Source organism: Streptomyces lacaronensis, from assembly GCF_047337785.1.
Classification (GTDB): Bacteria; Actinomycetota; Actinomycetes; order Streptomycetales; family Streptomycetaceae; genus Streptomyces; species Streptomyces lycopersici.
The window spans coordinates 114071-223664 of sequence record NZ_JBLHDK010000003.1; the positions used below are offsets into that span (position 1 = coordinate 114071).

General features: G+C 68.4%; 110 protein-coding genes and 17 pseudogenes (1 of these 127 only partly in view). 58 read left to right on the top strand and 69 right to left on the bottom strand.

Features of this window, described 5'->3' with window-relative positions; genetic code table 11:
* Positions 1-760: 760 nt before the first annotated feature.
* The 6 genes and pseudogenes from ACMTAK_RS01455 to ACMTAK_RS01480 all read right to left on the bottom strand — a co-directional run bounded on the left by ACMTAK_RS01455 (position 761) and on the right by ACMTAK_RS01480 (position 5754).
* Positions 761-922, bottom strand: a complete 162-nt coding sequence (locus tag ACMTAK_RS01455) for a hypothetical protein (protein WP_413804440.1) — start codon at positions 920-922, stop codon at positions 761-763.
* 70 nt (positions 923-992) lie between these two features.
* Positions 993-1289, bottom strand: coding sequence for a transposase (locus ACMTAK_RS01460; RefSeq protein ID WP_413804441.1), 297 nt, complete (start codon positions 1287-1289; stop codon positions 993-995).
* Positions 1290-1312: 23 nt separating this feature from the next.
* Positions 1313-2341, bottom strand: coding sequence for an OLD family protein (locus ACMTAK_RS01465; protein ID WP_413804442.1), 1029 nt, complete (start codon positions 2339-2341; stop codon positions 1313-1315).
* A gap of 192 nt (positions 2342-2533) precedes the next feature.
* A pseudogene (locus ACMTAK_RS01470) lies at positions 2534-2686 on the bottom strand (IS3-like element ISMyma3 family transposase); the annotation flags it as partial.
* 47 nt (positions 2687-2733) lie between these two features.
* Entirely contained in the window at positions 2734-3897 is a 1164-nt protein-coding gene (locus ACMTAK_RS01475) for a serine/threonine-protein kinase (RefSeq protein ID WP_413804443.1), read from the bottom strand.
* Positions 3898-3945: 48 nt separating this feature from the next.
* Entirely contained in the window at positions 3946-5754 is a 1809-nt protein-coding gene (locus tag ACMTAK_RS01480; RefSeq protein ID WP_413804444.1) for a hypothetical protein, read from the bottom strand.
* A gap of 131 nt (positions 5755-5885) precedes the next feature.
* Here ACMTAK_RS01480 and ACMTAK_RS01485 point away from each other — a divergent pair, with 131 nt between their 5' ends.
* The 4 genes from ACMTAK_RS01485 (at position 5886) to ACMTAK_RS01500 (ending at position 8667) form a co-directional block, all read left to right on the top strand.
* Positions 5886-6635, top strand: coding sequence for an SAVMC3_10250 family protein (locus tag ACMTAK_RS01485; RefSeq protein WP_413804445.1), 750 nt, complete (start codon positions 5886-5888; stop codon positions 6633-6635).
* 268 nt (positions 6636-6903) lie between these two features.
* Positions 6904-7359, top strand: coding sequence for a transposase (locus ACMTAK_RS01490; RefSeq protein WP_413804446.1), 456 nt, complete (start codon positions 6904-6906; stop codon positions 7357-7359).
* Positions 7271-7600, top strand: a complete 330-nt coding sequence (locus tag ACMTAK_RS01495; protein WP_413804447.1) for a hypothetical protein — start codon at positions 7271-7273, stop codon at positions 7598-7600. The genes ACMTAK_RS01490 and ACMTAK_RS01495 overlap by 89 nt, the downstream gene beginning before the upstream one ends.
* Positions 7570-8667, top strand: a complete 1098-nt coding sequence (locus tag ACMTAK_RS01500; RefSeq protein WP_413804448.1) for a helix-turn-helix domain-containing protein — start codon at positions 7570-7572, stop codon at positions 8665-8667. The genes ACMTAK_RS01495 and ACMTAK_RS01500 overlap by 31 nt, the downstream gene beginning before the upstream one ends.
* Before the next feature lie 265 nt (positions 8668-8932).
* Here ACMTAK_RS01500 and ACMTAK_RS01505 read toward each other — a convergent pair whose 3' ends face one another.
* The 4 genes from ACMTAK_RS01505 to ACMTAK_RS01520 all read right to left on the bottom strand — a co-directional run bounded on the left by ACMTAK_RS01505 (position 8933) and on the right by ACMTAK_RS01520 (position 14187).
* Positions 8933-9427: a hypothetical protein gene (locus ACMTAK_RS01505; protein ID WP_413804449.1), complete on the bottom strand. Its 495-nt coding sequence runs from the start codon at positions 9425-9427 to the stop codon at positions 8933-8935.
* A gap of 558 nt (positions 9428-9985) precedes the next feature.
* Positions 9986-10333, bottom strand: coding sequence for a MerR family transcriptional regulator (locus ACMTAK_RS01510; protein ID WP_413804450.1), 348 nt, complete (start codon positions 10331-10333; stop codon positions 9986-9988).
* A 1391-nt stretch (positions 10334-11724) separates the two neighbouring features.
* Positions 11725-12360: a hypothetical protein gene (locus ACMTAK_RS01515; RefSeq protein ID WP_413804451.1), complete on the bottom strand. Its 636-nt coding sequence runs from the start codon at positions 12358-12360 to the stop codon at positions 11725-11727.
* Positions 12361-12681: 321 nt separating this feature from the next.
* A complete protein-coding gene (locus ACMTAK_RS01520; RefSeq protein ID WP_413804452.1) occupies positions 12682-14187 on the bottom strand; it encodes a SulP family inorganic anion transporter in 1506 nt (501 codons plus the stop codon).
* 394 nt (positions 14188-14581) lie between these two features.
* Here ACMTAK_RS01520 and ACMTAK_RS01525 point away from each other — a divergent pair, with 394 nt between their 5' ends.
* Positions 14582-14986: a MerR family transcriptional regulator gene (locus ACMTAK_RS01525; protein WP_413804453.1), complete on the top strand. Its 405-nt coding sequence runs from the start codon at positions 14582-14584 to the stop codon at positions 14984-14986.
* Here the strand turns inward: ACMTAK_RS01525 and ACMTAK_RS01530 are convergent.
* A complete protein-coding gene (locus tag ACMTAK_RS01530; protein ID WP_413804454.1) occupies positions 14964-15617 on the bottom strand; it encodes a TetR/AcrR family transcriptional regulator in 654 nt (217 codons plus the stop codon). The genes ACMTAK_RS01525 and ACMTAK_RS01530 overlap by 23 nt on opposite strands.
* Before the next feature lie 88 nt (positions 15618-15705).
* Here ACMTAK_RS01530 and ACMTAK_RS01535 point away from each other — a divergent pair, with 88 nt between their 5' ends.
* Positions 15706-17139 carry an MFS transporter gene (locus ACMTAK_RS01535; RefSeq protein WP_413804455.1) on the top strand — a complete coding sequence of 478 codons (1434 nt, stop codon included), beginning with the start codon at positions 15706-15708 and terminating at the stop codon, positions 17137-17139.
* A gap of 36 nt (positions 17140-17175) precedes the next feature.
* Here ACMTAK_RS01535 and ACMTAK_RS01540 read toward each other — a convergent pair whose 3' ends face one another.
* Together ACMTAK_RS01540 and ACMTAK_RS01545 are read right to left on the bottom strand one after the other, a co-directional pair.
* On the bottom strand, positions 17176-18465 hold the full coding sequence (locus ACMTAK_RS01540) for an MFS transporter (protein ID WP_413804456.1): 1290 nt from the start codon (positions 18463-18465) through the stop codon (positions 17176-17178).
* Positions 18455-19135 (bottom strand): hypothetical protein, encoded by a 681-nt coding sequence (locus tag ACMTAK_RS01545; protein ID WP_413804457.1) that lies wholly within the window; start codon positions 19133-19135, stop codon positions 18455-18457. The genes ACMTAK_RS01540 and ACMTAK_RS01545 overlap by 11 nt, the downstream gene beginning before the upstream one ends.
* Before the next feature lie 145 nt (positions 19136-19280).
* Here ACMTAK_RS01545 and ACMTAK_RS01550 point away from each other — a divergent pair, with 145 nt between their 5' ends.
* Complete coding sequence (locus ACMTAK_RS01550) at positions 19281-19967, top strand: TetR family transcriptional regulator (RefSeq protein WP_413804458.1); 687 nt, start codon at positions 19281-19283, stop codon at positions 19965-19967.
* 298 nt (positions 19968-20265) lie between these two features.
* Here ACMTAK_RS01550 and ACMTAK_RS01555 read toward each other — a convergent pair whose 3' ends face one another.
* Both ACMTAK_RS01555 and ACMTAK_RS01560 read right to left on the bottom strand, forming a co-directional pair.
* The gene (locus tag ACMTAK_RS01555; protein WP_413812765.1) at positions 20266-20529 is read right to left on the bottom strand and encodes a LysR family transcriptional regulator; all 264 of its coding nucleotides are present in this window, start codon (positions 20527-20529) and stop codon (positions 20266-20268) included.
* Positions 20421-21260: a helix-turn-helix domain-containing protein gene (locus ACMTAK_RS01560; protein WP_413813261.1), complete on the bottom strand. Its 840-nt coding sequence runs from the start codon at positions 21258-21260 to the stop codon at positions 20421-20423. The genes ACMTAK_RS01555 and ACMTAK_RS01560 overlap by 109 nt, the downstream gene beginning before the upstream one ends.
* 365 nt (positions 21261-21625) lie before the next feature.
* Here ACMTAK_RS01560 and ACMTAK_RS52620 point away from each other — a divergent pair.
* Both ACMTAK_RS52620 and ACMTAK_RS01575 read left to right on the top strand, forming a co-directional pair.
* Positions 21626-22704 (top strand): IS630 family transposase gene (locus ACMTAK_RS52620; protein ID WP_461773803.1). Its coding sequence is split into 2 segments (ribosomal slippage): positions 21626-22127 and positions 22127-22704, totalling 1080 coding nucleotides; the frame shifts between segments, so codons are not numbered across the junction.
* Positions 22705-22755: 51 nt separating this feature from the next.
* Positions 22756-23142 carry a sigma-70 RNA polymerase sigma factor region 4 domain-containing protein gene (locus ACMTAK_RS01575; protein ID WP_413804459.1) on the top strand — a complete coding sequence of 129 codons (387 nt, stop codon included), beginning with the start codon at positions 22756-22758 and terminating at the stop codon, positions 23140-23142.
* Positions 23143-23185: 43 nt separating this feature from the next.
* Here the strand turns inward: ACMTAK_RS01575 and uppS are convergent, their stop codons facing one another.
* Entirely contained in the window at positions 23186-23962 is a 777-nt protein-coding gene (gene uppS, locus ACMTAK_RS01580; RefSeq protein ID WP_413804460.1) for a polyprenyl diphosphate synthase, read from the bottom strand.
* A 153-nt stretch (positions 23963-24115) separates the two neighbouring features.
* Here uppS and ACMTAK_RS01585 point away from each other — a divergent pair, with 153 nt between their 5' ends.
* From ACMTAK_RS01585 to ACMTAK_RS01595, 3 genes are all read left to right on the top strand, one after another.
* On the top strand, positions 24116-25153 hold the full coding sequence (locus ACMTAK_RS01585) for a methyltransferase domain-containing protein (protein ID WP_413804461.1): 1038 nt from the start codon (positions 24116-24118) through the stop codon (positions 25151-25153).
* 545 nt (positions 25154-25698) lie between these two features.
* The gene (locus ACMTAK_RS01590) at positions 25699-26697 is read left to right on the top strand and encodes an AraC-like ligand-binding domain-containing protein (RefSeq protein ID WP_413804462.1); all 999 of its coding nucleotides are present in this window, start codon (positions 25699-25701) and stop codon (positions 26695-26697) included.
* 157 nt (positions 26698-26854) lie between these two features.
* On the top strand, positions 26855-27280 hold the full coding sequence (locus ACMTAK_RS01595; RefSeq protein WP_146055612.1) for a hypothetical protein: 426 nt from the start codon (positions 26855-26857) through the stop codon (positions 27278-27280).
* Positions 27281-27666: 386 nt separating this feature from the next.
* Here the strand turns inward: ACMTAK_RS01595 and ACMTAK_RS01600 are convergent, their stop codons facing one another.
* Complete coding sequence (locus ACMTAK_RS01600) at positions 27667-27828, bottom strand: hypothetical protein (RefSeq protein WP_413813262.1); 162 nt, start codon at positions 27826-27828, stop codon at positions 27667-27669.
* 68 nt (positions 27829-27896) lie between these two features.
* Here ACMTAK_RS01600 and ACMTAK_RS01605 point away from each other — a divergent pair.
* A pseudogene (locus ACMTAK_RS01605) lies at positions 27897-28091 on the top strand (site-specific integrase); the annotation flags it as partial.
* Positions 28092-28577: 486 nt separating this feature from the next.
* Here the strand turns inward: ACMTAK_RS01605 and ACMTAK_RS01610 are convergent.
* Together ACMTAK_RS01610 and ACMTAK_RS01615 are read right to left on the bottom strand one after the other, a co-directional pair.
* Positions 28578-29270 (bottom strand): tyrosine-type recombinase/integrase, encoded by a 693-nt coding sequence (locus ACMTAK_RS01610; protein ID WP_413804463.1) that lies wholly within the window; start codon positions 29268-29270, stop codon positions 28578-28580.
* Positions 29231-30277 carry a hypothetical protein gene (locus tag ACMTAK_RS01615; RefSeq protein WP_413804464.1) on the bottom strand — a complete coding sequence of 349 codons (1047 nt, stop codon included), beginning with the start codon at positions 30275-30277 and terminating at the stop codon, positions 29231-29233. Before ACMTAK_RS01615 ends, ACMTAK_RS01610 begins: the two co-directional genes overlap by 40 nt.
* A 178-nt stretch (positions 30278-30455) precedes the next feature.
* Here ACMTAK_RS01615 and ACMTAK_RS01620 point away from each other — a divergent pair, with 178 nt between their 5' ends.
* The 7 genes from ACMTAK_RS01620 to ACMTAK_RS01650 all read left to right on the top strand — a co-directional run bounded on the left by ACMTAK_RS01620 (position 30456) and on the right by ACMTAK_RS01650 (position 35866).
* Positions 30456-30575 carry a helix-turn-helix domain-containing protein gene (locus ACMTAK_RS01620; RefSeq protein ID WP_413812767.1) on the top strand — a complete coding sequence of 40 codons (120 nt, stop codon included), beginning with the start codon at positions 30456-30458 and terminating at the stop codon, positions 30573-30575.
* 415 nt (positions 30576-30990) lie between these two features.
* Entirely contained in the window at positions 30991-31245 is a 255-nt protein-coding gene (locus ACMTAK_RS01625; protein WP_413804465.1) for a hypothetical protein, read from the top strand.
* Between the two features lie 102 nt (positions 31246-31347).
* Positions 31348-31488, top strand: coding sequence for a hypothetical protein (locus tag ACMTAK_RS01630; protein WP_413804466.1), 141 nt, complete (start codon positions 31348-31350; stop codon positions 31486-31488).
* A gap of 48 nt (positions 31489-31536) precedes the next feature.
* Positions 31537-31998 carry a MarR family winged helix-turn-helix transcriptional regulator gene (locus ACMTAK_RS01635; RefSeq protein WP_413804467.1) on the top strand — a complete coding sequence of 154 codons (462 nt, stop codon included), beginning with the start codon at positions 31537-31539 and terminating at the stop codon, positions 31996-31998.
* Positions 31995-34739: an FUSC family protein gene (locus ACMTAK_RS01640; protein WP_413804468.1), complete on the top strand. Its 2745-nt coding sequence runs from the start codon at positions 31995-31997 to the stop codon at positions 34737-34739. The genes ACMTAK_RS01635 and ACMTAK_RS01640 overlap by 4 nt, the downstream gene beginning before the upstream one ends.
* A gap of 379 nt (positions 34740-35118) precedes the next feature.
* Positions 35119-35565, top strand: coding sequence for an NAD(P)/FAD-dependent oxidoreductase (locus tag ACMTAK_RS01645; protein WP_413804469.1), 447 nt, complete (start codon positions 35119-35121; stop codon positions 35563-35565).
* Positions 35549-35866 carry a hypothetical protein gene (locus ACMTAK_RS01650; RefSeq protein ID WP_413804470.1) on the top strand — a complete coding sequence of 106 codons (318 nt, stop codon included), beginning with the start codon at positions 35549-35551 and terminating at the stop codon, positions 35864-35866. The genes ACMTAK_RS01645 and ACMTAK_RS01650 overlap by 17 nt, the downstream gene beginning before the upstream one ends.
* A 363-nt stretch (positions 35867-36229) precedes the next feature.
* On the opposite strand, the gene ACMTAK_RS01655 is transcribed toward ACMTAK_RS01650, so the two are convergent.
* The gene (locus ACMTAK_RS01655) at positions 36230-36370 is read right to left on the bottom strand and encodes a hypothetical protein (protein ID WP_413804471.1); all 141 of its coding nucleotides are present in this window, start codon (positions 36368-36370) and stop codon (positions 36230-36232) included.
* Positions 36371-36580: 210 nt separating this feature from the next.
* On the opposite strand from ACMTAK_RS01655, the gene ACMTAK_RS01660 reads away from it, so the two are divergent.
* A complete protein-coding gene (locus tag ACMTAK_RS01660) occupies positions 36581-37327 on the top strand; it encodes a class I SAM-dependent methyltransferase (protein ID WP_413804472.1) in 747 nt (248 codons plus the stop codon).
* Between the two features lie 146 nt (positions 37328-37473).
* Here the strand turns inward: ACMTAK_RS01660 and ACMTAK_RS01665 are convergent, their stop codons facing one another.
* The gene (locus tag ACMTAK_RS01665; protein WP_413804473.1) at positions 37474-37962 is read right to left on the bottom strand and encodes a hypothetical protein; all 489 of its coding nucleotides are present in this window, start codon (positions 37960-37962) and stop codon (positions 37474-37476) included.
* Positions 37963-38090: 128 nt separating this feature from the next.
* On the opposite strand from ACMTAK_RS01665, the gene ACMTAK_RS01670 reads away from it, so the two are divergent.
* Together ACMTAK_RS01670 and ACMTAK_RS01675 are read left to right on the top strand one after the other, a co-directional pair.
* Entirely contained in the window at positions 38091-38363 is a 273-nt protein-coding gene (locus ACMTAK_RS01670; RefSeq protein WP_413804474.1) for an SbtR family transcriptional regulator, read from the top strand.
* Between the two features lie 323 nt (positions 38364-38686).
* The gene (locus ACMTAK_RS01675; RefSeq protein WP_413804475.1) at positions 38687-39769 is read left to right on the top strand and encodes a PLP-dependent cysteine synthase family protein; all 1083 of its coding nucleotides are present in this window, start codon (positions 38687-38689) and stop codon (positions 39767-39769) included.
* A 150-nt stretch (positions 39770-39919) separates the two neighbouring features.
* On the opposite strand, the gene ACMTAK_RS01680 is transcribed toward ACMTAK_RS01675, so the two are convergent.
* Positions 39920-40528 carry a TetR family transcriptional regulator gene (locus ACMTAK_RS01680; RefSeq protein ID WP_413804476.1) on the bottom strand — a complete coding sequence of 203 codons (609 nt, stop codon included), beginning with the start codon at positions 40526-40528 and terminating at the stop codon, positions 39920-39922.
* A 107-nt stretch (positions 40529-40635) separates the two neighbouring features.
* Here ACMTAK_RS01680 and ACMTAK_RS01685 point away from each other — a divergent pair, with 107 nt between their 5' ends.
* The 5 genes from ACMTAK_RS01685 (at position 40636) to ACMTAK_RS01705 (ending at position 44412) form a co-directional block, all read left to right on the top strand.
* Positions 40636-41643 (top strand): alcohol dehydrogenase catalytic domain-containing protein, encoded by a 1008-nt coding sequence (locus ACMTAK_RS01685; protein WP_413804477.1) that lies wholly within the window; start codon positions 40636-40638, stop codon positions 41641-41643.
* Between the two features lie 20 nt (positions 41644-41663).
* Complete coding sequence (locus tag ACMTAK_RS01690; protein WP_413804478.1) at positions 41664-42266, top strand: NADPH-dependent F420 reductase; 603 nt, start codon at positions 41664-41666, stop codon at positions 42264-42266.
* A 63-nt stretch (positions 42267-42329) separates the two neighbouring features.
* Positions 42330-43415 (top strand): alkene reductase, encoded by a 1086-nt coding sequence (locus ACMTAK_RS01695; protein WP_413804479.1) that lies wholly within the window; start codon positions 42330-42332, stop codon positions 43413-43415.
* Positions 43416-43450: 35 nt separating this feature from the next.
* Positions 43451-43777: a hypothetical protein gene (locus ACMTAK_RS01700; protein ID WP_413804480.1), complete on the top strand. Its 327-nt coding sequence runs from the start codon at positions 43451-43453 to the stop codon at positions 43775-43777.
* Positions 43778-43845: 68 nt separating this feature from the next.
* On the top strand, positions 43846-44412 hold the full coding sequence (locus tag ACMTAK_RS01705) for a hypothetical protein (protein WP_413813263.1): 567 nt from the start codon (positions 43846-43848) through the stop codon (positions 44410-44412).
* On the opposite strand, the pseudogene ACMTAK_RS01710 reads toward ACMTAK_RS01705, so the two are convergent.
* Positions 44381-45016: pseudogene (locus tag ACMTAK_RS01710) on the bottom strand (ISAzo13 family transposase); the annotation flags it as partial. The gene ACMTAK_RS01705 and the pseudogene ACMTAK_RS01710 overlap by 32 nt on opposite strands.
* Between ACMTAK_RS01710 and ACMTAK_RS01715 the strand changes: the two are divergent.
* A complete protein-coding gene (locus tag ACMTAK_RS01715) occupies positions 44955-45188 on the top strand; it encodes a hypothetical protein (RefSeq protein WP_413813264.1) in 234 nt (77 codons plus the stop codon). The pseudogene ACMTAK_RS01710 and the gene ACMTAK_RS01715 overlap by 62 nt on opposite strands.
* Here ACMTAK_RS01715 and ACMTAK_RS01720 read toward each other — a convergent pair.
* The 5 genes and pseudogenes from ACMTAK_RS01720 to ACMTAK_RS01740 all read right to left on the bottom strand — a co-directional run.
* Positions 45172-45678, bottom strand: coding sequence for an AAA family ATPase (locus tag ACMTAK_RS01720; RefSeq protein WP_413804481.1), 507 nt, complete (start codon positions 45676-45678; stop codon positions 45172-45174). The two genes, ACMTAK_RS01715 and ACMTAK_RS01720, sit on opposite strands and share 17 nt — an antisense overlap.
* Positions 45638-45913, bottom strand: coding sequence for a hypothetical protein (locus ACMTAK_RS01725; protein ID WP_413804482.1), 276 nt, complete (start codon positions 45911-45913; stop codon positions 45638-45640). Before ACMTAK_RS01725 ends, ACMTAK_RS01720 begins: the two co-directional genes overlap by 41 nt.
* Positions 45910-47522: pseudogene (locus ACMTAK_RS01730) on the bottom strand (transposase). The gene ACMTAK_RS01725 and the pseudogene ACMTAK_RS01730 overlap by 4 nt, the downstream one beginning before the upstream one ends.
* Before the next feature lie 164 nt (positions 47523-47686).
* Entirely contained in the window at positions 47687-48883 is a 1197-nt protein-coding gene (locus tag ACMTAK_RS01735) for an AAA family ATPase (protein ID WP_413804483.1), read from the bottom strand.
* A 137-nt stretch (positions 48884-49020) separates the two neighbouring features.
* A pseudogene (locus ACMTAK_RS01740) lies at positions 49021-49413 on the bottom strand (cation transporter); the annotation flags it as partial.
* A gap of 132 nt (positions 49414-49545) precedes the next feature.
* On the opposite strand from ACMTAK_RS01740, the gene ACMTAK_RS01745 reads away from it, so the two are divergent.
* A complete protein-coding gene (locus tag ACMTAK_RS01745) occupies positions 49546-50181 on the top strand; it encodes a DUF4352 domain-containing protein (protein ID WP_413804484.1) in 636 nt (211 codons plus the stop codon).
* A gap of 15 nt (positions 50182-50196) precedes the next feature.
* Here ACMTAK_RS01745 and ACMTAK_RS01750 read toward each other — a convergent pair.
* The 3 genes and pseudogenes from ACMTAK_RS01750 to ACMTAK_RS01760 form a co-directional block, all read right to left on the bottom strand.
* Positions 50197-50640 (bottom strand): annotated as a pseudogene (locus tag ACMTAK_RS01750) (IS5 family transposase); the annotation flags it as partial.
* Positions 50641-51061: 421 nt separating this feature from the next.
* Entirely contained in the window at positions 51062-51901 is an 840-nt protein-coding gene (locus tag ACMTAK_RS01755) for an enoyl-CoA hydratase/isomerase family protein (RefSeq protein WP_413804485.1), read from the bottom strand.
* 139 nt (positions 51902-52040) lie between these two features.
* Positions 52041-53255, bottom strand: coding sequence for an IS110 family RNA-guided transposase (locus ACMTAK_RS01760; protein WP_413804486.1), 1215 nt, complete (start codon positions 53253-53255; stop codon positions 52041-52043).
* A 236-nt stretch (positions 53256-53491) separates the two neighbouring features.
* Between ACMTAK_RS01760 and ACMTAK_RS01765 the strand changes: the two genes are divergently transcribed.
* Positions 53492-53872: a winged helix-turn-helix transcriptional regulator gene (locus ACMTAK_RS01765; RefSeq protein WP_413804487.1), complete on the top strand. Its 381-nt coding sequence runs from the start codon at positions 53492-53494 to the stop codon at positions 53870-53872.
* Positions 53873-53914: 42 nt separating this feature from the next.
* Here the strand turns inward: ACMTAK_RS01765 and ACMTAK_RS01770 are convergent, their stop codons facing one another.
* Complete coding sequence (locus ACMTAK_RS01770; RefSeq protein ID WP_413804488.1) at positions 53915-54742, bottom strand: transposase; 828 nt, start codon at positions 54740-54742, stop codon at positions 53915-53917.
* A gap of 349 nt (positions 54743-55091) precedes the next feature.
* Here ACMTAK_RS01770 and ACMTAK_RS01775 point away from each other — a divergent pair, with 349 nt between their 5' ends.
* From ACMTAK_RS01775 to ACMTAK_RS01790, 4 genes are all read left to right on the top strand, one after another.
* Complete coding sequence (locus ACMTAK_RS01775; protein WP_413812768.1) at positions 55092-55556, top strand: transposase family protein; 465 nt, start codon at positions 55092-55094, stop codon at positions 55554-55556.
* 548 nt (positions 55557-56104) lie between these two features.
* Positions 56105-56401: a hypothetical protein gene (locus ACMTAK_RS01780; protein WP_413804489.1), complete on the top strand. Its 297-nt coding sequence runs from the start codon at positions 56105-56107 to the stop codon at positions 56399-56401.
* On the top strand, positions 56398-56538 hold the full coding sequence (locus tag ACMTAK_RS01785; protein WP_413804490.1) for a hypothetical protein: 141 nt from the start codon (positions 56398-56400) through the stop codon (positions 56536-56538). Before ACMTAK_RS01780 ends, ACMTAK_RS01785 begins: the two co-directional genes overlap by 4 nt.
* Entirely contained in the window at positions 56535-57020 is a 486-nt protein-coding gene (locus ACMTAK_RS01790) for a hypothetical protein (RefSeq protein WP_413804491.1), read from the top strand. Before ACMTAK_RS01785 ends, ACMTAK_RS01790 begins: the two co-directional genes overlap by 4 nt.
* A gap of 102 nt (positions 57021-57122) precedes the next feature.
* Here ACMTAK_RS01790 and ACMTAK_RS01795 read toward each other — a convergent pair whose 3' ends face one another.
* On the bottom strand, positions 57123-57458 hold the full coding sequence (locus tag ACMTAK_RS01795) for a hypothetical protein (protein WP_413804492.1): 336 nt from the start codon (positions 57456-57458) through the stop codon (positions 57123-57125).
* Between the two features lie 835 nt (positions 57459-58293).
* Positions 58294-58977: a TetR/AcrR family transcriptional regulator gene (locus ACMTAK_RS01800; protein WP_413804493.1), complete on the bottom strand. Its 684-nt coding sequence runs from the start codon at positions 58975-58977 to the stop codon at positions 58294-58296.
* 164 nt (positions 58978-59141) lie between these two features.
* On the opposite strand from ACMTAK_RS01800, the gene ACMTAK_RS01805 reads away from it, so the two are divergent.
* Together ACMTAK_RS01805 and ACMTAK_RS01810 are read left to right on the top strand one after the other, a co-directional pair.
* Positions 59142-60644, top strand: coding sequence for a DHA2 family efflux MFS transporter permease subunit (locus ACMTAK_RS01805; protein WP_413812769.1), 1503 nt, complete (start codon positions 59142-59144; stop codon positions 60642-60644).
* Positions 60645-60687: 43 nt separating this feature from the next.
* A pseudogene (locus ACMTAK_RS01810) lies at positions 60688-61272 on the top strand (transposase family protein); the annotation flags it as partial.
* Here ACMTAK_RS01810 and ACMTAK_RS01815 read toward each other — a convergent pair.
* A complete protein-coding gene (locus tag ACMTAK_RS01815; RefSeq protein ID WP_413804494.1) occupies positions 61237-62433 on the bottom strand; it encodes an IS110 family RNA-guided transposase in 1197 nt (398 codons plus the stop codon). The pseudogene ACMTAK_RS01810 and the gene ACMTAK_RS01815 sit on opposite strands and share 36 nt — an antisense overlap.
* A 17-nt stretch (positions 62434-62450) precedes the next feature.
* Here ACMTAK_RS01815 and ACMTAK_RS01820 point away from each other — a divergent pair, with 17 nt between their 5' ends.
* Complete coding sequence (locus tag ACMTAK_RS01820) at positions 62451-62999, top strand: dihydrodipicolinate synthase family protein (RefSeq protein WP_413804495.1); 549 nt, start codon at positions 62451-62453, stop codon at positions 62997-62999.
* A 31-nt stretch (positions 63000-63030) separates the two neighbouring features.
* Positions 63031-63207: a hypothetical protein gene (locus tag ACMTAK_RS01825; RefSeq protein WP_413804496.1), complete on the top strand. Its 177-nt coding sequence runs from the start codon at positions 63031-63033 to the stop codon at positions 63205-63207.
* Between the two features lie 891 nt (positions 63208-64098).
* Here ACMTAK_RS01825 and ACMTAK_RS01830 read toward each other — a convergent pair.
* From ACMTAK_RS01830 to ACMTAK_RS01850, 5 genes are all read right to left on the bottom strand, one after another.
* On the bottom strand, positions 64099-64272 hold the full coding sequence (locus tag ACMTAK_RS01830; RefSeq protein ID WP_210947548.1) for a CsbD family protein: 174 nt from the start codon (positions 64270-64272) through the stop codon (positions 64099-64101).
* 14 nt (positions 64273-64286) lie between these two features.
* Positions 64287-64685, bottom strand: a complete 399-nt coding sequence (locus ACMTAK_RS01835; protein WP_210947549.1) for a hypothetical protein — start codon at positions 64683-64685, stop codon at positions 64287-64289.
* 1055 nt (positions 64686-65740) lie between these two features.
* Positions 65741-66082: a hypothetical protein gene (locus tag ACMTAK_RS01840; RefSeq protein ID WP_413804497.1), complete on the bottom strand. Its 342-nt coding sequence runs from the start codon at positions 66080-66082 to the stop codon at positions 65741-65743.
* A 402-nt stretch (positions 66083-66484) separates the two neighbouring features.
* Positions 66485-66781 carry a TetR/AcrR family transcriptional regulator gene (locus tag ACMTAK_RS01845; protein ID WP_413804498.1) on the bottom strand — a complete coding sequence of 99 codons (297 nt, stop codon included), beginning with the start codon at positions 66779-66781 and terminating at the stop codon, positions 66485-66487.
* A 142-nt stretch (positions 66782-66923) separates the two neighbouring features.
* Positions 66924-67157, bottom strand: a complete 234-nt coding sequence (locus ACMTAK_RS01850; RefSeq protein WP_413804499.1) for a GNAT family N-acetyltransferase — start codon at positions 67155-67157, stop codon at positions 66924-66926.
* Between the two features lie 63 nt (positions 67158-67220).
* Here ACMTAK_RS01850 and ACMTAK_RS01855 point away from each other — a divergent pair, with 63 nt between their 5' ends.
* The gene (locus ACMTAK_RS01855) at positions 67221-67637 is read left to right on the top strand and encodes a hypothetical protein (protein WP_413804500.1); all 417 of its coding nucleotides are present in this window, start codon (positions 67221-67223) and stop codon (positions 67635-67637) included.
* A 99-nt stretch (positions 67638-67736) separates the two neighbouring features.
* On the opposite strand, the gene ACMTAK_RS01860 is transcribed toward ACMTAK_RS01855, so the two are convergent.
* The 3 genes from ACMTAK_RS01860 to ACMTAK_RS01870 all read right to left on the bottom strand — a co-directional run bounded on the left by ACMTAK_RS01860 (position 67737) and on the right by ACMTAK_RS01870 (position 71118).
* Complete coding sequence (locus ACMTAK_RS01860) at positions 67737-67940, bottom strand: hypothetical protein (protein ID WP_413804501.1); 204 nt, start codon at positions 67938-67940, stop codon at positions 67737-67739.
* Between the two features lie 907 nt (positions 67941-68847).
* On the bottom strand, positions 68848-69828 hold the full coding sequence (locus ACMTAK_RS01865) for a nucleoside hydrolase (protein WP_413804502.1): 981 nt from the start codon (positions 69826-69828) through the stop codon (positions 68848-68850).
* 465 nt (positions 69829-70293) lie between these two features.
* Positions 70294-71118 carry a class I SAM-dependent methyltransferase gene (locus tag ACMTAK_RS01870; RefSeq protein ID WP_413804503.1) on the bottom strand — a complete coding sequence of 275 codons (825 nt, stop codon included), beginning with the start codon at positions 71116-71118 and terminating at the stop codon, positions 70294-70296.
* A gap of 577 nt (positions 71119-71695) precedes the next feature.
* On the opposite strand from ACMTAK_RS01870, the pseudogene ACMTAK_RS01875 reads away from it, so the two are divergent.
* Positions 71696-71857 (top strand): annotated as a pseudogene (locus tag ACMTAK_RS01875) (ISL3 family transposase); the annotation flags it as partial.
* 38 nt (positions 71858-71895) lie between these two features.
* A complete protein-coding gene (locus tag ACMTAK_RS01880) occupies positions 71896-72234 on the top strand; it encodes an Rrf2 family transcriptional regulator (protein ID WP_413804504.1) in 339 nt (112 codons plus the stop codon).
* A gap of 236 nt (positions 72235-72470) precedes the next feature.
* Here the strand turns inward: ACMTAK_RS01880 and ACMTAK_RS01885 are convergent, their stop codons facing one another.
* Positions 72471-73994 carry an MFS transporter gene (locus ACMTAK_RS01885; RefSeq protein WP_413804505.1) on the bottom strand — a complete coding sequence of 508 codons (1524 nt, stop codon included), beginning with the start codon at positions 73992-73994 and terminating at the stop codon, positions 72471-72473.
* Between the two features lie 47 nt (positions 73995-74041).
* Between ACMTAK_RS01885 and ACMTAK_RS01890 the strand changes: the two are divergent.
* Positions 74042-74490: pseudogene (locus tag ACMTAK_RS01890) on the top strand (TetR/AcrR family transcriptional regulator C-terminal domain-containing protein); the annotation flags it as partial.
* Between the two features lie 62 nt (positions 74491-74552).
* Here ACMTAK_RS01890 and ACMTAK_RS01895 read toward each other — a convergent pair.
* Positions 74553-75476 carry a GNAT family N-acetyltransferase gene (locus tag ACMTAK_RS01895; RefSeq protein ID WP_413812770.1) on the bottom strand — a complete coding sequence of 308 codons (924 nt, stop codon included), beginning with the start codon at positions 75474-75476 and terminating at the stop codon, positions 74553-74555.
* A gap of 203 nt (positions 75477-75679) precedes the next feature.
* On the opposite strand from ACMTAK_RS01895, the gene ACMTAK_RS01900 reads away from it, so the two are divergent.
* A complete protein-coding gene (locus ACMTAK_RS01900; RefSeq protein WP_413804506.1) occupies positions 75680-76279 on the top strand; it encodes a YdcF family protein in 600 nt (199 codons plus the stop codon).
* A gap of 401 nt (positions 76280-76680) precedes the next feature.
* On the opposite strand, the pseudogene ACMTAK_RS01905 reads toward ACMTAK_RS01900, so the two are convergent.
* From ACMTAK_RS01905 to ACMTAK_RS01920, 4 genes and pseudogenes are all read right to left on the bottom strand, one after another.
* A pseudogene (locus ACMTAK_RS01905) lies at positions 76681-76785 on the bottom strand (RacP protein); the annotation flags it as partial.
* Between the two features lie 32 nt (positions 76786-76817).
* Positions 76818-77003: a hypothetical protein gene (locus ACMTAK_RS01910; protein WP_413804507.1), complete on the bottom strand. Its 186-nt coding sequence runs from the start codon at positions 77001-77003 to the stop codon at positions 76818-76820.
* Positions 77004-77779: 776 nt separating this feature from the next.
* Positions 77780-77902, bottom strand: a pseudogene (locus tag ACMTAK_RS01915) (helix-turn-helix domain-containing protein); the annotation flags it as partial.
* Positions 77903-77972: 70 nt separating this feature from the next.
* Entirely contained in the window at positions 77973-79142 is a 1170-nt protein-coding gene (locus ACMTAK_RS01920; RefSeq protein ID WP_413804508.1) for an epoxide hydrolase family protein, read from the bottom strand.
* Positions 79143-79466: 324 nt separating this feature from the next.
* Between ACMTAK_RS01920 and ACMTAK_RS01925 the strand changes: the two are divergent.
* From ACMTAK_RS01925 to ACMTAK_RS01940, 4 genes and pseudogenes are all read left to right on the top strand, one after another.
* A pseudogene (locus tag ACMTAK_RS01925) lies at positions 79467-80436 on the top strand (IS110 family RNA-guided transposase); the annotation flags it as partial.
* A 468-nt stretch (positions 80437-80904) separates the two neighbouring features.
* The gene (locus ACMTAK_RS01930) at positions 80905-81105 is read left to right on the top strand and encodes a hypothetical protein (protein ID WP_413804509.1); all 201 of its coding nucleotides are present in this window, start codon (positions 80905-80907) and stop codon (positions 81103-81105) included.
* 25 nt (positions 81106-81130) lie between these two features.
* Complete coding sequence (locus ACMTAK_RS01935; protein WP_413804510.1) at positions 81131-82021, top strand: VOC family protein; 891 nt, start codon at positions 81131-81133, stop codon at positions 82019-82021.
* 635 nt (positions 82022-82656) lie between these two features.
* Complete coding sequence (locus tag ACMTAK_RS01940; RefSeq protein ID WP_413804511.1) at positions 82657-83082, top strand: nuclear transport factor 2 family protein; 426 nt, start codon at positions 82657-82659, stop codon at positions 83080-83082.
* Positions 83083-83480: 398 nt separating this feature from the next.
* Here ACMTAK_RS01940 and ACMTAK_RS01945 read toward each other — a convergent pair whose 3' ends face one another.
* Complete coding sequence (locus tag ACMTAK_RS01945) at positions 83481-83828, bottom strand: hypothetical protein (RefSeq protein WP_413804512.1); 348 nt, start codon at positions 83826-83828, stop codon at positions 83481-83483.
* A 485-nt stretch (positions 83829-84313) separates the two neighbouring features.
* Positions 84314-85168: pseudogene (locus ACMTAK_RS01950) on the bottom strand (transposase).
* 415 nt (positions 85169-85583) lie between these two features.
* On the opposite strand from ACMTAK_RS01950, the gene ACMTAK_RS01955 reads away from it, so the two are divergent.
* Positions 85584-86258 carry a lytic polysaccharide monooxygenase auxiliary activity family 9 protein gene (locus tag ACMTAK_RS01955; protein WP_461773804.1) on the top strand — a complete coding sequence of 225 codons (675 nt, stop codon included), beginning with the start codon at positions 85584-85586 and terminating at the stop codon, positions 86256-86258.
* A gap of 366 nt (positions 86259-86624) precedes the next feature.
* Here ACMTAK_RS01955 and ACMTAK_RS01960 read toward each other — a convergent pair.
* Positions 86625-87452 (bottom strand): annotated as a pseudogene (locus ACMTAK_RS01960) (IS5 family transposase).
* A 113-nt stretch (positions 87453-87565) separates the two neighbouring features.
* Here ACMTAK_RS01960 and ACMTAK_RS01965 point away from each other — a divergent pair.
* The 3 genes from ACMTAK_RS01965 (at position 87566) to ACMTAK_RS01975 (ending at position 89882) form a co-directional block, all read left to right on the top strand.
* On the top strand, positions 87566-88789 hold the full coding sequence (locus ACMTAK_RS01965) for a macrolide family glycosyltransferase (RefSeq protein WP_413804513.1): 1224 nt from the start codon (positions 87566-87568) through the stop codon (positions 88787-88789).
* Positions 88790-89161: 372 nt separating this feature from the next.
* Positions 89162-89374, top strand: a complete 213-nt coding sequence (locus ACMTAK_RS01970; RefSeq protein WP_413804514.1) for a hypothetical protein — start codon at positions 89162-89164, stop codon at positions 89372-89374.
* 4 nt (positions 89375-89378) lie between these two features.
* On the top strand, positions 89379-89882 hold the full coding sequence (locus tag ACMTAK_RS01975; RefSeq protein WP_413804515.1) for a hypothetical protein: 504 nt from the start codon (positions 89379-89381) through the stop codon (positions 89880-89882).
* Between the two features lie 89 nt (positions 89883-89971).
* Here ACMTAK_RS01975 and ACMTAK_RS01980 read toward each other — a convergent pair.
* Positions 89972-91465, bottom strand: a pseudogene (locus ACMTAK_RS01980) (ISKra4 family transposase); the annotation flags it as partial.
* A gap of 273 nt (positions 91466-91738) precedes the next feature.
* Here ACMTAK_RS01980 and ACMTAK_RS01985 point away from each other — a divergent pair.
* Both ACMTAK_RS01985 and ACMTAK_RS01990 read left to right on the top strand, forming a co-directional pair.
* Positions 91739-92344, top strand: a complete 606-nt coding sequence (locus tag ACMTAK_RS01985) for a hypothetical protein (protein WP_413804516.1) — start codon at positions 91739-91741, stop codon at positions 92342-92344.
* 213 nt (positions 92345-92557) lie between these two features.
* Positions 92558-93790, top strand: coding sequence for a serine hydrolase domain-containing protein (locus ACMTAK_RS01990; RefSeq protein ID WP_413804517.1), 1233 nt, complete (start codon positions 92558-92560; stop codon positions 93788-93790).
* Positions 93791-94061: 271 nt separating this feature from the next.
* Here ACMTAK_RS01990 and ACMTAK_RS01995 read toward each other — a convergent pair.
* From ACMTAK_RS01995 to ACMTAK_RS02010, 4 genes and pseudogenes are all read right to left on the bottom strand, one after another.
* Positions 94062-94247 (bottom strand): annotated as a pseudogene (locus ACMTAK_RS01995) (transposase); the annotation flags it as partial.
* Between the two features lie 144 nt (positions 94248-94391).
* Positions 94392-95186, bottom strand: coding sequence for an SDR family oxidoreductase (locus ACMTAK_RS02000; protein WP_413804518.1), 795 nt, complete (start codon positions 95184-95186; stop codon positions 94392-94394).
* 9 nt (positions 95187-95195) lie between these two features.
* The gene (locus ACMTAK_RS02005) at positions 95196-95966 is read right to left on the bottom strand and encodes an SDR family oxidoreductase (RefSeq protein WP_413804519.1); all 771 of its coding nucleotides are present in this window, start codon (positions 95964-95966) and stop codon (positions 95196-95198) included.
* A 46-nt stretch (positions 95967-96012) separates the two neighbouring features.
* Entirely contained in the window at positions 96013-96411 is a 399-nt protein-coding gene (locus ACMTAK_RS02010; protein ID WP_413804520.1) for an HAD family hydrolase, read from the bottom strand.
* 396 nt (positions 96412-96807) lie between these two features.
* Here ACMTAK_RS02010 and ACMTAK_RS02015 point away from each other — a divergent pair, with 396 nt between their 5' ends.
* Positions 96808-97152 carry an SLATT domain-containing protein gene (locus tag ACMTAK_RS02015; RefSeq protein ID WP_413804521.1) on the top strand — a complete coding sequence of 115 codons (345 nt, stop codon included), beginning with the start codon at positions 96808-96810 and terminating at the stop codon, positions 97150-97152.
* 162 nt (positions 97153-97314) lie between these two features.
* Here the strand turns inward: ACMTAK_RS02015 and ACMTAK_RS02020 are convergent, their stop codons facing one another.
* Positions 97315-97983, bottom strand: a complete 669-nt coding sequence (locus ACMTAK_RS02020; protein ID WP_413804522.1) for a hypothetical protein — start codon at positions 97981-97983, stop codon at positions 97315-97317.
* A gap of 419 nt (positions 97984-98402) precedes the next feature.
* Positions 98403-98891 carry a DUF6653 family protein gene (locus ACMTAK_RS02025; protein ID WP_461773805.1) on the bottom strand — a complete coding sequence of 163 codons (489 nt, stop codon included), beginning with the start codon at positions 98889-98891 and terminating at the stop codon, positions 98403-98405.
* A 29-nt stretch (positions 98892-98920) separates the two neighbouring features.
* On the opposite strand from ACMTAK_RS02025, the gene ACMTAK_RS02030 reads away from it, so the two are divergent.
* Complete coding sequence (locus tag ACMTAK_RS02030; RefSeq protein ID WP_413804524.1) at positions 98921-99340, top strand: GbsR/MarR family transcriptional regulator; 420 nt, start codon at positions 98921-98923, stop codon at positions 99338-99340.
* A 61-nt stretch (positions 99341-99401) separates the two neighbouring features.
* On the opposite strand, the gene ACMTAK_RS02035 is transcribed toward ACMTAK_RS02030, so the two are convergent.
* Entirely contained in the window at positions 99402-99734 is a 333-nt protein-coding gene (locus tag ACMTAK_RS02035; protein ID WP_413804525.1) for a hypothetical protein, read from the bottom strand.
* Between the two features lie 204 nt (positions 99735-99938).
* Here ACMTAK_RS02035 and ACMTAK_RS02040 point away from each other — a divergent pair, with 204 nt between their 5' ends.
* Complete coding sequence (locus ACMTAK_RS02040) at positions 99939-100064, top strand: hypothetical protein (protein ID WP_413804526.1); 126 nt, start codon at positions 99939-99941, stop codon at positions 100062-100064.
* A gap of 155 nt (positions 100065-100219) precedes the next feature.
* On the opposite strand, the gene ACMTAK_RS02045 is transcribed toward ACMTAK_RS02040, so the two are convergent.
* Positions 100220-100795: a GNAT family N-acetyltransferase gene (locus ACMTAK_RS02045; RefSeq protein ID WP_413804527.1), complete on the bottom strand. Its 576-nt coding sequence runs from the start codon at positions 100793-100795 to the stop codon at positions 100220-100222.
* 156 nt (positions 100796-100951) lie between these two features.
* On the opposite strand from ACMTAK_RS02045, the gene ACMTAK_RS02050 reads away from it, so the two are divergent.
* Positions 100952-101176 carry a hypothetical protein gene (locus tag ACMTAK_RS02050; RefSeq protein WP_413804528.1) on the top strand — a complete coding sequence of 75 codons (225 nt, stop codon included), beginning with the start codon at positions 100952-100954 and terminating at the stop codon, positions 101174-101176.
* A gap of 79 nt (positions 101177-101255) precedes the next feature.
* Here the strand turns inward: ACMTAK_RS02050 and ACMTAK_RS02055 are convergent, their stop codons facing one another.
* The 8 genes and pseudogenes from ACMTAK_RS02055 to ACMTAK_RS02090 form a co-directional block, all read right to left on the bottom strand.
* Positions 101256-101849, bottom strand: a complete 594-nt coding sequence (locus ACMTAK_RS02055) for a hypothetical protein (RefSeq protein ID WP_413804529.1) — start codon at positions 101847-101849, stop codon at positions 101256-101258.
* Positions 101846-102378: pseudogene (locus tag ACMTAK_RS02060) on the bottom strand (DUF7224 domain-containing protein). The gene ACMTAK_RS02055 and the pseudogene ACMTAK_RS02060 overlap by 4 nt, the downstream one beginning before the upstream one ends.
* A gap of 298 nt (positions 102379-102676) precedes the next feature.
* Complete coding sequence (locus tag ACMTAK_RS02065) at positions 102677-103057, bottom strand: hypothetical protein (RefSeq protein ID WP_413804531.1); 381 nt, start codon at positions 103055-103057, stop codon at positions 102677-102679.
* Positions 103058-103501: 444 nt separating this feature from the next.
* Positions 103502-106399: a hypothetical protein gene (locus ACMTAK_RS02070; protein WP_413804532.1), complete on the bottom strand. Its 2898-nt coding sequence runs from the start codon at positions 106397-106399 to the stop codon at positions 103502-103504.
* A gap of 155 nt (positions 106400-106554) precedes the next feature.
* Complete coding sequence (locus ACMTAK_RS02075; protein ID WP_413804533.1) at positions 106555-106917, bottom strand: hypothetical protein; 363 nt, start codon at positions 106915-106917, stop codon at positions 106555-106557.
* Between the two features lie 166 nt (positions 106918-107083).
* On the bottom strand, positions 107084-107740 hold the full coding sequence (locus ACMTAK_RS02080; protein WP_413804534.1) for an IS5 family transposase: 657 nt from the start codon (positions 107738-107740) through the stop codon (positions 107084-107086).
* Between the two features lie 396 nt (positions 107741-108136).
* Entirely contained in the window at positions 108137-108901 is a 765-nt protein-coding gene (locus tag ACMTAK_RS02085; protein ID WP_413804535.1) for a hypothetical protein, read from the bottom strand.
* A gap of 252 nt (positions 108902-109153) precedes the next feature.
* Positions 109154-109594: the 3' portion of an SDR family NAD(P)-dependent oxidoreductase gene (locus ACMTAK_RS02090; RefSeq protein ID WP_413804536.1), read on the bottom strand. Its footprint extends 306 nt past the window's final position; only the last 441 of its 747 coding nucleotides appear in the window; its start codon lies off the right edge, out of view — the gene reads right to left on this strand; its stop codon occupies positions 109154-109156.

Below are 109594 nucleotides of genomic sequence, written 5' to 3' on the forward strand. Positions count from 1 at the left end.
GTCCAGGGGTGGCCTCGGGGGGGGCGGTACTCCGGGTGCGCCGGCGTCCATGGAGCGCCGTCACCCGGCAACGGCCCCCACACGAGCGCGCCCCGGTGAATCCCGGGAGTGGCCTCGGCCATCAACAGGCCGGTGCCCTGGGTGAGGGCTTCAGCCACGGTGTCCAAGAACTCGCTGAGGGATCCGTGCCCGGGGGAGGTGAGCGGTTCCGACGGCGGCTCACCAGCGTCCTGACTGAAGGTAGCGAGTCGGCCATCGGCGTCGATTGCCAGGCCGCCCCACGGAGGCAGGGAGTAGTCGGTGACGGCGAAAGGCACCCAGGAACCCCAGAACTGATCGGTGGTCCCTCCGCTCCCCCGGACGTGCGCGATCTCCTCAAGCGGCAGCAGATGGTGCTGGGCGAGAAACAGCCCTGGATCGTACTCGTCGGGGTCGCGGTCAAGGGCTGAGGCATCGACCGTTCCGTCGCACACCATCAGCAGCGTCGCCAGGTCGGCGGGCAGGCCCATCCCCAACTGGTCCTCCGCGGATCGCACGCACGGCAGCACCCGGCCGTAAGGTGGCGTGCGAGGCGGGTGCGTGCACCGCCAGCCAGTCTGCGATGGCAGTCCAAGCGGGCAGAATGTCACTCATCGTGTCCTCCATTGGCGTAGACGAGAGAGAAGCGGGGCACGCCTGCCCGATGTCCACCGGGTAGGCGTGCCCCGCTTGCCGTACTACACAGGCCGGGCCATCAGCACCTTCACGGCGCAGCGGCCGGTCAGTTCATCTTGCACTTGATCTCGGCCTTGGACGGGTCGCAGTCCGCGAACCGGGCGTTGGCCGGGTCGACCCAGTACTCGTCGTAGTCCAGAAGCCGAAACTGCTTGGCGAAGCTTACGCCGAATGGCTGCATCGACTGGGTGTTGATGTAGTTCGACATCGACGAACGGCCGCACAGAGCGGGCCACTTGGGGTCGTCGTAGGTGGTGTCGTTATACAGGTGACCTCGCTCACCGGTCGCTGTCCTTGGCGAAGAAGGCCGCCGCTTTTTTCAGGATCTCGATCGTCTTCTGCTGCTCGGTGTTCTGCCTGCGCAGCCACCTCAGCTCCTCGCGCTCCGCGCTCGTCAGCTCGCCCGACGTGCCCCCCTGGTCGACCCGGTCACGCTTCACCCAGCCACGCAGACTCTCCGGGCTCACGCCCAGATCCCGCGCGACCTCCGTGATCGTCTTGTCGGAGGAGCGGGCCAACGCGATCGCGTCCCGCTTGAACTCCTCCGAATACCGCTTCGAGTACTGACTACCCACCTGGCACTACTTCCTCTGGAACCTCACGTCCCAGTCTCCAGGTGTCCAGTCACAAGGGGAAGCTTCAGCTGCAACTGCGGATGGAGATGCGCCTCGGGCTCTTCGATGACGACCGTTGCGTGGAAGGGCTTCGTGCCGAAGAAGGAGTCCTCCTCCGACTCAGCATCCGCCTGCGCCTGTTCGAGGTTCCTGGCCGCCTGCTGAATCTCCTCCTCCGCTGTGAGGGGCGGCAGATTAAGGGCATCCGAGTGAGGCCAAGCAGCATCCTGCGGAAGCTCGGTGGAGTCAGGTATCGCCGCCAGGGTTACGGCTATGTGCAACAGGTTCACGTATCCCAACCCGGACACTTCGAGAGGCCGGGCGAAGGTGCGCCCCTCCATCACGGCAAGCATGAGCTCCAGCACGCGGGCGAGGTAGGTGTCGTCGATGACTTGGCCGCGTATGTACGGCCACTGGGCACTCACCCCGACCGACAGATCTGTCAGGTAGCCGCGAATCCGCGCCTCGACCGCATCGATGATGCTTTCCTTGGCCAGCTCCTCCAACAGTTGGGAGGCCCGCGCCCGGAGACCCACCAGGTTCCGGGTGCCGCTCAGGCGCTGCTGTTCGGCACGGAGCAGCTCCACCAGGATCCGTGCCTCGCGGCGGGCCAGCTCGTCCAGCGGATGACGCCAGGCCGGCAGGTAAATGAGTTTGTACGGGTCCAAGTCCAAAGACCTGCCGTGCGTCGCATTGACCTTCGTAGCGACGCTGCCGAGCCTGCGACTCAGCGTGACGCCCCAGTTCTGAGCGACCTCTCCGAGCCGTTGGTGGCCGACCGCGTGCAGCTGGCGTCCGAGGCGCCCTTCCTCGGTGAGGCTGTCGCCCAGCTTGTACGCCACCTCAATGGTGCGGTTGGAGCCTTCGGGCGCGAGCGTGGCGGATCCGTACCTCGGCAGGAGTGGGAAGCGGGAACCGGGATGAGCGAGGTAGAGCGCATCCGTGAGGGTCGTCTTTCCGGCGCCGTTGGCACCGATCAGCACGCTGAAACGGCCGGGCAAGTGGCAGACCATCTCGCCCTCCGTACTCGCCCGGAACCCGCTCACCGCGATGCGACTTAGGTGCACCGTGCCCCCCATGGACAAGAAATACGTCAGTAGTCATCATCGCTCCCGATACTGACAACGCCCGGCCCTTTGAGCTCATTTGCGGTCTGAATGTTGCCCGGTTGTCCTTGCGGCGGTTGTTGGTCGACTTCCATCTGTAAGCCAGTTCCGCACCGTCTCCGGCGCGCCGACGCCCAGTTTCGCGATGTCCCCCTTCATCGCGGCCCACTCGGTCGGATGGTTCGGAATCTCCGCGACCATGCGCACTGCACGCTCACAGAGCTCAGCAGGGTCGGGGGACGGACGTGCCATGACTCGGTCCTCTCAGGGAATCGAGTGTCCATCAGACCCAGAGTGGTTCAGTTTGTGCGCGCTCTGCTGTTCCACCGTGCGAGGCCCTCGAAGGCATCCAGTGTCCGGACGTCGTAGGGGCCGAAGAAGCCCTGGCAGTCCCGGGCGAGCTGGTTGTAGAGGGCTGCTGCTCCGCGGGTGTCGCCTGACTGGCCGGTAAGGTCTGCGTGTTCGGCGCGTGCATCGATCACCGGTTGATCGCTGGGTTGGAAGCGGAGTTCCAGCTCGAAGATGCGCGAGTCCAGTGCTTCGATGCGTCTGGAAAGACCGGCATTGCTGCCGTGCGCGTCGGGTGCGTCGGCTTGTCCGGCGAGATCGTCCGTCACGTCCAGGACGTTGAGGATCTCGCCCACCGTATGTGCGACCCTCTGAGCACTCCCAGGACGCTCTGCTGGGTCCTTGGCCAAGAGAGCCCGAACGAGGTTGTCGAGCTGAGCGGGGACGCCGGGGCGGTGGGCGCTCGGAGGCGCCGGCACTTCGTCCTGATGCATACGGCCCACGGTCATGGCATCGTCCTGGGGAGTTCCGAAGGGCGGGCGTCCTGTCAGCATCTCGTACAGGACGCAGCCCACGGAGTACAGGTCGCTGCGTTCGTTGCCGGTCTCGCCGAGCCACCGCTCGGGTGCCTTGTACAAAGGGGTGCCCGCGACGGTGTGGGTCTGGGTGGCGTCGGTCAGGTACGCCAGCCCGAAGTCGATGAGTTTCACGTCCCCCTGTCGCGTGATCATGATGTTGTCGGGCTTGATGTCGCGGTGGATCACCTCAGCGGTGTGCGCGGCGCCGACTCCCTCGCAGATCTGGCGTGTCCAGCGCACGGTGCGCTCGAGCGGAAGCCTCGGCCCGGCCCTGAGGTGCTCGGCGAGGGACCTGCCCTCGACGTACTCCATGACGATATAGAAATCGCCGTCGTGTTCGCCGCTGCCATAGATCTGCGCGACACGCCTGTGGTTGAGCCGGGCCATGGCCTGGCCCTCCCGCTGAGACATTCTCGCGGTCGACTCGGCGAACTCCGTAGGGATTCCCTGCTGCATGAGACGGCGCCTGGCAAAGAACTTCACGGCCACGGTGCGGCCCAGCCTCGTATCCTCGGCTGTCCACACATCGCCCATGGCGCCACTGACGGGGCCGTCCTTGAGCCTGAAATGGTCACCGATCAGTGTGGAGCTGTCCACCCCTCACCCCTTGTGCCTTGTGCGCGTCGAATCGCGTCGCCCTTGTGGTCAGCGCTGCTTTGAGGTGCCCGCCCAGAGGGCGAGGGCTGCTAGCTTCTGCATGGACTCGTGCCATTCCGTGAAAAAGTCCTCTCGCTGCTGCAGTGCGTTGGCCAGCGTCGCGACGGCCTTATGGCGCAACTGGTCGCCCTGCTCGCGCACGTGTCTCTTCCGCAGGGAAACGCCGCAGACCTCCCACAGGACCCACCCGACCACGGCGAGGATGAGGAAGAGGAACACTCCCCGCGCGAGACCGTCGACGAACGGCACCACGAGCGCCCCGGCGACGGTCCCGAACAGCAGGACGCCGCAGACGCGTGGCCAGCGGCGCACCACGGCGTCCGACCGGGCTTGGGTCTGTTGCTCAAGGCGCGCGGCGAGGTCGTCAACGAGGGGACCCGACTTCACGCGCTGGTGCGGATCGGTCGGCAGGTTCCAGGAGTATCCCGCCACGCTCAGGGTGATGTGGTGGGGGAGACGACGCCGGGACTCAGCCACAATTCGGTTGGCGGCGTCCTCCAGGCTTGGCCAGATGGCGCGGAGGGCCATGCGGCGGGCCGGAGGGCCGAGCCGTGCCTCGTCCGGCGCGAAGACGGCCTGATCCAGGAGCACCATGAAGGTCACCGGCTCGGCTTCCGGGCCCAGGGACGACCGGTGTGCCTGCCTGGCCGCTTCCAGATCTCCCTCGTGTTCGATGATGCGCTCGAGCCGTCGCATCTGCTCACGCAGGTGTGCCTCGTCAGGTTCGAGCTGGTTGATCAGCCGCTCAAGGGCGCTCTCGACGTGGCGGCCGTCACCGACGGGCCGGTCGACTCCGTCCGGGCCGTCGGGGAACGTGCGCCGGAGGTAGTCCAGAGTGCTCTCGGGTATGGTCGCGAGTTCCCAGCCGTGCCGGAGGGCGTCCCACTGAGTTCCGCATGTCTCGCGCAGCGCCGTGTACTGGTCTTCGGATGTCCGGCTGCGCAGGTCGCGCAGCCGGGCTTCCCACTTCGCGGCCGCCGACGTGCGGTGCATGCTCTGGTTCCATCCCGCCATAGCCTGCAGGGTGTAGCTGAGTGCCTCCTCTCCCAGTTCGTTGCTTGCGATGGCGTCCAGGACGACGTAGAAGTCCTGGCCGAGTTCCCCAGGGTCGAGTGTCTGGAGGTAGGTGTCCATCCAGGCAGCCGCCGCGGCCTCGTCCCCGAGGCGCGAAGAGGTCAGGGCGAAGAAGAGGTTGGCCTTGGCGGCGTCCAGGGTGCAGGCGTGCGACTGGGCGCGCTCACCCTGATCGGTCTCGCTGCGGAAATTGGCGGCCACCGCCATCATCGCCGGGGCCAGCCAGTAGGCCGGCTCGAGGAGCATCCGTTCCTCGGCACAGGCCCGTACCGTAGCGGTGTTGACCACCTTCCTGCGCACGGCCTGTGCCGTGAGGGTGTGGACCAGCCCGCGGGCCAGGGCACGGGTCTGCTTGCGCTGGGCGAAGTCCGCTTGAAAGACGGTGGTCAGACGGGCCAGTTCGGCCTGGGCCCGGGCCACCTCCCGGTCGCGGCCGTACTGCTCGATGAAGGCGTCCAGAACCTTGCGGGTGCCGCTGACCGCGCTCTCCAGTTCCGCGACATCCTGGCGTACTTCGGTGACGTCACCGCGCAGCCGGACGACATCGGCGCGCACGCCGTGCAGACCGTCTTCGAAGGTGTCCAGCCTTCCCCCGTGGCGGGCTTGTTCTTCCCCTACGTCCTCCAGCCGTTCGGTCAGCCGGTGCAGGGCTGAGTCGGTCTCGTTCCGGTCCTCCATGACGTCCCCCGAGGTCATCGCGGCTTGTGGCGCGTGCTTTCTCATTATCGAGCGCCCACGCACCCTTTGCGGTCAACTGGCCGGAAATGAAGGACGGTTGGGCGACAGCGGCCGGTGTCGGTGCGGCGTGGCAGTATGACGTGCCATGGAGCCAGCACACCGGACGAGGATGCCCCTTGCGTGAGATCGCTTATCTGTCAGAAGGAAAGCTGAGGCAGTTCATACCTGAGCCCCGGCGTCTGCCGCGGGCGAGCGCTCTTCGTCTGACCACGCCACTCGGCGGCATCGACGTGGACGCGCCGGCCCCGGAGGGGGAGCTGGGGCAACTGCGGCACCTGCGGGAGGTGCACCAGCATCTGGAGCTCGTTGCGGAGTGGTACACCGAGCCCCAGCTGCGTCCCGGTCAGTGGGTACAGTTCGAAGCCCCATTGCGGTGCGTGACACTCAGCGGCGCCGACCAGGATCTCGTACTGTTCGTGGACTCGGTGCGGGCATGGGGCGCAAACCGCGCGACAGCCGGAGACTGCCGGTTGTTGATGCACGGGTCGGCCCGGCATCTGCGGGGCTGGACACCGATGCCGGTAGACGGCCCCGAGCTGGAGGTAGTGAACTCCGCATCCAGTCTTGGCGCCTCCTTCGTCACCCGGGCAGGACAGGCCGTCGAGGCACTCACCCGGCACCGCGAGCCGCCGCCCGGGAACCAGCCCTCACCTCGGACAGCCGCCGACCTGCACGGTCGGGGCGTCCAGGCGCTGCTGCACGCCCTGGACGAGGAGGACACCGGCATCGACACGTCCGCGATGATGACCGGATACGCGCGCGTCACAGGGCTCCTTCCAAGCACCAACACCACGTCCCCGTGCTTGGTGGCGAGCCCGCTCGTTGTGAAGTACGCGGCGGCCATCGCTGAGCAGCGTCTTGCGTAAGAAGCTGTTGTCTTTTCGATCTTGAGCGGTGGCGGTCGAACGCGGGTTCTCGGTCGGGTGATCCTGCCGTGGCCAGAGCATGAGGACGGGGCCTCCTGAACAGCTCGTGGGTGTCGAATCCATAGAGCATCAGGAGGCCCCGGTGCCGCAGTCTTCCGTGTCGAGGGCCGGGCAGTCCAACTCGGCCGCTCCAACGTGTGATTGCCTCGCGCACGTGTACGGCAACGCGGCTGACCGGCCCGAGCGGCAGCGCCGGTACCCGTCGGACATGACGGACGTGGAGTGGGCTGAGGTCCGGCCGCTGCTGCCGACGCCGGGCTGGATGCGCGGGCGGGGCGGCCGGCCGGAGGGATACTGCCACCGCGCGGTGCTGGACGCGGTCCGCTATCTCGTGGACAACGGCGTCAAGTGGCGGTCGGTGCCGGCCGACTTCCCGCCGTGGGACCGGGTGTATGCATTCTTCCGCCGCTGGCGCGACCACGCCCTGGTCAAGGAGTTCCATGACCGTGCGCTTGCCGAAAATGTCGTCCGCCCTGGTAGGAGGGGGGTGCACGGTGCGCCGGAGATCGACCGGCGAAGTCGCCAAAACAGGCGCTCTCGCGAGGCTGGCGCTCACCGCGGCAAGATGATCGGCCGTGCTGCTGCGACTGGCTTACCTCGGCGTAACGAACGCGTTCGCGATGCTTCGCCTGCTGCCGATGACCGACCGGGACAAGGACGCTGAGATCCTCGCCCTGCGCCACCAGATCACCGTGCTGGAACGCCAACTCGGCAAGGACAAGATCCGGTTCACGCCCAGCGATCGAGCGTTGTGCTTGCCGAGAATTCATCCTCCCTGGTCGGAGGCCTGCACCGGACCTCACAGTCGTCGGCCGCGGTCGCTCGAGTCGGCGCTCTCGCGTAGCCGGTGGTCCACGCGTCATGATGATCGATCGTGCTGCTACGACTGGCCTACCTCGGTGTGACGAATACCTTCGCGGTGCTGCGTTTGCTGCCGATGAGTGGCCGGGACAAGGATGTAGAGATCCTGGCCCTGCGCCATCAGATCGCGGTCCTGGAACGCCAACTCGGCAAGGGCAAAGTCCGGTTCAGCTCAAGCGACCGGGCGTTCCTGGCGGCGCTGCTGCACCGGCTGCCGTTACCCGCCCTGCGGCGGGTGCGGCTGCTCGTGCGTCCTGACACGGTGCTGCGCTGGCATCGCGACCTCGCCAGGCGCCGGCATGCCGCCTTATCCCGGCCCAACCGACCCGGCCGACCTCGTACGGTGCGCTCTATCCGGATTCTGGTACTGCGTCTGGCGAGGGAGAATCCAAACTGGGGCTACAGGCGTCTGCACGGTGAGCTGCTCGTGCTCGGCGTGAAGGTGTCCGCCTCGACCGTCTGGAAGATCCTCAAGGACGCGGGCGTCGATCCAGCGCCCGACCGGAGTTTCAGCACGTGGGCCGACTTCCTGCGCTCCCAAGCCGACGCCCTCCTGGCCTGCGACTTCTTTGAGACGGTCACCTTGTCCGGCACGCGGATGTACGTACTCGCGGTAATCGAACACAGCAGTCGCCGCCTCCGGATCCTGGGCGCCACCGCGCACCCGACCACCTCCTGGGTAACGCAAGCTGCGAAGAACCTGGTCATGGACCTCGAGGACGTCGGCTGCCGGGCGCGATTCATGATCCGCGATCGGGACGGGAAGTTCCCCCAGCTGTTCGATGCCGTCCTCAAGGACGCAGGGATCGAGGTCGTCCTCACTGGCATCCAGATGCCGAGAATGAACTCGGTCATGGAAAGGTGGGTGCAGACCTGCAGACACGAACTCCTGGACCGGACCTTGATCTGGAACCAGCGGCACCTCCTCCACGCCCTGCGAGAGTTCGAGCAGTTCTACAACTTCCACCGACCACACCAAGGCATCGCGAACGCCCGACCGCTACACCCGCTGCCCTCACCAATCGACGATCCGGACAAGTTAAGCAACCTCGACATACGACGCCACGACCGCCTTGGCGGCATCCTCCACGAATACAAGCATGCCGCGTGACCTGCACGGATGAAGTATTCGGCAAGCACACCGTTGCCGACCCGGTTGACGAAACTGGCGGCGATCAGCACGCGCTCCGGCCCGCTGTCCCCCGCCATGCGGCCTACTCGGCCTGCCAGGCTGCCCTTGAGCATGGGCGGCAGGCTAGCAGCGGTCACAGAACCCGCCGCAGTTGTACGGAGATCGCGTGCCATAAATGCGCCGCGGGCCCCGACGACGAGTGCTTCATCCCCGAAGGCGTGTCGGGAAACGAATGACGACAGCGCTACCGGCGGTGCCGCTCGATCGCTTCGGCGGCCGCCAGCGCGAAACCCGCCACGTTGCGCGGACAGCGCCAGCCGGATCCCGGGTCGGGATCCCCGCCCTTCGCGTCGAGGTCCTCCCACGTGTAGTCGGAGCCCCCGGCCAGCAGCGACAACAGCATCTCGAAGGACTCCAGGTGTGCGCTCAGGTCGTCGTCGCACGGATGAGCCGCGTGATGGCACGCGGCCTGCACGACGGCGGGGTCCGAGGCGGCGGCCGACAGCGCTGCCACCACCCGCCGCGCCACCTCGGGATCCGCGTCGTACATCGCATGGCCGTGCGTCCACGCCAGGCCCAGCGTGTAGAACGCCGTCACATCCGGATCACGCGGCCGGGCAGCCCGGGCCCCGTTGAGCCGCTCCACGCACTCCAGCAGGGTCTCGTCGTGCTCCCCGAGGAAGTACCCCTGCCATATCGACTCCCAGTCGTTGATCAACTCGTCCGCATTAGCGATCATGATCACTGAAGACGCCCGGCGGGAGGCCCCGGTTCCGGCAAGGCCGAAAAGGGCCGCAGAAGCTCAGCAGATCGGCCCCCTCGCATCGGCACGAAACATGGTGGAGAAAACCCCAGTGTCCGAAGCGGCGGCGTGGGTGCGTGTCAGCGACGCAGGACGTTGACGCGCTCGCCTCCGAGGATGGGGGCGCTCTCACAGTCTGCCGGGACGACGAGGTACGGCCCGCGTCTTCCGGCGCGGCCGCCAGGAGCTCGCGGTAGAACTCCCACCCACCGCTCGCCCTCGAGCGCGGCCGCAATGCCCTCAGTGTTTCGCGGCACCCGGTCCGGCTCCGCCTGCGGGTGCGCCCTGTTCTGTCGAGGAACGCGTTCATGCACACGGTGTCGTCGTACATGAAGCGGAAGCAGACTGCCCAGCAAGATCAGGGGTCATGACCATCGGGAGAGTCGCCAACCTCCGCCTTCGTACTCATACAGCGAGTCGTCCAACAAGGAGGCACGCCCGTTCCCGGCCAGCATGCGCGGGCGGCAGCCGCGAAGCCCCTGGGAGTTGCGGGTCTCAGCCGTCTCGGGCCTCGGTCGTCGGGTTCGCTGATTCGGCGGCGCGGCGGTATTCGGCATTGATGCGCTGGGCTTCTTCGAGCTGGTCTTCGAGGATGACGATGCGGCAGGCGGCCTCGATCGGGGTGCCCTGGTCGACGAGTTCCCGGGCGCGGGCGGCGATGCGCAGCTGGTAACGGGAGTAGCGGCGATGTCCGCCCTCGGAGCGGAGCGGGGTGATCAGGCGGGCTTCGCCGATGGCGCGGAGGAAGCCCTGGCTGGTGCCGAGCATCTCGGCGGCCCGGCCCATGGTGTAGGCGGGGTAGTCGTCGTCATCGAGACGGTCGAACGATTCGTCTGCTGTCATTGCACCTCTCTGTGGAACGCATGGAGGGGCTCTGGTGCCATCTGGCACCAGAGCCCCGAAGGAACTGCTACACCATCTGCCGGTCCTGGTACTGCGCCGGCCTTCTGTTTCCGCAGACCCGACCGAGATGCTGTCGGGGGTGCGGGGATCGCGGTTGCTTGACCGGAGACCACCTCACTATCGATGTCCTGCGGTACCCGGACTCAGCCATTCCGCCCGGGCGATCCTGATGGCGCGGGGCTCCTCCGTTCTTCCCTCTTGATCAACACTTGCCAACGGGTACTGCGTACTGCTCAGTGGCCTGCGACAGCGCCACTCTTCGGCAGCCAGCCCTGTCGCCTGTCCTGCGTCTGCTCTGGCTTAGAACCCCACTGCCGAACTTCCCGGTGCGCGCGTCCGCAGCCGACGCCTTCACCGAGGTGCTGCTCACTGACTTCACTGCTGGGTACTGCGAACTGCACTTACGGGTACTGCCACTGCGTTTACTGCGGTCCTGCTCACGGCGGCCCCTGATCACTGCGGGCCACCCGGTCCGGCCATCAGTCCCGTCGCCGTCCTGCAACAACCGTGGCTTCGGAACTCCACCACCGCACCGTCCTGCGCACTGCAACTGCGTGTACTGCTGCCGGCAGTTCGTCTCTGCCAGGCCCTGCTGATCTCGGCTACGAGAGAAACCATAACCACGCCATCGCCCAATGTCTACTCCGGCCAACATAGATTTCCGCGTGTTCGACAGCGAGGTAATCGACCTCCGCGCCCCTGGCCATGGCAACGACATCGCCCGTATCCGCCGCCCCTCAGCGGACCTCGTTGCGCTGGACCGGGATGAGGGCTCGCCATCGCGGCTCAGACCGCGGGCATCGGCGTGCTCGGGCCGGGCGTCTGCCACCAGCAGCCGCCGCGTCGCCTCCGGCCCAGGAGCTGTCGAGACAGATTGCCGGACACCCGTACTGGTGTGGACCATAGGGCACACCGGCCGCGCGCATGGAGCTCAAGGAGCTCGCCCGGCGTGAGGTCGGGTGATGAGAATCGCCGCCCGAGCGGAGGCATCGATCCGGGCTTTCCCATCACGCCGCGGCGAACCCCTCAGGTAGCCGATTCCTCAGTCTCGCCCTGGGCCGTCCAGGTCCTGCGAACGCGGCGGTGGCCGTCGGTCTCCTCGATGAGCTTGATCACGACAGCTGGGTCGCCTCCGTGAGCCCGACCCACTCCGCCTACCGGTGCTGGGCAGTGCTGGCGACGTGTAGGCCCGCATTCGGAATGTCCTGTTCCGGTGTGCGGACCTGGGCCTCGTCCGCTGTCTCATTCGAGGGACACCGCAGATCTGTCTCATGATCTTGTCCTTTGAGCTGCTCGACCCACCGTCCGGATGGTTCCGAACCGGCCCGGAGTCAGAGTGCTGCGCCGAGAGAGACCCGCGTCACGTCTTCCCACGTGATCGTCTTGGCCTGCGGGTCCGCGGTGACGTCGACAAGGTGCACCGCTTTGATGTGCAGCGGAGCGTGGCTCGGTCGCACTCGCCGGAGGAGGCGTTGCGCGGCGTCGGAGTCTGCCTCGGCGTACGCATAGGCCGTTGTCAGATGTTGAACTCCGAACTCGTACTGGCAGGCGGCATCGCCGAGCGTGGCACGGGTGGCGTCCCTGGCCGCGGCGTGCAGGGCAGCGAGTTGGTGATCGGGATGAGTGTCGGCGATCGTTCCGCTGGAATAGCTAAGAATGGACCCGATCATGATGGTGAACGGGGCGATGGTGACAACCCGGTGGCTGACCTCGGCGACGAGTTTGTCCCGCTCGGCTTGGCCGATCAGGTGAGCGGGCTTGCTGATCTGGTCGACGGTGATGTGCAGCCAGCGGTGTTCGACCGGGGTGATGGGGAAGCCATCGGCTAGAAGGGCCCGGTTCGAGTCCGTGACCAGTTGGGCGAGGACATCGTGGCGCGGGTCATCCCAGTCCACCTGGAGATACCAGTGGAGCAGGGTTCCGGACTCCCAAGGGGCCTTTCCCTGCTTGAAGTTGAAGGCTCGCATGAATCGGAAAGGTAGTCGCCGTCGCCTCCAGAAGGTGACGGTTGTGCCGGGTTGCCCGGAAAACGATCAGGCGCTGAGAGCCTCGGTGAGTAGTGCACGCGGCTGGCCGGTGAGGGCGTCGCACAGTCCTTCGGTTCGTGTCTGCACCAGCCCTGTACGGAATGCTGCCGGGAGCTTGTTCCACGCGTCGGCCATGTCGGCGGCGCCTTGAGGATCGCGATCGGAGGCACCGTGCAGTGTCCAGCACCAGCAGGGCCCGCGTTATGACGGACGGACCGCAGGGGTGTGCCTTCCTGCGGCCGTCGGCTGCGGTGATGCCGGTCAGTGCCCTGCGGTGAGTTCGCCGCTGAGCTTTTCGTGGAGGTGGGCGCTGGGCTGGTTCAGGCCGATGATCTCGACCTGCTTGCGGCGCTGGGCGTACTTGGTCTCGATCGCGTCCAGGGCGGCGACGGAGGAGGCGTCCCAGATGTGGGTGCCGGACAGGTCGATGACGACCTTGTCCGGGTCGGTGGCGTAGTTGAACTGGGTGACCAGGTCGTTGGAAGAGGCGAAGAAGAGTTCGCCGGTGACGGCGTACACGACCTGGCTGCCGTCGGGGTCGGTGACCGAAGTGACGTTGGCCAGGTGTGCGACACGCTTGGCGAAGATCACCATAGCGGTGATCGAGCCGACGACGACGCCGATGGCGAGGTTCGAGGTGGCGACCACGACCGCGACCGTGATGACCATGACGGTGATCTCACCTGCGGGCATCCGCTTGAGCGTCTTCGGCGCGATGGAGTGCCAGTCGAACGTCGCGAACGACACCATCACCATCACCGCGACGAGCGCGGCCATCGGGATGTCGGAGACGACTGGCCCGAAGACAATGCACAGCACCATCAGGAACGAGCCGGCCAGGAAGGTGGACAGGCGGGTGCGGGCGCCGGAGACCTTCACGTTGATCATTGTCTGGCCGATCATGGCGCAGCCGCCCATGCCGCCGAAGAAGCCGGTGACGATGTTGGCGATACCCTGGCCGATGGACTCGCGGGTCTTGTTGGAGCGGGTGTCGGTGATGTCGTCGACCAGCTTGGCCGTCATCAGCGACTCCATCAGGCCGACCAGCGCCATCGCAAGTGCGTAGGGGGCGATGGTGGTCAGGGTGTCGAGGGTGAAGGGCACGTCGGGCAGGCCGGGCACCGGCAGGGCGGAGGGCAGTTCGCCCTTGTCGCCGACGGTGGGCACGGCGATGCCGGCGGCGATGGTGACCACGGTCAGGATGATGATGGAGACCAGCGGGGCCGGGACCGCCTTGGTGACCTTCGGGAAGAGCACCATCAGGACCAGGCCGGCCGCGATGAGCGGGTAGACGGGCCACGGCACATCGGTCATCTCCGGCACCTGCGCCATGAAGATGAGGATGGCGAGCGCGTTGACGAAGCCGACCATCACGCTGCGCGGCACGAACCGCATGAGTTTGGCGATGCCGAGCGCGCCGAGGGTGACCTGGAAGACGCCGGCGAGGATGACGCAGGCGACGAGGTAGCCCAGGCCGTGCTCGCGGTTGAGGGGAGCGATGACCAGGGCGACGGCGCCGGTCGCGGCGGAGATCATGGCGCGGCGGCCACCGACGATCGAGATCGTCACTGCCATGGTGCAGGCGGCGAAGAGGCCGATCTGCGGGTCGACCCCGGCGATGATCGAGAAGGAGATCGCCTCGGGGATCAGGGCGAGCGCGACGACGAGGCCGGCGAGGACCTCGGTGCGCCATACCTTGGGGTCGTGGATCCAGCCGGGCTTGAGGCCGCGCAGTCGTGCGGCCGGGGAGAGCGCAGGAGCAGACAAGAGGGCGGTACCTGTCGTGGTCGGGCACGCCCGGTCAGCGGTGGGGCGTGCGGGAGGAGTGCGAGGACCGGGCCGGTCCATCGCGAAGCCCGCGCGCAGGCGGGCCGAGGTCGAAAGGGAGGCAGCGCGCTGCGGGGAGGCGGCTGCTCAGGGGCGAAGGGTCATGGCGGGCAGGCGGCGGCGCGGGGCAGCATGGGCATCCGCTCGCTCTCTCCTGCAGGCATCGGTCTTCGCCGGGGCGTCGTCGGCCCCGACAGGGCGGCACGGGAGAGGATCCCGCACCATGGAGTGCGACGGCACAGCCGTCCGCACTCCGGGAACTCTACCCTAACGTTACGGTAGAGATCGAAGCGGTTCCTGCGCCAGCAGGATGGGCGAGGTGAAAGGCAGGCGCGTGAGCGGCGAGCACATGCAGATCGGCGAGGTCGCCGCGCGGACCGAGCTGTCGCTGCGTACCATCCGGCACTACGAGGAGACCGGCCTGGTCATCTCCTCCGCTCGCTCCCAGGGCGGCTTCCGCCTCTACACCGAGGCGGATGTGGCGCGCCTGATGGTCATCCGCCGGATGAAGCCGCTCGGCTTCACCCTGGACGAGATGCGCGACCTGCTCGCCGCCACCGACCGTCTCGATTCCGGCGACGAGCTGCCCGCCGAGGAGCGGGCGCGGCTCCTGGACCGTGTACGGCACTTCGAGCAGGCCGCGCAGCAGCGGGTCGTCAACCTGCGCACGCAGCTGGCGCGGGCGGAGGAGTTCGCCGACACCCTGGCCGGCCGCCTCACGAGCGCGACCGCTTCGTAGCGGCCTTACGGCCGAGGCGGTCGCGTGATGGGTCGGTGAAGAGCCGGTCCAGGTGGTCGTGCAGGATGTCCAGGGCCGCCGGTGCGGTGCGCTGGCCGACCAGGACGCTGGTGCCCAGGCCATGACTGAGGGAGAGCAGGTGGGCGGCCTCGCGAGGGGCGTCCCGTTCTGTGTCCATGGCGCCGTCGCGTTGCGCCTGCTCCAGGACTTCGGCCAGCTGGGCCTCCAGGCGGTCGGGGCCTGCGACGAAGGGCTGGGCGGCGAGTTCGGGGTCGGTCATGGCCAGCACCGCGTACGAGGTCCACACCAGGTGGAAGCCGCGGCTGGCGGTGTCGGTGGGCAATGCCTCGGCGAGGAACGTGTCGATGAACGCGCGTGCCGTCACTGGACGCGGCAGCCGGTCGAGGCGGTGTGCCCATCGCTCGTGGCTCTGCTGTTCCAGCCGTTCCAGGGCGGCGTGCATCAGCTGGGCCTTGGTCTCGAAGTAGTACTGCACCAGGTTCAGTGACATCCCGGCTTCGCCGGCGACCGCCCGCATCGTCACCGCATGCAGCCCCTGGGCGGCGGCGACGCGGACCAGGGCGTCGGTGATGTGCGCCCGGCGCTGGGCGTGGTCGACCCGTTTCGGCACTGATCAGTCCTTCGTCTCGCGCGGCAACCCGTTTTTATAGTACCGCTGTACGATGAAAACGGATCGGTGGTCGACAGGTGGGAGGGACATGGGATTCCGCGAGGCACACGACTCCGGCAGCGGCGGCCCGGACACGGTCGCGACGGTGAGGGACAGCCGGGCTCGGTCGTCGGTGCTGTGGCTGGCGTGCGCGGCGCAGTTCATGGTGGTGCTCGACGTGTCGGTGGTGAACGTCGCCCTGCCCTCGATCCAGCGCGCGCTCGGCTTCACCGGTTCCGGACTGCAGTGGGTGGTGGGCGGCTACGCCCTGGTCTTCGCAGGGTTCCTGCTGCTGGGCGGGCGCCTGGCGGACCTGTACGGCAGGCGCCGGGTCTTTCTGTGGGGGCTGGTGCTGTTCTGCGCGGCCAGCCTGGTCGGCGGCCTCTCCACCACCCCTGGGATCCTGATCGGTATGCGCGCCGTGCAGGGGCTGGGCGCCGCGGTACTGGCCCCGGCAACCCTCACCCTGCTCACCACCACCTATGCCGAAGGCCCGGCCCGTATACGGGCGTTGGCGATCTGGACCGCGGTCAGCTCTGCGGGCGGGGCGGCCGGGAACCTGATCGGCGGAGTCCTCACCGAGTCGCTGTCGTGGCGGTCGATCCTCCTGGTCAACGTCCCCATCGGCGCGGTGGCCGTGGTCGCCGCAGTACGGGTGCTGCCCGCCGACCGGCCGCGCGGTGGAGGCGGCGGCCTCGATGTCCCGGGGGCGGTGCTGGCCACGCTCGGCGTGAGCACCCTCGTCTACGGCGTCTCCCGGGCCGATGAGCACGGCTGGACCGGGCCCGAAACGCTCGCCGGACTGGCGCTCGGCGTGCTCGCGCTGGCCGCGTTCGTCCTGGTGGAAGCCCGGTTCGCCAGTGCGCCGCTGGTGCCGCCGTGCTTGGTGCGGCTGCGGCCGGTCTGGGCGGGTAATACGGTGATGCTGCTGGCCGGAGCCTGCTTCATCCCCATGTGGTACTTCCTGAGCCTGTACATGCAGGACGCCCTGCACTACGGGGCGCTCGCCACCGGGCTCGGCTTTCTTCCCCACACGCTGGTCGGCATCGCCGCCGCCCGCCTCGCCCCGGCCGCGATGCGCCGCACGGGACCGCGCGGCCTGATCATCGCGAGCGCGCTGCTGTCCGCCGCCGGGTTTGTGTGGCAAAGCCGGTTCGCTGAGGGCAGCGGCTATGTGGACGGGCTGCTCGGGCCGGCGGTCGTCATGTCGGCCGGAATGGGCCTGCTGATCACCCCCATCACCACCACGGTCACCTCAGGCATCCAGCCCCGGGACGCTGGCGCCGCCTCCGGCCTCATGAACGCCACCCGGCAGATCGGCGGCACCATCGGCCTGGCCGCCCTGGTCACGCTCGTCGCCACCGCCACCGGCGCGCCGGCCTCTTACCGAGTGGTGTTCACCGCGCTCGCCGTCGTCTGCACCTCGGTCGCGGCGCTCGCCTTCACCCTTCCGCCCCTGCCACGTACTGCAGCCAACCAGTGAGCCCGACATCCGGCGCAGCGGTTACCCGCCGACGCCTCACGTCGGATCACCCAGCGGCGCATCCTGCGTTTTCTGCACACCCCACTCCGTTTCTTCCTCATCCGGTGATTCAGGTTCACGCAGCCGCAGCAGCGCGGCGAGGATGCCCGCGCATCCAGCCGCGGCGACCAGCGCGCCCGTGGCGATCGAGGTGGCATCGATCAGCGGGCCGAACAGCAGCGGTGAGGCGAACTGCCCACCGAACAGCGCGGTCGCCTGCAGCGAAGTGGCCGTGCCGCGCTGTCCGGCCGGTGCGGCCCGATCCACCAGAACGGTCAGGGTGGGCATGGTGACGCCGCTGCCCACGCCGGTCAGCACCGGGACCGCCAGCAGCGGCGACCAGTGCCCGGCCACGGCGAACAACAGCAGTGCCGCCGTCCACGCTGCGGCGGCGACCCGCAGCAGCATCACATGTCCGAACCGGGCGGTGAGCCGCGAGTAGCAAAGGCCGACCAGGCCGGCCGCCGCGGAGGCGAGCACCGTGCCGTACAGCGCCACGAGGAGCGTGTCGTCGATGCCGAGTTCGTCCAGACGGCGGGGCAGGGAGACGGCCAGGACCATCATCAGCCCGGTGGTCGCCACCCACAGCCCGCACAGGCCCAGCAGGAGCGGACGCCCGCGCAGCAGCCGCAACGCTCCGCCCCTGCCGCCAGCACCGGTGGGAGTGCGGTCGCTGGTGGGAGTGCGGTCGCTGGTGGGCGCCCCCTTGGGCAGGGCGATCCAGGTGGCCGCGCCGAGCGGCACACCGATCAGGTAGATGGCGAACGGGGCGTGCCAGGACAGGTTGCCCAGGGCGCCGGGCGCGAGTGGATAGATGAAGCCTCCGGCGGTGGTGGCCGTGGTGCGCCAGCCCATCACCTTGTCGCGCATCTCGCCCCGGTACAGGCCCAGCAGGGCCGCGGTGGAGCAGGTGAACACGGCCGCCGCGCCCGCGCCCAGTACCAAGCGGGACGCCAGCAGCAGCGGATAAGAGCTGATGACCAGGCCCGCACCACCACCCAGCGCGTACACCACCAGCCCGGCCGCGAGGGGAAGACGGGCGCCGTAGCGGTCGGTGGCCCGGCCTGCCAGCGGGCTGACGACGGCAATGGCCAGGCTGTGCGCGGTCAGCATCAGGCCGGCCGCGGTGCCGCCCACCGCGAGGGCCTGCCGGATCACCTCGATGACCGGGACGATCGTGGCACCACCCATCACGCCCAGCGTGGAGGCCAGCAGCAACACCGTCAGCGGCGCCCGCCCCGACCTGGGCATCGGGCCGTCCAGCACGCGGGCGACGTCAGAGGACATCGGCGCCCGCCGCCTCGGACAGGGCTGTGTGCAGGTGCCAGCGGCGGTATCCGCACGGGCGTACGCCCGGGATCTCGCCGGTGATCCGGCCGCGCACATTCGTCGGGTCCGCGGCCTCGACAGCGTCGATGTGAGCCCGCTCGGTGCTCCACTCCGCATAGTTGAACACCCGCGTGCCGTCCGCGCTGAGGTGGAAGTGCGCGGAGAGCGAGCCCGGCATCGGAGGCACCTCCTTGGTCATCGAGAACACCTCGTCGACGAAGTGCCGTTGCCCTTCAGGCCCGTCCACGTCGAACACCGGGGTGCCCACACACCCAACCGGCCCCCGCTCGACCCTGCTCACAAAGGAGCGGTGCACGCGGTAGCGGGCCGGCGCGGACGGCTCGGTGCCCGCGATTCCGGACACGTACGGCGGCGTGGCTGCCAGTGCCGCATCGAGGGCCGCGTCATCGGCCCACTGCTCATAGGCCATCAACACCTGCCCGTCGGTACTGGCGAACAGCGACCAGCTCAACAACCCTGCCGGCCACGACCCCGCCTCCCGCCCGGCCACGGCCTCATCGGCCACCGCCTGCTGACGGGCGCCATCTCCCGTATACCGGACGGTGATCACCACCGTGCGCGCGTCGGCTCGGGCGACGTCGGGCGGAGTCTCACTGCGGCGGATCACGGCATCTCTCCCCACATATCGAAAAGACGGGACAGGGCGACGCACCACCCTGGAAGAAAAGTGGGACTGAGTCCAACAATGGCACGAGTGTCGAATAGTCTCCAGTGCCATTCAGGTCCGCGTCCTGCTTCAGTAGGCTTACCCCGTGGCCATCAACCCCCGAGCCCCAGCAGGCGACAGCGACCTGCCGCTGCGCGAGCGCAAGAAGCAGCGCACCCGCCGCGCTCTCGCCGACGCCGCGCTGACCCTCTTCAGCGAGCGCGGCTTCGACCGCGTCACTCTGGAAGAGCTCACCGCACACGCAGAGATCGGCCGCAGCACCTTCTTCCGCTACTACGCCACCAAAGAAGAGGTGGCCATGGCCGCCGAAGGCGAACTCTGGGACGCCTACACCGCTCACTTCGAAGCACACACGGACTCCGGTCCCGCCCTCGACGCCCTGCGCACCTCACTGACCGCGGCGATCCTTTCCATGTCCGACGACTGGGACCACCGCTTCCTGCGCACCCGCCGCCTCGCCGCCGGCACCCCTGCCCTGCACGACCACAGCCTCGTGTCCTCGATGAAGGTCCAGCAGGAACTCATCGACATCCTCGAAGAGCGCCTCGGCACCGACAGCCGCCAGGACGTACGCCTGCGCCTGCTCGGCGAGCTGGCCCTCGGCGCCTGGCGCTGCGGCGCCCGCAACTGGGTCGCCGGCCGTAGCCCCGACGGATACAAAGCCCGCGGACACGGCGGCACCAAGACGCTAGCCCGCCGCGTCGAAGAAGCCTTCGCCGCCATCCCGGCCAGCCTCACCCTGGAGCTGCCGCCCAGCCAGGCATCCCTGTAACTGCCTTCGTCGGCGGCAGCGCCGATGGTGAACCATCCCCGGGGCACACAGTGCGCCGAGAATCTCGCGGCGGCGCGCCTGCGTCACGATCAGGATCACGCGGCGGGCGGTGCAATGGCGGACGGGGCGGCGGCGATTCCCGATCCTCGCGGGTACGTGCGCGAGCAGTACGCCGTCTGGGCCGCGGCACGCGCTGACCGGACCGAGGCGGGTTGCCAGAGACTGTCGAGGACCGAGCGGCGCATGATGCGCGACTGGCAGCCGCCTACCGCAACGCCTTCCGGCAACGCGCCTTCTCCTAGCCGACTTCGGCGGCGGCGAGTTGACCAGTGTACGGCTGGGCGGCGCGAAGCACCTTGTGGCCGAAGTAGGTGAGCCGCATCCGGTGTCCGCACTGACCGCGTATCAACAATTGCCCCTGGAGGTCTTGTTCCAGGTGCTGGAGCTGCGGGGTCAGGGCGGAGGGGCTGATGCCGGCATCGCGGCAGAACGCCGCCAAGGTGGGGTAGGCAGCGGCCTGGAGGAACCGGTGCAGCCGGCGCTGCCCGGCGTAGGTGCGCACCGCGGGCTGCAGGAGGGTGGGGAAACAGTCCACGTTCGGGGCATCGTCCGTGCGCCGTGCCCGCGCCTTTCGCTTTGTTCGCGCGGCGGGTGAAGGCCGGGGGCCGACTGCTGCCAGGTCTCCCGCGGCTGGTCCACGAGGGTGTGCGCCCAGTCCTCGACGGCCCGCACAACCTCCTGGCCGAGAGGGGTGAGCTCGAGCGGTCGGCCGCGGTCGGCGCGGATCAGCAGGGGGCCGCCGAGGTCGGTCTCCAAGCGCTGCAGCTGCTGGGTGCGGCACGCCTCAAGGAGAGTGGGGTAGCCGACAACCTGGAGGAAGATGCGCAGTCGGCGGATGGCGTAGGTGTTGTTCAGGCTGGGCTGGATCACTGCGGGTGCTGACGCGAAGTCGTACCGCGCGCCCCGGGGTTGCCTGTTGTTGCCCACTGGGAGCCCGTGGTCGCGGGCGCGGGCTGCCACGGCCGCTCCGCTCATGCTGGTCTCGCGCCCGATGTCGGTCTGTGTGCGGCCTTGGACGACGTACTGCTCGCGCAGCCACTTTTTGTCCAGCTTCTTGCGCTGTGTGGCGCAGCGTCGGGGGATGCCGTACTCGTCGGCGAGCACGGCCAGGGTCTTGCGTGAGACGCCCGTCTTGCGCTCGATCTCTGTGAACGGGCGGTCCTCGCCCACGTACAGCTGCTCGAAGCGGGCCTTGGGAAGAATCCCCCGGGCCAGCGGCAGACTCCTGTTCACGCTGCCGGGGGCCCGGGCCCGGATCGCCTCGGCGGACAGGCTGGGCGTGGGCAGCGGGTACTGGGCCGCGGCGTAGCGAAGGGTCCTCAGGTGAAGGCAATGCCAGGCACCGGAGCAGTGAGAGCGCACACCGCGCTGGGGATGCCGGGCACAAACCCCTCGGATGTGAAGGATCACCGCAGTGACGAAACACTTCAGGCGCCGGATCCCCCGGCAGCGGCGCACGCTGGGCCAGGGATCGCCCGATCTGCCGCCGAAGTCCCTGGAGCAGTGGAGTGAGGTGATGCTTACTGATCTCGGCTCGTTAGGGTGATGTTTGCGGAACATCCTGATGTGGGTGTGGTGTTGTCGGTAGTCCGTGGTGCGTGAGATATGCGGATGGGGGCGGGCTGACGCCTGCAGCACGGCGGCGCCGGGAAGCGGTGCGGATACAGGCGGCGGAGCTGTTCGCTCAGCAGATCAAACCGCCCGAGGTGGCCCGGCAGCTGCGTGTGAGTGTGAAGTCGGCCTACCAGTGGCAGCGGTTGTGGCGGCAAGGTGGTGCCGACGCGCTGCTTTCGCGAGGGCCGAGCGGGGGCCGGTGTCGCCTGTCGCCGCGCTGTCTGGAAAAGCTCGCCGGGTATCTCGAGCAGGGGCCGGCCGCGCACAGCTGGACGGAGGACCAGGTGTGGACGGCTGCACGGGTGGCCACGCTGATCGGCAGGAAGTTCCACGTCTCCTACAGCGTCTCGGGCGCGACGAGGCTGATGCGCCGGCTCGGTTTCACTCCGCGGATGCCCGCACGCAGGGTGGCCGAGCGCGACGAGCAGGCCGTGACCGGCTGGAAGGAGGCGACCTGGGGGGAGGTAAAAGGGCCCGGGCGGCCTGCGGGGGCTACATCTGCTTTGAGGACGAGGCGGGCTTCACCCGCAGGCCGCCCAAAGGACGCACCTGGGGCCGGCGAGGCCACACCCCGGTCGTCACCGTCAGCGGACGACGCTCGGGGCGCCTGTCGGTGGCCGGGCTGATCGCCTGGCGCCCGGGCTCCCGCACCCGGCTGTGCCACCGCCTGCTCACTCACCCCGCGGGCAAGGGCACGCGACGCAGCATGAGCGAGCGCGACTACATCGCCCTTCCGGACGGCGTCCACCAGCTGGTGAAGGCACCCGTCGCGCTGGTATGGGACCGGCTCAACACCCACGTCTCCAAGACGATGCAGGAGCTGGTTGCTGAACGTGAGTGGCTGACGGTGTTCCTGCTTCCTGCGTACTCGCCCGATCTGAACCCGGTCGAGGGCGTGTGGGCACACGTCAAACGCAGCCTGGCCAACCTCGCCGTCGTCGCTCTCGACCGCCTGGAGAAGCTCGTGCGCAACCGGCTCAAACGCCTGCAGTACCGACCCGACACCCTCGATGGGTTCATAACCGGGACCGGCCTGCCCCTGAACACCCCCACATCACCCTAACGAGCCGAGATCAGTAACGAGGAAGCGCTCCGCAACTACACCCGGGCGCGGGTGACTGCCGCACATGAGGACGAAGTCTTCGTGAAGGCCCTGTTCAACCTGAGCAACTACTTGGAGAAGGGGCCTGTCAGTGGGTCAGTTCTCGCGATGAAGAAGATCTGCCGGAACACGGGGGCCCAGCATATCAAGGACCTGAAGCGAACCCGCGAGCAGCTGGTCGGGGACGACACCTGGATCCTGGAAGACGTGGCGCCGGCCATCGACATCGACCCCACGAGGCGCGTCGAGCTGGCGGAGTCGCTGACGGTCTTGCGCAGCGAGTTCTCCGAACAGCAGATGACGGTCTTCGTGCTCGCGGAATACGAGCGCTTCAAGCCGTCCCCGGAGGCGATTGCTGAGCTCACGAGCCTGCTTGCACCGGGCGACAGCAGCAGGTGAACGTCAGCTCCCGATCGGGCCCGGGCGAGGCTGCGCGCCTATCTCATGCGCCATAGCGTCGTTGCCGGGCCGCGTAACTGCGCAGGGCACGCAGAAAGTCGATCTCTCGGAAGGCGAGCCAGTAGGCCTCGCAGAAGTACAGCTCCGAGTAGGCGCTCTGCCACAGGAGGAAGTTCGACAAGCGCTGTTCTCCGCTGGTGCGGATGACGAGATCTGGGTCAGGTTGTCCCGCTGTGTAGAGGTGACGGGTGATGTCGTCCATCGTCAGGCGTACTGCGAGGTCTTCGAGGGTGGTTCCGACTGCCGCCTGTTCGTGGAGCAGTTCGCACACGGCATCGATGACTTCCTGCCTTCCGCCGTAGCCGATGGCGAGGGTCACTTGTGATCCGGTGGTGCAGCCGCGGGTCGCCTCGACCGCTTCCTTGAGAGCGTGGGCTGTGGAGTCAGGCAGGGCATCGAGGGTTCCTGCGATGCGCACCTGCCAGCGGGCGTCAGGGCGAGCGAGGTGAACTGCCACCACCTGCTCGATCACCTGCATGAGAAAGGACACCTCGGTGTCGCCGCGGCGCTGCAGGTTCTCCGTGGAGCAGACGAAGACCGTCACATGCTTGATGCCGGCCGCCTCGCACCAGGACAGCACGTTCTCGACGTGCTCGGCACCATAGCGATGACCGATGCTCGGGTTGGCCATGCCCATCTGCCGGGCCCACCTGCGGTTTCCATCCATGATCAGGCCGATGTGCTCTGGCAGCGGCCCCGCTGCGGTCTGCCGACGCAGCCGACGGGCGTACAGGGCGTAGAAGAGATCGGTGGTGCGCATGGTGAGGCCTTTCGCATGGTCTCCAGGGCAGGAACGAGAGTTCTTGGCGCGCTGCAGGGCCGACTTGTCACACGAGATACTACGCGGCGCGTACTACGCGCTGTGTAGCATCAGGGGAACGCATCCCGGAGACCGTCCACAACTGGAGAAGCCATGCGCACCAACGACGCCCAGATGCTTGTCCTGTGCGCACTGACCGACGGGCCGCTGCACGGGTACGCCATCAACGCGGCCATCGAACAGGTCTGCGGTCATCGCCTCGGGCCCGGAAGCCTCTACGGAGCCCTGGCCCGTCTGGAGGCGAAGCAACTGGTGAAGCCCTTGGAAGGCAAGGGTCGTCAACGCCCGGTCTACCTCACGTCGGCGGGGCGGGAGTTGCTTGAGCGAGAGGCGCATTCCATGGCCCGCCTGTCCGGGCGCGTATTCGAGAGCGCCGTTCCTGACGAGATCAGCTTCCTCGACCGACTGGCCGCGACGGACACAGCGCGTTCCTACAAGAGCGTCATGCTCGACGCACTGGATGCGCAGCCAGGCGAGACCGCACTCGATCTGGGCTGCGGACCGGGCACAGATCTCAGCACCCTCGCCAAGGCGGTCAGCCCGTCCGGCAGGGTGATCGGCATCGACTCCAGCCAGGAGATGGTCACCCAAGCACGCAGGCGTACAGAAGATCTGCCCGCGGTCGAGGTACAGCTGGGCGACATTCACACGCTCCCGATCGAGGACGGCAGCATCGACCGTGCCCGGACCGATCGCGTGCTTCAGCACGCGGTGGACCCGGCCCGGGCACTTACAGAGGCCCGGCGTGTACTGCGCCCAGGCGGCAGACTCGTCATGGGCGAACCCGACTGGGATTCGCTGACCATCGACTACCCCGACATCGAAGTCGCGCGTGCTTACACCCGACACGTGACGGACAAGGTCGTGCGCAACGGAGTCATCGGCCGTCAACTGGCCCGGCTTGCACTGGACGCGGGACTCGCGGTGCCGACCGTCGTCCCGATCACCTCGGTATTCCGTGACGTTCAGGCCGCAGACCAGATCCTCGGCCTTCAGCGCAACACCGAGCGCGCCGTGGCCGCGGGCTACCTGCCCACCCTGGCGTCACAGAGGTGGCTCGACCATCTCGCCACGGGGCCTTTCTTCGCCGCAGTAACGCTGTACGTCGTCGTCGCGGAAGCCACCTCGTAGTCGTGAATGCTGGCCACCTCTGCTGCGGACTGGTCACGGGTGCCGTCTGTGCTGGTCAACGAGCCGATCCGGAGGAAGGCCCGGTGTGACCTTCCCCGGGCCAACCGCAGGCGCTCACTCGTCGTCGGCAGCGTGCTTGTCGCGCAGTGGCCGCATCCCACCAGGCAGGTCGGGGAGCTGGAAGCTGTACCGGCCGACGATGGCTGGGAGGTCGACCCGGCCACCGTCACCCCGTACATCACAGCAAGACCCGCCGCTTCAGTACCTGTCACCTCGACATGGAGCCGCCCAAGAACGAAGCGGCAGGGCGGCCGCGGATGGCCGTCTGACGTCTTCGAGCCGGAGGGCCGGTTTCCCCAGCCGGAGGCGCCATCCGACCGCCGGGCGTGCGAGCCCGCGATCCGGCCATCCGCGGCGCAGGCCACCGCCCCCCGTGTGGTCCCCACCCCGCCAGGGAAGTCAACATGTACGCGTCTGCACCAGGTGTGCTCGTGCACATTGCCAGCGACGCGAAGCATGTTGATCAAGGACTCACGGGGAGAAGAATGCTGATCGAAAGGGTATTCCGCAGCGAGGACTTGCCCACGGCGGACCGGTTCGACTGCTGGCGCGAACTGGTTGGCCAGACGCATGCTCCGCTGGAGCTGCGCAGTGACCACTGGGCGGATTTTCGAGCTTCCCAGCGCGTACTGGACCTCGGTGCCGTATCGGTGTGGCCGACAACCTTCCAGCCAGTGTGCTTTCGGCGGACGCCGAAACTGATCCGGCAATCCGATCCTGATGGGCTGCACATCTCTCTGCCTCTGAGCGGTGCGCTGCGCGCCGTCCGGGGCGAGGAAGAGGCCGTGCACGGTCCGGACAGCCTGTGCGTCGTCGACACCTCACGGCCCGTCGACATCCACGGGGGTGACGACGCCAGCCTGCACACGGGAGTTGGGCTGGAAGTACCCAAAGCACTGCTGCCCCTGCCCCGGAACCATGTAGACCAGGCGGCCCGGCTGCGGCTGTCAGCGCGCGACGGGTTTGGCTCCCTGCTGGCACAACTGCTCACCCAGTTAGCAAAAGGCACGGATTCATATCAGCCGACCGATGGGCCCCGGCTCGGGACCGTCGTGGTCGACTTGTTGTCCGCACTGATCGCCCATGCCCTGGACTCGGGCAACTCGCTCCCACCGGAAACCCGTAGGCAGGCGCTCGTCATCCGCATCCGTGCCTTCGTCCAACAGCACCTGCACGACCCGCACCTGACCCCGCGCACCATCGCCGCCGCACACCACATCTCCACCAGCTACCTGCACCGCCTCTTCCAACACGAAGAGGAGACGATCGCAGCCTGGATACGCCACCAGCGCCTGGACCACGCCCGCCGCGACCTCGCAGACCCAGTTCTGTGCGCCACCCCCATCCACGCCATCGCCGCCCGCTGGGGCTTCCCACGCACCGCCGACTTCACCCGCGCCTTCCGGCGTGCTTACGGCGCTTCTCCCAGCGACTACCGGCACCAGACGGGGCGCCTCCGGGGCCGTGAGTGGACTGGCTGCTAAAAACTGGCGACTGTTTGCTAACGACGCTGCTGTACTCCCTCGCCATTCTGGTGATGCGTTGCCTGATCCTGCTGCCCCTCCTGGTCAGGAGAGGAAGAAGGCATGCGCATCATCAGGCGACTCTCCGCCGTGATCGCGGCGGCAGAATAGGGGGATCATGAAGAAGCGAACGTACCTCACTCTCGGGTCCGTCGGCGCAGTGAGCTTGCTGTTAGTGTCCTCAACTTCGGCATACGCCAACTGGAGTAGCCACATCGAAGGCGGGCGGCCGGGGTTCGCATCGCGAGTGTGGGCGGACAAGTCCTACACGGAAGTCACGTTTAAGGGCTGCCGCCCTACAGAGCCGGCCAGCAACTTTGACAAGAGCGTGGACATTCAGCTTTACACCGCTGGTTTTGGTGACAAAGTGGGGCCCCTGAAGCACTTCACCAAATGCTTCGAGCTGTCAACAAGTACTGCAACCTGGACAGGACTGCCGAAGGGCCTCTACTACTTCAAGATCGTAAAGATCGGTGGCGAGAGCCACGAACTCAAGAAGATCGACGTCGATCAAGTTCGTGTAGACACAACCCTAGCGGACTGACGCTGCGGAGACTGTCTCTGCCGACCCTCGCGGACAATCGGGTAGGCGGGGCGGGTTGCCCGACCCGCCTACCACACCACCTGACATGCGGGCCTCGCATCCGGCGGTTCATCCAGGTGATCTCAACCCCGGAAGTGCGATTACCACCCTTGTTAGCCTCGGCCTTTCGTGACGGTCCGTCGGATTCTCTGGCGGGCCGTTTCGGTCGTGCGGGCTGGTCAAGGGCAGGTCTGCGGCCCGGCTGTCGCGTTGGGTGAGCGCTGGGTTCCACGGCTCCGGTCGGGGATGGTGCTGCTCGTAGGGACGGAAAGCTGCTGGTCAGCCAGGGTTCGGCCGGGTCGCGAGCCGTTGCAGGGCTTCGGTGATCACGTCCGTCCAGGACCCGGTCAATCCTCGTCGGCGGCGGCCGGGTCGCGCAGCGGACGCAGATCGCCGAACAGTTCGGGAAGCTGGAAGGAATACCGGCCGAGCATCTCCTTATCTGGACACCTTCGAGTGACGTCCAAACCGGCGCCGTGGCGATCGAGATGCAGGGTTCGTTGGGCCATCCGAGTGCAGGCTCGGGGAGGCCGGTGTGCGGGTGGTCAAGGAACGCGATGGCGGTGTCGTTCGGCGAGTGCGGTTGGTCGACGGCGACGGTGAGTTGGTCGCAGCGGCCTGCCGGTTCCTGGATCATCTGGTCGATCGGGGTTTCTCGCCGCACACGATCTGTGCGTACGCGTACGACCTGCGGCGCCTGTTCACCTTCCTCGCTGCTGAGGGCATGGACTGGCGTGAGTTCCGGGGCCCGGATGCCTTGCGGCTGCTGGCGTTCCTGCGGCGGGCACCGTCGCGGCGGCCAGCCCAGCGACTGGGCCTGACGGTGGTGGTCGGCGGCCCGGAAGCGCCGGGCAGTCTGCTCGCTCCGGCGACGGTGAACCGGATCTTGGCGGCCGTGGCCAGCTTCTACGACTGGGCGGTGGTCGCCGAGGAGTACGACGGCGACTCCCCGATGCAAAAGCGCCTTGACCCGGCACTTGCCCGGGTGCCGGACCGGCATCAGCCGTTCATGGGCCGCGCGAGCCGTCAGCAGCCGATGCGCCGCACGGTGACGGTCAAGCAGCCGCGGCGACTGCCGCGTCCGGTGGACGAGGCGGTGCTGGAGCAGTTCATCGGCAGTCTGAAGCGGCTGCGGGATCTGGCGGTGTTCCTGCTGATGCTGGACGGCGGGCTGCGGCCGGGCGAAGTGCTGTCGCTGCACCTGGACGACAAGGCAGCGGCCGAGTTCGAGTTCGTTCTTGAAGAAGTTGGTCTTGAGTCAGTCGACCGAGGCATCCGGCAGGGTGCCGCTGCGCAGTTCGTCGGCGGCTGGACCGGCGAGGGTGGCGCCGGGGCCGAGCACGGCCTGGTAGTCCCGCAGTACTTCCTGGTCGCTGATCTGCGCGTAGACGAGCGCCATGTTCACGGAGGTGTGCCCGAGGATCTTCATGATGGTGTGGAGCTTCGCGCCGCGTTCGGCGAGTTGGGTGCCGATGGTATGGCGGAACCGGTGGGCCGAGACGGTGCCGCGACCGGTGCCGCCGCGTCCGCCGGGCCGGACCAGGCCCACGGCCTTGCAGGCGTCCTGGATCGGGGTCTCGAACAGGTAGTAGGTCGACAGCAGCTTGCCGTGGCTCATGAACAGGTAGCGGATCTCCTCACCGGTCCGCTCGTCGGTGAACGGCCGCTCCGGCGCGTTCCTGCGCAGGTCGATGACCTTCTGCAGAGCCTCGGCGGCGTCCTCGTGGAGGGGGACGACGCGTTCCTTGTAGGTCTTGCGGCCGGACAGGCGAAGCCGCGCGGTGCCGTCGGGGTAGCGGTCCAGGCAGTCCAGCGGCAGGCGCTGGATCTCGGTGCGGCGGGCTCCGGACCAGCGGGCCACCAGCAGGGCCGCGCGCTGGAACGGGCAGGCGATCGCGTCGATGGCGGGCATCAGCCGGTCGAGTTCCTGGTCGGGGATGAACCGCGGCACCTTCTGGGGGTACTTGGGCGCGTCACCGGCGCCGATGAGGGTGCATCCGGGGACATCGGTGTACTGCCAGAGCGCGGTGTCCCGGAAGAACTGCGACAGCCCGGAGATCCGCTGGATCCGCGACATGACACCCAGCGGTGTGCCTGTCCTCTCGGTCGGTGCCTCGGCGATATGGCCAATCCAGCCGAGGCAGTGGTCGCGCGTGACGTCGGCGAAGGTGGTGATGTCGGGTGGTGCTCGGCGAGCCACTGGCCGAACACGCGGATCGCGAGCTCCAGCTTGTCCGCCGTTGAGGGGGCATCGGTCAGCCTGCGGGCCGCCAGCCACTTCTCCGCGACGGCCAGCATCCGCGGCGGCAGCGCCAGCGGCGGCCTCCATGACGGCATCAGCTTGCGGGGCTGTGCGGCGGCCTGGCCGCGGTGGAAGAGCACCACCTTCAGTTGGTGCAGGTGGGTGATCCAGCACTTCGCCGGGCCTTCGTAGAATTGCCGGGCCGAGGGGTAGAAGGACGCGAACTCGGGGTCCTCGGGGAACAACCGGATCGCTTCCAGTACCTCGGCCATCTGCTCGCCGGTGATGTCGGCGACGTCGGCCAGGCCATTGCGGAGCACGATCCGGGCCACCGACCAGTGCATCGCCTGGTTCGCCGCCGGGCGGCTGTAGCCGAGTGCGGCCGCCTCCTCGACCAGCGTCGTGGTGCCCAGATCGATCCCGGCGAGCGCGGCTTGGTCATGGACGCGCAACTGACCGACCGCGAATATCCACCGGTTGTCGAATGTCGCATATCCGCGCAGGCCCAGGTAGGTCAGGTAGGGCCGGGCCTTGTGCGAGGCGGCGAACGACGGGCGGTGGTAGGACTCCCCGGGCAGCCGGCCCACCCGCTCGACCAGCGGCTCACCGAACCATGCGGCCAGGTCCGGCCGTCGCTCGCGGAACGCTCGGTGATAGCGCAGTTTGGCGTTGAGGTAGTGGTGATTGAAGCCGTCCTGGCCGCGGAGGAACGTCACGTACTCACGGTCGGGACAGTGCCGGGGACGTCGGCGTCGCACCGGATCCGGGTCGGCTACCCACGCTGCGGTCGAGGCCGGGCCGCCCCTCATGAGGTGCCTTCCCGTGGCTTGATACGCAGGGAGAGAGAGCGAGGGAGCAGGCCAGTGGAAACGCGAACGCCCGGCTGGCCACAGACTGAAGCGCCGTTATGACGCGGGCGTCTCCAACCGGGAGCTTGCCGAACTGACCGGGCGCTCGTACGGCTACTTCCAGCCCTGGCCGACGAACTGGAACCTGCCTGGGACTGGTGGCTGACCGAGGGACAGCCGACCCTGTATGACTTCGGCATGACCGTGGAACTCGAGCGCCAGTACGTATGGTGCCGGGATCCGGCAACGGGGTCGCGCTGGCCGCTCAGTGCCTACGGCCGCGCTGCTGTGTAGCGGCCCATTGCCCGGTCTCCCGGCTGGCGTCATCCGAGGACCTCTTGGTCGGCTGGGCTCCACGTCGATTCCGCGGCGGGGCGGGCGGGAGCCAGCCGAGTCCGTTGCTCAGCGGCCGGCCCGCTCGTACGGGCCTGACTCCCTGCCTGCCCCGTCTTCGACACTCCACCAGGGATCACTGGCGCCCGCACCGATCACATCCGGGGCCGGGACCGGCGCCCGGTGAGCGCGATATCGTCGACGGCCTGATGTCTGCTCGTATCCCTGGCCTGGCAGGAGCGCCCCGCGTGCCCGGGGACCCCACCGTTCACAGCGAACTCGCCGCTCTGACGCGGCATTTCGAAGAGGTCGACCAGAAGACCGACCGCGAGTTCGGGATCATCAAGAGCGACCTGACCGCGGTGCGTCTCCAGGTCGGGAACCTCGATCAGAAGGTGGACCGGCTGGAGAGCCGCCTCGAGGAGCTCGGACAGAAGATAGACCGGAACCAGACCCAGATCGTGCAGCTGCGGCTGGCCGGCCAGGACCCGAACACCGGCTGAACGCGTTCCTCGACAGGACAGGGGACCATCGAAACCGGCCGACGCCCCTGGCGCGCTCACCGGGCTGGCACTGCCCCTGGCCGGGGAGGTGCAGGGCGGGGGATGCGGCAGGCACTGGCTTTCCGGTGCGGGGCTCGGGAGTGGTCGCCGGACGTCGCCGCGTGGACGGCGGAGGTCTTCGCCGACGCGCCGCGCGCCACGGGGACGGCCGAGCCGGTGCTGATCACCGTCTCGGCCCCGTGAGGGGACCCGCGTCTCCGGGCTTCCATATGCCAGTTATATAATTGGGCGATGCATCCATCGTCGTCCATGCCCGACGAGCGGCGCATCGAGCAGGCCGCCAGAGGTCTGCTCGGCGGTATCGGCAGGCTGTCCCGGACCCTTTTCCAGGTGGGTGACTTCGGGCTGCCGCGCAGCTCCGCCACCGCCCTGGACGTCCTGGAGGGCGGGCCGCACCGCGTCACCGAGCTCACCGCCCACACAGGGCTCACCCAGCCGCGGGTCAGTGTCGGCCTGCGGGAGCTGGAGGAGCGCGGGCTGGTCGAGCGGAAGCGCTGCGCCAAGGACCGGCGGGCCACCGAGGCGCACATCACGCCGCTGGGCCGGGAGCTGCTGGAGCGGGCGCGGCAGCGGATGGCCGCCGCGCTGCTCGCTGCGCTCCGGGAGAACGCCGATGACGCCGAACACACCGTGACGGTCGCCCGCGATGCCGTCCGCACCCTTGTGAACGCATGCGAACCGGAGGTCACTTGACCATCACCGCCGAGGACACCACCGCCGCCACCCCGAACACCTCCACCGGGTACGCACCCCATCGCGTCGGCGGGCCGAGACGCTGGTGGGACTGGGTGCTCGCGGCCGACCCCGGACTCGGCCAACTGCAGGCGGGCTGGCGTGCCCTGGTGTGCATGACCACCGCCCTCGCGGTGGGCTACTGGATGGCGCACGCCCTGGACATTCCGGCCATGCTGGGCATGATGGTCGGCGGCATGATGGGGATGATGAGCTCGTTCGTCATCGCCGAGAACACTCCGCTGCGGCTGGCACGGGCGAGCCTGTGGATGGCGTTCCCGTACTCCGCCGCCCTGCCGGCCGCGGCCTGGCTCTCCTCACACCGGGTGCTCGAACTGTGCGTACTGGTCGTGGTCCTGGCGTTCGCGTTCTTCCTGGTCCGCTTCGGGTCCCTCGGGCTGCTCACCGGCATGATGATGTTCAACGCCTTCGTGGTCGGCGCGATCGTGCACATCCCGCTGGGCGAGTGCGACAAGCTGTTCGCCGTCGCCGTCGTGACCTCGGTGGCCGTGCTCGCCGCCCGGCTGCTGCTGTGCTACCCCATGCCGCGCGAGGACCTGCTGCGGACCCAGCGGGCCTTCCTCGTCGAGGCGCGCCGGGTCGCGGACGCCGCCGCGACCGCCCTCGACCCGGACGCCGACCAGGCCACCGCGGTCAAGAAGATGGGCCGCGCGCTGCGCAGGCTGAACGTCACGACGGTCATCATCGACGGATGTCTCGCCCGGCCCGAGGTCGCCGCGGACCCGGAGGCAGCCGAACTTCTCCACCAGCACCTCTTCGACGCCGAACTCGCCCTCCAGGGCATCGGCCAGTCGGTCCAGCAGATGACCTCCCGTAACGTTCCCGTCCGGCTGCGCGAGGCAATGGTCATCGGACTGGTCATCGCCCGCGACACGCATCTGGGCGGCGCCGACGCGCTGCGGCCGGCCGCCGAGCTGATCCGGCAGCAGGCCGCCGCCGCGCCGCAGGGGGCGAGTGCCGAGGAGGCCGAGGTGCGCGCCCTGGCCCGGCGCACCGCCGACCTGCTGGACGCGCTCGCCGACGCCCTCGCCCGCTGGCTCGACCTGGGCCGCGACGCGTCCGCCGTACGGGCCAAGGTGCCGTTCCAGCCCACCGTGGCGCTGGAGCGCAACCGCCCGAGCGGGGCCGGTCCCGCCGCGCAGCGGGTGTCGGCCGCCCAGGCGGACCGGGGATGGCGGCGCGCCGTCCCCTATCTGCGCGCGCCGCTGCAGGCCGGGATCGCCGCCGCCATCGTCTGCCCGATCGCGGACGCCCTGGACGGCCGGCGCTTCTACTGGGGCCTCATCGGCGTGATGATCACCCTGTTCGGTACCAATACCACCCATGAGCGGCTGCGCAAGCTCGGGCACCGCGTGGTGGGCACGGTCGCCGGCGCGGTGATCGGGCTCGTCCTGCTCCACCTCATCGGCCCCGGCCACATCCACTGGACCCTGTTGGTCATCGTGGTCGGGCTCACCCTCGGCTCGTGGGGCATGCAGCGCCAGTACGCCTACTGGGTCACCGGCCTCGTCGCCGCACTCGTCCAGCTCTACGGTCTGACCGCCCCCTCCGGCGACATGGAATGGCTGCTCACGGAACGCCTGCTGGACAACGCGCTGGGCATCGTGGTGGCCACGGCCTGTGCGGCGGTCATCTTCCCGGTGTCGACCCGGAAGGTCGCGCGCGAGACCCAGCGGGGCTACCTCGCCGCGCTCGAGCACCTGATCGTCCAGGTCGCGGAGCGCTGGAAGGACCCCGAGGCCCCGGTCCGGCTCCGGGGCGCCACGCGCGGCGTGGACGCCGCACTGCTCCAGGTGCAGAACGTGGTCCGGCCCCTGGTACGCATGCCGCTGGGAGTCGGCGGCCGCTCCGGCGAGAACAAGCTCGCGCTGCTCGGCACGGCCACCCGGCACGCCCACGCGCTGGCCGTGGCCGCGGACATCGACATCGACCTCGCCCCGCCGCTGCGCGACCGCGTGGAACGCGTCACCGAAGTCTTCGCCACCTCCCTGCACGCCCTCGACCGGCAGGTGGAGACGGGCGAGCGGGGCGGCACCTGGGTCCGGGTCAGCCCGATGATCCGTGAACTGGAGTCCGTCCTGCGGGCTCTCGCGGGCCCCCGGGCGGACCGTCTGCACACCGCGCTGCGCGAACTGGCCGCTCTGGACGAGGTCCTCGCCACCCTCGCGGAACACCGCGGCCTCACCGCCACCACCCTTCCCGGCCCCTCGGCGGACGACCGCCCGGCCTCCCCGGCGCCCTCGGCCACGCGCGAGGACCGCCGTACGCACCAGGCCCTCAGGGCCTGGGCCGCCACCACCCGCCGCGACGCCGCGCCCCCGAAGGCCGTGACCCCGCAGGCCACAGCACCACGGACCGAGACCCCTCAGTCCACCGTGGCGGCGAGCCGGAAGAGCGCGGAGGCCACGTCCGCCGGAACGGCGACCGTGAGCGGCACCCTCCGCTGCCCGGTCCACCCCGACGGCTGCGAGGCGTGGATCACCGTGGTGACCGACCGTGGCAAGCGCCAGGCCCTGGTCAGGGCGGCCGGCGGCAGCTACCGGATCCCCGACCTCGCCCCCGGCGGCTACACGCTGATCGTGTCCAGTCCGGAGCACGCCCCTAGCGCGCGCTTCCTGGTGGTGGAGGACCGGCCCGGACGGGACCTGCGGCAGGACATCACGCTGGAGCCCGCCACCTGAACCCACCGCACCTCCCCCCGTTACCCAGCTCTCATGGCGGCCGTGCAGCAAAAGCGCGGGCTTCTCTCCGTCGAGGAGGGGTGACAGGAAGGGAGGAGCGTGTGGATCCGGCAATCGCTCAGCTACTGATGGCGCACGACTTCAACAGAGACTTGGTCAAGCGTTTCAAGGTCCGGCCCCACGGTGGCGGCCTGATCCCGTGGGGCCGGTTCTGCTACGGGCCGACCGCGGAGTCGTACGCCGAGCTGTACAAACGGTGCCGCCAGGGCGAGGTATTCACCTACCCCATCGCTGTCCTCGGCACTGTCCAGCGCGTCAACCACGATCGGGGGCGCCGCTGCCATGCGACTTCGACCCCGCCCGCTGCACGTCCGACGGCTTGGTCTTGGTGGGCGATGCGGCCCGGCTCGTCGATCCGCTGTCGGGCGAGGGGATCGACACCGCGTTGGAGTCCGGCGCGCTCGCCGCCGACTTGATCGAACGTTCGCTCGCCGTCGGCGCGTGCGACGTACCCGCCTACGGCGCGGAACTACAGCGACGGTTCGGTCGCCGGATCGACGCCGCGTGGTCACTGGTGGAGAACCACGAATTCGTGTGGGGTGTCGTGAACGGCATTGCGACCGTCGACCGCCCGCTCTACCGAGGGGCCCGCCGAGCGGTGCACACGTACGATTGTGACGAGCCCGAGCAATCGGAAGGACCGGCCACGCTGCGATCCTGGCTGGAGGAGCACAACCTGCTGAACGACGTGCGGGCGGCCCAGCGGGCCGTGCGGGAGGAGACGCAAGTCGAACTGCCCATGCTCGCAGGTGCGGAAGCAAGCTGATCGCGTCGTCGACCTGGCCGGGATGCCGGGCCAGGCCGATGATCAGGTCTGGTGTCGGGCGGTGGGTATGCAGGATCACGGGCAGGTCAGCGGCCGTGACCACGCCCTGGTCGGCGAGGTCGGCGACCTGCTTGTCGTCGGCCTGTTCCAGGACGCGCCGGCGCAGCGCCGGGTCGGCTGCGCGTTGCAGGAGGACGGGAAGCGCGGCCGCGAAAGCCTTCTTGCGCCACTCCTCGCCACGGTTGTCGACGCCGTAGAAGGCACGGGAGGTCGTGCACAGTGCCTCGATCACTACAGGTAGCGCTTCGTCTGGCAGTCCCTCCGTGGCGACGAGCTGCTGCCACAGCGGGTACGTCCGGGCGTTCACCATGTTCGACCCCTCCCCAAGGTGCGACACTGCGTGACCGTGCGGTCACCGGATAAGTCTGAAGGTGACGGTACGCTGCGGCGACCGCCCGCTGGCGCCGAACTCTGTAATAGGCGGTCAGGTGTGCAGCGCTACGCCATACGCAATCGCGCATGGGCCCCGATCCGTGGGGTGTGGGCGCGCGCCGCTGGAGAGGCTGGCACTGGGAGCTCCAGGGTTCTCGTCCGAGTGCTGTCGCCATGGCTGGCACCGGGCGCGAGGCCGCAGTGTTGGTTGTCGGGTGCCAGCCGGAGCCTTTCACGCGGCAGCGGGACCGGTCTCTTCGCCGGGGTCCGTGTCCTGCTCTGTGGAGGCCGGTGAGGTCCCGGTGGTCTCCGGCTCATCGCTGACCTCGACGCCGCTCTCGGCGGTGGCTTCGTTGATGTCTAGGGACAGCACTTGTGCATGGCTTCCGACGGCAGTTGGTGATCAACCCAGCCAGGAATGTTGACGCGAAATGACGGCGCTGCCGGTCGCTGCCCGCGCGCTGACGACTGTTCGCTGTGACGAGATGAGGGATCATCGACGGCGGGAAATCCGCTGTGCCAGCGCGGGTGTCGCTTGCCATAATCACCGCGCCGTGGCCCCTGGGCGGGAAGAGGAGCAGTCGTGCTGGACTCCAGTGCCGAGCAGCAGGAAATCTGGGATCGTATCGCCGCCCAGTACCACCCGAGCGACGTGGCGGACACCGAAGCGGTCGCAGGGACGCTCGACTTTCTGGCCGAGTTGGCAGGTGATGGTCCGGCCCTGGAGCTGGCGGTCGGCGCCGGACGCATTGCTGTGCCGCTGCTGCTCCGCGGCGTCGAAGTGGCCGGCGTGGACGTGTCTCCGGCGATGATCGAGGTCCTGCACGCCACGGTCCCCGCGACTGACCTGCCCGCTACCGTCGGGAGCATGGCCACGGCAGACGCCCCCGGACGGGACTACGCACTCGTCTACATCGTCTACAACGCGATCACGTGCCTGCTCCACCAGGACGAACAGATCGCCTGCTTCCACAATGCCGCCCGCCATCTGCGTCCCGGTGGCCACTTCGTTATCGAGGTCTGGGTCCCCCAGCTGCGGCAACTGCCCCCCGGCCAGGCCCTGGTGCCCGGCACCGTCACCGACAACTTGCTGATCTTCGACAGCTATGACCTGGTCACCCAGCGCGTGTTCTCCCACCACTACCAACTCAACAACGGCCAGGTGATCAGCGCGGGCGGCACGCCTCACCGTTACGTGTGGCCATCCGAGATGGACGTCATGGCCAAGATGGCTGGACTCGGCCTCGTCAACCGGTACGCCGACTGGGACCGATCGCCGTTTACCGGTGAGAGCCCCTCCAGCGTGTCCGTCTGGCGAAAGCCACACTGATCACCAGCGCACCTGTATGTTTCGAGCCGCTGCCCGGTGCGCCGGGCCCGGGGGAGCACGTCGAAGCACCTGCACTTGATCAGATTCCGTCAGCTCCCCCAGGCCCTTGATCTGGGCACACAGATCGGCGAGGGTCACAGTCTTCCCTAACCGGGCTGCGTGCTCCAGGACGTCCCGGGCGGCGTCAGCAAGGCCGGCCGCATCGATGCGCTGCTCAGAGCGGGGGGGGCCGCGGGAGGGATACGCGGCGATCGGCCAGGCATCGGCCGCTGAGGGGCACGCGGCACGGGCGCGGACTCCGTCGGAGCTGTCTGCCACGCCTCTACCTGGGCGCGCTGGTCGACGGTGAGCCAGGCGGAAGCCTGCTTCGCGGCCTGAGCAAGCTGGCGGCGCTGGCGGGGCGCGACAGTCCGAATCCCCCGGTCTTTCTGCTGCGCGAGATCGCCCAGCATCCGCTCGACCTTCTGCAGGGCCTTGCGCTCCTGAAAGGTCGGCTCACGCGGTGTCGGCAGCCCGACGGCTCGTTCCAGCTTCAACAGCGCGTCAGCAGCAGCCTTGATCAGGTCGTTCTCCTCGGCGGTGGCCCCACCGTGCGTCACCTCTTCCGCCCTGTTCAGCCAACGGCGGATCTCCATGCGGCTGCGCCCCTCGTTGACCGCCTGTTCGAGGGCCGCTATGACGGTCGCACGATCTGGCGACGGGATGCCGTGCGTCTCCTCGCTGGCGGCCTGTACGGTCGGCCGGGTCTGCGGCGGCGCGGGCAGTGCTCGAGCCGGCAGCGTGGCAAGACCTTGTCGCCCACAGCCAGAACCCCATCGAAGGCGCTCTCAGCCACCTGCTGGACGCCGGGAAAGCAGCCGGTTCTATCCGCACGGACGTGGACGCCCACGGGGTCCTTCTGCTCATCGCCTACCTCGGCCGACTGGACCGAGATGAATGGGAACCAACAGCACGGCCTCTTATGAACGTCATCCTCGAGGGCCTTCGCCGACAGGACGCGGACCGGCGAGGGCAGCAAACCCCGAAGACATCCTGAAGAGCAACCGCAGCATCACCAAATAGCAGAGGAGAGACGTCGACCCCGCCACCGAGCGGTGTCAGTTCTCATCGACATTTCACTGCTCGGTGATCGACAAGTGCTGCCCAAACTCATCGACAAGTGGTGGTCGCTCCCACCTACGAAGCCACGGGGCCGGTGACCGTTCTCACCGAAGCCAGCCGCCGTGTCATCTAGTCCAGTCGACCAAGCAGTATGGGCGAGCCGAAGCGCGGTAGCAGGCGCAGCGGCAGGTTCGTTGTCGACAATGACCGCTGAACATGGCCACCTGCCCGGTGCCGCGGCTCCAGTAGGGTCCGTTCATGACCACGGAACACCCCAACTCGTGGGCTGCCGACGCGATCCGGCGGGTACGGACAGGCGGCCTGCATCCGACACCGACGCCCCTGCGACTGCTTCCGCTACCCGCGGTCCGGGACGTCGAGATCTACGTCAAGGACGAGTCCGCGCATCCTACCGGCAGCATGAAGTATCGCCTGGTGCGGGCCATGTTCTGTGAGGCGATCGCCAGTGGCGCTATCAGGTCGGACACACCGGTGATCGCGGCTACGAGCGGAGCGGTTGCTGTCGCCGGGGCCCACTTCGCGAGGCTGCTGGGCCTGGTGTTCACCGCCGTCGTACCGGCGAAGACCTCTGCGGACGTCCTGGCCAGGATCGAAGGGGAGGGCGGACGGTGGCAGGTGGGTGAGCAGCCGCCCGCCGCGGTGCAGGAGGAGGCGAGGGCGTTGGCCGAGCAGCTCGGCGGCCACTTCCTGGACCACTTCAGCGACGCGGAGCGGGCGGTGGCCGGGTGTGGTGAGCCGACGATCGCCGACGAGATCTTCGATCAGATGAGCGGGGAACCGCACCCGATCCCGGAGTGGATCGTCACTGGTGCCGGAACCGGGGCGACCTCGGCAGCGATCGGACGCCACCTGCGGCGACACGGTCATCCGACGCGGCTGGCCGTGGTGGACCCGGAGAACTCCGCCTATTTCCCCGCGTGGGCGAGCGGGTGTGGCGACTACACCACGGGGATGCCCTCGCGGATACCGGGCATCGGCCGCCCACGCACCGAGCCCGGCTTCCTGCCGGCGGTGATCGACCTGATGATCCCGGTACCGGACGCGGCGTCCATCGCGGCCCTGCGGTGGCTTCGTACCGCTGCCGGGATCGAAGCCGGACCGGCGACCGGCACCAACTTCTGGGGAACGTGCCACCTCGTGGCACGGATGCGCCAAGCGGGGACGCGGGGCAGCGTCGTCACCATCATCGGCGACGCCGCTGATCCGTACCGGAACACCCACCTCAATTCGGAGTGGGTCCGTGCGCGGGGACTCGACCCCGCGCCGTACGAGGCCGACATCGAGCTGTTCGCCCGCACCGGGGACTGGCCGGTCGGGTAGCGACCCGCGTGGCAGCCGGGCGCGGATGCCCCTCAGGCCTCTGTCCCGGCTGGGTTGAATGAGACGGAGACTGACTTCGCTGAGAAGGGTCAGCCGGGCCGTCTATCGCGAACGCCTCAGCTCCACGTCCCGCAGCGGCCCTGAGTCGCATCAGTCGAGGGCGTGGCTGCGGCCGGTCTGCAGGATCTCGTCGGAGAGCTCGGGCTCGACGTGGCGTACGGCGCGGGCGAGCATCAGCGCGCCGACCATTTCGCTGAGCAGGCGGACGGCCCGGTGGCGGGCCTCGCCCGGGTCGAGCTCGTGCCCCTTCTCCTCGGCTTCACGCAGGAACTCGGCGGCGAAGCCGGTGAGGTAACCCTTGACGCCTTCGGCGTACGCGCTCTGCACAGCTTCGCTGTGCCGTCCGGCGTCGGTGACCAGGGAGGCGGAGGGGCAGCCGCCGTCCTGCGCGTCACGGTGCGCGGTGGACAGGTACCCGGCCAGGACCCGCTCCAGCGGAGAGCCGGCCTGGCCCGGACCGTCCTCGACCATCCGGGCCAGGACCCCGAGCGAGGCGGCGAAGGAGGCGCCGCACACCTCCACGGCCAGGTCGTTCTTGGAGGCGAAGTGGTTGTAGAAGCCGCCGTGGGTGAGCCCGGCCTCCTTCATCAACTCGGCGATGCCGACCGCATCGATGCCCTGCGAGCGAAACATGCGGCCCGCCGCTTCGAGGATGTTCTGCCGGTTGCGGGCCTTGTCCTCCTTGGTGATCCGCGGCATGGCCGTCCTCCCGCGTCGCTCTCGACTTGACCTTTTTGATGACGCCACTCATCATAGCAATCGTTTCAATGACGTACATCATCAATAATTCATGGAAGGGAAGCGTCATGCGTGCCATCGCCTACGACCAGCACGGAGAAGCCCGGCATGTATTACGCCTGTGCGAGCAGCCGGCCCCTGCTGCGCCCGCGGCCGGGCAGGTGCAGGTGCGGGTGCTGTCCCGGCCGATCCACCCCGGCGACCTGGCGGGAGTGCAGGGCTTTCCGGGTGCGCCGCAAGGGCGGTTCGCCACGCCACGCATTCCCGGCCTGGAGGGAATGGGCGTCGTCGAGACCGTCGGCGAGGGTGTGCAGGATCTGCGGCCCGGTCAGCGGGTCGCCTTCTTCCCGGTGCCAGGCGCGTGGAGCGAACTCCTCACGGCACCGACCGATCTGGTGGTGCCACTCCCCGAGGGCCTCAGCGACGAGACCGCGGCCCTGATGCTGGTCAACCCGCTCACCCTGCTCACTCTGCTGCGGGCGGTCGAGGACGCCCAGCGCGGCCAGGCCGGTCCGGTGGTGCAGACGGCCGCCGGTTCGTCGGTGGGAAAGCTGGTCAGCGCAGCAGCGCTCAAGCACGGCATCCCGCTGGTCAACCTGGTACGCAGTGCCACGGGGGCGCAGACCTTGCGGCAGCGCTTCCCTGGACTGCCGACCATCTCGACGGCCGACGCGGACTGGCGCACTCAGGTCCGGGACGCGACCGGCGGCCGGGGTGCCCAGGTCGTACTGGACGCGGTGGGCGGATCCCTGACCGGTGAGCTGGCCGGGCTGCTCGACGACGGCGGCACGCTGATCACCTACGGACAGCTCGGTTCAGGCAGCACGCCGCTGGAGTCGCTCGCGCTGACACCGCGGGCCCTGACCGTGCGGGGCGTGTCCATCGGCCAGTGGATGACCCGCAGGCCCGAGGAACGGGCCGGGGACGTCGCCTTCGCCGCCCGTCTGGCCGCGACCGCCCCGGAACTCTTCGAGGTCGCAGCCGGCTACGACCTCGCCGACTTCGCGAAGGCCATCGACCATGTCCGCCGCCCCGGCAAGAGCGGAACCGTCCTGCTCACCAGCTGCGCATCCTGAACCCCACGAAGGGCACTGCCATGAAGATCGGAACCCTCGGCTCCGGAACCGTCGCCCAGGCCATCGCCCGTCATGCCGTGGCCCACGGCCACCAGGTCGTACTGAGCAACAGCCGCGGCCCCGCCTCCCTGGCCGGGCTCGCCGACGAACTCGGACCGCTCGCCCACGCCGCAACCCCGGAGGAAGCCGCCGCGGCGGAACTCGTACTCCTCGCGGTCGGCTGGCCCCAGATCCCGGACGCGACAGCCGGCCTGCCGCACTTCGACGGACGCATCGTCATCGACGCCACCAACCAGTTCGCCTCCCCGCCCCCGCACACGAAGATCGCCGACCTGGGCGAGCTGACCGGCAGCGAATACGTCGCCTCACTGCTGCCCGGAGCCCGCGTCGTCAAGGCGTTCAACACCCTCTACGGCCAGTACATCGCCGCCGACCCGCGCCACCAGGCAGGACGCCAGGTGTTGTTCCTCGCCGGTGACGACGCCGACGCCAAGACGACCGTCAAGGACCTCACCGCTGCCTTCGGGTTCGCCCCCGTCGATCTCGGCTCCTTGCGCGAGGGCGGACGCCTCATGCAACTCGGCGGCCCACTCTCCGGCCTCCACGCCCTCAAACAGGACTGAGCCGGGCCCTCGCCCATTCCTCGCCCTCCTCCTCATCCGTCCCTCGAAACAAGGAAGTTACTCATGATCACTCAGCCCCTGCTGCAGCCCGTCCGCCTCGGCGCGCTGGAGCTCCCCAACCGCGTCATCATGGCCCCCATGACCCGCGCCCGCGCTCACAACGCCGAGCTGGTCCCCACCGACCTGCACGCCACCTACTACGCGCAGCGCGCCGGCGCCGGCCTGATCGTCACCGAGGGAACCTGGGTCAGCCCCGACGCGATCGGCTACATCAACGTCCCTGGCATCTACACCGACAAGCAGACCGCCGGCTGGGCGAAGGTCACCGAAGCGGTCCACGAGGCGGGCGGGCGGATCGTCTCGCAGCTCGGCCACGTCGGCGCGGCCTCCCACCCCGACCACCTCGGCGGCCGCCTGCCCGCCGGCCCCTCGGCCATCAACCCCGGCGAGCAGTCCTTCACCCCCTCCGGCCCCAAGGACACCGTCACTCCGCGCGCCTACACCGCCGCTGAGATCGCCGGCACCATCGCCGACTACCGCCATGCGGCCGAGAACGCCCGCCGCGCCGGTTTCGACGGCGTGGAAATCCACGCCCAGATCTCCCACTTGATACCGCAGTTCCTCAACCCCCGTCTCAACCAGCGCACCGACGCCTACGGAGGCAGCAGCGAGAAGCGGGCCCGTTTCCTCCTCGACATCCTCGACGCCATCGGTGACGTGTGGGGCGGCGACCGCGTTGGCGTGAAGATGTCCCCGGGCTGGACCAGCGGAACCGCGTTCACCGCGGACGAGGAGACACTCGCCGACTACGACCAGCTGCTCAAGAAGCTCAACGACAACGACCTGGCCTACCTGCACCTCCTGGGCACCCCCGGCACCATCGAGGAACGCATCGCCCTCTTCTCCCGCTACCGCTCCCACTACCAGGGCAACATCGTCGCCAACCTCGGCTTCACCCAGGCCCTCGGCAACGAGATCCTCGACCACGGCATCGTCGACGCGGTCTCCTTCGGCGCCCCCTTCATCGCCAACCCCGACCTGGTCGAGCGCTTCGCGCAGGGCCACCCACTGGCCGACGACGACCCGGACACCCACTACGCCGGTCACACCGAGGGCTACACCGACTACCCCGCCTTCACCGCCAACTGAGCACGAAGATCTCCGTGAGCAGCAACATCCGAGCAATGATCGCAAACGTCGAAGTAGAGAACCTCGAAGACGCGGTCCCTCTCTACCAGGACCTGGCCGGGGACGCGGAAGTCCGCCGATTCCCCTACCGCGAAATGGAGTTGGCACTGGTAGGACCCTTCCTGCTCTACTCCGGCCCGCTGGAGAAGTACGTCGCGCAGAACGCGACCGTCATGGCCGAATCCCTGACCCCCGTTCTCGACACCCTCGGCAAGGCCGGCGCCGAGATCCTCGAAGCACCCAACGAAGTACCCAACGGCACCAGGATCGCCGCCCGCCACCCGGACGGCTCTGTCTCCGAGTACATGCAGCCCTGCGCCTGAGCCCCGAGCGCCGCAGCACCACTCCACTGCTCGTGAGGCCAGCATCAGGCCGACCTCACGAGCACTTCGTGCCGCATGTCCTGCACCAGGGCCGCTGGCGCCACGCCGGTGTCGCCCCGGAGCGGGTGCGGGTCCGGGTCTCCGAACCGGGCGCGCCCAACGGCTCCTGGCGGCGGTTCCTGGCCGGGCGGCGCGCCGGTCCCGGCGCCCCGGACATACTCGCCAGGGGCGTCACGAGAGGCTTGCAAGGCATACAAGTTGTCCCGGAGTCCGGCGGGTGGCACCCGCGTGTGACCGACTACCACCGCTGGAACCTCCTCGACCAGCAGCCCGAGCGCGCCAAACAGCTCGTCGTGACGGCGAGGACCCGGACAGACCGCGCTCCGGAGACCCCACGTACTCAGGGCCGATCCGCAGCTGGTCCTGACCTCGCCCTGGGCGCCACCCCCGAGGGCAGCTCGGAGGCGCTGACCGTCTGGCGGGCCGGGATTCCGGTGGTCGCCTGGGACGGCCGGACGATCCGGGACCCCGACTTCGTCCAGCAACTGAGACAAAAGCAGGCCGACGCCAACGGGTACCCGGCACGGCTCCGCGAAGCCGCGTCGATGTTCCGGGTGGGAAGTGGCAGACCGTGATCTCGAGTCCGCTTTCCAGGGCGAAGGCGGCGAGGTGCTTCTTCCATGTCCAGCGGCGGGGGTCATTGGAACCACCGCAGTCCGCGGTGATCAGCAGCCGGCCGGCGTCCGGGTGGTCCTTCCGCCCGCGCTGCTGCCACCAGCGGCGGATGGATTCCACCGCGAACTCGGCCGTGTCGTGGTCGGTCCCGACGTTGACCCAGCCGGTGTTGCGGGCGATGTCGTAGATCCCGTAGGGGATGACCACGGGCTGGTCACTGGTGATGAACGTGTGGCAATCCACACGGATGGGCGTCTTGCCCGGCCGCCAGATGCGGCCAGGCCGGTCGCGATTGCCGAGCCACTCCTTGGCCTTGGTGTCCACGCTGATCACCGGCTGGTTGTCTTCGAGGAAGGCCGCGGCAGTGGCGTTGATGTGCGTGAACTGAGCATCCCGGTCCGGATGACTGGCGCCTTCCGCGGTCTTGGCGGTGCCCTGCAGGCTGTATCCCAAGGCGTGCAGCAGCCGCCCCACGGTCGCCGCGCTGACCGGATGGCCCTGAGTGGTCAGCGTCGAGGCCAGGGACCGCAGCGAGAGCGTGGTCCAGCGCAACGGCGAGACCGGTTTCACCGGTGGTGCCCGGGCCGGGGTGCAGGGTGATCCTGCCGGACGGCGGATGGTGAGCGGCCAGAGCGGTGTGCGTGTGGATCGCGTCGTCGTCGCGGTCGATGACCACGGCGACCGGCGGTGGCACGGCGGACGGCATGGCGGCGTGGTGGTCAGGCAAGGCGGCTGAAGGCCCAGCGAAGCAGCTCCTGGTCCACGCGGGGGCGGCCGGTGCGGGCCAGGGCGGTGCGGGTGTGGGCGGTCAGCTGGGCCCAGGCGCGGAAGTTGCCGTGCGCGGCGTGGCTGTCGGCGAAGGAGATGTCGTCGGGGTCGGCGTCGGCCCAGAGCGGGTGGAACAAAGGGATGGCCTCGAGGACCTCGCTGGGAGTGAGGCGAGTGAAGTGCTGCCAGATGAAGATCCGGGAGGACAGCATCGGTTCACGGCGCAGCACGGTGTGGCAGCCCTCGCCGCCGACGAAGATGATCGCGAGCTGGGTTGAGGGTTCGTCCCACAGGTAGCGGAAGTATTCGAACGCCTCGCCGTTGAGCCACTGGGCCTCGTCCACCAGGAAGGTGCGGGGGCGTGCAGCCAGAGCGGTTTTCAGCAGGCGGTCGAACTCGCTGGGGTGGCGCGGGGGTTCACCGGCCAGGTCGAGCGCGGTGAACAGTTCGTAGCGCACCGCGCGGGCGGTGGGCCGAGCCCGGAGTGATCTTGCGGACGTCCTCGCCGGGTTCGAGTGCGCGCAGGCAGGTGTTGACGGCGAGGGTCTTGCCGAAGCCGGCGCCACCGTGACTGCACATCATGGCGCGGGCAGCGACGGTGTCGGTGATGTTCTCCCGAGCGGTGAGCAGGGCGCGGGTGGTGACCACGGACGCATCGGGCAGGTCGACGTACTGGTAGGTGGCCGCGGTCACGAGGCGTCTCCGTCTTCGTCGGTGGTGGGAAGTACTGCCCGCCCGTCGAGGCCGTCCGGGGCGGAAGCGCGATCGAGGCCGGACGGGTACGGGACGGGCGGGCCTGGCGTGGTCAGCGCGGCCAGGGAAGCAGGGGTGCGCCAGTGGGCCGGGGGCGCGGCGGGCGGGATGAGGTCCGGCAGCCCGAGCTGCGCGAGGTCGGTGTCGGCAGTCCGGGCGAGTTCGGCCTCGGCCTGCGCGGTGGTCATCGCGCCGATCCGCTGAGGTGCCTCGGGCTGGTTCACGGCGGCGTAGCGCTCGCGCTGGGAAGCCTCCAGGTCCTTCTTCAGACGGCGGGAGCGAGCGGCCCGTGCCCGCCGAACGGCGCTGACCTGTTCCTTGGTGGCCTGATCGGCCAGGTCCGCAGGACCCAGGTAGCGGCCGGTGGCCGCGTGGTACACCTCGATCCGGTGATCGTGGTGAGGCATGAAGCGGATACGGACCTGGATCCCGGTCTGGCCGGTCATCCACGGCCCCCTATAATCGCGCTTTTTATAACGGATGCCGCGGGTGGTCAGCGTGCGGGTGCCGGCGTCCTCCAGGGTGAACGTCCACAGATCCGCGGCCGGCACGTCCCGCAGCGGAGTGGGATCGTCCTGCCATGCCTCAAGCGGAGTCTTGCCACGCAACGGCGCGGGCTGATGTTCGGTGTTCCACCAGCGCGTCCAGGCCAGCAGCCGGGCCGTGAAGTCCTCGAAGCCGAGGAGCACTTCGTCCTTCGGGCGGGAAGCACGCTTACCGGGGCGCGGCTGGCGGGCGTAGCCGGGCAGCGCGGCCAGGAACATGCTCTCCACCGCCCGGTTCAGTCCCTCCACGGTGCCCTTGAGGTGAGGGGTGTAGGCGGGCAGGTCCTCCACCGTCACGTCCAGGAGATCGAACGCGGCGGTCACCGTCCGGGACAGAAAGTCTTTGCCACGGTCCACCCGCACCTTCTCGGGCAGGCCACCGAACGGACCGTAGGGGTCCTCGTGCAGGACCGCGGAGCGCAGCGCGGAAAGCACCGATTCCCGCGACGGATCTCCCGGCGTGACCGCGACACCGGTGATCGCGTTCGTCGCGCAGTCGGTGAACCAGGTGATCCACGGCCTGCGGGCCTTGCCGTCGACATCGACCAGCACCGGGGCCTGGACGTGGTCGGTCTCCCACACCTGGTTGCGCCAGCCGCGCGGCCGGGCGAGGAACACATCATGCTTGCGTGCCGCCCGCTCCCCTCCCGCGAGCCCTGCCCGCTCCCCCGGCGTCAGATCACGGCGGATCGCCCGGTGCAGCGTCGTCAGCGACGGTGCGTCCACGGGCGGGGACTGACGGGCAGCACGCACGACCAGTTCGCGGTGGACCGCCCGCACGTTCCCCTTCCACAGTGCCAACAGGCTCCGGACTTCGGGCGTGATCGTGAACCTCGCATCAACTCGGGAGCGTGCGCCGGGGTAGGCGGTTGCGGTCTCATCGCTCTGAGCGGCGGCCAGCCATCGCCACACCGTGCGCTCCGACACCCCAGCGCGGCTGCAGCCACTCGTACGTGTCCTGCTGTCAGCTTCTTCCCTGCCCGTAGTGCGAGCAGCCGCCGCACCGCCAGACCGCGCAGCGCCGTCCTCGACGCCGCAGGCAATCCGCCACCTGCACGGACGGCGCCTCGGTCCTCCATGTCAGCTCCCCTCGCGCGGTTGGACGTCGTGTGCTTGCCGGTGGCCGGGAGCATGCGATCACCCTCCTGTCCGTGCATGAGCGCCCCGGTCACAGCGGCGGCGCGACCCGCTTAAACAGCCGCCTCAGCAAAGCCCGGTCGACGGATGCGTCAGCAGTGGTGAGCAACGCGTTCTGCAGGTGTGCAGTCAAAGCGGCCCACGTGCGAAACGTGCCGTGCGCGCACGACTGGTCGATCCACGTCAGATGCGGGGACGGGACGGTGCGCCACAGCGGATGGAAGCCAGTCACCGCGGGCATCACTTCCGCTGCGTCCAGGCGTGGAACCTCCTGCCACGCGCCGATGCGCGAGGCCAGCTGCGGCAGCCGGGACAGCGCCCGCTCGCTGCCCGCCCCGACCAGCACCAGCGTGATCCGCGTGCCGGGGTGGTCCCACAGGCTCTGCAGGTACTCCAGGCACGGCGCGGACAGGCGCTGCGCCTCATCGACCACCAGCACCCGCGCCTCACCCAAAGCTTCCACGACCGCGGCGTCGGCCAGCGCCGACGTGTGCGGGAAGCGGCCCGGCAGCGCCAGAGCGTCGAACACCGCCCGCCTCATGCCGGCCACCGACGGGCGCACCGGTACCGGCACCCACGTCACCTTCCAGCCCGGAGGCACTTCGCCAAGCGCCATCCGCACGGCCGCGGTCTTGCCCCGGCCCGCGTCGCCGAACACACACACCGCGCCCTCCGTCGCCACCGCCCGCACCGACGACGTCCGCACCAGCTGCGCGCCCGCCGGCAACGCCACACCCGCCGGCGCGCCGCTCTCCCCCACCGGCAAGCCGCTGGTCGCCTCTGGCCCGAGACGCGGTGGCGCAGACGTCTTCACCGCGCCGCCCCCCTGCGGCCCGGCCAGGGCGAGGTCAGCCAGGGCCTGCCGCGTTTGCTGCTCATCCCGCTCCCGCCGCACCACCGCGCGGTCCGGCAGGACCCTTCCGGCCTGAAGGTCCCGGCGCACCACCCGGTGCAACGACGCCAGCGAGGGCACCTCGCCGCCGGCCTCCTTCATATGCCGGTGCAGCGCCGCCACATTCCCGCCCGCCTGCGCCAGCACCTCCCACGCCTGGTCCGACAGCTCCAGCCGGGCCCGCGGCCTGCGCTCCATGCGGCCCTCCGCCCGCGCGGCCTCCAACCAGCGCCACACCGTGCGCGCATTTACCCCGCTGACCTGGGCGCCCGCACGCACGTGCGCCGTCGTCAACGCCCCGGCCGCATCCAGCTCCAGCAGCCGCGCAACCAGCACCGGCCTGGACACCCTCAGCCCCGCCGTGACCTCACACCACGCGCCCGGCTCCCCCACCCCACACCCTTCCGCCCGCGGAAACCGTCACCGACCACCGTGCCGCCGCGCAGCCCTCGGAAGGATCAGAAGTGCCGTTCTCAAAACAGTGGAGCGGAGTGGGGTGTACCGCCCCATGACAGCCGCGGCCGCCGCACGCACCGCCCCACGGCAGTGACCCCGCCCTTACTCAGCACCCCACCAGCGAAAACGCCCAGTTCTGACGTGCCGTCACTGACACCCACCCACTGACACCAACCCGGCACATCGCACTTCACCGCTGCGGCCGCGATGATCAGAGCGGCGATCGGGTCGGCCCAGGACCAGCCGAGGGTGGCGTTGAGGACCAGACCGACCAGCAGAACGCCGGAGAGGCAGGTGCACAGGAGGGTTTGTTTGGAGTCGGCAACCGCGCTTGCGGAGCCGAGTTCGCGTCCGGCCCTGCGCTGGACGGCGGACAGGAAGGGCATGATCGCCAGGGACAGGGCGGCGAGCCTAGTGCAGTTCGGTTACAGAACGGCCGTTCCCCGCACCACCGATCTGTACAAGAATTTCAGGCATCGACACACTGACCTGGATGAGTTGTCATACTCACCTGGTCCATCGGGAATGTACGGGGGGATTCCATGCGCCGTTCCATCGCGGCTGCCGCCGCAGTCGTCACGCTCACCGCCACCCTTGTGGCATGCGGGGGGTCGGACGGGGGCAGCGACAAGGCCGGGCCCACGGGGCCCACGAAGGGCGCCGGCTCCAGCAGCACCGCCCAGCCGGCCGGCGAGCAGTCGCCCGGCGCCACCGCCGGCAGCACGCAGGCGCCGGCCGGCAAGCTCGGCGACACCCTCAAGCTGGTGGGGATGGAAGGCAGCCTGAACGGCACGGGCACGATCGAGGCCGACTTCACGCTGGAGAAGTTCGAGAACCACGCCAAGTCGGCGATCGGCGCACTCGAACCGGCCGCCGGGAACCGCCTCGTGGCCGCCAAGTTCACCATCGTCGAGACCGGCACCGGCACCTACCAAGACTCCGGGTATGCGGAGGCGATGGTCTTCGACGCGAACGGGCAGGGATATCAGGGCAAGCCCGGAACCCCCACCGTCGGCAAGTCCCTTGGCGGCCTCCAACTGATCGTCAAGCCGGGTCAGCGGGTCTCCGGCTGGATCGTCTTCGAGGTGCCGAAGGACGCGAAGATCACGTCCGTGACGTACCTGATGGAAAAGGTCGGGCCGGACCCCGAGCGCACGGGCAAGTGGACCCTCGACTAGGCAGTTTCGTTTGGATCATCGGGCGGACCAGAGGAAGATGCCGGCGATGTGGAGTCCGGCCAGGTAGATGGTGGCTGTCTTCTCGTAGCGGGTGGCGATGCCTCGCCACTGCTTGAGGCGGTTGATGCACCGCTCGACGGTATTGCGCTGCTTGCAGGTCTCGCGATCGAAGGCCGGTGGTCTGCCGCCTCGGCTGCCGCGTCGCAGTCGGTGGCCGCGTTGGTCCGCCGGAACGGGGATCGCGGCCCGGATACCGCGTCGGCGCAGGTGCTCGCGGATCGCGCGGGACGAATACGCCCTGTCCGCCAGGACCACGTCCGGCCTGGTGCGCGGCCGGCCCCGTCGGCGGGGAACACGCAGGCGGGCCATGACCTCGGTGAAGGCGGGTACATCGCCTGCCTGTCCGGCAGTGAGGACGAAAGCCAGAGGCCGACAGCCGGCATCGGCAGCCAGGTGGATCTAAGAGGGCAATAAGTTCGACTATAGGCCTTTCAGGCGTTGAGTGCTCTTTGTGTGATTTATCGAGGATCTATCCATGGCTCGATGCCGTGACGTTGCATGCCCCCGGCCGATAGCGTGGCGGAAGTTGTCGGCGTGGTCGGGCGCTCCGGGGACGTACGGCCCGAAGGCAGTCGGCACGGCATGCCTCGGTCTGAACGCCGCCCGGCCGATGGCACCTGCTCCCGCAGCTTCGATCGCCTGTCCCGGGGCCGACGGCACCGCCCGTATGTTCAGCACGACCTAGCCGTTTGGCTTTGAAGCTCTGCTCAAGGTCTTTCGCGGCGTCGCCGTCAGGTACGAGAAGACCGCCGCCTCCCACGAAGCGACGGTCACACTCAAACCGTTCCCGCACTGAGCGGGGTCCGCTTGAAGAGGGCCCCTACACGAGCTTGTCGAGAATGGCCTCGAGATCGCGCTCCCCGTCGCGGGTATGCGCGCCGGCGGCCAGTGCGGCCTTGGTGAAGCGGCCCGCAGCGGGCTTGCCGAGAAGCTGGCCCAGAAGCTCGTTCTCCCTTACCAGGCCGTGAGCGGTCGACTCCAGCGCGGCGTCGACCGCTTCGACCGCGGCGCGAGCGACACCAGGCTGCAGAGCGGCGATACGGGCCGCGAGAGTGTCGACGACGTGGTCCAGCTCGGCGCCCGGCACGGCCCGGTTCACCCATCCGTACCGTTCCGCGGTCGCCGCATCGATCAACTGCCCACCCAAGATGATCTCCAGCGCGCGTGCGCGGCCCACGAGACCGGGCAGGTATGCGGTGCCTCCCGCGCCGGGGATGATCGCTGCCGCAGTCTCGATCTGCGCCAGACCGGCGTGCTCCAGGGAAGCGAACCGCATGTCCATTGCCGACAGCAGTTCCGCACCGCCACCGCGCGCCAGCCCGCGCACCTTGGCAATGGTGATCTGCGGCAGCGACCTGACGCGTTCGTGGAGCCGCATCATCGGGTTCAGGGACTGGTCGGCCTCGGGGGCGATCGGGAGTGCCGCGAACGCCGCGGGATCGTCGGCGAACGTCATGTCGCCATGCGCGATGAAGAAGTCCGGGTCCGCGCTGTTGAAGACGATCACCCGGACGTCGTCGTTACCGGACATCGAGGCCGCGAACCGGTCCAGGTCGAGCATGAGGGTGGCGTCCAGCAAGTTGAGCGGAGGGTGGTCGATGACGACTTGCGCCACACCGCCGTTGATGGAGACCTGGATAGCCGAGTATTCGCCGGTCATGGATCCTGCTTTCACTGGTCGAGCAAGGCAGTGTCTTCTGTATACCTAGTAGGCGCTATATACTTCAACGAAATCAGGTATCGCGAAGGAGATTCCCAATGGTGAAGTCAAGTCCTCAGGGTGACGGGCCGTGAGGGATTCATGCCGCTACGGCAACGGTGTGGGACGCGCCGACCTCGAAGGTCCGGTGGTCGCGTATGAGGGCCCAGAGCACGTTGAGACGGCGCCTGGCCAGCGCGAGGAGGGCCTGCTTGTGGGACTTCCCCTCGGATCGTTTGCGCTGGTAGAAGGCTTTGGACTCCGGGCAGCTGTAGGCAGCGACCTGGGCGGAGAGGTAGAACATCCGCAGGAGCCTGCGGCTGTAGCGCCGCGGCCGACGCAGGTTGCCGCTGATCTTCCCGGAGTCGCGGGGGACAGGGGCGAGCCCGGCGACGCCGGCGAGCCGGTCGGGGCTGCCGAAGGCGGTCATGTCGCCGCCGGTGGCGGCGATGAACTCCGCTCCCAGCATGTTGCCGATGCCGGGCAGGCTGGTGATCACTTTGGCGTCGGGATGCTCGCGAAACCGGCCCTCGATCAGGGCTTCGATCTCCGCGATCTCCTGGTCGAGGGCCATCACCTCCCTGGCCAGGGTGTGGACCATCTTCGCGGCGGTCTTCTCCCCGGGGACAGCGGTGAACTGGGCCTCGGCGGCGGTGACGGCGGCTTCTGCGGCCCCTCTGGCGTGGTTGCCCACGCGGACGCCGTGGTTCTTCAGCCAGGTGGCCAGCCGGGCCCGGCCGATCCGGCGCAGGGCGGCGGGGGTCTGGTAGCCGGTCAGCAAGATGAGCGCGGTCTTGGAGACGCTGTAGTCGAAGGCGCGCTCCAGGGCGGGGAAGTACTCAAGCATCTGCGCGCGGAGCCGGTTGACCGCTCTCGTGCGGTCGGCCGAAAGGTCCATGCGCCGGGCGGTGAGGATCTTCAGGTCGATGGCGATCTCGCTGGTCTCCAGCAACGGTTGCAGATCGCGCCGCATGCGCGCCTGGTCAGCGATGACGAAGGCGTCCTTCGCGTCCGTCTTACCGCTGCCGCGGTAGGCGGCGGAGGCATGGTGCACGGTCCGGCCGGGGATGTAGAGCAGCTTCTGCCCGTGGTTGACCAGCAGGGCGATCCACAATGCGGCCCCGCCAGCGTTCAGGTCGACCGCCCATGTGACCAGGCCGCCGTCAGCCAGCTCCAGGACGTCCCCGAGCAGTTCCAGCAGTTCGGTTTCGTTGTTCGGCACCCGGCGCGAGAGCACCTTCGTGCCGTCGGCGTTGATCACGGTGCAGTGGTGCTCGGCCTTGCCCGCGTCCGTCCCCGCCCACAGTTCCGGCACTGGGTCTCCCTTCGTCGTGCTTACGTGCTCTCCCAGCAGACGACCTCGCCGACGTGTCCATACAAGCGATTCAGTTCGCGCATCCCAATCAGCGGCCGAGTCGTCGCGGGGCACCGGGCGGCCAATCTCCTTCAGCCACGAGAGCGGCAACAGCATGACAGCCACACCCGGCGCCCCTGGGCGTCCGGATCTTACGAGTGACCCGAATCAACCCACGAAGAAAGGTATGGACCGGCGTGAGTGGACTGGACTTCGACAGCGGCGGTCGCCGTCTGCTCGACCAGCTTTTCGACAAGTGGTCCCTGCTGGTGTTGGAGGCACTGTGCGACCGCCCCCGGCGCTTCAATGAGCTTCGCCAGCATCTGCCTGCCATCACGCCGAAGTCACTGACCACATGCCTGCGGCGGCTCGAGCGCAACGGGGTGATCGAACGGCTGGTCGTCTCCACGGACCCGGTGGCGATCGAATACCGCATCACTGACCTGGGCCGGAGCCTTGAGTCACCCCTGCAAGCGATGTTGAGGTGGGTCGTCGATCACCTCGATGCGGTGGAAGCCGCCCGATCCGACTACGACGAGCGACGTACGCGCAGCGAAGAAACCCCCGGCGCGGCGTAACACAGGACGGCGCCGGGGCCGCCGGTCATCACCCCGGGCCGGTCACCGAACGCAGCTTCGGCCCGACAGGTTCCGGGAATGTCTGGTCGGGCTCGTCGAGAAGTAAGAGGCGGTACGCGAGTTGAAGCTAGTTTTGCTCTTTCGGCTGGGGCAAGCGGGCTGGTCGCGGGCTCGCTGGGCGGCTATGGCCGCGGCTGGGTGAACGCCGCCATGATCTGCTGGTATGCCGGATGGTCCGGCAGCTTCGCGGGCGGTTGCGGATCGGGCAGCTCCAGCAGTGTCTTGCGGGTGATCCGGAAACCCCTGGTCCACCAGGGCTTTCTTCACGGTGCCCGGCTCGGTGCCGGCGATCACCCTGTCCAGCAACGCGATGCCGGCGGCGTTGTCGTGGATGGAGGCTGCCAGGACCACCACCGCGATCACCAGGCCCAACACGTCAACGGCCAGTCCCCGCTTGCGACCTGGCACCTTCTTGTTCGCGTCCCGTCCGGTCGTGTCGGCCGGGACGCCAGCGGCGGCGTGCAGGCTCTGGGTGTCGAGCACCGCCAGGCTGGGGTCGGCTAATCGGCCCCTCTTCTCCCGCACCTGCCAGCGCGGCAAGTCGTGGGTGGTCTGGTCGGTGCCGTCGTCGCGCCACGTGTAGAAGTAGTACTTCACGGCGCCGGCGGGCGGCAGGTCGTGGGGGAGGTAGTCCCAGTGGCAGCCGGTGCGCGACTGGTACAGCAGCGCGTTGACGATCTCCCGCATGTCGTAGTTGCCCTGGTGGCCGCTGGTGGAGCGGTGTCGGGCCTTCCAGACGATGATCACAGGCTCGATCAGGGCCCAGCGCTCGTCGGATAAGTCGCTCTTGTAGGACTGGCGGTCGCTCACGGGGGACACTCCAGCACGGCCGGGCCCTCTGGCCAGCGCCGATACTGCGAACCCATACGTTCCAGTGACGACAGATACGACATAACGTCACATACCCGTCCTCTGAAGGCAATACGGTCCAGGTGGCGGATCCTGCCGCCCGGGAGGATCACGGTGATCGTCCTGGCCGTGCTGCGCCACGACCAGCGCCTGGCCGACATGGCCGGCGGCAACAACGTGTCCGAGTCCACCGTCCGCCGCTGGCGCGACGAGCTGATCACCCTCCTCGCCGCGCAGGCCCCGCGCCCTGAAGAAGATCGCCAAGCAGGGCGGGGAGGTAGTCCTGATCGACGGCACCCTCATCCCCACCCTGCGCCGCACAGGAAAAGCCGACCGACGAAACTACTCCGGCAAACACCGCCATCACGGCCTGCACTTCCTCGCCCTGACCGACGAGAAAGGCCGCCTGATCTGGATATCCGCCGCCCGACCCGGCCGCACCCACGACAACACCGCCGCCCGCCACGACCACATTCTGGCCCACCTGCGCGCCGCCGGTCTCGGCGCACTGGCGGACCTCGGCTTCCGCGGCCTGGACAAAGACGTACACGACCCCGTGATCGTCACCGGCTTCACAGCCACCCGCGCTCACAAGCTCACCCCCGGCCAGAAGACCGCCAACCGCGTCCTCGCCACCGGACGCGCACCGGTCGAACACGGATTCGCCCACCTCAAGAACTGGCGGACCCTCACCAAACTCCGCACCGACCCCGCCCGCGCCACCCACCTCCTGCGCGCCCTCCTCGTTCTGACGCACCTCGAAGTCAACCGCTGACGGATGATCTACTCCGCAGACTGTCGCCCACGACCAGCGTGAGTACCCCGTGAACTGGTCACACCAGCTCTTTGACCTGCGATCTCAAGTTGGCGGAGGCTCGCTGGAGTGCACCCCCAACGACCTCATCGAGGTCGACACCACCCCCATCGAGCGGCCCGTCACCCCGCCTCGGCCGAAACAACGGGACTGCATCACCTGCGGCGGGCCGCTCGGCTATCTCGACCGGCAGCACTGCTGCCGGTGCTGGCGCCGCATGGCAGAACAGGCAGCGAAGGCGACATGCCCGTCCTGCGGCAAAGACCGCGTGCTCCAGCCGGACACCGGCCAGTGCATCACCTGCTCCCGCGTCTGCGGACACTGCGGCCATCCCATCCGCTCGCCCCAGAACCGCCTGTGCCGGGAATGCCGCCGCCGCGGCGACCGGCTCGCAGTCCAGCAACCCTGTCCCCGCTGCGGCAAGCCGGGCTATCCCGTGAGACGACCGGGTGGTGCGGCCATTGCTCCCGGCCCCGGCCGGGCAAACAGCCGCCGCAAGTCTGCCGAGAATGCGGAGCCCTTCGCCGGCACGCCGGTCTGGGACTCCGCTCGGCCTGCTGCAGAAGCACCCCGACCGCCCCTTCGTCCACGGCGAACATCTCCGCGAGCGGCTCACCGACCCGCCCGCGTGGCCCGACGACCTCGTCGCGCATGTCACCGCCCGCAACTGTGTCGCCCGGGCCTGCGGGTTCATCACCCGCCTGGACCGGCTTCTGCATGACGGCCAGCCCCACTCGCCCCAGGCTCTTCCGGAACCGTCGCGCAGGCCCGCGCGGTCGATGGGCTCCTTCGCCCCGCGCGCTTGAGGACCTCGTTCACCCAGCGCGGCCTGGCCCTGCCCACCGACCGGGCCGAACGGCTCGCAGCCGGACGGCGCAAACGCCGCATCGACGCCGTCCCCGAACCCCTCAGACCAGCCGTCATCGCCTTCGATACCACGTGAACCATCGCGGCAAGGACGACTGGGCGCTGGTGGACGTGCACGACATCGAAGCATTCCCGGCCCCCTTGCCCAAGGGCCGCAAGCGGCGGCTGACCGTGCTGCGTCAGTTCTTCCGCTTCGCCCGCTCGCAGCACATCGTGCTGGTCGACCCGACTCGCACCCTGACCGCCAAGGAGCCCAGCGGCTTCCGCGGCCGGACTCTCACCCTGGATCAGCAGCGGCCCTTTTCCGCCGCTGGACCACCGACCAGCACTTCCACCCACACGAAGCCCTGGCGGCCGAGACTGACACCAGCGAGCCGGAGGGCGCGGGCGTACTGCCGGCCGAGGCAGGCGGATACGGATTCTGGGACGCCGAAGCAGAGGCCGGGCAATGGTGAACACGACGGCTGGCAGTTCCCCGTCAACAGCCGAGGTGGCCGCCCGGCACCGCGGCGAGCCCTGCCGGTGTCGGCGCCCCAGAGGCGCAGCAGCAGTCGGTGACCACCTGGAACGGTTTCCATGCCTTCGCCACCATGCCCGTGCCAGCTCCTCCCCCACGCGAAGCGCCACCTCGCAAGCCTCGGGGAATGCCTGGCCTACCACTCACGGTTCGTCACCGTGCGCACCCCGGCCATCGACACCCTCGCCAAGAACGTGCGCACCCTGATGATCCTCGGCCGCCACCAGGCAGTCACCGCACGGCCGTCCCCTATCGTCACCGGGCCCGCCGGCGCCGGGAAAACCACCGCCCTGCTCCAGGTCGGCCGCGCCTGCCACCTCGCCCACACCCGCCGCCACGGCGCCACAGCCACAGCTGGGCAGGTCCCCGTCGCCTACGTCCTGGTCCCGCCCGCCGCCAGCGCCAAGACGCTGGCCACCGAGTTCGCCCGCCACCTCGGCATCCCCGTCGCCGCAGGCATGTCCCAGGTCCAGATTCACCAACTCTGTCTGTCACACCTACACCGCCGCCAAAGTCCAGCTCGTGATGATCGACGAAGTCCACCGGCTCAACCCCCGCACCACCACCGGCGCCCAGAGTGCCGACCTGCTCAAAGACCTCACCGAACGCATCGGCGCCACCTTCGTCTACGCCGGCATCGACGTCACCGCCACCCCCCCCTGTTCACCGGAGTACGCGGCGCTCAGGTCGCCGGACGCGCCTCCCTCATCGACTGCGCCGCCTTCCCCGCCCGCCTCGGCGACCCAGAGCCCTTCCGCGACCTCATCACCGCGGTGGAAGCCGCACTCGACCTGCGCCACCACCGGCCCGGGCCCCTCCCCCAACTGCCCCCTACCTGCACCAGCGCACCGCCGGCCGCATCGGCAGCCTCGCCCCCCTCATCCGCCAGGCCGCCATCACCGCCCTCATCGACGGCACCGAACGCATCACCAAAACCACCCTCGAAACCATCCGCCTGGACCACCTCGCAGAACAGCACTACCGACCCCACAACCGCCCCCGGAGGAGCATCAGCACCCCGTGACACTACCGGACCCCAGGACAAGCGCCCGAACAACCAAACCGAACACACCACCAGGCCACGCCAATCACACCCGAAACGCAACCACTCCCCCAGCTCCAACTCTCAGCCAAAAGACGGGACACCAGAACAGAGCAGCCGAGCCCCCGAAGATCACTACTCAGTCACAGCCGCCCGTGAAGCCGCCGCAGATATCCCCTGGCCCCGGGGCAGACGAAACGCGGGCGGTGCTGGCTGGGCCACTCGGACGGCTCGCGTACCTCCGGCGGGGGCCGCACCTTCGGTGGCGAGGTTTAGCTGGTGGTGGCCGGCGCGTGGAACGCCGAGGTGAGCAGAGTGATCAGTCGTTCGGCCTCAGCGGCATTCGTCATAGCCTCTGCGTCGCCACGTGGATGGAGATCGGCGAGGGCACCTGACTGGTAGAGGCCCAACAGGCCGACCATGGAACGGTAACGGAACCCGACCTCATCTGGATGCAGTTGGGGAAGCGCGGTTTGCAGGGCTTCGAGGTATCGGCCCTCCACGGGACCGACCTCCGTCCCAAAGATCCGCCGGATGGCCGGGTCGTGCTCGGAGATCACACGACCGAGGAACCGGGCGACGTCCGTGCCGCGGTCACCGCTCTGCTCCACGAGGCGTGCGCCGGTCAGGATGAAAATGCGCACCAGCTCTTCCACGCTGGGCTGGTGACCGGAGGCGCGCAGTTCCTCCAACAGGCGCAGGCGCTCACCGTTGACGGCGGCCATCGCGCGCTCGACAACTGCACGCAGCAGCCCTTCCTTGGAGCCGAAGTGGTAGTTCACCGCCGCCACGTTGGCGTCGGCCGCGACCGTCACCGCCCGCAGTGAAGTGGCGGCGAAGCCATGCTCGCCGAAGAGCCGCTCTGCGGCATCCAGGAGGCGATCCCGAGTGGAGGCGGGGCGGGACTGGCCCGCGGGTGGGTGGGATCGGCTCGCGGCGGGACGGGTCTCGTTCATTCCGCCAAATTAAAGCGAACGCTTGATTCAAGCAAGGCGGGTATGGTGCAATTTAAACGGCCGTTTGAAACGTTCGTTTGAGTGGAGTGATCGTCGTGCAGCAGTCCCCGGCTCCCCCAGCCGTGCGGCCCGGGGCCGCCCATCGGACCGCCGTACTCGCGGTGATGTGCCTCGCGCTCGCCGTCGTGGTCGGCATGCTCGCCTCGCTCTTGGTAGCCGTGCCCGACATGGCGCGCGATCTGCGAGCCACCGAGTCGGAGCTGCAATGGATCATGAATGCGTACGGGGTGACCTTCGCCGGCCTACTACTCCTGGGTGGTGCGCTCGGTGACCGCTACGGCCGCAAGGGGGTCCTGCTCACGGGTCTCATCATCTTTGCTCTGGCTTCGGGCACCGTTGTCTGGACCGACGACGTGAACCTGGTCATCGTTCTGCGCGGTCTGGCGGGCGTTGGCGCGGCCCTGGTCATGCCGATGACCCTGTCGATCACCCTCCACGTCTACCCACCCGATGAGCGCGGCCGGGCAGTCGGCATCTGGTCCGGTGTGAGCTTCGGGTCTGCACTGCTGGCCGTACTGATGGCTGGCGGCCTTCTGGAGGCATACACCTGGCGTTCGGTGTTCGCGGCGAATGCCGGGCTCGCCACGCTCGCTTTGGTGGTCGCGGCTATCCTTGCGCCCACCTCGAAGAACGCCGAATCGGTACGGCTTGACGCGATGGGCGGGCTGCTGTCCGTCGTGGGCGTCGGGGCGCTGGTCTTCGGCATCGTGGAGGGGCCGGAAAGCGGCTGGTCCGACAGAGCGGTGCTCGCGGGTTTCACAGTGGGCGCCACTGGTCTCGCGGCGTTCATCGGCTGGGAGTTGAGGAGCGCGCAGCCACTGCTCGACGTACGGGTGTTTCGGATACGAGGCGTTGCCGCCGGTTCGCTTGTGATCATCACCGAGTCGATCGCGATGTTCGGCTTCTTTTTCCTCGGTCTCCAGTATCTGCAGCAGATCCTCGACTACTCGCCTATGCGCTCCGGGCTCGCCCTGATCGCGATGGCCGCCGGTGCGATGGTGTTTTCACCCGCTGCCCCCTCACTCGCCCAACGGTGCGGCTCACGTGCCGTGATGGTTCTGGGCATGGTTTTGATCGCCGCCGGCCTGGGGCTACTGGCAACCACCGTAGACGGGGGAGGCATCTGGCCCTTCCTCGGCAGTACCACCCTGCTCGGCGCGGGAATCGCCTTCGCCGCAACCCCGGCTACGGAGGCCATCGTCACCACGCTACCGGCCGAGAAGCAGGGAGTAGCTTCCGCGCTGAACGACCTCACCCGCGAACTGGGCGGAGTCCTCGGTATCGCCGTCCTCGGCAGCGTCTTCAACACCACCTACCGCTCCGAGACGGGCGACGCGGTGCGCGGCCTGTCCCCCGAGGCGGCGGAAGCAACCCGCGGATCGCTGACCGGCGCGCTGCGTACGGCGGCGGAACTCGGTGGACGGCCAGGCGCCCGCCTGGCCGACGCGGCCCGCGAGGCATTCGACTCCGGCATGGCCAACGCCCTGCTCGGGGGCATCGCCATCGTCGTACTCGGCGCCGTCGCGGCAGTGACACTGAGCCTCTTCCAACCTGCCAGCGGCGAACACGAGTTGGACACGTCCACAGAACAAAGAGGCTCCTGGTAGACGAGTTGTCGACCAAGATCAACTGTCGTTCCAGGAGCTCCGCGTGCTTGTTTACCCGTCGGCGACGGACCTGTCCACCGCGCACCTGCGCTACCTCAGCCGGGAACTGGCGGCACGACGCCGGGAGATCGGCAGCCGGCAGCCGCTGGCTCCGGGGCGCCAAGCTCTGCTCGCCCTGGCCCACCTGCAGTGTCGCGACACCTACGCGCAGCTCGCGACCGGATTCCGCATAGGGATCGCCACCGTGTACCACTATGTCCACGAAGCGGTCAAAGTCCTGGCCGCGCTCGCGCCGACGCCCGCCGAAGCGATGGTGACGGCCGGCACGAAGGCGTACATGATCGTGGACGGCACCGTGCTGCCGATCGACCGGATCGCCGCCGACCGGCCCTACTACTCCGGCAAGAAGCGGCACCACGGTATGAACGTCCAGGTCCTCACCGACCCGTTCGGACGGCTACTGTGGGCCTCGCCCGCACTGCCCGGCGCCACCCACGACCTGACGGCGGCACGGGAGCACGGCATCATCGACGCACTCGCCGATGTCGACCTCAAGGCATACGCGGACAAGACACCCCATGCAGTTATGGGGTCAAGCAGCTGTTGCGAGCGAGGACGGCTCAGGACGGGTGAAGGCGATTGCTTCATCGAATCTCTGGCGGTCGGTCAGGCAGTGGTGGAGCTGTCCGAGCATGCGGTTGAACAGATGGCGGAGGGCAGCGTGGTAGCGGTCGCCGGTGTCGCGTCGCCGGATGTAGTGGGCGTGAGCCCCGGGTGAGGCGGTCAGTGCGGAGAACGCCCAGTGCCGCCCACTCGCGGCCAGACGACTGTTCTTGATGCGGCGATGGGTGACGCGGCGGCTCTTGCCTGATTGGCGAGTGATGGGGGCGCTTCCGGCATAGGCTTTCAGATCCCGGGCCTGGGCGAAGCGGGTTCGGTCGTCACCGATCTCAGCGAGTATCCGGGCGCCGGTGAGCGTGGCCAAGCCGGGGAAGCTCGTGATGATCTCCGCGTCGGGATGCTGCAGAAACAGTTCCTCGGTGTCGTGGGCGAGGTCGTCGCATGCCCAGCAGGCCGCGTCGAGCTGGGCGAGGAGGGCGAGCGTCTGCTGTCCCATCGCTTTCTCAACAAGGGCCGGCCGGCGAAGCCAGGTCCGGCGAAACATCTCAAGGAGCCGGTCGGTCCCGGCCTCGATCCGGCGCTGACGGCCGGCCCTCGTCACGGCTGCCCTGAGCCGAGTGCGGGTCAGCCGGGCGCTCTCGGCCGGAGTGGGTGCGATCGCCAGGATCGCGCGGGCCTCCCGACACAGCAGCCGCTCACGTTTGTCGGCGAACGCTTGGAGGACCGCGGGGTAGTACTCGCGCAGGTGTGATCGGAGCCGGTTATGGGCGCGGGTGCGGTCCCAAACCGCGTCCTGCTGGGCCCGCGCCAGCACGGCGATCGCTCTGACCAGTTCGGAGTCGCTCGGCAGCGGCCGGTGGAGCTCGGCATCGGTCCGCAGGATGTTCGCCAGCACGACTGCGTCCTGGTGGTCGGACTTCTTGCGGGAGACGACGTGCCGGTCGCGGTAGCGGGCGACGGCCATCGGATTGATCGCGTAGACCTTCCGGCACGAGGCCCGTAGGCAGGCCACGAGGAGTCCGCGGAACGTCTCGATCGCCACCGGGATCGGATCGTCCAGGTTGTCGCCGTGCTCGGCCAGCAGCCGCAGCAGGCTCTGGAAGCCCGCCGCGTCGTCGCTGATCCTGAGCTTGCCGAGCAGTCGGGCGTCGGAGTCGACCACGCCCACGTCGTGGTGGGGTCGGCATGGAGCGCGGTTCCGGGATTCCTCCCGGCCCGTTTCTCCATGCCGCCCTCCCGAACCCGGCGTGCCAGATCGCCAAGGCGGCGGGAAAGCCCGTCATGGTGTACAACGTCCCGGCCCGTACCGGCATCGACATGCCCAACGACCTGCTCGGCGAACTGGCTCAGATCGAACACATCGACTACGTCAAGCAGGCCAACAACGCCAATCTCGCCCCTCTCGACGGCCTGGGGCTTTATGCGGGCGATGACGACGTCTTCGCCCGTACCCTCGAACTCGGGGGCTGCGGCGGCGTTCTCGTCGCCAGCCAGGTCGCCGGACCGCTGATGCGACGCATGGTCGACGAACCCGACCGTCGCGCGGAGATCGACGCCCGGCTGCGGCCGCTGTACCGGGCGCTCTCGGTGACGACCAACCCGATTCCCATCAAGGCGGCACTCAATCTGCTCGGCCATCGCGTCGGCGGGGTGCGGCTTCCCCTGGTCGAGGCAGATGAGGCGGAGATCGAGGTCATCCGGACCGCGCTGATCGAGTTCGGCCTGTTGCGCTGAGAACAGCTCGCGATAGTGGAAAGACTGCCGCATGGCCCGGCACGTCTCGCTCGCGGCGGTGAACTCCGCGGTGCGTCCCATCGAGGACTTCTCCGGGTTCGTCAGCCACGTGAAAGATCTGCTGACCGCCTGCGAAGGGGCCGATCTGGTGGTGTTCCCCGAGTTGTGCACCGTCGAGCTGCTCACCACGTTGCCCTACACCCGTTGATCACCATCGTGCGCGACCACGCCGGATGCCGCGCCGGAGCACGCCCTGGCCGTACCACGGAGATCGCCAACACGCTCGATTCTCTCGCCGCTCAGCTGCTGACGCGCGCGCACGCGGCGGGCACGCGGCGGGCACGGTGCGCTCCGTGGTCCCCTGGGAGGACCTGCGGCCCCTCATGTGCGGGACCGCCCACGCCGTCGACATTGACGCCGACGACCAGGAGACGCGCCTCGCGTCCGGCCCCCGCCACCTGGGCGTCATGCTGCAGGGGGCTGTGTTCCTGCAGCAGTCGGCGCTGCGGCCGGGGGCAGTGGCGATGCGCCACCCGGGCGGGCCCGCAGTGCCCGGCCACGAGGACGGCCTACCGTGCGCCACCTCCGGCGGACGCCCGGTCCTGGGCGTGGGCAGGTGGGATTTACCTGTTTGGCCAGGCGACTCCTAGCTTGCCGGCGGTCTGCTCCAAGCCCCGGACCAGTCCGCCCGGTCTGATGGGTGTCGGCCAGGCGGGCGACCCACTGGGCGGCGGTGGCGAAAGCGACCCGGTGGCCGGCCTGGCTGGCGGGGCCCGGATGCCGAGCCCGGCGGCGAGGCGGGTCTTGCCGGTGCCGGGGCCCCGGGAAGATCACGTTCTCTTTGCCGACGACGGAGTCCAGCGTTCCCAGGTGGACGATGACCTCGCGTCTGACGGACCGCTGGTGGTCGAGGGCCGAAGTCCTCCAATGCCTTGCGGGAGAGAAAACGGGCAGCCCGACAGGCCGGACGCGTCCCTCGGGGTTCTGGGCACGAGGGTGACTCCGCCCCGTGGGGACGTACCTGACGAGTTGACGCCTTGACGTCACCACGGCCCCGAAAAGGCTGTCCCAGCCGCGTCCTGTGATCGTCTACCGCGGATCAGTGCCGGAAGGCGTCCTTGATCTTCGAACCGGACTGCTTGGCGTTGCCCTTCACCTTGCCGCCACGCCCTTCCGCCTGCATGCGGCGGTTACCGGTGACCCGGCCGAGCGCCTTTTTGGCGCTGCCTCGCACCGCTTCGGCCGTGTGGGCCATCTTCTTCCCGACATTCATGAGTCACTGCCTTCCTATCGATGGGCGGTGCGGTGCCCGAATAGACGCGGTCGGCCATGGCGCCGAGTGCCGCGGGCGGACTCGTCGTCCGCGGGCTCGTGTCTGCCAGCCACCTCATCGCGATCCCGGTCGACCGGCGCGGCCTCCCGGCGGTGCCGGGTGAGCCCTTGGCGCGCGGCGTGCCTGCGGCGCACGGCGGCCATCATCAGGCTCAGCCCGAGCAGGGCAGCGGCGCCGATCACGATCCCGGAGAGAAACACCGTTCCGGTGTAGCCGCCGCCGTTGAAACCGAACAGAGAGAAGCCATCGGTGAGCACATGCCCACCGTCGAGGTTGCTCAGCACGCCTACCACGCCGATAACAGCCGCCGCGGCCAGGATGATGAGCCCTATGAACAGCATGTCGCTCTCCATGCTTTGAGAACATATGCGTCGAATGAAAGGGTGCGGTCCACGCCCGTCTCGCCGTCGTCCGCGGTTCGACCTCGCAAGGTCCGTCTGACCTCCGTCGCCCCGCCGCCGGCCCGCGCCGCCACATCGGCCACGAACCCGTCCAGGACCGCCGGAAGGTCACCGTGGTGCCGGCGCAGGTTCTGCAGCGCCAGTGCCTGCGAGACGTGCCCCGGCAGTACCGGGGCGGCGTCGGAGGCCGCGCCGAACGATGAGCCGAGCGCACCGCGTACGCGCCCGGCCGGTCGACGGCGGCACACAGCCGGTCGAAGATGCGCTCTCCTCCGTACGCGGAGTCGTCCGGCAGGGCAGCGGCATAGGACGGCACGCCCGTGTCGCGGATGCTGCCCGCCAGCTCGCGCGCCTGCCCGGCGCTCAGTGCGCCGGACGCGCGATCCACGTAGACGAGCCTGCTCCGCAGCACGTGGGCGATCTCGTTCACGCTGGTTTCAGCGTGAGCGGTACCCCTGGCCGTGAGGAGTGCCGCCGCCAGAGGGACGGGTACGGCCGACGCGAGTGTAACCGGGCGCCACGGTTTGGTGGTCACGAGGATCTTTTACCCACAATCGGGGCGTACCTTACATAACCGGCGATTATGGTGTGTAACCGCCTCACCGCTGACAGACAGTCCGCGGTGACGAGGGCGACGGCGATGGGGGCACCGGCGCCGGAGACCGTGTGGGGCCACCATCACAGCGCCCCGTGCGGCGGCGAGCTGGGCGCGGGCCAAGGCCTCGGCATCCGGTGTCCACTCCCCCTCAGCCAGCGGCAACATCGTCATGCCGGACGGCAAAACCCCAGGACCATGGCCCTCGTCGAAACCGTCATGGATCCGATACCAGCCCGCGAGCGCCGCCGGGAACTCATTCCAATGGCCACCTCCGCCGCCGCGATGGCGGCTTCACCGGCCGGAGGGCGCAGCAAACCGGCCGAAGCAGCAGCGTGCTCACCCAGCCACGTCTCGGATTCGCCCCCAGGCCGCGACCACCCGCCGCGTATCGTCGCTCGTGCTGAACACCCTATCGGCGGCAGTCGGCACGACCATGACCATCGCCGACGGCAGCTATCGAGGCACGGGCTCGCCAAGTCCCGTGCTTCCACCCGCGTCGCCCGATCCCGGCCCCCCAGCCGGAAAGGAACCGCCACGACCACAGAAGGTCCATCCTGTAGGACCGGACCGTCGTCGCCGGCCGCGAATACGCCTGAAGCTCCGCGAAGAACGCCTCCACGGGTACGACCACAGCACCGTCCGCGTCGAGCAGCGCATAGGGACGTGCCGGGTCGGCAGTCTCCGCCAACCCACCGGTTTCCGGCAGCACGAAGCCCACCAGGTCCCGGCCCGAATCGCCGGTCTCAAGCATGGCCGGGAAGCTAGCAGACACCACCTCCGACCTGCGAATATTCGGCTCTTGGTTCAGTCAACGGCACGATTCCGATCAAGGTCATGCCCGCGACCGAGGACCACTCGACCAGCTTCCGGCAGATCCACACCGCCGACGGCGGCCGCATCCACTTGGGGCGCGATCGTTTACCGGCGGAGTACTCTGCGGCGTCGCATAATGCCGAGCTCCGCTGACCCGTCCACGTGGAAGCGGCTACTGAGCTTGGAGTACGCCGGGGTCGAGAGACGTCGCGAAGGTCTGCACGTAGTCGATGGCTGACTGCAACGCAGGCTGATGCGACCGAGTTGCCGCATGCGCGCGATTCCATCGCGGAAGATGACCCTCCACTGGTCGAACACACTCGCGAGCTCGTCGTGAACGTCAAGGTCCGTCTTCGTCGAGATTGTCGAAGCAGGCGAATCGCTCACTGCGGTGGAAGGTGAGGACGCGCTCGGCCTGCCAGGCGATCACGGCCAGGACGAGACTCTCCTTGGTCGAGAAGTAGTGGTTGAGCTGCGATCCGCTGACGCCGGCGGCGCGGCGGAGCTGCTCGTTGTTCGTCGCGTGGACACCCTTTGTGTAAATCAGCTCAGCAGCCTGGTCCAGGATGCGGGCACGCGTCGCCTTCCCCTTGGACGTGAGCTTGTCAGGCGTCGGAGCTGCCGTGTTGATGGTCATGCTCCAGGATAACCCCAGATTGGGCTTGACAGCCCAGGGCTGAGTGGCGTTAACTCCAAGAAGTGGGCTGGGCAGCCCAAAATGGCCGAGTTGTGAGCGCCGTCGGAAGGCCGCGGCCGTGGGCGCGGAGGCAGCAACCGGCTTACGACTTGAGCCGGTAGTGATAGGTGCGCGAAGCGCGGAATCCGACGCGGCCGTACAGCCGGCGCGCGCTGTGGTTGTCGTCCATGACTCGCAGGTACAGCTTCTCGGCGCCACGTGCTGCGGCCCATCGGGCACCGGCGTGCAGAATCGCGGTGGTGATTCCCTGCCGCCGGTGTGCGGGGTAGGCCGTTTCGTTCGGATCAACAAACCCTTGGCATGCGAGCGCGCTCATCGAGTGCGACGCCTCCGACAGCCTCTGTAGCCTGACGTTCGCTGTGCGTCGGGGGAGCTGACCGTGGAAAACATCCTGTCTGTGACCATCGGGGCCGCTATCGGCCTCATAGGGGTGGTGTTCGGTTCGTGGTTCACCGCGCACCGACACGACCGCATGTGGCTCCGCGAGCAGAAACTCAAAGCAGGGATCGGCTTCAACACGGCGGTAGTTCAGCTGTTGGACTATCTGAAGGAAACACAGCTGAACGACGATGGTCCCGGAGCCAACGAACTGGCGAACCGGATGCAGGAGGCACGCTCAGCCCTCTACCTGCTCTGCGTCAGCGACACCATCGATCTCGCTGATGCTCTCGCGCGTCGGGTATGGAGCACCCGACCCACCGATGGCAGGGACGACCGCCGGGCCGAGTTCCGGGAGACGTTGGACCTCCTGCATCGCTTCACCCAACAGCTCCGGCAAGAGATCGCCAGATCGTAGTGTCCCCTTTGGATCAGCGAGCGGACTGAGCCGACTCAACACGGTTGCCGACGAGCTTGCCCTCTCCCACTGAGCCGGAACACTCATCTCCCAGGGCTGTCATCCCAAAATGGATACGCGACAGCCAGGGCTCCAACAGCCTTCGAGCTCGGGCCCTATCCGCAGATGCGGCCGCAGGTGCGGGGGCGCGTAGTAGATGAATCCGATGATGACCAGGGGCGCGGCGATGATCAGCACGAACGGGGCGATGATGAGTTGGGCGGCACCGCCGTACGCCGCGTCCTGCCAACGGTTCGGATCCACGTCGTAGGCGAGGATCAGAGCGATGGTGGCGGCGGCGCCGGGCGGCGGGCCTCGTGGGCTGGGGGCCGTAGGGGTACGGGAGGCTGGTTCGGGTACGGGTACGGGTACGGACCCGGATTCGGCGGTGGCGGACCGTACGGGCCGCCCTGCGGTGGTCCGTAGGGAGCGCCCCAGCCGCCCTGGCCTCCCGGTCCGTTGCCACCAGACTGACCCAGGCCGTTTCCCGGCCCCCCATCCCCCGGTAGCCATGCTGCTCCCCGTTCGCTTTCGGCCAGCTGGTGTGTGTCCTGTGGTGCCAGGCGCGGTGTAGTGGCAGATCAGGTGAGAGAGGCAGCGCCCGTTGCCGGTCGCGCCGCCTTGCGCAGATCGGGCCGTCGTCCGCGGGCTCAAGCGTCACCGGGGTCGCCGCTCGCAGCTGGGTGAGCTGGGTGGTCAGCAGGTGCTCCGCGGTCCGCTGCCGGCAACCTGGACGGCCGACGCGTATGAGACCCCTCGCACCGAGGCCGAGCGGCACGGCTTCGCCGGCGAACGCGCCACTTCCCAGGCCCAACGCGCCGTCGTCCTGGCCTTACCCCAGGCGCCGAGGACGAATGGGAACTCGCCAGCAGCTGTTGTCCGGGCTCACCTTGCGGGCGACCACCCTGACCACCCACACCGCCGCCCTCGTCCGCGCGGCGCGTCATAGAAATCGGCATAACTGTGACGCCGTGTCGGGGTGGTGGGCCGCTCTCCGGGCGGTGCCCCCGGAGATCACCGCTTCGCCGTGGCACCGCCTGGTTCCTGGTTCAGCTCGCGCGAGCCGGCCGCCTACGAGCGAGGCCAGGCGGCCGGGCCACTCGAGGGACCCCCGAGGTGCTCAGGACCTACCCTGAAGGGTTGTCAAGAGCTACGGCAAGTGTGGTTTCGGTTACTGACCGGCCTCAGGCGTGATCAGAGCGCGGTGGAGGCGATCCATGGCAGTGGCAGCATCCACGGTGGCGGCTATCCGCACCGTAGGCCGTTGATCGGGGATACCCCCGTGGATCGTGGTGAACTTCCGTTCATCGATGAGTGTGGCGCCACGCGCATGTCCCGCAAGTTCGACCATGACCTGGCGCTCCTTGTACGTCGCCAAGGACTCATCAACCATGATGGCCGCAGCCAGTGGGTCGTGCAGGACGCAGCCGATGGTGCCGTGAGCGTCGCTATAGAGGGCAACGTAGGTCTCAAGCACCGAGGACGCGAAGCGGGCAGCCGGGGCGGCGGCATCCGCGATCCGTTTCAGCCAGGATGCGTCAGCCCATGCGTGTTCGGTCATGTCCAGTGGCACCATGATCAGGTCGAACCCCGCGCGCAGCACCTCCTCTGCTGCCTCCGGATCATGTGCGGAGTTCGCCTCGGCCCAGGCAGTGACATTGCCCGTGACGTGGAACGCACCGCCCATGCACACCACACGGAGCAGGAGTCGGGGGAGGTTCGGCTCCATCCGAAGGGCGAGGGCGATGTTGGTCAGCGGCGCCAGGGCGAGCAACGTCAGTTCTCCCGGCCGTTGTCTGGCGAGGCGTACCAGCTGCTCCGCCGCTGATTCCGCGCTGACCTGTCGCGGTGACGGAGGCCCCGCCTTGCCACCCAGTCCATCCGCGCCGTGGACGAACTCTGCCGTCTGTAAAGGCTGCTGAAGAGGAACCGGATGGCCCAGGGCAACCGGTACCTGATCCAGGCCGACGACGTCGAGCACACGTAAGGCGTTGGCGGCCGCCACGGCAGTGGGCACGTTGCCGTGCGCGGCTCCAACAGCGACGATCTCGACGTCCGGCTGGGCGGCCAGGAACAAGATCGCCCAGGTGTCATCTACCCCGGGGTCCGTATCGATGACAACGGACAGACGAGTGGAAGCGGCAGGCGACATACAGGTCCCTCTTGTTTCGTCATGTGGATCTGGCGGTTGCTCAGTCTTCGCTTCCGCTACTGTTTCGGCATCCGGGCAATAGCGGAACGCTTTTCCCGGTCAGCGGCTGCTGAACTGTGGGGCAGGCTTGCGCGTCACGGGGACGGAGACAACCGTGCCGAGCTCCTCCCGCGTGGCGGGCGCCATCGGATCCGCCGGGTCTATCAGGAGGAGCCGAGTCCGGAGGCGAACGCCGACTGCGAAGGCGCCGACGAGGCGCCGGACGGACCCCGGAGCGTCACACCAGACCCGACCGCCGTTCCAGGTCAGCTGAGCGGCGGTCAGGACCGCCAGATCCAGCCGATCGGAGATCCGAGTCGGCCCCGAGAACTCGCGCTGGGGTCACCGCAGTGCGCGCGGCGCACTCCGCCGGCTCGGGCTCACGGCAGCCTCGCCAGCGTATAGGTCACCACCGCGGCCGTTCGCTCAGCGGGATGCCAAAAGTCCGTACAGCAGAGGGACCTGCGGCTCCGGCAGCCGCCACCAGCCGGATGAGCCACGAACCATACGGGGCCAGCGTGGCCAGGGCAGTTCAGGACTCTCGCGCAGCCGCCGGATGTCCAGACCGGCTCCGATCAGGGCATTGACGACCTCGCCCAGCCCGTGCGTCCACTCGTAGCTGTCGGTGGCGCCCTCGACGGCCGGGCCGTCGGTGTAGGTGTGTGTCGCGTCGCGGTGTACGGGGCCGCTGCCACCCAAGTAGTCATGCCGCAGCAGGAGTTCGGGCCCCTCCCCGGGGGCGGGCTTGGGGCCCAGCGAGTTGAGGAGCGGGTGGAACTCCACGACATACAAGCGGCCGCCGGGGCGCAGCAGTTGGGCGACGACACCGGCCCAGCGGTTCAGGTCGGGGAGGTAGCACAGGGCGCCCTTGCCGGTGTAGACGACGTCGAACCGCCGCCCGCCGAGGGCCTCCACTGCGTCGTACACATTGGCCTGTACATACCTCACGTCGAAGCCGGCACGCGCCGCGATGCCAGTCGCCGCCGTCACAGATGCCGCGGAGAAGTCGAGGCCGACGGTCCGCGCCCCGCGCTGCGCGAAGGCAATCGTCTCCGTGCCGAGGTGACACTGCAGGTGCAGCACGTCGCGGCCGACCACCTCACCGAGGTCCTCCCACTCCCACGAAGCGAACCAGCGAAACGGGTCGGGATCCCCGTCGATCCCGTAGAACCGGCTGGCGAGGTGGACCGGGGTCCGGGCGTCCCAGTTCGACTGGTTGGCCCGCATCATCCGCTCGTACGCGTCGGTCATGGGCTCACTATGGCAGGCGCCCGCAGGAGACGGGGAATCCCCGGGAAGGCCGAGGGCGAGATCTCACAAACCGTGGAGCTGCGGTGTTGCTTGCACCCGACCGGCGCGGCGAGCCACGGGTGAGCCCGGAGGGCGGACCCGACCGTACACCGACATCCGCCCCTCCACTACCTCGGAGCGCATGAAGCCGGGCCATCTTTCCCCACCAACGCATCAAGGCAGCTCATCGCATCGGTTCGGCCTCTGACCGCGGGCCCGCCGTCGACAGCGCGGCGGGCCTGGCGCGACGTCGCTCATCGAACGACGTGGCGAGCGGTCCCATCCGGCTGTCCGTCGCAGGCTCAACAACTTCCGACGTCGTCGACGTAAGAGCTGGGGCGGCCCTCGACGTGCTGGGCGGCGGCCGGTCGGCTGAGCCGGTGGCCGGATCCGCAGGCCGGGCCGGACCGCCGGGTGCGAGGTCATACGCGTTGCGGCTCGCAGCACTGCCCGTGGTGAGCTGATGACCAAGCGCCACGGTGACCAGTTGGAGGAATGGATGTCCAAGGTCCAAGCGGACGACCTACCGGACCTCAACTCCTTCGTCGCGGGGCTGCGACAGGACACCCAGGCTGTCACCAACGGCCTCACCTTGCCCTATAGCTCCGGCGCTGTCGAAGGCGCAGTGAACCGGATCAAGATGCTCAAACGGCAGATGTTCGGCCGTGCCAAGCTGCCCCTGCTCCGCAAACGCATCCTGAGGAACTCTCCCGCAGCGCCAACGGCAACCCGGTCTACGTGCGCCGCGTCCTCGGGCCGCTGCGCGGCGCGGGGCTGGTCGACTCGCGCTCCGGCGTGAACGGCGGCTCCGTGCTGGCGGTGGACGCCGCCCGCGTCACGCTCCAGCAGGTCTGGCTGCTGCTCCAGGGAGACGAACCCGTGCTCGGCCTGCACGGCCCCGACCCCGCCTGCGTCACCGGCCGCACCGTGCAGAGGACACTCATCGCGCTGGACCGCACGGTCGCCGACGCGGTGGCCACCGCCCTCGGCCGCTTCACCGTGCGGGACGTGCTGGAGGGGGCGGTGGAGGCGAAGACGCTGACGCCGGGCGCTGCCACGGAGACGGGCCTGCCGTAGGGTCCAGGTCGACCGGGAACGCCGGGGCGGTCGCGGATCAGGGGCCAGCCGCAGGCTCCGAGGCGGGAATCGGCCGCGGAACGGGCACGACGCCCGGTTCGAGCCCACCGAGTCCGGCCGGGGTGGCGAAGCCGACCCGGGTCACCGCCCAGTCCTCGATCGAGCTGGCCCAGATGTGGGGCGGCGGGCTGCTCGCCCCCGTCGACGGCCCGCGTTTCGTCGTCCCGTCCTGTCCGTCAGATGGCGGGTTCGGGATCGGCGGGTGTGGTTTTGCCAGTGGGCAGGACCAGGCCGCAGATGACAGCGCCGGCGGTGAAGATGGCGCTGGTGGCCCAGAAGGCGACAGTGTAGCTGTGCAGGGCGGCTGCGGTCTGGATGGCCGGGGTGGCTGCGTTCTTGCCGACGAGGTAGCCGGCCAAGGCGCAGGCGGCAAGGGAGTTGAGCAGGGCCGTGCCGATCGATCCGCCGATCTGCTGGGCGGTGTTGACGGTGGCTGAGGCGATGCCCGCATCCTGCGGCCGGACGCCGGTGGTTCCGGCGCTCATCGCCGGGGCGATGTTGGCGCCGATGCCGAACCCCAGGACCAGGAGCGGGCCGAGGGTGGTGGTGGCGTAGGTGCCGTGCGGGTCGATGCCGGTGAGCCATGCTATGGCGCCGGCGGCGATGAGCATGCCGACGGTCACCGGGAGCTTCGCGCCGAAGCGGGGGTAGAGCTGAGTGGCGCAGATCCCTCCGGCGATGACGAGGGTGGCGACCATGGCCAGGAACGCCAGACCCGTCATGACCGGCGAGTAGTGCAGGATCTGCTGCATGTAGTAGTTGAGGAACAGGAACGCGCCGAACAGGCCGATACCGCCGATGAAGATCGCGAGGTGGGCGCCGCCACGGTTGCGGTCGAGGAGGACGCGCAGCGGCAGCAACGGGTGGAGGGCGCGGTTCTGCCACCAGGCGAAGACGCCGAGCAGGAGGGCGCCTGCGGCCAGGGAGCCCCAGGTGCAGGGGGAGCTCCAGGAGCGGGACTCGACGCTGGCGAAGCCGTAGACGACGCTGAACAGACCGGCGGAGACGAGAAGAGTGCCGGGGATGTCCAGCTTGGGCCGCTCGTCGGTCTTGGTCTGGCGTGGAACGAGGGCGACGGCACCGATGATCGCGACGGCGGCGATGGCAACGTTGACATAGAGCATGAAACGCCAGTTGAGGTATTCGGTCAGGACACCGCCGAGCAGCATGCCGATCGCGGCGCCGGATCCGGAGATGGCGCCGAACACCGCGAACGCGGTGGCGCGTTCCTTGGTCTGGGTGAAGGTGGTCGAGAGCAGGGAGAGCGCGGCGGGGGCGAGCATCGCGCCGGCGGCGCCTTGCAGGGTGCGGGCGGTGACGAGGACTTCGAAGTTGGGTGCGGCCCCGCCCAGCGCGGAGGCGCCGGCGAAGGCGACCAGGCCGATCAGGCCGATCAGGCCGATCAGGCCGATCAGGCCGATCAGGCCGATCAGGAGCATTGTCCGCCGTCCGACCAGGTCGCAGACGCGGCCGGACAGCAGCAGGAGGCTGCCGAAGGCCAGCGCGTAGGCGGTGACGATCCACTGACGGTCGCCGACCGAGAAGCCGAGGTCTTTCTGCGCACCGGGCAGGGCGATGATGACGATGGTGACGTCGAGGACGTCCATGAGCTGGGCCAGGCAGATCACGGCCAGGATCCACCAGTGGCGCAGGGGAGGCGCGGCGGTTACGCCGGGCGCTGTCGTCTCGGTGTGAGACATCAGGTTCTCGTTTCGTGGCGCGTGGCTGCCGGTGGGCAGTTCGCGCTGCCGAGATCGACCTGCCTCAGCCGGACCCGCCACCTGGCGCGAACAGAGCACCAGCGTCTGCACCCAAATACGCGATCAGTACCTGCGCTACCCGGCATCTCCCGGGCCGCGCTCGCCGCCGCGCCCACGAACAACGACACGCTGCGCCTTGCCGAGTGCATGCTCGCGATCTTGCTCGCCGGAGGCGTCGCCCTGCAGAGCGCCGCCTGGGGCATCGACGCGCTGTCGCTCTATATCAACTCCTATCACCCTGGAGATCTCCCTGATCGGCCGCAGCGACGGCGAGTGGGCCGTCAGCCGCGACGACATGCTGCAACGTCTCGCCGACCTGCCCGACACCTTCCCGCAGACCAAGCGCTACGCCGCCGAACTCACCGCGGGGACCGACCACGAACGCTTCGACTTCACCATCGAGCTGATCCTCGACGGGCTCGCGCGCCGCCACTGAAGCCGACCCGGGGGCGATCGCGCCGGGCGGCACGGCCCGTTGCGGAAGCCCCGCGCCCTCGGTCAGCTCCAGATCATGCAGATCCGGCGTGCGAAGTTGACGTATCCGATGCGCTGGAAAGCATTCGCCATGGGGGTGTTGCCGAGATCCGTGGCTGCCCGGATGCGGGGAACGTCCTGCGCGCTGAGGATCCGGGTGCCTTCGGAAAGGATCTCGTCGATGTAGCCGTTGCCCCGATGTTCGGGGAGTACGGCGAGGTAGCCGATGACCGGGTTGTAGTCGTTGCGGGCCGGGGTGACGAACCCCACCGGCTCGCCGTCCGGCAGTGTCGCGATCCGCCACCAGTCCTGCGGGCTCCGGTAGTGCGCGAGCTCCTCCTCATAGTGTCTGACCGCCGCTTCGCGGGGGGACATCCGGGTCAGGTCGTCCCTACTGTGCGCGTCCAGCGTTCCGTCCAGAACCCGAGTCATCAGGGCGAGGATTTCCTCGGTGTCGCGGACCGGCCGGAACGCCAGGCGCCCCCTCTGTTCGGGGAGTGGCGTCCCGGGGCGCCATTCCAGAAGCAGCCGTTCGACGAACTGGCGGGCGCCGGTCCGTTCCAGGGCGAGCACGCGGTCCTCGACGATGCGTCCGGCCACTCCGCCCTCGCGCCAATCGGGCGGGACGGCTCGGTTGTACTCGGGTGGACGGGCGTCGGCTGGGACCACTGCGGCCGTGGCAGCCCGCAGCAGCCGCACACCGACGTCCACGCGATCGCGATCCGCGCTGCTGTCGTCGATGTCGAAAATGTCCAGAAGGAATGGTGTGTCGTCTCCGGTCCGACCCCACCATGCGACCCTGGCCAGTAGGCGCTCGCCGCGAAGGGCGACCCACATCCATTCCGGACGTCGGCGGCCGGCGGCAAGGTCGTCCGCCAGTTCCTCGTTGAGGGTGTAAGGCAGTTGGGTGAAGAGGTCGAGTTCATCGCGTCCGGTGATCGGGCGCATGGTCAGGTCGCTCTGTTGCACGGTCAAGGCACGCTCCGGTGAAGGCGCCCGTCCGCTCCGGGGTCAGATGTGGTCCACACCCCGGGAGGACACAAGCGCGGTGATCATGGGGATCATGGGCTTGGAAGCCCTAACAGAATGTGCCCTCTGTGGGGCGGCGGGTGCCTTCGCTGCCCGATGCCGCGGTGCCCTAGAGTCGCCGCATGCGACGAAGGACAGGGCTGGCGATAGCTGGGGCGGCGGCCCTGGCCTGGGGCGAGTGGTTGAACTGGCGCTGGTCTCGAGCGCTCGTGGGAAGCGGCGTGGACGCATCCGAAGCCGTGGTCGTGTTGGGCTACCGGAACCCCCGATCGACGGCGAACTTCATCAACCGCTGGCGAGTCCGCGCCGGTCTTCGCTCCGTTGCCGCCGGCAGTGCGCATGGCACTCGCGTGATCTTCAGCGGTGGTGCGACCAGCAACGGAGCTGCGGAAGCCCAGCTGATGGCCGACTACGCAAAGTCGGTGCTTAAGTTCGACGGCACGGTGCTTCTCGAAGACCAGAGCGCGACGACATGGGAGAACATCACGAACGTGATCCCGCTGCTTGAGGATGTCGACCGCATCAAGATGGCCTCCCAACCGGCTCACGCACTCAAGGCCCGTGCGTACTTGCGGCGGCAGCGCCCTGATCTCGCTGAGCGGCTCGTACGAGCGGATGACTACCGCCCTGGCGAGTGGATGGTTGGTAAACCGCTGATGGCTCTATACGGGCTGTGGACACTCCGCGGCCTCACGCCCGATGAACGGAAGGTCTCGCCGTAGACAGCCGCTCTCGCGTCGGCGTCAACCGACCGGCCACATGGAGGGCGACGTCGTTGGGCGGCGGCGGTCAACGGGGGGCGGTTGTTCGCCGACCCCACCGGGTGCGGTCATGCCCTGATCGCCGGATGAAGATCGAATCAGAGCTCATACGACGTCGGCTGGACGGCTGGACCGTCGCCCGCTCCCTGCCCGAGGCCGAACCGGTCGAGCCCGCCGGGGACGGCCTGCGGTCCAAGTGCAACCAACCCGGCCGCGACGTCGAGGTGTTCGCGCTGCGCGCGGACGAGGAGCCCGAGTCCCCGGCGCGGCTGGCGGCAGCCGTCGCCGCCTCGCCGCAGATCACCTGTACCTACGCTGCGCCCAGGCACAGTCGAAGCCGTCGTCGACGCCGCCTGGCTGGAGTCGCGCGGATGAGCTGCGGCATGCGGAGCGACCGTGCCGGTGAGGAACCGCCGGAACTCGGTGAGCTTCTCGGCGAGCACAGCCCGCTCGTATGCCTGGAGAGCGACTGATGAAGAGGCGGTGTTCCGACCTTGCGCTATTCGTCGTCCTGACAGGCTTCGAGGTAGTCCGCCCAGCTGTCCTGTGCGTACTGAGCCCAGGCATGTGCGGTGTTGGGGTGGATGCCGAACAGGTCGCTGACGACGATGGGTGGGAGGTCGGCGACGGCCTCGATCATGGCGGTGTTGCGGGCGCTGAGGATGGGGAGCCCGTACTGGTTCATGAGCGAGTGGATCGAGGCGGCGCTTCTGGGCCGACTCGGTGGCCGCCCTGGCAGGAGGAAGCGCGCTTCCTCGTCGGTCTGCTGGCGGAGAGTGGAGGCGTGTCCCGGGCGCGTGGCTGCTGCTCGATGAGCCGGGCCAGTTTGGGCGGCAGCAAGACGGGGTGGCGGTCGAGGGTGAGGTAAACGCCGTCGTCCTCGTGGTGGAGCCGGTCGGTGGTGAGTTCGACAATGCGGGTGGCCGGCAGGGCATAGAGCATGATCAGGGCTCCGGCTATGCGTACTTCAAGTGGCAGCGCGTCGTCGTTGAGGCAGCGCCGCAGCTGGTCGCTGTACTCGTCCTCGTCGAGGAAGTGGGACGGCAAGGTCTTCGGCTTCGGCGGGACGGTGAGTTTGCTGGTGAGGCGGCGGGCGACGGTCCAGCGGATGAAGGACGCAAGGCCACGGCGCCGGGTGGGGTATGTGGTCAGCCAGAGGTCGACGTCCTCCTGCCGGAGGGTGACGAGTTCGAGATCGCGGGTGTCAAGCCAGATCAGGAACTCGATGGCGGTGCGGATGTCGGTGCGGTCTCCAGCGGCTGCGTTGGATGTGTAGCGGCCTCGGGTGGCTCGGCGTCGTGCGTCGCGTACCACGTTCCATTCGGCGAACGGACCGATGATCCGGGCCTGGTGGGAGGGCAGGTTCGTCACCGCCTCCTTCACCCAGAGCTTCAGGCGGGCGAGGTTCTCCTGGCGTCGGAGCGGAGCGCTGGTGGTCACCAGGACCTCGCGGATGTAGCGGGTGTTGCGGACCTGGAGGTTGACGACCTCGGGCTTGATCAGATCGTTGGGGGTGCACTCCAGGATGTCGCACAGGGCGACGAGGGTGTCCATGCTCATTCGCTGCGGAGGCTGGGTGACGAGCAATTGTCACATGCTGCTGTGGATTGGTTCAGGTTGCTGTTCGGCTCGGCCTGACTTGACGTGTCGGTCTTCAGCGTAGGTTTCGGAGGAAGCTCTGGATGTCTGTGAGTAGGAGGTCAGGCACCTCCAGACCCGGGAAGTGACCACCGCGGGGGAACTCTGTCCAGTGGACGATGTTGTCGGTCCGTTCGGCAAGGTGCCGTACGGGCACGGAGGTGTCGGCTGGGAAGGAGGCCAGGCCGGTGGGGGTGAAGGAGGGCACGGTGGCGCCGGCGAAGCCCGTGCCCGCGTGGGCGGTCTCGTAGTAGAGCCGGGCGGAGGACGTGGCAGTGCCAGTGAGCCAGTAGAGCATGACGTTGGTCAGCAGGGTGTCGCGGCCGATGGCTTCCTCTGGTGACTCGCGGCAGTCGGAGAAGGCTTTGAACTTCTCGATGATCCAGGCAAGCTGGCCGACCGGGGAGTCGGTGAGGGCAAACCCGAGGGTCTGCGGGCGCGTGGACTGGAGTATGCCGTAGCCCATTTCCTCACGCTGGTTGTGGGTGCGGCGGGCGGCCGAGGCACGCATGCGGTCGATCTCCGCTTCGGTGAGACCGGCCGCCTCCTGCTCTGTCGGCTCGGCGGTGGCCATGGCGGACAGGAGCATGGTCACATGGACCCCGGCCACCTGATCGGGGTGGAGGCGGCCCCACTCGCGGGCGATCATCGCGCCCCAGTCACTGCCGTGGAGGGCGTACTGGTCGTATCCGAGGCGTCGCATCAACTCGGCACCGGCATGGGCGATGCGCGCGATGTCCCATCCCGGGGCATGGGTCGGCCCGGAGAGTCCGAAGCCGGGCAGGGACAGGACGACGACGTCGATGCCGTCCGCGGTGAGCGGGCCGACGAAAGTGGTGTGCTCGAGGATCGAGCCGGGCCAACCGTGCATGAGGACCACGGGCAGCATGTCCGGCCTGGGGGAACGGGCGTGGATGAAGTGAAGGTTCGCGCCGTCGATCTCGGTGGTGAACTGCGGCAACTCGTTCAGTTCGGCCTCGTGAGCACGCCAGTCGTAGGAGTGGCGCCAGAAAGCGGCGAGGTCCCTGAGGTAGGTAGGGGGCACGCCCTGGCTCCAGCCGATACCGGGCAACTCGTCGTCGGGCCAGCGGGTCCGGTCGAGCCGGTCATGCAGGTCGTCCAGGGCTACCGACGGGATGTCGATGCGGAAAGGGGTGACCTGGTTGGAAGGTTTTTCTGCGCTCATGGGTACACCGTAAGCACCATTCCGGACAGCCCGTGTCGCATGGCGCTGCGTGCCATGAGGCTGCTGGACAGCGCAGCACACCGCTTGTCAGGCCGCTCTGCCTTCGTGAGCGGGTTGGTCCTCCCATTCGTAGGGTGAGGACGCCCAGGGGTGTCGGGTGTGGCTATCAGGCCGCTGCCGCTTCGTGGCTTCGCTCGCTTCGCCGCCCGACACCCGACGACGACTCGGCCGCCAATCAGAAAGTGCGAACCTGTCGCTGAGTAGAGCAATGCCGGCGAGGTCGTCCGTGGTACGAACAGCACGAACACGAACGTCAGGAGCACGATGAGCCGGATATGGGCGGGGATCGACAGCGGCAAGGACCACCATCACGGCCTCGCCCTGGACGCGGACGGCAAGACCCTGCTGTCGCGCCGGGTGGCCAACGACGAGTCGGAGCTGCTGAAGCTGATCGGTGACGTCCTGGACCCGGCCGACGGTGAGAAGGTCACCTGGGCCATCGACATGACCGGCGGAGAGCCGCGCTACTGCTCGCTCTGCTGATCAACCACAGCCAGGAGGTCCTCTACATCCCCGGCCGACTGGTGAACCGAGCATCGGATGCCTACCGCGGCGAGGGCAAGACCGACGCGCGCGACGCCTACGTGATCGCCGACCAGGCCAGGATGCGCCGGGACCTGCGCCCCATCCGCCCCGGCGACGAAGCCGCGATCGAGCTGCGGCTGCTCACCGGGCGCCGGGCCGACCTGGTCGAGGACCGCACCCGCGCCGTGAACCGCCTGCGCGGCACCCTGCTGAGCATGTTCCCGGCCCTTGACCGGGCCCTGGAGGTCACCAACACCGGCCCTCTCAAGCTCCTGACGGGCTACCAGACTCCGGCCGCGATCCGTCGCGCGGGGGTCACGAGGCTGACCAAGTGGCTCACCAACCGCAAAGTCCGCAGCGCAAGGGCCCTGGCCCAAGCGGCGGTCGAGGCCGCCGAGCGCCAGCACGCCGCCGTCCCGGGGAGAAGACCATCGCAAAGCTGGTCCACACCCTGGCCGAGGAGGTGATGTCCCTCAACGAGCAGGTCGCCGAGATCGACAAGCTCATCGAGGGCCGGTTTCGCGAGCACGAGCTCGCCGACATAGTCCAGAGCGTCCCCGGCATCGGCCCGATCCTCGGAGCCGAGTTCCTCGCCTCCGTCGGCGGCAGCCTGGACGACTTCGCTTCTCAGGACGCCCTTGCGGCCTTCGCCGGAGTCGCTCCCGCGCCCAAGGACTCGGGCAAGGTCAGCGGCAACCTCCACCGGCCTATGGGCAGATTTGTCACACCCGGATCGTCAACCTGCTGCTCCTGGCCAGCCGGATCACGACCCGCTGCCGGCCGCTCTTCGCCTGGCGGCAGCCTTCTGCGCCGGATCCTGGACGGCCTCGCCTGCCCTTGACGTCATACCCCCCGGGGGTACACACTGCGGAGTGTTCATGCACGCGTTTGCCGTGGAGGCGTCGTGTTGAGCTGAGCCGCGCAGTCCCTGTGGACGACGGCCAGGCAGGCGGACCCAAGCTGGCCAGGAGGCGAGGTGTGGTCCCAGGGTTGCTCATCGGGGCGCGCGAACGCACGCCCCGTCGTTCCGCTGAGCACCCACTGTGAGGTTGTCGAGAAGTACGAGGGCGGCCTGGTCCGGACGTCGTCTTCGCCGGCGTTCCGATGCGGGAATGGATCGCCTTCCACCCGGAACACCGGGCGCGGTTCGACCGCCTTCTCAAGGCCGGAGCCGGGTGTGATCTGCAACGACATCGAGTACGGCGAGGCGGCCGGTTGTACCTGTGTTTCAGGTTCCGGCTGGAGGCGGCGGTGGTTCTTCCGGGGGCTGGAGGAAGAAGCGCACTTCCGGCGGCTTGAGGAGAGCTGCCTGTACGCGGTGGCGGCGCCGTTGGTGCGGGAGCTGAAGTACAGCGGGCAACTGGCGATCAGTGTCTGAGATCATCGAGAGCGAGGAAGACTCCGTGCGCAACACGTCCGTGGATGTTGACTACCTTGACCACTCCGTGGTCGTGACGGTCACCGACCTCAATGGGTTGTACGACACCTATGAGGCACTCGGTTTCACGCTCACACCGCGGTCGACACACACAGGTACCGCACAACCCGACGGCGAACGGCAGTCTCTCGGCACGGCCAACCGCTGCGCCGTCTTCGGCGAGAACTACATCGAGTTGCTCGGTCACCTGCACAGCAGCCTGCCGGATCCGTGGGGCGTGCGTCGACTCGCAGCTGCGTACGAGGGGCTCCGGGGCTACGTCTTCGGCTGCGGTGACGCCGATCACGTCGATCGGAGGCTTGCCGAGCAGGGGGTGTCCACCACGGGTGTCCTCATGCTGCAACGGGACATTCCGACGCCCGACGGCGTCGGGACGCTGCGGGCGCGGGTGATCCAGGTGGATCCTCCCCTCGCTCCCGAGGGAGGCGTTCGCATCGCCGAGGTCCAGGGGCTGCACCTCATCCACCAACCCAGGTTCCTGGACCACCCCAACGGGGCGGTGGGGCTGTCTCGGATCACGCTCGTGGTCGCCGACGAGGAAACCGACCGCTACGTCGAGCGATACCGGAAAGTGCTCGGTATCCCCGCGCGCCGGATTGGGCCGCGCCATGTGTTCGCCCTGCGGGTCGGCGGCCTGGAGATCGTGCCGTTGTCGGCTCTCGACGAGATTCTTCCCGGCGAGAAGGCCCCGACCCTGCCCTACGTCGCGGCTCAGACCGTCGTGGTCAACGACCTCGGCAGGGCCAAGTCGGTCATCGAGGGCAACGGGTTCACCATCCGTCGGCTGCCCGGCGGCTTCTTCGTGTCAGCAGACGACACCCGCGGCGCCAACCTTGTCTTCGAAGGGCGGGGATGACCGAGAGCGCCGGACGCGCGCCTTTCGCGGCCGCCCATTGCGGTCTGATGCGTGGCCTCCGCCAGGGCCGATCGCGGCGTTTGGTGGGCTTCCCTACGGGTCGGCACTCACCAGACCGGCGCGGTTCTCACCCCTCCGCAGAAACCTCCCGCGTGGCTTGTGGCGAACGGAAACGCGAGATCAGGGCGGTCATCCCGGAGACGAAGGCAACCAACCCGATGATCACAACCACACACAGGCCCCGGCGTGTTCTTGATCGTGGTGACTGAGATGCTGGTGTCTGCGGCGATCTGAGAGAAGCTCCGGCGGAGCTCTTGTCGGCGGTGCGGGATCTCGGGCAGGGAGGAGCAGCTGTTGTCCCGTCTCATTAGATCTTGTAGAGGCGGGGCCGCTGACCTGCTGGGTGACGGGCTGACCTGCTGGGTGACAGGTTGAGTTACGACTTACGGCGGGGCGCGGCGAGGCGTTTTCGACAATGATGCGGCCACTGTCGCGCACGCGTCTCATCGATCATGGCGATGGCGGTGCTTGTTGAGCCGGACCTCGTCAGGACCGCGAGACGCCCGCTTCAAGAATTCGCGGTGAAGGTGGCAGTTTCCGGACCAGCCGGGATCGGATCGCTATACGTTCGCGGTATGAATCAGCTCGGACCGGCAGCCGATGCGCACGAGGTATTGGAGCGCTTCCGCCAGGCTGCTATCAGCCAGTCCACCGACGAGATGAACCGCATATACGCGGCCAATGCTGTCCATGAGTTCCCGTTCAATCAGCCGGGCGTGCCGTCCCGGCTTGAGGGCCGGGAGGAGATCGTGGGCTGGATAGCCGCGAGCTGGAGTACCGGCCCACTGAAGTACGAGCGTTACCGCACTCTTGCCATCCACAACACCAGCGACCCCGACACGATCATTGTCGAGCAGGAAGCCATCGGGATCAGCACGACCACCGGCGAGTTCGCCCTTCCAAACATCGTTGTACTGACCGTGCACAACGGACAGATCGCCCATCTGCGCGACTACGTCAATCTCGTGGCCGCCGCAGCCGCGATCGGGCGGAGCGTGTAAGTACCTGGGCGGACGGCCATGGAAGACCTTGAGACACGTCAGGCCGATGATGTGCCGTCCGCCGCCAGTGTCCACGGCCACCACGAGGTACATCTTGGGCGGTCCCGACACCGGGCTCCGACAGCAGGGCCGCGCCCCTGATCACTACTGCTTGTCGTCCGGTTACATCGTTCACATCCCTTCTGGAGTGCGGTGACGTCCGGACTGCTGGACGTACACTTGTCATTCAACCTTCGAGCCGGGGCTGCCGCTCCGATAGAAGACAACGTCGGCTGTTACCTCGACAGCTCGTTGTCGTTGCGGTTCAGCGTCTCAGCCATGGCGTTGGGGTGCTCGCAGTAGAAGCTGTGCTCATGGCGAGAAGACGACAAGTCCAGACTGGCACCATCGGTGGTTGCTTATTCAACGGATGCATGATTCTTTGTGGTCTGTTGCTTGTAACCGTCGTAGGCACCTGGATCTGGCTGGCGACTCAACCAGAGCGTGATGAGGAAAAAGCCCGTGCAGACCTGCATGAAAACGTCGAAACGCGCCGTGAGCGCCTCGCTCAGGCCGCGGCTGACGGGGTCTTGCAAGAAGTAGAGATCGCCCAGCTCTTCCCTCCCACGAAACCGGCCGAGGGTTTGGTCGACATTAAAAGGCAAGGCGACTCGATCACCGTCACCGCTGGCATGCTCGGTCTTGGACCGCAAAGAGCGTTCATCTTCGAGTACCAGACCAGCGTGGAAGGCTGTTACGCCTTCCACGTTCCTCCTCCTGCACGCCGAGCCCCGCGTGTATCCGTGCGGCAACTCCCCGATGAGACATGCACAGCCAGCACGGTCACGAACCCTCCGAGCGCGCTCACTCGGTGACGCGCCGCGGCTTGGTGCCTATCTGGTGATGGGAGGGCCGACTGTACGCCTCGCCGGTGGCCAGGACCCGGCCCACGTCGAGGCGGGCGGCCGGGCGGCGATTCTTGGAATCCGGCGGTCGGCCGGGCCCGGGACGCGACGGTTTCGGCGCACCGGCCGGGCTACCGGTCTTCGTGCACAGGTTTCTGAACCCCCTGCGGACTCGGGCGGGCGTCAGCTTGTTCGGCTCGGCCGCCTTCTCCCAGGGCCGCCGGAGGGCAGTGGCCAACGGCCGGGCGAGCCGGAGCTGGGCATAGACGGCGATCACCAGTCACGTCCACCGGTCAGCCGCCTCCGAGCTGCGAAGCCGGGGCTTGGTCCACCCGAGCGTCTGCTGGTCAGCCGCGGGTGCAACCGGTCCCACGCCTGCGCGGTCGCCTTCCCATAGGGGCGGTGTCCGTGACGGTCACGACCTGCTCGCTGCCCCAGGTGGCGGGGGCACCGAAGACGAACTCGCCACCGTGCTTGGGCGGTCGCCCGCCCCTGGGGTCGTAAACCCGCGGCGGTGTCGGCCGACGCATGACGCGGTCGGACCGCAGGCGGCCGGGGATCTCGACGGGCGGCCGTTCAGCAGGTGGGCGATGCGAGGTGCGTCGTATCCGGCGTCCAACACGACCAGGACCTCGGGGTCGCCCGGTTTCCACTGGCCGACGGCGACAAGCCGCTCGACGACCTCGCGGATCTGGACTGTGGTCACCGCGACGACATCGGCACCGGGTTCCAGGCGGACCGCGTCCAGCACCGCCGTCCAGGACGTTCGGCCGGTCTCCAGCGCGGCCACGACCGAGTACGGCCAGCCCGGGACCATCTGGTGCTTGCCCTCGCCCCGGCCGAAGGTGTGGCAGAAGGAACGGTCAGGGCAGGTGTTGGCGTCCGGCCGCGGCCAGCACGATCCGACCGTCCGCCGCCCTCGGCAGCGGCATCCCGACAAGCGCACGACGCAGCCGGACAACGTCGATCCGTCCATGGTTGAGAGGCCACCGTAGAGGGCCCCGTGCCCCCGGCGGTGTATCCGGCGCGAGTGCAAGATCGACCAGGGTCCTCACCGGCCCGTCCGTGCACAACAGCGCGTCGCATAACTCGAACAGGGCATCGCCCCGTGCGGTCAGAGACGCGTACAACTCCGTCCGGAGGCTTGACACTTCTGCGAACACATCCCGTAGGACGTCATGATGCCCCAGACTCACGATCACGGCCTTCGTGCTGTTCCTCTGCCTCTGTGACGGAGCACAGGATCAGACGAAGGCCGCCTTCACGTCCGCTGAACTGCGAAGACGCCGATCAAGTTCGAGTCGCGTTCGACGCTAGACCTTGAATGACAAGCCGAGAGGTCGTTTTCTCCCGATATTTTACCCAGGAATGAGCATTTGATCCCCAAGTGTCGGGTCGCGCCAGGAGAGGGTGGCATCGCCGGCCAGGCACACCGGTCCAGGCCGCATCCTCGTTTTCCGGTCCCGCGAACAATTCTGACTCCCGGCTCACGGCAGATTCCCTGCTCGCCACCCACCCCTGTAATCAACTCCGTCTGCTTCATTGACATTTCACTCAGAAGACCTAACTTTGGGAGCGCTCCCATAGCAGCCTTGCAACTGGAAGGAGTCCCCCCACATGCGCAAAAAGAGTCCCTTACCCGGGCGTTCGCGGGCGTCCCTCCGCCGGCCTCTCCCGGCGCTCGTCATGCTGTTCGCCGTGGCCGTCGGCGCCCTCGCCTGGTCGACCCCCGCCCAGGCTCACGGCACCGTCGTCGGCCCCGCCACCCGCGCGTACCAGTGCTGGAAGACGTGGGGCAACGACCACACGAACCCGGCCATGCAGACCCAAGACCCCATGTGTTGGCAGGCCTTCCAGGCCAACCCCGACACCATGTGGAACTGGATGAGCGCGCTCCGCGACGGCCTCGGAGGCCAATTCCAGGCACGGACCCCCGACGGGACACTCTGCAGCAACAACCTCTCGAGGAACGCCAGCCTGGACAAGCCCGGGCCGTGGAAGACCACCACCATCGGCAACAACTTCTCGGTGCACCTGTACGACCAGGCGTCCCACGGTGCCGACTACTTCAAGGTCTACGTGAGCAAGCAGGGCTTCAACCCCGAGACGCAGACCCTGGGCTGGAGCAACCTCGACTTCATCACGCAGACCGGCCGCTTCGCCCCGGCACAGGACATCACGTTCCCCGTCCAGACCTCCGGCTACACCGGACACCACATCCTGTTCGTGATCTGGCAGGCCTCGCACCTCGACCAGGCCTACATGTGGTGCAGCGACGTGAACTTCGGCTGAGCCGCAAAGCACCGCACACGGCACCGGCCTCTGCCGGGCGCCGGTAACCCGCCGGCCGGCCGGCCGAGCCCGTCGGGGCAGGGGCCCCAATTGGTCACCCTGCCCCGACGGGGCTTCCTGCGTTCCTCACTTGACTCTGAAGCTCCTATAGATCGTCAAGCGGCTGGAGATGTCGGGGACCTTGGATGGTCGGGCTCAACTGCCGAGGATCCGCCAGGACTTCGACCGTAGGATCTCGTTCTGGTCCAGGAAGGTCTGGAAGGCGGTCGGCGGTCTCGGCGAAGAGGGTCCCTCGTCGCTGAGAGATCGTTTTCTCTCGTTGCTTCATCCCGGTATATGTTTTTGATCCATTGATGTCGGGTCGCGTCAGGAGATGGTGGCCTCGCCGGTGAGGCTGCGGGCCATCAGGTCGGTCATGGCGAGGTGGATCATGGCTTCGGAGCGGTGCGGGTGGGCTTCGTAGTCGCGGACAAGGCGCCGGTGGAGCATCAGCCAGCCGTAGGTCCGCTCGACCGCCCACCGTTTCGGTATCGGGATGAAGCCCCTGGTCCCGGAGGTGCGAGTGGTGATTTCCATGTCGATGCCGAGGGTGGCGGCATGTTCGACGAAGTGCTTGCGGTAGCCGCCATCAACCCAGACCTTGCGCAGGTCGGGGTGGGCAGCAGCGATCTGACCGAGCAGCTGGGTGCCGGCCACGGAGTCCTGAACGCCGGCCGCGGTGACCAGCACCGCCAGCAGGAGGCTGAGCGTTGTCGATCACGATGCTGCGCTTGCGGCCCACGATCTTCTTGGCGTTGTCCGTGCCTTGACTCGTGGCGGGCACGCTGGTGGAGGTCTTGACGCTCTGCGCGTCGATCACGCACGCCGACGGCTTCGTGTTCCGGCCCTCCTGCTGGCGCACCAACTCCCGCAACAGGCCGTTGAGCTGGGCAAAGATGCCGTCGGACTGCCACTTGGCAAAGTAGCCGTAGATCGTGTTCCAGTGCGGGAAGTCGTGCGGCAGGTAGCGCCACTGCACCCCGTGCGGTCCACATACAAGATCGCGTTCATGATCTCGCGCAGGTCGTGCTCGGGTGGCCGCCCGAAGTCCAGGGCCCGGCCCCGGCGCTCGGAGCGCCAGGCGGACAGCACCGGCTCGATCAGCTCGCAGCGGGCATCAGACAGATCACTCGGATACGCACGACGGTCGGCCATGCCCTGGACGTACCGCCGGTCGGGGGCGTGCGCCCAGGCGTGCGGTCTGCCGGACTGAAGCACGGAACAGATTGGTCGTTATGCGGCACAAAACCTCATGCGGATGCGTACAGGTGAGCGATACGGTCTGCGGCATGTCGAAGGCCCTACTACTGTTCGTGTCCCTTGCAGGGCAGGGACACATCAATCCGACGTTGCCGCTGGTTGAAGAACTCGTCCGGCGGGGGCACCAGGTGGACTACGCCACAGGGCCCGACCACGCCGCCGCGGTCACCGGTGCCGGTGCTCGTTGGGTGGAGCTGCCACCGCTGCAGCCGTTCACGCCGCCGCCGCAGATCGGACCCGAGACGCTCGCCAGCTGGCTGCGCCATTACTTCGCCGCGCTGCGGGAGACCTACCCGGTGTTGCGGCACCGCTGCGTCACCGGGCCGGTGGACGCGATCTGCTACGACACGACGAACTGGCCTGCCCGGGTCGTGGCCAGAACCCTGGGAATCCCTGCAGTACAGTGCATCCCCCACCTCGCCTCTAACGAGACCTATTCATTGGACGAGCAGGTGACAGCCGGACTCAGTGGCGATCACCCCGCAATGGCTGCCCTCAGAGCGGACTGTGAAGCGTTCTCCGCCGAGTACAGCGTGCCCCTCGATGTCGCCGACACCATGAGTGTGGCCGAAGAGCTGAACCTGGTCTTCGTCCCACGGGAGTTCCAGCCAGCCGCCGACAGCTTCGACGGACGCTTCCACTTCCTCGGCCCCTCGATGGGGGACCGGGAGCAAGCTGAGTCCTTCGAGCCGCGCGACCCCGATGCCCCGCTGTTGTTCGTCTCGCTGGGTACGGTCTCCCTTGGTCGGCCCGAGTTCTATCGCACCTGTATCGACGCCGTCGCCGACGGGCCGTGGCAGGTGGCGATGGCCATCGGAGAGATGGACACCGCTGAACTGGGCCCTCTTCCGAGCACGGTCGAGGCACGGCCCCGCTTCCCGCAACTGGGCGTGCTTCGCCATGCCTCGGCCTTCGTTACGCACGCTGGGATGAACTCCGTCATGGAGGCACTGCATTACGGGGTCGGCCTGGTCACGTTTCCGCAGACTCCTGAACAGGCCGCCAACGCGGAGCGGTTGCGGGAACTCGGGCTCGGCGAGCCGATGGATGCCGACGCGCTGACCGCCGAAACGCTGCGGGCCGCGATTACCCGGGTCGCATCCGACCCGGCCGTCAGCGCCAACCTCTATGGGATGCGTGAAGTCATTCGTCGAAGCGGCGGGGCCCGACGCGGTGCGGAAGTGATCGAGGAGTATCTACGTCAGCACCACGACCACCCGGCAACAGCCTGATATTAGTCCCTCTAAGGTTGGCCGTATCGGGACGGTGACGGACCCGCCTCTTGGCTATGCGTGAGTCCTTGCCCATGCAATGGCCGACGTGCAAGACAACGTGCGCCAGGAGCTGGTCCGGGACCTACGAGCGCTTGACGCCGCCGATCTGGTCACCGACGAGCGGGTAGCACAAGCTGGGGTGACGCTTTCGGTGGCCGGCTTGTACTCGTCGTTGCACCTCAACGTAGGCGAGTGCGACCGCAAGCTGGGTGATCTCGGCCGCGCCCGTGAGCATCTCCAGCAGGCGCGGGACACGATCGGGCGCTTGGCGACGACGAGTATGGGCGGCTCAAGGGCCAGCTGCTGGAAGCGAAGGAGAACCCGCAGAAGATGCTCACGAGTATCCCGCTGACGGACGACGAACGAGCAGCGGTCGACGACGGCCAGGCCGCCCTCGACCAGCTCCCGGCACGGCTCACCGATGTCCCCACCCCCGCCGGCCCCACACCACGACAGATCGGGACCCCGGCCACCCCCACACTGCTACCGATCGTTGATCTCAATGCCCGCACCCCACCGTGTTCAAAGCGTGAGCCATGCTGAGGCTATGGATACCTGCCCGTCATGCGGAATCGAACAGATCGACCGCATCCTGCGACAAGCTCTCCCCGATGAACCCGTGCGTGGTCGCCGCGGTCCGGTGCGAGAGATTCGCCGCTGCTCGTCGTGCCGACGCCTGGCAGTGCGAGATGCCGGGGCACACGGGCCCTGGGCGGACGCAGGCGTCGATCCCAGCTACGACTTTCTCTTCGACGGCGAATCGAAGCCCCTGCCGGAACCATGGCTTCTGGCCCCCACGACCACGGCCAGGGCTCTGGAGGCGCAGTTGCACGTCGAGGTGAGCGAGGGTCATCCACTGTTCGGCACGCAGGCCACTGCCATCGCCCGTTGCGGTCGATGCGACGAAGTGTTGTTCAGCATCGAAGGAGACCCGCCTCGTTTCGCCCAAGTGCATCTGACCTGGCGCCAAGCACCCGAACCCCGACCATGGCCGTGGACGGAGTACCTGTCGCCCCCTCTCTCCGACAGCCTCACCGATCACTCACATTGACCTGCCCGGACTTGACGAATCCGATTGGGTGTAGCTCCGGCTCTGGGAAGTCCGTGGGCCAGGCCGAGAGTTGCTAGTTGTGCTGGTCGGGGGGTGGAGTAGAGACATTCGTGCTCCCGGGCGAGGTGGAAGGTCCAGTACTCGTTGAAGTCGCCGTTGTCGTTCAGGGCGCGGAGTTTGAGGACGGCTTCGGCGCCGGCCAGGCCCCAGCGGGCGCCGGTGATGTCGAGGCGGTTGCCGATCAGGTGGCGGCAGGCGCACTCGATCGCGCCGGTGGCGATCGGCCAGCCCGCTGTCAGGGCGGTGTCGTAGCCGAGCTGGTCGAGGTGGCCGGTGAGATAGCCGACGCAGGCATCAGCGGCCTCGCGTTTTGCTCCGCGCAAGCGGGCCCGGTCGGCCTGTGCGGTGGTCTCGGCGGCGGAGCGGGCGGCCTGGCCGTGCAGGATGGTGATCAGGTGGCCGGCGACCCAGGTTTCGGCGTCGGCGGTGCCGGATGGGTAGAAAGCGTGCGCCGCGGTCCACAAGTACTCACTGACATGCACGATGTCGAGCAGGACGTGCACTCGGATGCGGCGCCGGTCGGCTTCGGCGTGGACCAGGTCGAGCTGGTGGCGGGTGCCGTCGACGAGGACCACCCAGTTGCGGCAGTGACCGGGGTCGCGGGCCTCGGCCTGGTCGAAAGCTGCGGCGACGGTGTGCTCGGGCGGGTGGACGACCGACCCGGTCAGCCATTTCGCCGAGGCTTTCGGCCTCGGCCGGGGCGTCCGTTCGCGGCTGCGGCCGTCGGGTGGGGCGATGATGTCGTGGGGTCGGCGAGGTGCCGGATCGGCGTCGAAGACGCAGGCCAGGGTGGCCATTCGTTTGCGGTGCGGCTTCTCGCCCGGGGCGAGCCGGGTGCGCATCGCCCGCCGGGCGGCTGGGTGGGCTTTGAGGGTGGCGGGCCGCAGGGCCTCGGGCCTCATGACGATGCCCTTGCCGTCGAACTGCAGGACCAGGAGGGTGTCGGCGGTCGCCGGCAGCGGGATCCGGAGCCGGTAGAAGGTGTCGATGTCCTGGGAGGCCGCGATGATGAGGTGTTCGGCCTGGCGTTTGCCCAGCACCTTCCCGCACCGCTGGTCGATCGATGCTTTGGCCTGGTCGCAGGAGCCGCGGACGGCCTCGGCGACCGCGAGGCGGCGCAGGCCGTGCGAGTGCCGTCCGGCGGGCAGGGGCAGGGCCCGGTCGGCGGGGTGGACGCTGGGCAGCCCCTTCTGCCGCCAGGCGCACCGCTCGCCGGAGACCGTGCCGAACACGCAGGCCAGCTCGCGGTGATGGCCCGTCTCCCGATACGGCCGGACCAGCCCGTCGGCCCCGGTCACCACCACGGCCCGGGGTTGTTCGCGTTCCCGGCGGGCCCGCAGGTCGAGATGGCCCTGGAATAACAGCCGCAGCAGCTCACGGCCCCGCTCCTCGATCAGGTCCTCCACCTCGTGATGCGCCAGCCGTGCGGTCGCGGGATCGGCCAAGTCGCCTTGCAGGCAGCCGAAGGCGCTGACTGCGGCAGCGAACGCATCGATGGCATCGCAGGCGTCGTAGGGATCCATCGCGCTCTTCTTTCTGCGCTTTGTTCTGGTTGGCACCTACGAAGGCAGAAAGAAGAGCCTTTATCGTTCAGGGAGTTCACCCTCCCGCCTCGGCCGTCCGGTGAGCGAGCGCGAACAGGCCGGGCTGGTCCTCTCTCAGCCAGCCCCGCTCCACCAGCCGCTTCAGCTTCCCCCGCCGTCCCCTCGATCTTCGCCGCCACCGCCGGCAGCCCGATCCTCGGCACCATCTGCTTGGTCCGCATCGGAGTCGACGCGTCCGCCACGACCTCCACGATGTCGCGGTACACATCCGGCAGCGCATCCGCCGACAGCCCCTCCCGCCAGTGCGGCACCATGATCGCCCCGACCACCCGCACCGGTCGGTCACCGGCCGTCGGCTCCACCGGCTGCTCGACGACCGACGCTTCGTCCGAACTGGACATCTCCGCGACCACCTCGGCCACCGTCTCCCGCGTCACCCGCAGCCGCGACCACGTCTCCCGCTCGGCCTCCAGCCGCGCCGTCAACTCCGTGATATGCGACTCAAACTCCTCCACCCGCACCGGGGCAGCCGCCTCCCGGGCCTCCAACTCCTCGAACAATGAGCCCGTCCAAGTCGCCTCCTCCACCGCCACGGTAGAGACGGGAAGAACCGAACACAGCCCGATCAGAGTTGCCGCGACTCACGTTCCCTTCAGAGGGTCCGCACCCAACTCGAAGCCAACCCCCCAACGACGCCACGAAGGCGCCGTCGCCGAGAGCTGGCCCGGCGAGATTGAAGGCATCGACCTCACACTGCGCTTCCTGCGCGACAAGCGAACCCAGGCCCAGAGACTGCAGCGGATCACCCGCAACGTCGACCTCGGCCTACCCGCCGTCCGAGCCACGAAACAATCATGATCAAAATGCAGAGGACAGCACCGTCGACACCGCGAACCAGCGGGTCGCTCGCGCCGGGCTGACCTCGGTACGACGACCAGTGATCTTCCCGGAACGTGTATCGCGGACGTATCGAAAATCGCATACGCCACCGCAACAGTCTCCCGTCTTCAGTGGAGGCATGGACCACAGTGCATCAACGGTCAGTTCGTCCATCGGGAAAGGACTGTGATCATGGACTCGGATTCCGTATGGGGTGTCGACCGGCGGCGGCTGCTCGGGTGGGGCGGGTTGGCGGCCGCCGGCGTGGTGGCAGGCGCGTCGCTGGTGGGCGCCCAGCCCGGCCACGCGGACCAGGCCCCAACCGACCCGATCCCGCCAGACACCCGGCCTGGCGGAGCCTACGACCGGTATGTGGCGAAGTTGACCGCCGAGGGCAAGTTTTCCGGCGTGGTGCTGTTGTCGTACCGGGGCCGGACGGTGCTGTCCCGCAGCTACGGCATGGCCGACAAGGAGAAGGGGATCGCCAACCACGAGGGCGTCGCGTTCAGCCTCAGTTCGGCGGGCAAGCCGTTCGGCGCGGTGGCCATCTTGCAGTTGGCGCAGCAGGGCAAGGTGAAGCTGTCGGACACGGTGGGCACTCATCTGAAGGGCTTCGCCAAGGAGATCGCCGAGCAGGTGACCATCCACCACCTGTTGTCCGGCACCTCCGGGCTGGACACCCCCGATGAGGACGTGCAACGCGTCTTCCAGAGCCGGGATGAGGTGCACGAGTACTACGAACAGCGCGCCCGGCAGGCGAAACTGGTGGGCGTCCCGGGCGTTCCGGACACCGCCCATAAGGAGGCGGAGGTCACCATTTCCGCGCTGATCGTGGAGGCCGTGACCGGCAAGACGTACTGGGATTACGTGCAGGAGAACATCTTCGGGCGCTGCGGCATGACCGGCTCGGCGTTCTACACCAGGCCGCAGTGGCTCACCGACGAGCACATCGCCCACCCGTACATGGAGCTGGCCGACGGCAGCGTGGTGGACGCCGTCCGCAACCTGGACAAGAGCAGCCCGGACCCGAACGTACTCGGCAAAAATCCGGGCCGCGCCTTCATCGCTGCCCCCGGGGACGGTGGTTTCGCCACCGCGCCGGATCTGGCCCGGTTCGCGCACGCGCTGGGCGACGGCACGGTGCTGGACCGGCCCTGGGCCGACGTGCTCACTGCCGCCAAGATCCCCCATAGACCAGCGTCGTTCGGGGCGTACGGGATTTCGGTCTCCATCGTCAACGGTCAGTGGATCTACCAGCGCGCCGGTGGCAACCCGGGTGTCAGCGCCAACTGGGACATCTACCCGTACACCGGCTGGGTCGGTGTCATCCTCAGCAACCGCGACGGCGTGCCGCTGCAGGAGATGATCGGGCAGGAGATGCAGGCCATCACCGGGGCCCCGGTCGGCGGAGGATCGGGCGGCTGAGCTACCGGGGGATTCCGCGTATGCACGGCCAGTGTCGTGTGCGGGGGGACTGGTCGGCGCCGAGGCCGTCCTCAAACTCCGCGCCCTGAACGACAACGGCGAATTCGACGAGTACTGGACCTTCCACCTCGCCCGGGAGCACGAACCTCTCAACCCCATCCCCCGACCAGCACAACTAGCAACTCACGGCTTGGCCCACGGACTTCCCAGAGCCGGAGCTACACCCAATCTGATTCCACGGAAACGGTGGAAAACCGGACGGGAGTGCTCACCACTTCGCCCCGTTGTCGACGATGTAGCGGATCGCATCGACGATCTCGCGCCGTGGCCACTTCTCCGGGTGCCCGCCGGTCTTGGTATGGCAGGCCGGGACCGGCAGCAAGCACTCGACCAGAGCCCACTCGGCGGCGGTGGTGTCGGACGGATAGCGAGGACGGCGGCGTGAGGCGACAGGCATCTCAGGGCTCGGAGAGGGTGTCGGGCAGGGGCTATCGGGTGAGCTGGGCGAGAGGGGCACGGACGCCGGTGAGCTGGGCGGATGCCAGCTGAGCCCGCTCGTCGTCGGGGTAGCGGGCCAGATGCGGGTCGAGCTTCCCCGTGATCATCCGGGTGAGGCGGCCGAGGATCTGCTGGAACTGCTTCTTCTCGTACTCGACCCAGTCCGCGGGGCCCCCGGGAACATGTATCCGTGCCGGCGGTGCCAGATGATCGGTGTGAGGTGCTCGGCGGCCCCGACGTCCCGCAGGTGCCGGATGCCTCGGGTGACCTGCCACTTGGTCAGGCGGGTCGCGGCGACCAGCTGTCGGGTGTGCAGCCCGGCTGGGCGGGCTTCCATCAGGGCGACGCGGACGAGGTCGCTGTAGTGCTCCGTAAGCGGCCGGGCCGCGCGGAGCACGGATACTGGCCCTTGAGGAGTTGGGCCAGCTGCTCGTCCAGGGTGAACTCGCCGTGATCCATGGCCCTTCGAGCCAGTCCGCAGCCGCGCGGACCTTCGAGATGCCGCGGCGGGCGGTCTCGCGTTCGTCCTCGGGTGGGTAGACGCCGACGACGTTGACATCGACGGTGGTGCGGAAGTCTGCCGGGCTGGTCTCCCACACCCGGGGCCTGGGGGGCTGATGTACCCGGCGTTGGCGACGACCAGGGCGGGCGCGCCGAGCCGCCGTACGGTCTCCCCCGCCCACCGCTCCACGGCGTCGGCGTCGGTGACGTCGGTGACGGTGATCAGGTGGCCCTCGCCGAGGTCGGCGCGGAGCCTGTCCAGGGCCTCGCGGTCGCGGTCGCGGCCGCGGCCGGCGACGGGGTGGCCCAGTGCGGCGAAGCGCCGGGCCAGGGCGGCGCCGAGGCCCCGGCTCACGCCGGAGATGACGACGGACGTGCTGGTGCTGACGGAAACCATGGTGCTCTTTCAGGTGGTCTGTTCGAAGTGGAACGCCTTGATGAAGCAGTCCCGTGGCTGGTCGATCGCGAACATAACGCACTCCACGAGGGAGTGGGCGGTGAGCTTGCAGCCCGCCCCGCGGGGCGTCGTGTCCCAGTCCGGGCCCAGCGGATCCGGGTTGCTGAAGTCGGGCGGGTACAGCGAGATGACGCGCACGCCGTGCGGGCGCAGTTGGGGGGAGAGCAGGTCGGCGAGGCCGGCCTGCCCGTGCTTGGCCGCGTAGAACGCGGCGTGGGCCCGGGTACGGTGGTTGCCGGTGAGCCCGGCCGACGAGATCAGGTTGACCACCTCGGACCGGTCGGACTTCAGCAGCAGCGGCAGCAGGTGCTTGGTGACGAGGACGGTGCCGGTCACGGTCGAGGCGACGGTGGCGGCGATGTCCTCGTCGGCGGCGGAGGCGAGGTCCTCGCCGGACAGCCAGCGAGCCCCGTTGTTGACCAGCACGTCGACGTGGTCGGTAACCGTGGCGATCTCGTCGGCGAAGGCGCGTACCGACGCAGGGTCCGCCAGGTCGCAGCGCAGGGCGTGGACCCTGTCGGACCCGAGGCCGCGGATCTCGTCGGCCACGTGCTCGGCCGCCGTCAGGTCCCGGGCGGCGAGCAGGACTTCGTCGCCCCGGCGGGCGAAGAAGAGGGCGAGCGTCCGGCCGAAATCCCGGCTGGCTCCGGTGATGACCACGCGTCGGCCGCGGGGCTCACGGCGGGCAGGGTCGGCCTCGTTGCCGTTCTGAGGTGTCACTGTGGGGTTTCCCGTGTTCGCGGTCTCAGGGTGTGCGGGGCTCAGGTCAGTGCCCCGGAGGACCCTCGTACGCTCCGGTGCCGATCAGCAAGCCGCCGGGGTCCAATCCGGCCGCGACGAGGGAGCTTTGGCCGCCCGCCCCGTAGAGCACCTGGGCGGGCGGGAGGAATCCGTGCCCGGTGACGAGCACGAAGCCCATGCCGACCGCCTGGGCGGCGAGGAGGTCCTGCCGCGAGTCGCCGAGCAGGACCGCCTCGCCGGGGTCGGCGCCCACGGCGGCGAGCGCCGTGGACAGCCGCCGCGCCTTGGGTTCCTCGCCGCCGAGCACGGCCCGGAACTCACCGGCCAGCCCGTGTCCGTCCAGGACCCGTTCCGCCTCGGCGGTCAGGGTGCCGGTGGCCAGCCGGCCGCTGGAGGGGAGCGCGATCAGCGTGGTACCCGGCATCGGGTACGGGGACTCTTGCGATCGCTACATCCGGGTCTCCATGGGCAGCGAGTCCGAAGACCGCATCGCCCGCGGCGTGGCCGCGATCCGCGACCTCGTCGAGACCACCACTCCCGCACACCTTGTCTCTCGCCCGGGTTCGACGTCATTTGCCGGAGGGCCGAATCCAGGGGTGTGACCCGGGCGGACACGGGCCGGTCCAGCCAACGGCTCTGCCCCGTACTCGTTGCCGGTGATGGCGGAGTCGAACGCGCCGGTGAACTCGCCGGCCCGGTCGCGCCGCCGCACTCCCCCACGATGCCGTCGTCGCCGTTGAGCCTGGCGGCCCACATGCCGCCGATCCCGATGGGGACGTCGAGCACGGTTCTGCCGCCGCCGGTGCTGACGTAGGTCACCTTGGGCATCTGTGCATGCACCGGCAAGGAACTGACCTGGCAGAGCGTCACCCTGACCGTCATCAGCTTCGCCATCACGGTGTCCACGATGTTCACCGGCTACTACAAGTTCCGCGAGCGCAGCCACTTCCTCCAACAGACCGCCGATGCCATCGAGGAAGAGGCCAACGCCGTCACCCTGGGCGTCGGCCCATACAGGGAATACGGCCCCGGCCGGGAACAGGAGGCTCTGAAGGTGTTCACCCAACGGATGGAGGACCATCGCAACGAGCAGCGGCGCCGCCAGCAGCAGCTGCGCCAGCCCGCCGACCAGGCCCTGCCCACGGCCGCGTCACCGACACCCTGACCCGGCTCAGGCCCCGGGGCTGCCAGATGGTCCGGGCACGTTCGGGCAGCCGGTTCGGCCGATACCGCTGCACGCCATCCGCATCCAGAAGAGCCGACCCCAGGCCAGAAGCGACGCAGCGCCTTCATATGTGCGAATGGCGCGCGCGGCACTGGGCCTGGCTCAGCGGGCCACCATGTCATGCTTCGGCTTGAGGGCTGGTGCCACGGATTCCGGGGCCGGGTATTCGGGCTGCTCCTGGCAGGCCATGGCCGACGTGACCTTCTTCGCCATGGCGATGAGCAGCTTCGCGTGGAAGTGAGCACTTACCGTGACGGCGTCGCGCAGCTCGAACTCAAGCGCGTACCTATCCCCGGTCCGCCTCTCGTTCAGCCCGCAGCGCACCTCGAGTGACCCCGCGCTGCCGCCGATGGGCTTGCCCACACTGGCGCGGACTGAATCACCACCGGGAACCGGGTGTGCGACCCACGCAACGTCGAGGGACATCAATTCGTCACCCCTCCCGTTCTCCAGAAAGCACAGGTCGTGGCCGGTCCCCCAGGTGGTCTCCTTGGACAGCCCCGCGGCGGCCTCGGCGGGGCTCTCGGAGTCCACCGGAGTGATCCGGTCGGCGCCCGACCGTCCCGCCTCGGCGGCGATCTCCTTGTCGAATACGCCGCCGCACACTTCCTCCAGACGGACTTCAGGGGAACTGTTCCTTGCGGAGGCGTCGTTGTCCTCGCTCTTCTCCCCTTCGCCGCCGCAGCCTGCCAGCGTGAGTGCGGACGCGAGTGCGCAGGCGGCCGGGAGAAGACGACGGAAACTGCGTATCAGCATGGCGCCCTTTCGCATGCGGCGGTTCAGCTGCCGCTCCCTGTGAGTTGGCTGCCGAGCCCCGCGGGTCTGAGACTGAATGTTACAAAACAGACAGCAAGGCAGATGCGCCCCTCGTTGTCGGCGCCGTCCGGTAGACATAGGGCTGACCAGTCATACGTTCCGCGGAGTATGAATGACGACGACCTCAGTGGCGCCGTCCGGTGGTGAAGGCGGCGCGCCCGCTGATGGGGGTGCTGTAACCACAACGGACCTGGATGCCCAGCGTCAGCATGCCAAACAGATGGTCTGGCTCCGGTTGGCTTCGTTCACTTCAGGCAGCAGCGTTCATCCGCTGGTTTGGTCAGCAGTTTGTGATCTTGAGGCTCATAGATGTTCACGAGAAATAGCAGCAGTGCATCGAGGCGGGCCGCCGCCCTCGAGGGCGAGGGGGTGCTTCACGCCGTGTGATCCGGGGCCTGCTCGTGCAGGTGCTGTTGGAACAGCAGGCCGTAGCGGTCGATCCGCCATAGCTGGGCGAACACGACCATGACGGTGCCCAGTATGAGCGGCCAGGCGTTCAAGGCGGTCAGCCCCCAGGCGATCAGCACAAAGCCGGCCAGGCCGGATGTGATCAGCCAGTTGAGGGTCGTCTTGTGTTCGGCTGGAACCTTGCCGTCGACGTGGAGTTGCTCACCGTAGATGCCCCTGGCGGCCCAACTGGTGGGCTCCACTGGCTTGAACAGGTGAACGTTGAGCCAGAGCCAGACAGTGACGGCGAGGACGGCGGCCAGGCACCACCAGCCGAGCCATTGCCGACTCCACACGGCCAGCTCGAAAGCCGGGATGGCGGCGAAACGAGTCCACACGCTCCACGGGTTGGCGTGCCTCTTCCAGGTCTCGTCGGACATCCCGTGGACGGCGGCTGCGGCGTTCTTGCGAGTCATACCTGGCGCTGATCCTCGCGCAGGGCGGGATGCAGAAGACCACCGCACGGGTGATGACCTCCCTGCTGTTCAGCCAGCAGGAGACAATGACCGCCGCCGACCTGTGCGAAGAACTGCAGATCAGCTCTGGCGCTGTGTCCGGCGCCGTGAAGCAGCTCATCCAGAGCGGCCTACTGGAGCGGGTCCCGGCGCCGGGCAGCCGCCGGGACCACTACCGCTTCCCGGATGGCGCCTGGGCTCGGCTCATGTCGCAGCAGAACCAGTTGCTGTCGACCATGAGCGAAGTCGCCGAGCAGGGCCTCGCTGCGGCCGGCGGCCCATCCACTCTGGCTGGGCGGCGGCTGGCGGAGATGGAGGACTTCTATGCGTTCATACTGCGCGAACTGACCCCGCTGATCGACCGGTGGCGTACGAACTTCGCAGCGAAACGAGAAGCTGGACGCGACTGAGCGTGTGCTTTCAAAGGCGCTGGTCAAAGGGGGCGGACTGTCGAGGCGTGACGTGCGGAGGTCAGCTGGCCTCGGCCGGCTGTTCGGCTCGGGCCCGGGTGCCGGCGAGCCGGTGGGAGTCGGTGCCGTCTGCGTCGTCGCTATCTGCCGGAACGGTCCCGGTCATCTCCCACTCCAGCATCCGCCTTCGCTCAACCCGCTGACGCACGGCGCCAACGGTTTCCGCGTCGAACTCGTGCTCCGGGCCGATGTCGGCAGCGGTGAAGTACGCCATGAGCTGACTGTCATCGCCTGTCAAGGTGAGGTGTCGACGGGCGAGCGTGTGCTTGATCCGTGCGTAGTAGATGCCGGGGACGTGTGCAATCAGGGCAAGCGCGGCCTCCTCATCGTCCAAGTTGGCTGGGGCCAGCTTGAGGTAGTGATCGCCGATGGCGCGTTCGTACAGGTGAGAGAGCGCGTCGTCTCAACGGTCGCGATCCGCTCAGGTTTCGGCGAGAACGCTCAGCTTTCGGTGCGAGAGGTCAGCTCCGAACTTCCGTTGCGCGTTCCGCGGGCGTCCGGTTGGCCTGGTATTCAAACAAGCGATCTCATGCGGGGCATGAGCCAGCACGACTTCCCCCTCGACCTCGTGGAGGCGCAGACCGCCTGGTACCGCACGTACTGGCAGCTCGCCGAATCCGGTCCGACAGCCAGTACCACTACGGACCGTCGACGCCTGCAGTAGCTGTCGAAACAGATCGCCGGGCACCCGTACTGGTGTGGGCCGTCGGGCACACCGCCGCGCGCATGGAGCTCAAGGAGCTTGCCCGGCGTGAGGTCGGACGATGAGACTCCCCGCCCGAGCGGAGGCATTGGTCCGTATTTCAGGGGGTGTGAACCTCAGTGGTACTGATCTCGGTTCGTGGGCTGTTCGGCCCTTGCCGCCATCTCTGCGGTGATGGCCCAGCGCTCGTGGTCCCTCCATGCGCCGTTGATGAACTGGAAGGCGGTCGAGTATCCCTCGCGCTGGAAGCCTAGGCGGTTGATCAGGTTCAGTGACGGCGTGTTATCGGGCTGGACGTTTGCCTCCAGCCGGTGCAGTTCCAGTTCGCCAAAGGCATGCTGGACGACGAGCCTGAGTCCTTCCGTCATGTAGCCGTAGCCGGTCGTGGAGGCGTATGCGGTGTAGCCCAGGGTTCCGGTCTGAAGGCTGCCTCGGACTATGTTGTTGATATTGACGCCGCCGAGGATCGCACCGGTGCTGCGCAGGCAGATCACGAAGCCTTCACGAGCGCGTTGCTCGCACCGCTTGATGTAGCTGTCGAACGTTTCCTCCGTGTTCTCGCGGACCCCCAGCCAGCGGCGGAGCATCTCGGCGCTGGCTTGCGCCAGTGCTGTCAGCTCGTCGTAGTCCTGGCGACCGACGTGGCGAATGGCCACTCGCGGTCCTTGTAAGAGGTAGCTGGTGGTTGCCATCCGGGGATCTTATGCAGCCAGCTTCATCGACCAGCTGGTCTGGGGGCTTCGTCGGGAAAACCGCCTGGTCATGAGGGTAATGAGCGCCCAGGCCAGGTGGGCCTCGGAGTGCTGGGGTAAGCGTTCGTAGCCGCGGACGTTGCGGCGGGCGTTCATTTGATCGAGTTCGCCGCGGCCAAAATGGGCGGAACCCTGACCAGCGTCCAGACGGCACAGCGCCGCATCGCCCCGACCGGTGCACCCCGGCTGCTCCAACGGGACGAGCGCACCCGGCCCTACCAGATCGACCGGGCGTTGGTAGAAGGGCTCAGGCGGGCCTTCGCGATCGCCGATACCCGCCTCGAACTGCTGCGCGGTGAACCGACCGCTCGCGTCGCCTGACCCGGGGCGCACCCACCGGTAGGAGAACGTCTCGCCAGCGATCCCAAGTAGTCGGGGTTCAGCGGTACTGATGGCTTCCTCAGTGAGCGGACCGCAAAGGGTTCTGTCGTGTGAGGCAGACGAGAATGCCTGCGAGGACGATGACTGCCGTGATGAGCGGGGCGATCGGGGAGTTCGCGGGATACAGGATCCAGGCCCATGGCGCGGGGCGACCGCCGCTTCTCCAGCCGGCCGCCGCGCACAGAAGGGGCACGATGGCGACGGTGACAGCAGCGATGCGGTGGCCGAGGAAGGGGAAGAGCAGCAGCGCCAGGCCGACGTATCCGGCGATGTTGCGCCCCAGTACCAGAGCGATGCTGTCGGCCCCCAGGGCGTAGCAGAGGGCTGCCATCCCCGCCCCGGTGGCGGCGACCGTCAAGCCGAGGGTGGCGTCCCACTTCCGAACGGGCCGGCAGGCGACGCTTTCGGTGCGCAGGTCGCCGCGTCCCATGCCGTGGAGGAGCATCACCGCGGGCAGCAGGGTGATGAGGTGGCCGACGAGGAAGTGTCCGGACTGGCCGGTCAGCACGGGTACGGGGAGTTCGGCGTTGCCCATGAGGAGTCCCACCGCATTGGTCAGGGCGACGGAGACACTCAGTGCGGGAACGGCGCGGGCCTTCAGCCACCAGTTCATCCGTGGCTCCCGTCGATGGCCACATGGGGACGTTCGTCGCACGATTGCATGGCGCGGGTGTTGCGCTCGTACCAGGCGAGCTGGGCCTGTCGGGGCTGTTTGAGGACGTGCTGGGCCAGGGCCAGTTCTGGCGGTGCGACCCGGTTGGTGAGGGTGTGGGGCGAGGCGCCGGCGGTCAGGGAGAGCCACGCTCCGACGGGCCGTAGGCGTCAGCGGCCGGGTAGGGCTCTCCGTTGTCCGCGCAGGCGGGAGAGTGCGGAAGCAGTCCTGCCGCCACTCCTGTGGGCACGCCGAGGGCGCTGACGCCGGGCCCGATGGCGAGCTTGGTCTCATCAGGACCTGGCCGGTCGGCCATGGTCAGGGTGGCGGGCACCGCGACGCCGGCCTTGCGGAGCCTTGCGACGGCCTTGCGTGACTCGGCGCGGACCACGCCTTGGTGGTCCATCTCGGGCCACAGGCAGATGCGGGGCCGACCGTGGTCACACTCCAGGTCGCTGGTCGGGCGGGAGGTCACCGGGTCCGCCCCCATGCCGTGGGCGGAGACGGCACCGCCTCCGAACCCTGCGGCGAGCAGCGCGGCCGCGGCGACGACGGCGGGGACGGCCTTGCGGTACTGGATCAGTACGGCGGCGGACAGGCAGACCGCCGTACCGAATGCTCCCGCACTGACCAGCGCCCATGCGTCCAGGCTCTGGTCGAGCACACAGCAGTCCTGCAGTCCTCCGCCTACGAGGTGACGGATCCACACGATGCTCCACGAGACCGGGTAGGCGTTCGGCAACAGCTCAAGGCAGTCCCCTGAGCCTGCTGTCCGCGCTGGAACAAGATCACAGCTTTCGCTCGGCCCGTTCACGCACGGCGGGCAAGCGCTTCATGCGGGCTGCGATGTCCGCCTTCGCCGTCGCGTCCAATGTCTCCGGCAGCCCCCGGAAGGTAGCGGGCAGGACATCGAGCAGGCTCAACACCTCCTCGCCCGTCCGAACCGTGAGCAACAACTCGCACCGCCACTGCGGTGACACTTCCGGCCGATGACTGAGCCAATGCTCCATCGCCGGGAACAGATAGTGCACCGCCGCCGCCTCGGTATGCTCCCGCAGCCAATCGGCCGGGAGCCGCTGGCTGAAGCCCAACCGCGCGGCCTCCTCCTCCAGCATCAGGAGCCGATCGGTGTCGACGGCCCGGATCGTCCGCGGCGGCACTCCAGTCATGCCGCGATCATGCCACCAGGCGCCGATGGTGGGGCCACCTCGCGCCGACGGCCGGGGCCACTTCAAGCCGTCACACAGGCCCAAATGACCTCCGCGTGGGGCCATTTCAGACCGTCCGAATGGGGCCGAATCAAACCGTCACGGCCACCGGGGCCGAAACCGGTGCCGGACCGGTTGTGCCTGCAGGGCATCTTGCACGTCCTGCACCAGGACATTGCCTGGCAACTCCTGCCGCTGGAGCTGGGGTTCGGTTACGGACGGACCTGCTGGCGCGCCTGAACCGCGGGCAGCGGGCTGGAGCCTTCGAGCAGCCGCACCGCATCCTGCTCTCCGAGCTCAACGCGGGCGGCGAACTGGACTCGTCACGCGCGTGCGTGGACGGCTCCCACATCCGCGCGAAAAGAGGAGGCCGCGACCGGTCCGTTGGGCTACCGACGCACGGGGTCACCGCACGTCCGGAGGTCGGGGCCGGTCCGCGAGGTGCTCCTGGAGCTCGCGGTGCCGGAACTGGTACGCGTCGCCGGACATGCGGAGGAGGCCCAGTGCCGTGCACTCCTCAAGGAACGGCCCCAGCTGGCTCAGGCTGGGGGTGAGGGCCAGGAACACACCGTAGCGCAGCCGTACGGCGTTGAGAATGGACGCCAACGCCACGGCGACCAGGACCGCGGCGAGCCTCGAGAAGGGGGCGATGAAGGCGGCGAAGCTTTCGGGGGTCTCTGTCGCGAAGCCGTTCAACGCCCAGCAGCAGACTGCCAAGACCGGGATTCCGCTGGCGCACAGAGCAAGCATGGTGTTGGCCGCATCGTTGAGCAGCGGACGCGGAGCAGGGCGCACCGGCACCGGTCTGCCCAACTCCTCGAACCACTCCTTCTGCACTTCCCGCGCTTCGCGCTCTCCGATGTCCTCGGGCCTGTCACGGGCCAATTCACTCAGCGCCCGGACAGCCGCGCACACACCTCCGATCGACAGGCCCAGAAGGAGAGGCCGTTCCAAGCCGAGGATCGCGTGGGCCACGAGTGCTGCGGTGACGGCCGCGGGAGCTCCGCACACGGCTCCGGTGCAGAATGCATCGCGGAGTGGAGGGCGCGCGTGCATGGGCCGGAGTCGCGTCCAGCCCGCGGCGAATATGACCCCCACCATGCCCATGAACAACCCCGTGGCGCCGGTGAGGAGCCAACCGTCGCTGCCCAACTGGGTGATGTGCCAGATCCCGAAGACCGGCATCCACACGATCCCGTGTGCGATCGCTGTCGCCAGGAGCCAGAAGACGGGAGGCTTCTCCATGGCCTCGGTACTTGTGGCGAACCCCGCGCCGATGCCCACCCCGAGACCTGCCGCGGCGCAGAGGATGCAGAGGAACAGCGCCCACATCCCCAGTCCGCCCTCCAGCGGCGTGACCAACGCCACCAGAGGAACCAGCAGCCCGGCGAACCAGCGGAGCCCGGTCAGCAGACCGCGCACTCCAGGGCGGGGCAGGGAGGCTGTGTCCAGGACCGCCACTGCCCTGGCCTCCAGCCCGGCCACCACGCCCAGCCCGAGCGAGAACACCGCTGTGGTGCCGGCTGCCGCAGCCGGTCCATCCGCCGCCGAGATCCCGACACCTACGACGATCAGGGCCGTCAGGCCGACCGCTGCACCCTTCAGCAGCGCCGTCGGCCACGGTTGCCACAGCGGTGTGCGCACCGTGCGGATCCGCGTCAACGCGGTGCGCCCGGCCCAGCTGACGGCACCGGACACGACGGCACCGACCGCCGCGGCGGCGGCACCCTTCAGCGTCCCCGCGCCGAACGCGACCGCCACCGCCCCGGTCATCGTTCCGAACGCGAGGCCGTCGCGGGCGGCACCCGCCGGACGGGAGCGGTTCGCCAGGCGCCGGAGAGCCGGGGCGAAGTACCACACCGCCACGGTCACGGCGCCGGCCAGCGTGATGGCCAGGGCGACATGGTTGACCCGGCCCAGCACCGTTGACCACAGCGCCAGGCACAGAGCAGCCAGGACGGCCTCGACCCTCCGCACCCGGCGGACTCCGGCCAGCGGCCACAGCTCGTTCGGGACCATGTCGGTACCGCTCAGGCGTGTCCCCGAGACGATCCGCGGGGCCCGGCTGTTGTCCTGGAGGTAGCGCGCGAGGACGGCGAGCTTCTCCCAGGTGCTTCCCTCGTGCAGGCGGGAGCGCCGCACCAGATCGGGCTCGTCGCCCGAGGCGCCCCGATAGGGGAGCCGCACCGCCGCGGCGACGTAGCGGTCGAGGAGATACTCGTGCAGTTCGCCATCGGCCGCGAGGTGCAGCAGCTCGTCCGGGCTGCGGACGTACTCACCTGCCCTGTTGCGCTCGTCGAAGACGATGGCGGACAGCGTCAGATGCCAGGGGCTGTCCAGTTCGGCGGCCAGGGCGGCGGCCTCCCGTGGCCCGTCGGGCGTGTCCACGGCCTCCAGCGTGTCCAGGACGCGGCGCCAACGGTCCAGCCCGACGCGGCTCGTGGCAACCCGTTCGAGGAGGAACGCGCGCGCACGTTCCGCGTCGACGCGCGCGATACGGAGATGCGTGACGTTCGGGGGCTGGTGGTCCGTGTCGAGAAGGTCCTCGTACTCGGCCCACCTGCACGTGAGCACCACGGGGCACGCCCGCCCTCCGCGCTTGTACCGGCCGATGGCCGCCATGAGGGACCGAGGTGCGGAGATTTCGTCCAGACCGTCGATCACGGGGAGGACCAAGTCGTGGTCGACGACCGCCGATGCCTCACGCGGCTTGAGCCGGTAGACCAAGGCGAGGTGCCTGCGCAGCCACCCCCTGATCTCGTCGTGGTTCCACGACGCCGCGGACAACCGCACCGGAACCGGATCCTCCGGGCCGCGGCGTTCCAGGAGCCCGAGAACGAGGCGGAGTTGGAAGACCGTCTTCCCCGCCCCGGCATCGACGCGGCCCGCCGCGGCGGGGGTTCCGGTGATCACCAAGCAGTCGGGCCGCTGCTCCCGGTACCACGCGGCGACCTCGCCCATCGATCCGCTGACGGGCGGTTCCTGGAGGCGGGTGACCGCGGTGAACGGCAGATCGATGAATCCCGCCGGGGCCTGTCTTCCTGCGCCCAGCAGCAGGTCATGCTGCTGGCCCTCGCGCTCCTTGACCACTCGGGCGAGGCGTGCGGCGGTCCTGACGGGCCTGGGGGGCTCCATGCTCGCGTAGATGACGCCGGTGTTTGCCACACCGCCCTTTGAAGCCACCGCGTCCCCGGTCCGACTCACATACACGGGCCCGTCCGGGCCCGGGCCATGGGCCATATGGCCGGAGACCGCGGTGCCGCCGTCGACGGCCGAGGCGTCGCCGGTCCCGGTGACGCTCACCTCCGCCCCCTCAGACGCCGATGCAGCCCCCCGCCCCGCGCCCGGGAATGGTGTGCTGTCACCATCGTGGTCGCTGTTGCGCTTGCGCCAAGGGTGCATCGTGCTCGTCCTTTCCCCCATGTGGGTCCGCGTATGGGAGGGCGGTCTCGGAGCAGTCAGCGGCGCTCCACCCCGGTGTTCGCTTGGCTGCCCGGGCCGTCCGCGGTGGCGTCTCCGGTGCGCTCGGCCCGCAGCCGCCGACCTCCTGCCTCGCGCGGGCCCCGGACGCCCGTGGAGGCGTGCCCTCCCCCGGTGGCCCTGGCAGCTCCGGTGTCGGCCGCCACGTCGTCCGCATCCGCCGCGGGCCCCGTCCTGGTGGCCACCAGGGCCCATATCAGGGAGGCCACTCCGGTGGCGCCCTGAATCGAACCGCCGACCATCTGACCGGTGTCCGGGCCGTTCATCCACCAGACGAAGGGGGTGGAGGCGGCCAGGACGGCGCCGACCGCGATGAGCGTGACCTTCCAGTTGTGCGCCATGTCCTCCGTTGCCCTCCTCCTCGGAGCCGACCCCGTGGAAGGCCGGGAGTCTCACCGGTGAACGCGCTCTCTTCCCGAACTCAGACGCTCATCGCAGAACTCCGGTTCCGGGGGGGGTTTGGGCACCGCAGTACAGCTGGTCCGCCGCAGTCGGGAGCAACTTCACCTATGCCTGCGGACAACCTGAGTGTGTCACCTTGTGGAGTCCGGGACGGCGCTCCCAGCGCACGGCCAGGCGCTTGAACTGCTGGAGCAGGGCAAAGGTCGGCTCGACGAGGTAGCGGAGCTTGCCCAGTCCCTTGATGTTCGGGGCGCCCTTGCGGGAGATCACCGGTAGGATCCGGCGGCGTCGCAGCTCACGTCGCATGGCCTTCGCGTCGTACGCCTTGTCGCCGAGAACGCACTCGGGTCGCCGTCGGAGGCGCCCCGGCCGTCCGGCCACGGGCGAGATGCCGTCGACCAGGTTCAGGGTCTGGGCGATGTCGTTGACGTTGGCGGCGGTCGTGATGACGTGGAGCGGCATACCCTTGCCGTCGCAGATCAGGTGGCGCTTGCTGCCCGTCTTCCGGCGGTCGACCGGTGACGGACGGGTCGCGGCTCCCCCTCTTTTCGCGCGGACGTGGGAGCCGTCCACGCACGCGCGTGACCAGTCGAGTTCGTCCGCCGTCGTGAGTGACGCCCAGATCGTTCGCATCGCCGCCCCCAGGGGTGGCGCCGTCGGGCCGACCACTGCGCTGAGCACGAGAAACCAGATATCCGCGGCCTTCTCCGCGTCCGTGAGGAGCGCGAGAGCGAGGTACCCCGCGGTTTGGGCCGTCGCCATAACGTTGAGTGCAATGCGCTGCCCGAACCGATCGACGGCCCGAGCGCGCCAGGGGGCAAGGATCTCCGATGATGTGCGACCAGCGTCGTGACGCGGTCGCCGAAGTCTGACAGTTGCCGAAGTCCGGAGGCATGCAAAACCGCACCCTCAACGGATCAGAACCTGGGCGGAAGTGACCCAGGACCGTCAAATGAACATCACGATGAACACCGGAGGAGAGTATCAGGCCGCGGCTGCTGCATAGTGCTGGGCATACCGCCTAGCTAGGTGATCGATTTCGATGGATCGGCTCCGCGCACAAGGGAAGGGAGCCCAACATCGGTGCGAAACAGAGTTGGACCCCCTCGCCGCCGCACTCCATGTGAAGACCGACGAGCCACAGCCCCTTGGAATTGATCATCTCGCTGGCGGAGGTGTTCGGAGAGCCGGGTCTGCCACAGTCTCTCCCCGAGATCCTGGATTTTCCCCAGGTATGTGGGCTTCGACGATGCCTCCGATGGTGACGGGGTCCCCCATACGGTGTCCGAGGCGGAGACGTTGCCGGCCAGGGCGGTGACCGCACCGGGGCTGGCGTCGGTCATGGCGTAGTCGGGCTCGGTGTGCACGTGCTCGCAGGCCGCGCGGGGGAAGAAGGCGGTCGCGGACCTTGCGCTTGTTGATCTTGAATCCGAACAGTTGGCAGCCCAGGGGCCCGTACGGCAGGGCGCCGTTGTGTGTGAACGAGCCGAGCGCTCGTGCCAGTTCACGGCCGGCGGTCAGCGGGGAGCCGAGTCCGGCGATCACTGATTTCAGGTAGGCCAGGCTCTGATGGAGGCTGGCCAGCCAGGCGCGCACGAGCAGCGCGTTGGTGGCGCCCGGGTGCCGCGCCTTGAGGATCTTGAGGCGTTCGAGCGCTCGGGAGATTTCCGTTTTGAGGATGGGCAGTTCGTCCCCGCTGGTGTCGCGGCTGACGGCCCGGGCGAGGATGCCGGCCAGTTCCTGGAAGCGCGGGTGCGGGGCGGTGTCGTCGTCGGAATCGGGGAAGATGGCGCGGAACGCCTTGTGAATGTCGGGGTCGAGGCGGGCGTGTTCGTCGAGGCCGAGGAGAGCCCTGATCAGGATGCGGTCCCAGATGCCAGGCACGTGCCAGCCGGAACCGGGACGTTCCTGGATCAGCGGCAAGGGATCGGGCCGAGGGCAGCCGGGTGCCCGACACGAGCCGCCCGGTGCTCGCGGCCTCCCGCAACGCGTCCAGGAGCCCGGCGCGCGATCCGGATCCGCTCAGTCCCAGATGCAGGGTGACGCCGGCCGCGGACGGCTGCGTGACAGAAGTGGCCCGGGAATCTGCCATGGAGGGGGACCGTACTCCTGCCGTCGCCGCCGTCCGTGGCCGCCCGCTATCCGTGGGTGCCCGCGGTCAGCTGCGCGGTCTGGCTATGCGCCGTATCCGCCGTCGATCCTCAGCACTGCGCCGGTGACGTAGGAGGCCTGCGGGCTGGCGAGGAAGACGACGCCTGCGGCGATCTCCTCCGGCCTGCCGTACCGCCCCATCGCCGTGGTCGGAAGGAACATGGATGCGGCCGGGCCGTCGGCGGGGTTTCCTTCGGTGTCGATGAACCCGGGCTGGATGACGTTGACCGTGATGCCCCGGTGCGCCAGATCGCGGGCGGCGCCCCGGCTGAAGCCCTCGAGGGCCGACTTCGAGCCCGTGTAGTACGCCATCCCCTGGAAACCCGCCCGAGTGGCCACACCCGAGCTGATGCTGACGATCCGCCCGCCATCGGGCAGCGACGGCACCGCCGCCTGGATCCCGGCCACCACGCTGGTGTAGTTGACGGCGAGCTGCCGCTCGATGGCGGCCTGGTCGACGAACTC

Excerpts from the sequence above, each read along its gene's own strand:
- ACMTAK_RS01455 (WP_413804440.1), bottom strand. The coding sequence starts at position 922 with ATGTCGAACTACATCAACACCCAGTCGATGCAGCCATTCGGCGTAAGC.
- ACMTAK_RS01465 (WP_413804442.1), bottom strand. The coding sequence starts at position 2,341 with ATGGTCTGCCACTTGCCCGGCCGTTTCAGCGTGCTGATCGGTGCCAAC.
- ACMTAK_RS01480 (WP_413804444.1), bottom strand. The coding sequence starts at position 5,754 with ATGAGAAAGCACGCGCCACAAGCCGCGATGACCTCGGGGGACGTCATG.
- ACMTAK_RS01490 (WP_413804446.1), top strand. The coding sequence starts at position 6,904 with ATGACGGACGTGGAGTGGGCTGAGGTCCGGCCGCTGCTGCCGACGCCG.
- ACMTAK_RS01505 (WP_413804449.1), bottom strand. The coding sequence starts at position 9,427 with ATGATCGCTAATGCGGACGAGTTGATCAACGACTGGGAGTCGATATGG.
- ACMTAK_RS01510 (WP_413804450.1), bottom strand. The coding sequence starts at position 10,333 with ATGACAGCAGACGAATCGTTCGACCGTCTCGATGACGACGACTACCCC.
- ACMTAK_RS01515 (WP_413804451.1), bottom strand. The coding sequence starts at position 12,360 with ATGCGAGCCTTCAACTTCAAGCAGGGAAAGGCCCCTTGGGAGTCCGGA.
- ACMTAK_RS01535 (WP_413804455.1), top strand. The coding sequence starts at position 15,706 with ATGGGATTCCGCGAGGCACACGACTCCGGCAGCGGCGGCCCGGACACG.
- ACMTAK_RS01540 (WP_413804456.1), bottom strand. The coding sequence starts at position 18,465 with ATGTCCTCTGACGTCGCCCGCGTGCTGGACGGCCCGATGCCCAGGTCG.
- uppS (WP_413804460.1), bottom strand. The coding sequence starts at position 23,962 with ATGCGCACCACCGATCTCTTCTACGCCCTGTACGCCCGTCGGCTGCGT.
- ACMTAK_RS01585 (WP_413804461.1), top strand. The coding sequence starts at position 24,116 with ATGCGCACCAACGACGCCCAGATGCTTGTCCTGTGCGCACTGACCGAC.
- ACMTAK_RS01590 (WP_413804462.1), top strand. The coding sequence starts at position 25,699 with ATGCTGATCGAAAGGGTATTCCGCAGCGAGGACTTGCCCACGGCGGAC.
- ACMTAK_RS01595 (WP_146055612.1), top strand. The coding sequence starts at position 26,855 with ATGAAGAAGCGAACGTACCTCACTCTCGGGTCCGTCGGCGCAGTGAGC.
- ACMTAK_RS01600 (WP_413813262.1), bottom strand. The coding sequence starts at position 27,828 with ATGGCCCAACGAACCCTGCATCTCGATCGCCACGGCGCCGGTTTGGAC.
- ACMTAK_RS01630 (WP_413804466.1), top strand. The coding sequence starts at position 31,348 with ATGCGGCAGGCACTGGCTTTCCGGTGCGGGGCTCGGGAGTGGTCGCCG.
- ACMTAK_RS01635 (WP_413804467.1), top strand. The coding sequence starts at position 31,537 with ATGCATCCATCGTCGTCCATGCCCGACGAGCGGCGCATCGAGCAGGCC.
- ACMTAK_RS01665 (WP_413804473.1), bottom strand. The coding sequence starts at position 37,962 with ATGGAGATCCGCCGTTGGCTGAACAGGGCGGAAGAGGTGACGCACGGT.
- ACMTAK_RS01675 (WP_413804475.1), top strand. The coding sequence starts at position 38,687 with ATGACCACGGAACACCCCAACTCGTGGGCTGCCGACGCGATCCGGCGG.
- ACMTAK_RS01680 (WP_413804476.1), bottom strand. The coding sequence starts at position 40,528 with ATGCCGCGGATCACCAAGGAGGACAAGGCCCGCAACCGGCAGAACATC.
- ACMTAK_RS01685 (WP_413804477.1), top strand. The coding sequence starts at position 40,636 with ATGCGTGCCATCGCCTACGACCAGCACGGAGAAGCCCGGCATGTATTA.
- ACMTAK_RS01690 (WP_413804478.1), top strand. The coding sequence starts at position 41,664 with ATGAAGATCGGAACCCTCGGCTCCGGAACCGTCGCCCAGGCCATCGCC.
- ACMTAK_RS01695 (WP_413804479.1), top strand. The coding sequence starts at position 42,330 with ATGATCACTCAGCCCCTGCTGCAGCCCGTCCGCCTCGGCGCGCTGGAG.
- ACMTAK_RS01700 (WP_413804480.1), top strand. The coding sequence starts at position 43,451 with ATGATCGCAAACGTCGAAGTAGAGAACCTCGAAGACGCGGTCCCTCTC.
- ACMTAK_RS01745 (WP_413804484.1), top strand. The coding sequence starts at position 49,546 with ATGCGCCGTTCCATCGCGGCTGCCGCCGCAGTCGTCACGCTCACCGCC.
- ACMTAK_RS01755 (WP_413804485.1), bottom strand. The coding sequence starts at position 51,901 with ATGACCGGCGAATACTCGGCTATCCAGGTCTCCATCAACGGCGGTGTG.
- ACMTAK_RS01780 (WP_413804489.1), top strand. The coding sequence starts at position 56,105 with ATGCGGAGCCCTTCGCCGGCACGCCGGTCTGGGACTCCGCTCGGCCTG.
- ACMTAK_RS01800 (WP_413804493.1), bottom strand. The coding sequence starts at position 58,977 with ATGAACGAGACCCGTCCCGCCGCGAGCCGATCCCACCCACCCGCGGGC.
- ACMTAK_RS01805 (WP_413812769.1), top strand. The coding sequence starts at position 59,142 with ATGTGCCTCGCGCTCGCCGTCGTGGTCGGCATGCTCGCCTCGCTCTTG.
- ACMTAK_RS01820 (WP_413804495.1), top strand. The coding sequence starts at position 62,451 with ATGGAGCGCGGTTCCGGGATTCCTCCCGGCCCGTTTCTCCATGCCGCC.
- ACMTAK_RS01825 (WP_413804496.1), top strand. The coding sequence starts at position 63,031 with ATGGCCCGGCACGTCTCGCTCGCGGCGGTGAACTCCGCGGTGCGTCCC.
- ACMTAK_RS01830 (WP_210947548.1), bottom strand. The coding sequence starts at position 64,272 with ATGAATGTCGGGAAGAAGATGGCCCACACGGCCGAAGCGGTGCGAGGC.
- ACMTAK_RS01835 (WP_210947549.1), bottom strand. The coding sequence starts at position 64,685 with ATGGAGAGCGACATGCTGTTCATAGGGCTCATCATCCTGGCCGCGGCG.
- ACMTAK_RS01840 (WP_413804497.1), bottom strand. The coding sequence starts at position 66,082 with ATGCTTGAGACCGGCGATTCGGGCCGGGACCTGGTGGGCTTCGTGCTG.
- ACMTAK_RS01845 (WP_413804498.1), bottom strand. The coding sequence starts at position 66,781 with ATGACCATCAACACGGCAGCTCCGACGCCTGACAAGCTCACGTCCAAG.
- ACMTAK_RS01850 (WP_413804499.1), bottom strand. The coding sequence starts at position 67,157 with ATGAGCGCGCTCGCATGCCAAGGGTTTGTTGATCCGAACGAAACGGCC.
- ACMTAK_RS01865 (WP_413804502.1), bottom strand. The coding sequence starts at position 69,828 with ATGTCGCCTGCCGCTTCCACTCGTCTGTCCGTTGTCATCGATACGGAC.
- ACMTAK_RS01870 (WP_413804503.1), bottom strand. The coding sequence starts at position 71,118 with ATGACCGACGCGTACGAGCGGATGATGCGGGCCAACCAGTCGAACTGG.
- ACMTAK_RS01885 (WP_413804505.1), bottom strand. The coding sequence starts at position 73,994 with ATGTCTCACACCGAGACGACAGCGCCCGGCGTAACCGCCGCGCCTCCC.
- ACMTAK_RS01895 (WP_413812770.1), bottom strand. The coding sequence starts at position 75,476 with ATGCGCCCGATCACCGGACGCGATGAACTCGACCTCTTCACCCAACTG.
- ACMTAK_RS01900 (WP_413804506.1), top strand. The coding sequence starts at position 75,680 with ATGCGACGAAGGACAGGGCTGGCGATAGCTGGGGCGGCGGCCCTGGCC.
- ACMTAK_RS01910 (WP_413804507.1), bottom strand. The coding sequence starts at position 77,003 with ATGAACCAGTACGGGCTCCCCATCCTCAGCGCCCGCAACACCGCCATG.
- ACMTAK_RS01920 (WP_413804508.1), bottom strand. The coding sequence starts at position 79,142 with ATGAGCGCAGAAAAACCTTCCAACCAGGTCACCCCTTTCCGCATCGAC.
- ACMTAK_RS01940 (WP_413804511.1), top strand. The coding sequence starts at position 82,657 with ATGAATCAGCTCGGACCGGCAGCCGATGCGCACGAGGTATTGGAGCGC.
- ACMTAK_RS01955 (WP_461773804.1), top strand. The coding sequence starts at position 85,584 with ATGCGCAAAAAGAGTCCCTTACCCGGGCGTTCGCGGGCGTCCCTCCGC.
- ACMTAK_RS01970 (WP_413804514.1), top strand. The coding sequence starts at position 89,162 with ATGCTCACGAGTATCCCGCTGACGGACGACGAACGAGCAGCGGTCGAC.
- ACMTAK_RS01975 (WP_413804515.1), top strand. The coding sequence starts at position 89,379 with ATGGATACCTGCCCGTCATGCGGAATCGAACAGATCGACCGCATCCTG.
- ACMTAK_RS01985 (WP_413804516.1), top strand. The coding sequence starts at position 91,739 with ATGTCGCGGTACACATCCGGCAGCGCATCCGCCGACAGCCCCTCCCGC.
- ACMTAK_RS01990 (WP_413804517.1), top strand. The coding sequence starts at position 92,558 with ATGGACTCGGATTCCGTATGGGGTGTCGACCGGCGGCGGCTGCTCGGG.
- ACMTAK_RS02000 (WP_413804518.1), bottom strand. The coding sequence starts at position 95,186 with ATGGTTTCCGTCAGCACCAGCACGTCCGTCGTCATCTCCGGCGTGAGC.
- ACMTAK_RS02010 (WP_413804520.1), bottom strand. The coding sequence starts at position 96,411 with ATGCCGGGTACCACGCTGATCGCGCTCCCCTCCAGCGGCCGGCTGGCC.
- ACMTAK_RS02020 (WP_413804522.1), bottom strand. The coding sequence starts at position 97,983 with ATGCGAAAGGGCGCCATGCTGATACGCAGTTTCCGTCGTCTTCTCCCG.
- ACMTAK_RS02025 (WP_461773805.1), bottom strand. The coding sequence starts at position 98,891 with ATGACTCGCAAGAACGCCGCAGCCGCCGTCCACGGGATGTCCGACGAG.
- ACMTAK_RS02030 (WP_413804524.1), top strand. The coding sequence starts at position 98,921 with ATGCAGAAGACCACCGCACGGGTGATGACCTCCCTGCTGTTCAGCCAG.
- ACMTAK_RS02040 (WP_413804526.1), top strand. The coding sequence starts at position 99,939 with ATGAGCCAGCACGACTTCCCCCTCGACCTCGTGGAGGCGCAGACCGCC.
- ACMTAK_RS02045 (WP_413804527.1), bottom strand. The coding sequence starts at position 100,795 with ATGGCAACCACCAGCTACCTCTTACAAGGACCGCGAGTGGCCATTCGC.
- ACMTAK_RS02055 (WP_413804529.1), bottom strand. The coding sequence starts at position 101,849 with ATGAACTGGTGGCTGAAGGCCCGCGCCGTTCCCGCACTGAGTGTCTCC.
- ACMTAK_RS02065 (WP_413804531.1), bottom strand. The coding sequence starts at position 103,057 with ATGACTGGAGTGCCGCCGCGGACGATCCGGGCCGTCGACACCGATCGG.
- ACMTAK_RS02075 (WP_413804533.1), bottom strand. The coding sequence starts at position 106,917 with ATGGCGCACAACTGGAAGGTCACGCTCATCGCGGTCGGCGCCGTCCTG.
- ACMTAK_RS02080 (WP_413804534.1), bottom strand. The coding sequence starts at position 107,740 with ATGGCGACGGCCCAAACCGCGGGGTACCTCGCTCTCGCGCTCCTCACG.